A 115,343-nucleotide genomic window follows, 5' to 3' on the forward strand; every position below is an offset into this window, starting at 1 on the left:
AGTTCCCAAAGCCCGACCAACCCGACGGCGACCACCAGCACGGTGAAGGCAAGATGCCCCGACAGCACCGCCCCAAGCCCCACGGCGACCATCGCAATGGCGGACAGAAGCCGCGGCGCCAGATCGCGCCATTTGCCGGGTTTGGGCGCCGCGCTCATGGTTTCACGCCCCCGAACCGGCGATCCCGGCCCGCATAGCGCGAAACGCATTGGGCAAAGACCTCGGCGGTGAAATCCGGCCAGAGCGTGTCGATGAACTCGTATTCGGAATAGGCCGATTGCCACAGGAGGAAGTTCGAGATCCGCGCCTCACCGGAGGTTCGGATGACCAGATCCGGGTCCGGCAGCACGCGGGTGTCGAGATAGCGGGTCAGCGTCGTCTCATCCACGGTTTCCGGGTCCAGCTCGCCCCGGGATGCCTCACAGGCCAGCGCCCGAACCGCGCGCGCCACCTCGTCGCGCCCGCCGTAATTGATCGCGATGGTGAGATGCACCTTGGTGTTGTCTTTCGTCACCGCTTCGAGATCGTCCATCAGCGCCTGGAGTTTCTTGTCGAGCCTGAGCCGGTCCCCGATGAAGCGCACCCGCACGCCCTCGGCCACAAGCCCCCGCATCTCGTTCTGGATGTAGCGGCGAAACAGGCTCATCAACCCCGAGACCTCGGTCTGGGTGCGTTTCCAGTTCTCCGTGGAAAAGGCAAAGATCGTCAGGTACTCGACGCCGAGATCGGGACAGGCCCGGACGATCTCCTTGACGCGTTTGGCGCCGGCATGGTGCCCGAAGAGACGCGGTTTGCCGCGCGACTGCGCCCAGCGACCGTTGCCGTCCATGATGACGGCGACATGTTTCGGCCCGCCCATGTTTCGCGGCGTCTGGTCGCTCATCACGTCTCTCACTCTACTCTACAGCGGAAGCGCCCGCGCGGGGCGCTTCGCAATCGCATCGGTCGTCCGGCGCATCGGTCGTCTGGGCCGCAGCCCCGGCCCGGATCACACCTGCATGATCTCTTCCTGCTTCGAGGCAAGATGTTCGTCGATCAGCTTGATATGCTTGTCGGTCAGCTCCTGCACCTCGGATTCCCAGAATTTCTGGTCGTCGTCGGACATGCCGTCCTTGTTCTTCTTGATTTGCTGCATGCCGTCCTGACGCACGTTACGCACGGCGACGCGGGCGTGTTCGGCATATTGGCCGGCGACCTTGGTCAGCTCGCGGCGACGCTCCTCGTTCAGCTCCGGGATCGGCAGCATGATGATCGTGCCATTGAGCTGCGGGTTGATCCCGAGGCCGCTCTCGCGGATCGCTTTTTCGACCTTGTTGACCATCGACTTGTCCCAGACGTTGATCGTCACCATGCGCGGCTCCGGCACGTTGACGGTGCCGACCTGGTTGATCGGGGTCATCTGGCCGTAGGATTCGACCATGATCGGTTCCAGCATCGAGCCAGAGGCGCGCCCGGTGCGCAACGAGGCGAATTCGGTGCGCAGGTTGGAGATTGCGCCATCCATCCGTTTCGCCAGATCGGCGGTGTCGAGTTCGAACTCTTCAGACATGGGTGTTCCCCCTTCTTATCTCTCGAATGCCTCCCCGAAGAGAGGCGCGTCGCCGGTGCTTATAGCCGGATCAGTTCACCAATGTATAGGTGCCTTCGCCCGCCAGGATCGACCGGAATCCGCCCGGCGCATCGAGCGGGAAGACGATCAGCGGCAGTTTGTTGTCGCGTGCCAGCGCAATTGCCGAAGCGTCCATCACCTTGAGATTCTTGCGCAGCACCTCGTCATAGCTGACGTGATCGTAGCGCTTCGCATCCGGGTTGGTCTTCGGATCCTTGTCGTAGACCCCGTCCACCCCGTTTTTGCCCATGAAGATCGCCTCACAGGCCATCTCGTTGGCGCGCAGCGTCGCCGCCGTGTCGGTGGTGAAATAGGGGTTGCCGGTGCCCGCGGCGAAGATGCAGATCCGCTTCTTCTCGAGGTGACGCACGGCGCGGCGACGGATGTAAGGCTCGGCCACCTCGTTCATGGTGATCGCGGAAATCACCCGGGTGTGGATGCCGAGCGCTTCGAGCGCCGCCTGCATACCAAGCGCGTTCATCACGGTGGCGAGCATGCCCATGTAATCGGCCGTGGTCCGTTCCATCCCCTGTGCGGAGCCCTGAAGCCCGCGGAAGATGTTGCCGCCGCCGATCACCATGCAAATCTCGACTCCGAGATCGTGCACCGATTTCACCTCTTTCGCGATGCGTTCGACGGTCGGCGGATGCAGGCCGAAGCCCTGATCGCCCATGAGCGCCTCGCCCGAGATTTTCAGAAGCACACGTTTATATTTCGTGGCAGGATGGCCAGCCTCAGGCACTTGGCCCGCCTCAAGCGCTGCGTCGCTCATCAGATGTCCCCGGTATTTTGATGTGGTTGATGGCCGCCAAAATGGTCGAAAACCCCGGCAGGTTCAATGGACGTTTTTCGCGCAGTTCGCTGTATCGCCGCGTTTTTCCCTCGGCATCCTTCCCGGTTGGCTCAGATGGAAAGATACATGGCGATGACAGAGAGCATGGCCAGAGACCATGTCACCACAATGATGAAACCGATGGGCTGCACACGAAACGCATACCGAACCGCAGGCTCGGCAACGAAAAGCGGCACCGTGCGCAGTATCAAGATCACCATGTTCGTCATGAGAAACAAAGCGTTCATCGCGAGTCCAAACAGCATGACGTCCTGCGTCAACTCTGTTCCGGTTTCGACAAGACACCAGAGCGTCCCTCCGGACACAAAGAGCGGCCCGCCGATGAGCCACCCCAGAATGCGTTGCGGCCGCCGCTCCTCCGGGCTCACCGAGACCGCATAGGACGGTACACCGAAGGCAACGGCCAGAAGGTAGGGGGCCCACCAATCGCTTGCGTGGTTGTCCACGAGATACGTCGCTATTGTGGCATACAAACCCAGAGCCGTTTCCATTTTGACCTCTTACATGTCCGATGAGAATATTTTGTTATAACATAACAACTCTTACATCCGCTCCAAGGCCAAAGTGTCATTGACAGCGCAATCGTGCCCTGAAACATGCGCAGGCATGACCCTGCCCTTCGACATATCGCCCGACCAGCCGGTGTTGATCGCCGGTCCAACCGCCTCGGGAAAATCCGCGCTGGCACTCCGGATCGCCGAGGCCCAGGGCGGCGTCATCGTCAACGCCGATGCGTTGCAGGTGTTTCAAAACTGGCGCGTTCTGACCGCCCGACCGTCGATTGAGGACGAGGCCCGCGCGCCGCATGTGCTGTATGGTCACGTCGCCGGGGACGCGCAATATTCCGTCGGGCACTGGCTGCGCGACATCGCGCCCCACCTGTCCGGTCCTGAGCGCCCGATCATCGTCGGCGGAACGGGGCTTTATTTTGCAGCACTCACCGAAGGGCTGGTCGAGATCCCGGAAACCCCGGCAGAGATCCGCGCACGCGCCGACGCCCGGCGGTTCGACGAGGGCGGTCATGCCGGGATTCTGGCGGAATTGGACGCCGAAGACCCCGAAACCGCGCAAAAGATCGACCGGCTCAACCCGATGCGGGTGCAACGCGCCTGGGAAGTGCTGCGCGCCACGGGCCGGGGTCTTGCCGCCTGGCAGGCCGACACGCCGCCGCCCGCCCTGCCCTTGCCCGCCTGTTTTCCCATCGTGATGGAGGCCGACCGCGACTGGCTCAACGCCCGGATCGCCCGGCGATTCGATCTCATGCTGCGCGACGGCGCATTGGATGAGGCGCGGGCCAATCTCGCCTCCTGGGACCCCGCTTTGCCCTCCGCCAAGGCCATCGGCGCGCCGGAACTCATCGCGCATCTCTTGGGCGAAATGACGCTTTCGCAGGCAAAAGAGGCGGCGACCGTGGCGACCCGGCAATATGCCAAACGTCAGCGCACATGGTTTAGGGCGCGCATGAAAGCCTACCACAAGATATCGCTGCCCTGAGCAGCGCTAGCGGGCGCTTCATCGAAAAAACATATCACATTGAAAACACAAGATTTTCTTTGACAGGCCGCCCCGCAGCGCTAGGGTCGGCGCAGTTGTACAAACCGAACACGATCCTGCGCCATGCCCGAGAGCTTTTCGAGAAAAATTTTCCAAACCCCACCTCTGGGGCAGATGTCCAAAGTCACAGAACAAGTCACGACGGATGCATCCCCGCTCCCCGAGACCCCGAAAAAGCGCAAGCTGCGCGCGCCGGACATTCCCGAGATTCCCGCCCAGCCTGCCTATCGCGTGCTGCCTTTGGGGCGTGGCTCGAACACGCTCTCGACGGCGGAAAAATGGCGCATGCAGGCGATGCGCAGCCACCGCAGTCCGACGCTTCTGTGGTTCACCCGCGGTCAGGGCCGGATCACCGTCTCCGGCGTCACCCGCGGCTTCGGCCCACACAACCTTCTGTTCCTGCCGACCCGCACCATGTACGGCTTCGAGCCCGTCGGTCAGGTCATGGGCTACCGCGTCCACCTGCCCGACGATGTCACCCTCGGCCTGCCCGAGGAGCCGCTGCACATGCGCTTTCGCGAGGTGCATCAGCAAAACGAGATCACCGGCATGATCGAGGCCCTGCAACGCGAGATCGACGGCCATCAGGCGGGCCGCGAGCGCGCCATGGCACTTCAGGCCGGTATGATCGCTATCTGGCTCGAACGTCAGATGGCGGTGATGCCCGATTATGACATGGCCCCCGACGCCTCCCGCCGCCTCGCCGCCGCCTTCACAGCCCTTGTGGAAAGCGAGCTGCGCGAAGGCCATTCGGTCGGCCATTACGCCGCAGCCCTCGGCGTGACCCCCACGCACCTGACCCGCGCCTGCAACATCGCCTGCGGTCGCTCGGCTTCGACAATCCTCGCCGACCGGCTGCATTTCGAAGCCCGCCGGATGCTGCGCGAAACCGACCTGCCGGTGAAATCCATTGCCGAAAAACTCGGCTTTCACTCTGCGGCCTATTTCAGCCGCGCGTTCCACAAGCACACCGGCCTGTCGCCGAGGGACTTCCGGCAAACGCGGTGATCTTTTTTAAGGGAAGGCGTTGTGCTCCTTTGGTGTGGGTGGGAAGGTCTGCTTTGCGGACAAAGCGACCCTTTGAAAGTGCAACTATTCTGGGGTATCGAATTGCGGCTGGGCAGTCGTGCATTAACGCTGTAGATTGCATAGTACAGGCACGGAGTGCCATGAGAGGGATTAATTTATTGTTTCAAAAAGCTATTTACTTGTGTGCTGCGCTTAGTCTTGCTGCTTGCACAGCACCATTTCAGGAAACTGCTGACGCGGGTAGAGAAGCCTTCTTGGCGAGCATCCCGCTGCGAAATGCCACGGAAGATACTCTACTGGCTCAATGTGAGCGGGCTTTGCAGGGCAAGCTGGTGCAAGCCGAAGCTCTGGCACGTCAGGGCTTCACGAGCTCGAACCCTTCCGCGACAACGGCCCGTTATGAAAAGGTTTTTGGCAGCTCTCCCGCCGCGTTCGGAAAAGACACCCTATTTGTAATGAGTGCAACGATCATTGATATTTCACGCCACAATGAGATTGTAAGTAAGGGAAAGAAGAACCACTTTGGTATAGGGTGTTCATCTTCTGGCTTTCAAATTGCCCGCGTACTTTCGTATCTGACGTCGCGAGGCTATGATGTTCAGCTGGTAGAGCGCGGCAAGTTCTCGGTTCGGAAAGGGAGCTTGCAGTTCCGCATTATTGCCGTGCAAACCATTTACGGCGCCCACCAGCAGACAAGTTCTGTGTCGCTGGTACGCACCCCTTAACTCGAAAGAGCGTGTAGCGTGTTGGGCTCATGCCAGCCATTCTCTGCAATCTTCCCTGTCCGTTCCGTTCATTACCCAGAGACCGAACTCTCCTCCCCGCCACACTTAAAAAGGCGGGGCCAACACCCCGCCTTTCTCTCCTCATGGTATAGGCTTACGACTTGTCGTCCGCCTGATCTGGCACAAGCCACTCGGTCTGAAGCTCGGAGACATCCGTCACCACCTGATCGGCGAAGGCCATCACCAGCGCGTCGTAGAACGCGGCGCGGTCCGGCGGCACGATGGCGACATTCACCGGTTTGAAGCCCTCAAGCTCCTCGGCCTTGAGCATGACGTGGAATTTCTTCAACGGCTCCTCGGAACCCGGGCCATCGACATAGACCCAGCCTTCGAGTTGGTTGAATTCGCCGTCATCGCTCAGATAGGTCGCGCCCAGATTGGAAATCTCGGTCACATCGACCCGGACGTCATAATCGCCGCCCTCTTCCATCCGGTCGTTCAGACCGGCGGTGATCGCCAGCGTCAGGTCTTCGGCAATCGCCGGCCAGCGGTCGAGCGCGTTCGCATCGACGGCTTCGAGATTGGCCTCGACCTCGACGGAGGAAATATCGAGCGGTTCGGCCAGAAGCGGCCCCGCGGTTACGGAAGCGGAGGTCAGAAGAGCAAACAGAACGGTACGTTTCATGTGTCTTATCCTTTCAAACGGCGATGCAGGCGCACCGCGTTGCGTTGAAAGGATAACCCCTGAGGCGGGCGAATGGTTCCCGGCCCCGGTCGACGGGCTTACGACCCGTAGATGATCCGCACGTAATTCATGGTTTCCTGATAGGGCGGCACACCGTCATATTTGTCGACCGCCTCGGGCCCCGCGTTATAGGCCGCAAGCGCCAGACGCCAGTTGCCGAAGCGGTTGTACATCATCCGCAGATAGCGCGCCCCGCCTTCGAGGTTCTGATGCGGATCGTTGATGTTCACGCCCAAAAGCCGCGCCGTATCGGGCATGAGCTGCGCCAGTCCCGTCGCACCTTTGGGCGACTGGATCGTCGGGTTCCAGCCGCTTTCCTGCTGCACGAGGCGCAGGAACAGATCGGTCGGCACGCCATGCTTGCGCGCCATCTGTTCGGCGACCGGCAAATACTGCCCCCTGTAGGCACCGGTGTAGCGCTGGGTCTGACCGTCGGCGCCAAAGCGTTCCGGCTGATAGGCCACGGAGTTGGAATATTGTTCCGCCGCGCGCCCGTCGAGCACGTCGAGCTGGGAAGCAAACAGCGCCATGCGGTTGCTGGTCGACAGCGTATCGCCGGCGAAAACGGCCTCCGGCAAAGCACAGATCGCCACACCCAATGCCAGAGCAAATCCCTGCCCCGACACATACCACGCCCGCGTCGTCGCCATCTTGTAAAATCCGTCCACCGTTTCCCTAACGCGCGTACTATAGCCACAAAACCGTGCATTTCAAACAGAGTGTCTGTTACAGGCGGATTTTAGCCCTTGCCCCTCTGCCCCCGGCAATGGTGTAACGGGGACCAACTCTAGAATCTCAGGGAGAAGTTGCATGGCCGGGTCCGTGAACAAAGTCATCCTCGTGGGCAATCTCGGGCGCGACCCGGAAGTGCGCACCTTCCAGAACGGCGGCAAGGTCTGCAACCTGCGGATCGCCACCTCGGAAAACTGGAAAGACCGCAACACCGGCGAGCGCCGCGAACGCACCGAATGGCATTCGGTGGCGATCTTCTCCGAACCGCTCGCCCGCATCGCCGAGCAATATCTGCGCAAAGGCTCCAAGGTCTATATCGAGGGCCAGTTGGAGACCCGCAAATGGCAGGACCAGCAGGGTCAGGACCGCTACACGACCGAAGTCGTACTGCGCCCCTATCGGGGCGAGCTGACGCTTCTGGACGGTCGCGGCGAAGGCGGCGGCGGTCAAGGTGGCGGCATGGGCGGTGGCGGCGGCTACGGCGGCGGTTACGATCAGGGCCCGTCCGGTGGCTATGACGATCCGGGCTATGGCGGCTCCTCCGGCGGCGGCTACGGTGGCTCCTCGGGGGGTGGCTCGCAAGGTGGCGCCCGCCCCTCGCTCGACGACGACGAAATCCCGTTCTGAGCCCTCTCGGAGCAAGATCGAACCGACACCCCGCTCGCGCGGGGTGTTTTCGTTACGTCCCCCTCCCGGCAGGCGTGCCATCCTCCGTCACCCCCGTCTCTCGGTCGGTCTCCCAATCCACTGCGCGCATGGAAAAATATTCTTCGCCAAGCCCAAGCATCTTGTCGAAAAAATACGCGCTCAGGGTCGATTGCGGACATCTGGCATTGCGCCCATAGGCTTTGAGCCACCCCTCCGCCTCATATTTATTGGCGGTCATTTCAAGATTACCCGGCACAAGGTTGAGGGCATGCCCGCGCCCGAGGTCCTTCCGATGCGCGTAATCCATGGCGTTGCGTGTCGCAATGTAGATCACATGGCACACTTCCCCGAGGGAAAAACGCGTCACGAGATCTTCGAGCACAGACACTGTTTTCGTGCCGGCCCCTTCGTCGTGATAGCCATATTCCTCAAGTCGTTTTGCAAGAAAGTCCTGCGCTTCGAGGCAGGCAATCTCCAGCCAGAGCCCCCGCAGCACGTCATGCGCCGCGGCGTCTCCTCTCGCATGTTCGACGGCCTGCGCCAGAGAAAGGTCCAATTTCCGCACATAGTCCAGTTTCTCCCCACCGCTCAGCCCCGGCAGAAACGCCCAGTCGACCCGATCAGGGAAAAACGTCTCGGGTGTCCCCTCGCCGAAGTCGAATGCCGAGAGTGAACTGTCCGGATCGGGGGCGATCACCCGGGCGTGAAACAAGGCACGCACCATATCGTTTACATGGCGCAACAGCGGACTCAACGGCTATTGTCTGGCCGCATAAGGCAAGGCCAGGCGCAGATCTTCTGAAACCGCATGTGTAAACAGCACCCGTGCCCAAAGGCGCAGATGCAACGACAAGTCATCGACCTCGGGAACGCTCCACTCAGCGAGGGAGTAGCAGCTATGGACCAGATCGCGCTGAGCCTGCTCCTGTCGTCGTCGCGCCTCCGCAGCCCGGGCGCGACAGTTCGGACAGGCACAATAGGGCACATCGCGATGCCCGCAATTCGGGCAAAAAGCCTCCTGCCCGCCATAGCCGGCACGCGTGCGTGGCTTTCGTTGCAGATGGATGTCCTCGCAATAAGGGCAGGTGTCGGACAGAATGACCGGCGGCAACAGGGTATGAAAACGTGACGGGATCACATCAAGAGAAAAAGCGGAGATCAACTGCGCGACGGTTTCGGGTTTCTCAGGGTCGTAATATCGCCTCAGGAGATCCTGAAATTGATCTTCGCTCAAATGGGAAAGCTTTGGATTCATGCGCCTAATATAGGCAGTGCTTTCGAGATGTTAAGCCAGATTGCCCCCACTTTTGCATGATGCCGCCGTCCCGCGACATCTCGCCTCCCTCCCCTCAAAAATTGCCGGGGCCACCCTATATATAGAGGGTCCCCGCAGAGGAGACGGGGTCCGCAACACATCAGGAGGAGATCATGATCAACCGCATTCTCGTCGCAAGCGACCTGTCGTCCCGTTCGGACCGGGCCGTGGAACGCGCCGTCCAACTCGCACAGGAACACGGTGGCAAGATCATCCTCATGCATGTCGTCGACGAGGACCTGCCCGCCACGGTCGTCGCCCGCATGCGCCAGACTGCCGGGGAGGTGCTCGGTGCCGTCGCGCAATCCGAACATGCGCCCGAGAGCACCGAAATCGTGGTCGAGACCGGCGATCCGGTGCTGACCATCGCGGAGATGGCCGAGGCGCTCGACGTCGATCTGGTGGTGCTGGGCGTGCACAAACCGCGCCCGTTCTGGGACATGTTCTCCGGCACCACGATGGAACGGCTGGTGCGTGCGCTGCATCGCCCGGTGCTTCTCGTGCAGGGGCCGGTGACCGGGCCGTACACATCCGTGCTCTGCGGCATCGACCTGTCGCCCTCCTGCCTCGCCGCCGGGCGCACCGCGCTGAGCCTCGCGCCCAAGGCCAAGGTCGCCACCTTCCACGCCGTACATGTCCCCTATCAGGGCATGATTGCCCGAGACGCCAGCGAGAAACAGCTCGCCCCCTTCGTCAAGGATGCCAGGGCCCGGCTCGACGGCTGGTGGGACAGCGCCGCGATCCCTGCGGGCCTGCCGAAGCCCGAGGTGACCCCGGCCAGCGTGCATGACGCTCATGCCGCGGCTATGACGCAGAGCGGTGCCGATCTTTTCGCGCTGGGGGCCCATGGCCGCATGCCGCTCTCGCCCAGCCTGCTCGGCGGTTTCACCGAAGAGCAGATCCGCGATCCGCAGAGCGATCTTCTGGTGGTGCGCGGCTGAGCCCCGTTCAGCCGCCGACGGAGCCCGGGTGCATCACCGTGTTGCGCCCGGCCTGTTTCGCCCGGTAGAGGTTGGCGTCGGCACGATTCAGCGTCTGTTCGATCTCGTCCGGGGTGGAATAGCTCTCGACCCCGACCGAAATGGTCAGCCGGATGCCTTTCGGCAGTTCCTTTTCCGCCAGATGGCGCCGCAGACGCTCGCCCACCCGCACGGCCAGTTCGACCGGGACATTGGGCAGCAGCACGGCGAATTCCTCGCCTCCCATGCGATAGAGATATTCCTGTTGCCGCAGCACTTCGCTCATGCCCTCGACCATCATGCACAGCACCTGATCGCCGACCACATGGCCATAGCTGTCGTTGACCTGCTTGAAATGGTCGATGTCGATGAACATCAGGCTGCCCGGTCCGGCGCCGAAGCGGCCCTCTTCGAGGCGGCGCATGAAGGAGCGGCGGTTGCGGCACCCGGTCAGCGCATCGCGCTCCACCGCATCGCCCAGCTCGTTCTCGAGCCGCCGCATGGTCTTCAGCATGAAGCGCAGGAACACGATCACGGTGCCAAGCGCGAGCACGAAACGGAAGGCGAACCAGAAATCCCCGGTCGCACGGTACACCAGGACACCACCAATCAGGGTCATGATCGAACCGATCACCTGCGCCACGCCCAGCGAGGAATAGAAAAAGCCCGCCACGGTGATCGGGAACAGCCAGAACGCCGCGGAAGCGCCATGATGCGCGATCAGCTCAAACGCACCGAACTCGACGGCAATCAGGAGCACCGTTGGATTGATCGGCACCTTGTGCCATTTCAGATAGCACCAGAGATCGGCGGCAATCAGCGCGACAATGACGGTATAGTAGACCGACAGAATATACTCACCCAGCACGATATAGCGCACGATCGCGATCGGAAGCACCATGATGGCCACAGCCGCCATGAATTTCGCGATCACAGGGCTTCCCAGAACGGTGGGCACCTGAAATCTCCGCCGGTAACGACCTATGCCATTCATAACCTTTCCCCATGTGTTCAGGGGTGACAATTCATCAATCTATGTTCGAACCCGCATCGGATTCGCCCGAGACGTCGGGACAAGTTATTTTCGAAGTATGAACCTTTTTTCCAGCCCCTCCCATAGGGGCTGGTTCAAACGGCAAAGATTATTTGTCGTTTTCAGAGACCGTCGCGCAACACCGCGAGCACCGCCTCACGCGGCACATCCGCTGTCACGAAGGCCGATCCGATGCCCCGCGCGAGGATGAAGCGAAGCTGACCGTCGAGCACCTTCTTGTCCTGCGCCATCAGATCGACAAGCGCCTCCGCCGAGGGCAGATCGCCGGGGATGTCCTTGAGATCGCATTTCATGCCCATGGCCTTGAGGTGCTCGCGCACCCGGCTCGGCGCTTCCTGCGAACACAGGCCGAGACGCGCGGACAGCTCGAACGCCAGCGCGCAGCCGATGGCCACGCCCTCGCCATGCAAAAGCCGGTCGGAATAGCCCGTCGCCGCTTCCAGCGCATGGCAGAAGGTATGCCCGAGGTTCAACAACGCCCGGTCGCCCTGCTCCGTCTCGTCGCGCACGACAATATCGGCCTTCATCTGCACCGAGTGCCGCACCGCCTCGGCCCGCAGTCCCAGATCGCCCGCCGCCAGTTTCGGTCCGTTCGCCTCCAGCCATTCGAAAAAGCCCTCGTCGCCCAGAAGCCCGTATTTCTGCACCTCGCCGTAGCCCGCGAGGAAATCACGTTCGGTCAGCGTGCCGAGGATGGCAATATCGGCGAGCACCAGAGAGGGCTGATGGAAGGCGCCGATCAGGTTCTTGCCCTGCGGCGCGTTGATTCCGGTCTTGCCACCGACAGAGCTGTCGACCTGCGCCAGAAGCGTCGTCGGGATCTGCACGAAGCGCACGCCCCGGCGCAGGACCGAGGCGGCGAACCCCGCCAGATCGCCGATCACACCGCCGCCAAAGGCCACCACGATGTCGCGGCGTTCGCATTTCTCGGCCAAAAGCCATTCCACCGCGCGGGTGAACTGCGGCCAGCCCTTGGTGCTCTCGCCCGCCGGAAGCGCCAGAGCCACCATGTCGATGCCCGCGCTCGCAAGCCCCGCACGCAGGGCCTCAAGATGCAGCCCCGCGACGGTCTCGTCGGTCAGCACGAAAACCTTTTTCTTCTTGCCCAACAGAGGCGCGATATGCGCCCCCGCCTCGGCCACCAATCCCTCACCGATCCGCACATCATAGGCGCGATCCCCCAAAGGCACGTGAACGGTTTGGTAGCTCATTGATTGTCCTCCAGAATTCCACCATGGGCCTTGAGCGCGTCGATCACCTTGTCGGCCATGGCCTCGATCGACAGGCCCGGTTCGGATTCGACCACGATCCCCGCCATCTCGTAAGACGGCGTGCGCGCCGCCACCAGCTCGCGCAGGGTCTCATAGGGATTCGCGGTACGCAGAAGCGGCCGCGTGTTCTTGTGTTTCACCCGGCTCCACAACAGGTCGAGATCGGCCTTGAGCCAGACCGCGATGCCCTTCTCGGCGATCGTCGCACGGTTGATCTCGGAGAGAAACGCACCGCCGCCGGTCGACAGGATACCGCGCTCGGTGTCCAGCAGGCGCCCGATCACCTCGGTCTCTCGCGCCCGAAAGAACGCCTCGCCATCGCGGGTGAAAATCTCCGCGATGCTGCGGTCGGCAGCTTTTTCGATCTCCTGATCCGAATCGAGAAAGGGCACGCCAAGCCGTGTGGCAAGCACCTTGCCCACCGCCGTCTTTCCCGCCCCCATCATGCCCACAAGGGCCACGGTCTTTCTCAACCCCGTCACGCACTCACCCCTTCGTCGCCCTCACATGGGCGGCAATTTCCCGCCGATGAAAATTTCGCCCCCTCAATGGCGTGATCTTGCGAAAAATGCCATATATAAAACCGAGAAAACCCGGGACCGGCGGAAAATCACGGACGACAACAGTCCGACCGGCGGGTCCCGGCGCAACGGAGGCAGTGAACTTTGCGCAAATTCCTTTTCCGGCTTCTGGCCGTCCTCATCCTTCTCGGCCTCATCGGCTTCATCGGATTCGCCTATGTCGGCGATTTGTCGCCCGAGCGCAGCGAACAACGCGCCCCCGTGACGCTCGAGCTGAAATAGGCGCCTCGCCCATGTGCGCGCCCTCGCCGCTCTCTCGCCGACAGTTCGGCGTCACAACCGGCCTGACGCTGTCCCTGCTGCTCGCGGCCCTGCCCCTCGCGGCCCAGACCGCTGCGGGCGACAAACCGCTCTCGGCCATCGACTGGCTGTCCGACACGCTCGAGACCCCGCGCCCGCTCACCGCCCCCGAGGCCAGCGACATTTCCGAGAACGCCCTGCCCGAAGAGGTCACGGTGATCCCGCTCGATGCGCCCGACCCGGACGCCGCCGGGCTCCTGCCCGCCTCCACGACGGGCCTGCCGCGCAACCTCTGGGGGGCGTCCACGGCCACCGACATCGCCCGGCGCATCACCACGATTTCCGCCCGCTCCGATCTTTTGCCCGCCTCGCGACGGCTCCTGAACACGCTGGTGCTCGCGGAACTCGACCCGCCGGTGCAATCGGATCGCGACGGGCGGCTGTTCCTCGCCCGGATCGACGCGCTTCTGGCACAGGGGCTGCTGGACGAGGCCGATGCGCTGATGGAGCTTGCGGGCCTCACCACGCCGGAGATTTTCCGCCGCGCCTTCGACACCAAGCTGCTTCTGGGCACCGAAGACGCCGCCTGCGCCCGGCTCAATCACACGCCCGGCCTCTCGCCCGCGCTTCAGGCCCGGATCTTCTGCCTCGCGCGCGGCGGCGACTGGAGTGCGGCGGCGCTGACGCTGGAAACCGGCGAGGCGCTGGGCCTCATTCGCGAGGATCAGGGCACGCTTCTGGCGCGCTTTCTCGATCCCGAGCTGTTCGAGGGCGAACCGCCCCTGCCCGTGCCGGATCATCCGACGCCGCTCACCTTCCGCCTGATGGAAGCCATCGGTGAGCCGCTGCCGACCTCGTCCCTGCCGCTGGCCTTCGCGCAATCCGACCTGCGTGCCACCTCCGGCTGGAAGGCCCGTGCCACCGCAGCCGAGCGTCTGGCGCGCGTCGGCGCGCTCTCGCCCAACCGCTGGCTCGGCATCTGGTCCGAACATCTTCCGGCGGCCTCGGGCGGCATCTGGGACCGGATCGACGCGCTGCAAAGCTTCGAAACCGCGCTGGCACGAAACGACATCGAAATCGTTTCGCTCCGCCTGCCCAAGGTCTGGGACGCGATGCGTGCCTCCGGTCTGCAACCGGTCTTCGCCGAACTCTTCGCCCAGCGTCTCGCCGCCTTGCCGCTCACCGGCGAGGCCTCCGAGATCGCGTTTGAAGTGGCGCTGCTGTCGCCGGATTATGAAAAGATCGCGTTGAAATGGAGCATGCCGCTGTCCCGCGATCAGATTTTCCTGCATGGCATCGCCACCGGCAACCTGCCGACCCAGCGCCAGAGCGATGCGCAGGCCCGCGCCATCGCGGCGGGCTTCCGCGCCACGGGCGTTCCCGTCCGGCTCGAAACCCTGGTGAACGAACAACGGTTGGGCGAAGCGATCCTGCGCGGCATCGAACTGCTCGAAGGCGGGGCGGCAGGCGATCTCGACGAGCTGTCGGACGCGATCCAGTTCTTCCGTGCCATCGGGCTTGAGGCCACGGCGCGGCGGGCCTCTTTGGAGCTTCTCTTGCTGGAACGACGCGGATGAGCCTTGCGGCTTCAGACGCCCGCTGGATTTCGGCCTTTGCCGAGGCGCAGATGGCAGAGCTTGGCGCGGCGGAAAACACGCGGCTGTCCTACGGGCGCGATCTTGTGGGCTTCTCCGAATGGCTGACCCGCAAAGGCGCCACGTTCGAGACCGCCACTCGCGATCAGATCGAGCGCTATCTCGTCGCCTGCGAGGCCGAGGGGCTGGCGCAGTCGACCCGGGCACGGCGGCTCTCCTCGATCAAACAGCTTTATCGTTTCGCCTTTGAAGAGGGCTGGCGCGGGGACAATCCGGCGATCCAGATCAAGGGGCCGGGACGCACGAAACGCCTGCCGAAAACCCTGTCCGAAGAGGAGGTGTCGCGCCTGCTCGACGCGGCCCGCGCCATGGGGCGGACGGAAACAGAACGGCTGCGCAACGCCTGCCTGATGGAAATCCTCTACGCCACCGGGATGCGCGTGTCGGAACTCGTGTCTCTGCCTGTCTCAGCCACACGCGGCGATCCCCGGCTGTTGCTGATCCTGGGCAAGGGCGGCAAGGAACGCATGGTGCCGCTGTCGGAGCCTGCCCGCGCCGCGCTCAGGGACTGGTTGGCGGTGCGCGATGCCGCCGAGGATCTGGCGAAACGTGAGACCGGGGCAAAGGCTTCGGCCTTTCTCTTTCCCTCGCGTGGCAAGCTGGGTCACATCACCCGCGACGGGTTTTACAAGCTGATCAAGGACATCTCGGTTCAGGCCGGAGTATCGCCCGCCAAGGTCACGCCGCACACGCTGCGCCACGCCTTCGCGACCCATCTACTGGCTCATGGCGCCGATCTGCGCGCGATCCAGACGCTTCTGGGCCATGCCGATCTTTCGACGACAGAGATCTACACCCATGTGCTCGACGAACGGCTCAGGGAACTGGTGTTGACCAAGCATCCGCTGGCGGAAGGCTGAGGCGATCCGAGTATTTTCGCCATCGGAAAGCCGTAAGCCCTGAGGGACCTGTTGCCATACAGGTGCCCGACAAAAGTCCGACGCAAAGCCGACGCAAATCCGACCGGCCTTTTCGACGACAAGGTGGCTTTTTTCATGACAGGCACTTATGGCCTTGAGAGCCTCTTGCGAAGACGCCTCCGCATGCCCATAACCATGCCATGACAGAGACTTCCTTGCTTGACGCCGCCTTCTGGATCACCGCCGCCGCGATTGCGGGGCTTTTGGTGTTGTCCGCGTTTTTCTCCGGCTCCGAGACCGCCCTGACCGCCGCCTCGCGCGGCAAGCTCCGCGCCCAGGCCGACAAGGGCGACAAGGGTGCCGAGCGCGCGCTCAGCGTGACCGAGGACAGCGAACGGCTGATCGGCTCGGTGCTTCTGGGCAACAACCTTGTGAACATTCTGGCGACCTCGCTGACGACGGCGCTGTTCACCAAGCTGTTCGGCCAGAACGGCGTGGCCTTTGCGACAATGATCATGACCGTGCTGGTTCTGATCTTTTCCGAAGTTCTGCCAAAGACTTATGCGATCACCAACCCGGAGATGGCCGCCGCCCGCGTCGCCGGTCCGATCGCCGTGGTGGTCAAGGTCTTCGCCCCCGTGGTGGCTTTCGTGCGGCTTCTGGTGCGCGGGCTGTTGCGGCTGTTCGGGGTTCAGACCGATCCGAATGCGGGCGTTCTCGCCGTCAAGGAAGAGATCGTCGGCGCCATCACCCTTGGCATGTCCGAGGGGACGGTGGAGAAGGAGGATCGCGACCGTCTGCTGGGCGCGCTCGATCTGGCGGACCGCACCGTCGAGGAGATCATGCTGCACCGCTCGCAGATCGAAATGCTGGATGTCGACCTGCCCGCGCGCGAGATCCTCGAACGCTCGCTGAAAAGCCCGCACACCCGCATCCCGCTGTATCGCGACGACCCGGAGAACATCGTCGGCGTGCTGCATTCCAAGGACCTGTTGCGCGGCATGCATGCCGACAGGGTGGCACATGAATCCGAGAACCCGACCATGCTGGTGGATTTCTCCGATTTCGACGTGATGACCGTGGCGATGAAGCCCTATTTCGTGCCGGAAACCACCACGCTCGACGACCAGATGCGGCAATTTCTCAAGCGCCACACGCATTTCGCCCTTGTGGTCGATGAATACGGGGCGCTTCAGGGGCTGATCACGCTCGAAGACATTCTGGAAGAGATCGTCGGCGAGATCACCGACGAATTCGACCGTTCCGAGGATGCGCCGAAACAATCCGGCGAGACCGGCGACTGGGAGGTCGACGGCGGCATGACGATCCGCGATTTCAACCGCTGGACGGACTGCGCCATGCCCGACGAGGAGGCCAACACTATGGCCGGTCTGGTGATCCACGAGGCCCAGACCATCCCCGTGCCCGGTCAGGTGTTTTCGTTTCACGGCTATCGGTTCGAGGTGATGGAACGCAAGGACAACCGCATCACCAAGCTCAAGATCCGACCGCTGGCGGACGTCTGATGCTGTCCTATCAACACGGGTTTCACGCCGGAAATCTGGCGGATGTGCAAAAGCACGGACTGCTGGCCATGGCGCTCGATTACATGACGCGCAAGGACAAGCCGGTCAGCTATCTCGAAACCCATGCCGGGCGCGGGCTTTACGATCTTTCGGGCGATCAGGCGCAGAAGACCGGCGAGGCCTCTGAAGGCATTCTCAAGGTTGCGGATTGGTTCGGACCGGATCATCCCTATAGCCGTGCGCGTTTGGCGGTCTCGTCCCGCCATGGCGAAACGATCTATCCCGGCTCGCCCGCGATTGCGGCAGCCCTGTTGCGCGACATCGACAAGATCCACCTCGCCGAGCTGCATCCCGGCGAATTCGATCATCTGAAAGCGGCGATGCGGGGCACCGGCGCGCATCTTGTCAGGGAAGACGGTTTCGCTTTTGCCCAGAGCCTCTGCCCGCCAGCCCCCCGGCGCGGCATGATTCTGATCGACCCGCCCTACGAAATCAAATCCGATTATGCGACGATCCCCGGCTTCATCGCCAAGCTGCATCGCAAGTGGAACGTCGGTGTCATTGTGCTCTGGTATCCGATCCTGACCACGGGGGCGCATAGCGGCATGATTCGGTCTCTGGAGACCGCCGGTTTGCCCGGATTTTTCAGGCACGAGGTTCGTTTCCCGCCCGCCCGCGAAGGTCATGGCATGATCGGCTCCGGCATGGTTTTCGTCAATGTGCCCTGGGGCTTGGCGGAGGAAGCGGAACGGTTGAGTGAATTGTTCGTACAACTGACACAATGACCGGCATTTTACAGCTCTGTCGCGCCTACATGCCGAGTGCCGTATTTTCGCCTTTTTCCCATGGACTCCCGCGCATATTGGGCATTTATTAATAAATGGTTAATAAAAATGCATTTGCTGTGGGGTAAATATGCTGTCTGTTCTTACGCTCCTGGCGGGGTCTGCCCTAGCCTATGCGGCCACCGGTCTGTTCGACACCGATGAGGATGAAACCGAGGCGGAACCCTCCGCCGCGGATGAGCTTTCCGGCGAGAACCTTTCCGACGATGATCTTTCCGACACCGAAACCACGACGGTCTGGAATTTCGGCTCCGCCTCGGATGACACGATCTACGGCGGCGACGTCATCAATGAGATGCGCGGTGGCGCGGGTGATGACCTTTTGCGGGGCGGCCGCGGCGATGACACGATTTTCGGCGGCACGGGCGATGACGTTCTGAACGGCCAGCAGGACGACGACCGGCTGGTAGGCGGCTCCGGCAGCGACACGCTGTATGCCGGTTGGGGCGACGATCATCTGCAAGGCGGCACCGGCGACGATCTGCTCTATGGCGATCACGGCGACGACTGGCTCCAGGGCGAAGGCGGCAACGATTATCTCGACGGCAATTACGGCGACGATGTCCTCTCGGGCGGCAGCGGGCACGATGTGCTCTATGGCGGCGCAGGCAACGACATGCTGTCGGGCGGCGGCGGCGAGGATCGTCTTTATGGCGGCAACGGCATCGACATCATAGACGCCGGCTGGGGCGACGATCTGGTTCAGGGCGGTATGGGCAATGATGCCATCTACGCCAATGAAGGCGATGACATCGTCTCCGGCGGCAGCGGCAACGACCTGATCTTCGGCGGGGAAGGCAACGACAGTCTGAGTGGCGACAACGGCGACGACACGATTCTGGGGGAAGACGGTGACGACCAGATCTGGGCCGGAACCGGCAACGATGCGGTCGATGGCGGCGCGGGCGACGATATGATCGTCGGCAGCGATGGCACGGACATCCTCTATGGCGGCGACGGCAATGACGTCCTGCTCGGCGGGCGGGTCGGAAACATTCTGGCCGATGACGCGATGGATATTCTGGATGGCGGCGCGGGCGACGATCATCTTGTCATGCAGCAACAGGCGATTGCCACCGGCGGCGACGGGGCGGACACGTTTACAACCGGCACCTCTTTCGACGAGGCCGAAGATCTGGACGCCTGGAACACGGTGGTGACGGATTTCGAACCGGGCGTCGACACGCTTGAGGTGTCGCTGAGCGGCTGGGACGAGAGCTGGGCCTATTCCGTCAGTCTGCATTCGAACGCGGACGGCCCCTATTACACGCTCGATCTCGACATGAATGGCGAGGCGATTTCTCCGGTGACGATCTATCTGGCCGACGGGCAAGATCTGCTGAGCGAGGACGAGATGCTGAGCATGATCAGCCTCACCGGCAACGGCTTGCCGACAGTGCTTGAGGGCGATGACGGCGACAATCTTCTCACCGGGCTCGAAGGCGATGATACCATCACCGGCGGTGCGGGCGACGATGTCATCTATGGCGGCGCGGGCAATGACATCCTCGATGGCGAAGGCGGCTCCGACACGATCTATGGCGGTGCGGGCGATGACATCATCGTCTCCGGGGACACCAGCGTCTTGACCGCCGCCTCGGATTATCTCTACGGCGGCGAGGGCAACGACACGATCACCGGCCTGTTCTATGACACGATCGACGGCGGCGCAGGCGACGATACGCTGCTCGGCGGCGAGTATTCCACCATCGACGGCGGCGAGGGCGCGGACACCATTGGCGCAAGCTCCGACACCTATGTGGTCCATGGCGATGCGGGCGACGATACCATCACCCTCTTCGAAGATGGCTATTACGACCATGTCCGGATTTATGGCGACGCGGGTGACGATGTGATTAATACGAGCATTGCCGATGACGGCGTGTTCGTCTCCGGTGGAGAAGGCAATGACACGCTGATCGTGACCAGCAACGACACGGTCTATGGCGATCTCAGAGAAGGTGGCGGTTCCGGGGACGACATCATCACCGTCTATCAGCAGAGCACCCAGATGGCCGGTGGCGAGGTCGTGACCGGCGATGGTGCGGACAGCGTGACACTCGTCGCCGAGGCCGGGATGGAGGCGGAGCAGACCGGTCACATCACGATCTCGGATTTCACCCCGGGCGAAGATGTGCTTGCGCTCGATCTGTCCGAGACGCCCGACGCCACGGTGGAGATCAGCTTCGATGCGGCGGTGAACCGGTTCGAGATCACCCTGACGCAAGACGGCAGCTCGCGGCTTCTGGCCATGGTGAACCCGGCGGAGGGGATCACCTTTGCCGAAAGCGATCTGACCCTGAGCGATCTCAGCGTGACCGTTTAAGGCGTGCCACCTCAGCGGGCCTTGAACAGCCCTCCGAGGATGCCGCGCACAATGCGTCTGCCGGTGGTGCCGGTCAGCTCCTTCATGACCATCTTGGTCATCTCCTCACCAAAGGATTTGTCCGTGGATTTGCGCGAGGAGGTGCTGCGCGTGCCGGTCTTGGTCGATGCGCGTTCATAGCTCTGGCCATCATAGCGCCGCGCCTTGGAGAACTCGCGCTCAAGCTCGTCGCGGCCCCGGACGTTTCCGGACGCCTCCGCCTGTGTCGCCTCGGCGGCTTCGGCCTCTTGCGCCGCCGCAGCCGCGCGGGCTTTCAACAATTCAAAGGCACTTTCGCGGTCCACCACCGCCTCGTATTTTCCCGCAATCGGCGAGGTTTTGACGATCTCCTCGCGCTCGCCCGCCGTGATCGGCCCGAGCTGCGACGAGGGCGGGCGAATGAGCGTCTGCTCCGCCATGCCCGGCACGCCCTTGGCCTCCAGAAACGATGTGACCGCCTCCCCCGTCCCGACTTCCTTGATCGCGGTTTCGATGTCGAAGCGCGGGTTCATCCGGTAGGTCTCTGCGGCAAGTTTCAGCGCCTTCTGATCGCGCGCCGTAAAAGCCCGCAGCGCATGTTGTACGCGGTTGCCGAGCTGGCCGAGGATGTCCTCGGGCACGTCATCGGGGTTTTGCGTCACGAAATAGACGCCGACACCCTTGGAGCGGATCAGGCGCGCAACCTGCTCCACCTTGTCGACCAGCGCTTTGGGCGCGTCGTCGAACAGAAGGTGCGCCTCGTCGAAGAAGAACACCAGCTTGGGCTTGTCCGGATTGCCGACCTCGGGCAGCTCCTCGAACAGCTCGGACAGCAGCCATAACAGGAAGGTGGCGTAGAGTTTGGGCGAGGCCATGAGCTTGTCGGAGGCGAGGATCGAGATGCGCCCGCGCCCGTCGGGATCGGTGCGCATGATGTCGGACAACTCCAGCGCAGGTTCGCCGAACAACCGGTCGCCGCCCTGGTTCTCCAGCACCAGAAGCGCGCGCTGGATCGCGCCGACGGAGGCCGTCGAGACATTGCCGTAGCGCAACGACAGGCTGTCGGAATTCTCGCCGACCCAGACCAGAAGCGATTGCAGGTCCTTGAGATCCAGAAGCGGCAAGCCCTGTTCGTCGGAGACGCGGAAGGCGATGTTAAGCACCCCTTCCTGCGCCTCGGTGAGCTGCAAAAGCTGGCTCAGCAGAAGCGGCCCCATCTCGGAAACGGTGGTGCGGATCGGGTGGCCCTGCTCGCCGTAGAGATCCCAGAAGGTCACCGGGAAACTGTCATAGCCGAAATCGGTGAAACCGATGGTTTCGGCACGCGAGGTGAAGGCCTCGTGCAGCTTGCCCAAAGCGTCACCGGATTTCGCGAGGCCGGAGAGATCGCCTTTGACGTCCGAGAGGAACACCGGCACCCCCGCTTTTGAGAAGCTCTCCGCAAGGATTTGCAGCGTCACCGTCTTGCCGGTCCCCGTGGCGCCCGCGATCAGCCCATGGCGGTTGCCATATTTCAACAAAAGGTGCTGTGGCATGCCATAGCCCTCACCGCCACCGCCCACGAAAATCCGGTCCATGCCCGTCTCACTCATCCTCTCGCCCCTTCACTCGAACGTCCGCATCAGCGATTCCATTGGAAATCCTCTGAAAATTCAGCCGCGTATGCCGCCACAATACAATCTTAACCAATTTCTGCCAGACTAAGTGTCATCCGAACCACTCCTCTTCGGTTCGGAATGACTTCCTCCCTGTCAGACTGGCCGCACCTCCTTGGGTGCGGCTTTTTTCGCCTCTGCGCCGAAGCGCACTACAACGATCCTCTCGGGGCGACAGCCCTCAACGACAGCACGCAAGTCCCGCATTTTGTGGAATTTTACCGTAATTTCCGACATGCAATTTTTCGTTGACGCCATCACGATCCTGTCATACCGTTCCTGCCAATAAGTCGGCCAAGTCCGATGGGGAGAAGTTAAAACCATAGAAACCTGTGTTTTTGAGACAGGTGGCGATTGGATCGCAAAGGCCTCGGGAAACCGGGGCTTTTGTTTTTCGGCCCGTCGGTCCCGGCATGGAAAATTCCGGCATGAGCGAAGCTTGGCCTGCGTGCCAACATCCCTCACGGTCTCACGAAAATATTCCGTCCTCCCCCCTGACAGCCTGCCATACGCATGATAGAGCAGGAGCAACCGATGATAACCAGCAATGGACAGATGATGATTTCCGTCTCTCGTACACTTTCCGTTTTCGCAACCGTCACCGCCTGTGCGCTCACCCTCGCACAGCCTCTGGCCGCTCAGGACAACACCTTGTCTGCGGGCACGCCCGTGAACCCCGATGGCACCGCCGCACCCGCCGACAATGTCGGCCGTCCCTACACGCTGGAAACCAATGGCGACTGGGAAATCCGCTGCCTCAAGGCGCCCGAGGGGCAACCCGATCCCTGCTCGCTCTATCAGCTCCTGAAAGACGATGAGGGCAACGAGGTCGCAGAGGTCGCGATCTTCCATGTCGGCCAGGAAAATGTCGAGGCCGCCGCGACCTTCACCACGCCGCTCGAGACCATGCTGACCGCACAGCTCGCCATGTTCGTCGATGGCGAAAACGGCCGCAAATACCCGTTCCAGTTCTGCAACAAGATCGGCTGTTACGTGCGCGCTGGCCTGACCGCCGCAGACATCGACCTGATGAAAAAGGGCAACGAAGGCATGGTCGCGATCATGCCGCTGGGCCGTGGCGACAACCCGGTCAAACTCAAACTGTCCCTGTCCGGCTTCACCGCAGGCTACACCAAGGTGACCGAGCTGAACGAAGCCGCCAAGAATGGCGAAGGCCCCACCGCACCGGATGCGGCACCTGCGGAATAATCCCGCTGACAGACATGACAAACGCCGCGCGGAGCGATCCGGGCGGCGTTTTTCTTTATGCTGGGCGGGCCGGTGAGGCTTACGGCGCCTTGCGCAAGGCCAGAACCGCGTTCAGCCCACCGAAGGCAAACGCGTTCGAGATCACCACATCGACCTTCGCGTCCCGTGCCTCGTTGGGCACCACATCGAGGGCGCATTCCGGGTCGGGTTCCTCGTAATTGATCGTCGGCGCGATGATACCGTCGCGCAAGGCCATGATACAGGCCAGAAGCTCGACCGCGCCGGTGCCGCCGATCAGGTGGCCGTGCATGGATTTCGTGGACGAGATCATGATGTTGTCGGCATGCGCGCCCAAAGCGTCAGCCACCGCCGCGCATTCGGTCTTGTCATTCGCCGCCGTGCCGGTGCCATGGGCGTTGATGTAACCGATGTCGGAGGCGTTGATACGCGCATCCTGAATAGCACCGGAGATCGCCCGCGCCGCCCCCTGTTTCGAGGGCATGACGATGTCGGAGGCATCCGAGGTCATGGCGAAACCGATGACTTCCGCGAGGATCTCCGCCCCGCGCGCCTTGGCGTGGTCATAGTCCTCGAACACGAACACGGCGGCGCCCTCGCCCTGCACCATGCCGTTGCGCGTGAGGGAGAACGGACGGCAGGCGTCTTTCGACATCACCCGCAGCCCTTCCCAGGCTTTCACGCCACCAAAGCACAACATGGACTCGGAACCGCCCGTCACCATGGCCGTCGCCACCCCGTGGCGTACCATGTTGAAGGCTTGCCCCATGGCGTGGTTCGAGGAGGCACAAGCAGTCGCAACCGTGAAACATGGGCCTTTGAGATTGTATTCCATCGAGACGTGGCTCGTGGCCGCGTTGTTCATAAGCTTGGGCACGACAAAGGGATGAACCCGGTTCTTCCCCTCTTCATAGACCATGCGGTAATTGTCGTCCTGCGTCGTCAGACCACCACCGGAAGTCCCCAAGACCACGCCGGAGCGCAGCGCCAGATCGCCGACGAACTCAAGGCCGGACTGGCTGATCGCCTGCTGCGCCGCCACGAGGGTGAACTGGGTGAACCGGTCATAAAGCGCCATTTGCTGACGATTGAACCGGCCTTCGGCATCCCAGTCGTGAATCTGCCCGCCGATCTTGATCGACAGCCGGTCCACGTCACGGAATTGCAGTTCGGAAATGCCGTTCTTGCCCTCGGCCATGGCCTTGAGCGTCGAGGGCACATCGAGGCCAAGCGCGTTGACCGTGCCTGCCCCGGTGATAACAACGCGCCTCATGCTTTCTGATCGGCGATCAGGGCTTCGACGGCGCTCACGATGGCGGCAACCGAAGAAATGTCGAACTCCGACTGTTCCGGTTCATTGGCGTTGAACGGCACGGTAATGTCGAAGGTTTCTTCAATGGCGAAAATGCTTTCGACCAGCCCGAGGCTGTCGATCCCAAGGTCTTCGAGAGACTGATCGAGCGAGACATCCGCCGGGTCCAGAACCGCCTGTTCCGCGATGATCTCGATGATCTTCTCTTTCACATCCTGCGACATATGCGCCCCTCCGATCCGAAACTTGAGCCTGATTTAAAATGAAATGGCGCCGGTTGAAACAGGTTTTTGCCTTACGCCCCCATCAAATGACGCAGCGGACCGGGCCTCAGCCCTTCTCGCGCAGCTTCGACAGCACCCGCGGCAGACGCCGGAGCGCCTTGTACATCTCGACATGGGTCTGCATCGCCACCGCCGGGTAGCCCATCATCGCCTTGCCTTTCGGCACGTTCGACAAAACGCCGGTGCCCGCACCGATGATCGCGCCCTGCCCGATGGTGAGATTGTCGGCGGCGCCGGCCTGCCCGCCCATCACACAATAATCACCGATCACGGTCGAGCCGGCGATGCCGACCTGACCGCACAGGAGGCAGTGATTTCCGACCACGACGTTGTGGCCAATATGGACCTGATTGTCGAGTTTCGTGCCGTTGCCGATGCGGGTGGCGCGGATCGTGCCCTGATCAATCGTGACATTGGCGCCCAGTTCCACATCGTCGCCGATTACCACCGAGCCGATGGAGGCGATCCGCATCCAGGCCTGCCCCGCCGCCTCGACGGTTTCGCCAAGGCTTTCGCGGGCCTCTTCGACGGCGGATTTCTCCTGCGTCACGAAGGAAAACCCGTCCGCGCCGATCACGCCGCCGGGCTGGGCGATCAAACGGTCGCCGATAGTGGCTTTCGCACCGATTTTGACGCCGGGATGAATCAGCGCATCGTCGCCAATCGTGACGCCCGCGCCGATGGACACATGCTGGGCGATGCGGGCATTGCGACCGATCTTTGCACCTTTGCCAATCACCACGAGCGGACCGATGGCCGCGCCTTCGCCGATCTCTGCCGTGTCATGGATCACCGCCGTCGGGTGAATCCCCGGCTCAAGCCCAAGCCCGTGATCGAAGGCCGCCGTCACTCCGGCCATGGCCAGCCGCGCGCGTTTCACCAGAATGGCGGCCTTGAGCCCCAGCCCCTGCCAATCCGCGCCCTCCCAAAGCACGGCGGCCTGCGCCTTGCCCTTGGCGATGTTGTCGGCAAAATGCGGGTCCATCGCCAGCGCCAGATCGCCCTCGCCCGCGTCCTGAGGTTCGCGCGCGGCCTGAACGATCAGGCTCCCGTCGCCCGCATAAGGCGCATTGAGGGAAGCTGCGAGGTCCGCGATGGTGATGGGCATGATGAGGTCTCCGTCAATCTTGCGGAAGACATAAGCGCTCCGAACGGTTTTGAAAAGCAAAGGGGGCCGCAAAGCCCCCCTTATGTTTCCGACTGTTACGGCGGCGTGAGCCCTCTCGGAGGTTCGCCGCCGAGATCTCAACTTCCGACCGCGCGCAACTGCACACCCTTGGCCTTCAGCGCGGCCCAGATCTTTGCATCCCGCCCGTAAATGTCGCGACGATACTCGACGCCGCCTTTCGGCAGAGTCACGGCGGTGCGGTAGACGAGGTGCACCGGCACATGTTCCTCAAGCTCGATGATGTTTTCCTGACGGGTTTTCAGATGCGACTGGAACAGACCGACCGGATCGCTGCTCTGCTTGGCCAAAAGCGCATAGGCGAAATCGAAGGGCTGTTGCAGGCGGATACAGCCATGGGAGAAGGCGCGCACTTCGCGGCCGAAGAGGCTCTTCGAGGGCGTGTCATGCAGGTAGATGTTGTATTTGTTCGGGAACATGAACTTCACGAGGCCGAGCGCATTGCCATCCGAGGGCGGTTGTTTCAGCGCATAGGGGAAGGTCTTGGTGGTGTATTGCGAGAAATCCACATTGGCCCGGTTCACCGTACGCCCCCGGCTGTCGACCAAGCGCAGATGGCCCGCCGCGTTCGGATTGCGCTGCATCATCGGCAGGTATTCCTTGACGGCGATGGAACGCGGCACGTTCCAGGTCGGGTTGATGACCATGTGCTCCATCTCGTCGGAGAACTCGGGGCTACGGCGGTCGCCGGTGTTCTGGCCCACCACGGAGCGGGTTTCGAAGGTCACGCGTCCGTCGTCGACGATCTTGGCTGAGAAATCCGTCAGGTTGACCCAGATGTGACGTTTGCCCAGCGGCATGTTGATCCAGCGTTCACGCTCCAGCGCCACGAGGATCGAGGCGAGACGCGCCTCGGGACCGACATTGATCTCGGCCAGCGTGCCCTGCCCCACGACCCCATCCGGCGTCAGCCCGTGCTGCATCTGGAAGACCTGAACGGCCTTGGTCATCGCCGCATCGTAAGTGGTCGCCGCCGAGCGCGGCAGGTAGCCCATGGCCATCAGACGGTTGCGCAGCGCAATCACACCATTGCCGCTTTCGCCCGGTTCGTATTTCGATCCCGGCACCGTCGGCCCCCAGCCGCCCGCGCCCAGAACACGCTCCATATTCGCCTTCTCCTTCAGAAGGCGGGCATATTCCGGCGAGCCGGGCTCCAGTTTGCGCAGATAGGCCTGCGGATTGGATTTCACGAAATTGGTGAGCGTCTGCACGCCGTCGCGGTAAGGCACCTGACGCACCAGGCCCGCGTCGATGCGGGACGGGATCAACTGACCGGTCTGGATGTCGCGGGCGTAATCGAGAAAGAGCTGCGCCATGGCGACTTCGGCGCGGCCCAGATCGCGGTCGGACTTGATCGCGCGCAGATTGGCTTCGAGCAGCGTGGTGTCATAGGGGGCGAGGCCCTTTTCCGGCGCCGCCTGCACCGCACGCAGCAGCGCCTGACGGCGGGCTTTGGCGCGCGCGCTGTTGTCGGTGAAGATCGGTTTGTAACCGGTGGCGCGATAGAATTCGGACAGGTCCTTCGAGGACGCCGCCGCCTCGGCGATGGATTGCATCAGCGCACTGACCTGTTGCGCCGGTATCTGTTCGGCCTGTGCGGGCATCGGCGCCATCGGCAAAGCCGCCACGCTCACGCTGGTCCCCAGAAGCACGGCACTCAGGGTCTGACGGGTAAAGGCCGGAAGCCGGAACAAGGGGGCAAACAGCATGGCGATCCTCGGACAAAATTCAGCAGTCATTTCAGCGAGCCTACAGGAGATTGCGACTTTGCGTCAGGGGGAAGAATGCACCCTGGGGACACATGTGCCAAAAGCACAACACATCACGGATAAGGGAAGAAAACGGCATTTTTCCCCTTAAACCGCGCACGAAGCTGCACGGCAAAGCCTGATCGAAATGCCCTCTTCCGGAAGGCGAAACAGCATCCGCTCCTCGTTCCATGCCCAAATATTGAGACATTTTTACTCCGTTCGACGGCCAAATCCGCGTGTTTTTCCGGCAACAGACAAGCGGATAGCTGCAAATTGCGCAAAAAACTGCCGATCGCCCGCATTCCCGGCAAATCCGGGCAAACCGATGCTTGGCCGAAGAATCGCAATGTGCCATAAAGCTGTCAGAACGGTGAACAGATCGTTACTTTACTGTGTGTCCGACGGGTTCGAAGGCAAAACCCTTCATAATCCGGTCAAAAGGACCAGAAAACGTGCCGGGTTTGATACCCGTCATGGTGCTGGCGAAAACATGGTAAAGAATGCCGTAAACAAACGGCAAGAAGTGTCGAAACAATCGGCACGCAACAGCAAGACCGCATGAGGCGGGAACAGGTAAGCGACGGGACGCTTTTGAGAATGACCAAAACCACTTCGGGTGTGATTTCACGCCGCGGGCTTCTTCGCGGATTTGCAGCAACAGCCATCAGCGCAGCTCCGGTCTATGCCAATGCCGCTGGCTTCCTGCGCGGCTCCGGCGACATCCGCCGCATCAACATGTACTCGGGCCGCACCGGTGAGAGCATTGACACGATCTACTGGGTCGAAGGCGAATACATCCCGGAAGCGCTCAAAGAAGTCACCTATTTCATGCGCGACTGGCGCAATTCCAAACTCAAGGCGATCGACGCGCGCACCGTGGACATCATGACCGCCGCGCATCGCCTGATGGAAACCGACGAGCCCTACATGCTCCTGTCCGGCTACCGCTCCCCCGAGACCAACGCCATGCTGCGCGCCCGCTCCGGCGGCGTTGCCAAGAACTCCCTGCATATGCGGGGTCAGGCCGCAGACCTGCGCCTCAAGTCGCGCTCGGTGTCGCAAATGGCCTCTGCTGCGAAATCCTGCTCCGCCGGTGGCGTGGGCACCTACCGTGGCTCCAACTTCGTGCACATGGATTGTGGCGTGGTCCGCACCTGGAACGGTTGAGACAGAAGGCTGATCCCGAACAGCTTTGGAAAGCCGCCCCATCCGGGCGGCTTTTTTTGTTGGTAACCGCTCGTGAAAGATTTATATGACCTTTCCCATCGGGTTCGTCCTGTTATCGAACCTGCAAAACCCTTTCAGAAAGAGACTTTGAGATGAAAAAGAGATTTCTCCCCCTGCCCTTGTTGCTTCTGACCGCCTGTGTCGAGCCCATGGCTTATCCGGGGCAGCTCGACAAACAAGCCGCTGTCGCAGCACAAAGTTCCGCAACGCCGGTCGATCAGATCGCATTGACCCAGGCCGCGACGATCAACGGCGGGCGCTACAAGGAGCTTGGGCAAATTGAGGCCAGCGTTGGCAAGGTGACCGCGTTCCATCCGACGCCATCGGTTGCAGATGCAGAAAAGAAATTGCGGATCGAAGCCGCCGAGCTTGGCGCCGATGCCGTGATCAACGCAAAGATCGGTGCGCCCCACATCTGCCCTCTGAGCTGGTCGTGCCGCGACGTTTCAGGCACTGCCGTGGCTCTCCCCAAGTGATCCAGACAAACAAAAACGGCACCGAAATGGTGCCGTTTTCTCAGTCTCTATCTCTGTCCCGACAATCTATTCCGCAGGCGCCACCGGTTTGAGCCGCCCTGGTTCGTTGCTCTCGAGATAGGCCTCCTGTTCCGGCGTCAGTTCAATGCAATCGTAGCCGGTCACCATCGGTTTGACATGTTCGCGGAATCCATGCCCCGTGGTCAGCAGGTAGACGTGAACGATCACGAAGGCAAAGATCACATAGGCCGCCAGCAGGTGAATGTTGCGCACCACTTCGAGAACGAAGGTGCTGTCCGCCCCGCTGTCCCAGAAATTATAGGTCAGGTAGATGATCCCCGAGACCCAGATCGCCGGGAAGACGACCCATTTCAGCCCAAAATAGGTCGCGGCCTGAAGGGGGTTGTGTTTGCGCAGCATCTGTTTCTGATAAGGTGGTTCCTCGCCCTTGAAGATGCCATAGGCATAGTAGCGCGCGGTGGCGAGCATACCTTCGACCTTCGGCAGGAACTGCCGCCAGGTGCCGGTGGTGAACAGCCAGAAGGTGGCGAAGATCCAGACCACCAGCAATGTCAGAGCCGAGAGCGTGTGCAGCATGACCGCCGGGCCGAAGGGGATAAGCTCATGCACGCCGCTGACCCGCAAACCGGTGAACATCAGAACCGCGATCAACAGCGCCTGGGTCCAGTGCCAGAGCCGCTCGAAGCGGGGATAGACCTTGACGAAACGTTTGGACATCAGTGGGTTCCTCCTTTACCGCGCGACAGGAGCCGCAACAGGCCATGACCGACGACACCGAGCGCGGAGAGCAGCACGAGAAGCTGGCCTAGGCGCCCGACGATGGAATTCGGGTTGGTCCCCGGCATCACGACGCCCGCGAGGCCGACAAGACGCCCGTCTTCCGCGTGGCATTCGGCGCAATCCATCGCCTCGTCGGCAGGCGCGACCATATGGGTGATCGGCCAGTACATATAAGTGTCGATGAACCCGTATTCGCCGGAATAGGGCGAGCCTGCGGCTTTCATTCCCGCCTCGATCGCCTTGCCCCAATCGTAATTGGTCCAGAAGGCCGTGTCCGTGGTCGGTCCCCAGACGTGGGAATAGGCCAGCTTGTTATACCCCGCATCATAGGACTGCCGCCCAATCATGCGTTTGAACGGCCAGATCCGGCTGTCCTCGCCATCGGGGGTGCCCAGCACCTTGTTGATCTCGACGACCTGCGTCGGGTCGATCTCTTCCTCCGGCAGGGTGTATTCCACCGCGCCGTTGAACCAGGCGTAATAGGGTTCGACATTCTCGCCCCATTCGAAATCGCCTTTGATCGTCAGATAGGTGTGAAGCTCTTCGCCATTGCTCTGGGTGAAATTATGTTCGGCAATCGGCTGACCGGCATTGTTCAGACGCCCGGCCGTTGACCAGTCCCATTTGGTTTTCGTCGCGACACCGCCGCGGGCGAATTCCGGGATGTGACAGGTCTGACAGGCCACCTTGTCGGTATGATCGTTGAGCTTGATCGCCATAAGATCGCCTTCGTGCGGCTCGGTCCCGTGGCAGCTTTCGCAGGAGGCGGAGAACCGATGTTCACCCGGCTCACCCGTACCGATGGTGTCCTTCGCGTCCATCAGATAGCGCGACCCGGCCCAGTTGTGGCTCTCTTCCGTGTGGCAATCGGAACAGACCATATTGGCGCCGTCTTTCGACATATGCACGTCGGTGTGGATGTCCGGATCGTAAAGCGCCGAACTCAGATCGCCGTGCTTCACGTTGTCGCCGCCGCCACCGTAAAAATGGCACTGGCCGCAATTCTCGCGCGTCGGCATCCCCACGCTTTGCGCCGATTTCATCAGATCGACCGCCCAGGCATCGGCCCCGGTGATCGTCTGCCCCTTGACCGGCTCGCCCGGAACATCCCCCAGCGGCGGATGCCCGGCCCCGGTCGACAGCTTGGCATATTGCCCGGACTGGTCGTGACAGACGAGACAGTCGACCGCGGTCGATTGCTGCGGCGGCGCGCTGTGCATGTCGTCCCAGCCATAGCCCGCGTGACACGAGGTACAGCGCGGCTCGTTGCCGACGACATTGCCGCAAAAGGCGTTGATCACCTTGGACTTGCCAAGCGTCTGGCCCGTCACCGGGTTGTCGAATTCCCACTGGAAGTGGATCGAATGCATGACCTGATCGTCCGCCTCGGTATGGCACGACAGACAGGCCGCCGTAACTTCGGGGCCGGACTTGAACTCCTGCTGCAGGATCTCGAATTTCGAGTGATCCGCCGTCGAGCCCTCTCCGGGCACGGGCGGGATCACCTCCTGCGCGAAGGCGACACTGGCGGTGAGGCCGAACGCGAGGCTGTAAGCAAGGCGGGCGAACGCGGTGGTGTTGCGGCTGGCGTGCATGTGCTCCTCCCATTCACACGAGTCACCTCGCGCGTGGTATAAATTCACCCCAGTGAATACGAGCGTATGCGCAACCTCTTTGATCTATCGCAAATGCATCTTTGAAAATCGCTTGATCACCGTATTTTCCGATCAAAACCTTGAAACATTGCGTTTGTGCCAGGTGCAGAGCCCCGCCCACCGAAGCGGACAGGGCCGGTTTCCCGCTGCGGACCGACAGAACGGCTCAGCGGATGCCCGCAGCCGCAAGCCGTGGCAGAACCTCATCGCGGAAATAGGGGAATTCCTCGACGTAATCTACGAAGGACAGCGTCGTACCGGCAAAACCCGCGTCATGCAGCCTGATCAGCCCCTCGGCGACCTGATCCGGCGTGCCGATCAAGGGGAAACCGCCATGGCCAAGCGCCATCACATTGCGGATCTGTGCCAGAAGGTCGTGCGGGAAGCTCTGGGCATGGGCGAATTGCAGGTTCACCAGATTGTCCACCGCCTCCCAGTCGATCTGGCTCATGATATAGTCGTGATATTCCTTCGCCTCGGCCTCGGTCGGGCGACAGATCACATGGCTGAAGGTCAGAACGCCGACATCGCGCCCCTTGCCCGCCGCCTTTTCGCGCAACTCCCTGATCTCCCCGACCGAACGGCTGAGGTCGATCGCGGGGGTGAAGAGGTAATTGGCATTCTGCGTCGCGAACTCACGGCCAAGGCCCGACCCGGCGGCATTCAGAATCGGAACCTCGCCGTTGAGCGGCCAGGGATCGCCCTTCACCCCTTTAAGATTGAAATACTCTCCCTCCCAATCGAAATGCTCTTTCGCGGTCCAGAGCTTTTGCACGATGTCGAACCATTCCTGCGCATAACCGTAGCGGGTCTCATGATCCTCCGGCAGGGTGAGCCCCAGCGCCTCGTATTCCGGCTTGTTCCAGCCGGCGACCACATTGAGCCCCGCACGCCCCTGTCCGATCTGGTCCATAGTCGCGATCTGCTTGGCCACGACGACCGGGTGGTTTGCGGTGGTGTGGATCGTGGCGAAGACCGAAATATCTTTGGTATTCGCCAGCAAAGCCGTCGCCCAGGTGACGGTTTCGAGAACTCCGCCGTGGAAATCCGTCTCGCCGCCATAGCCGATCCAGCGCGCGATCGGCAGAATGAAATCCATGCCCGCCTCATCCAGCATCTTGCCGAGTTCGAGATTGTTCTCCCAGCTATTGACCCAGCGTTCGGGGGCCTTGCTGACCGTCATGCCCGAGGAGCAGTTCGACGAGAACGTCCCGAGCTTGAAGCCTTCCTTCTGAAGCATCTTGTTGTGTGCCATGTGTGTGTCTCCTGTTGGTCATTACGTTTGATTCGAGTTTTGCTTTGATTTTTTATTTAAAACTTGAAGCTTTAACGCCTCTTGTGTCAAGCCTCATGACAGGAAAGACTGGGGCAATAATGTGCGTGATGAAAAAGGGATCAGCGGTGAGCGACGAACAGACAGGTCCACGCGGGCTCGACTTCAAATGGCACCTCTCCTCCGACGATGTGGAAATCGCCACGACGGAGATGGAATTCGCCCTGATGCGCACTTTCGAAAGCTTTGGACGCTGGCAGGCGGAATGCCTGATTGCCGCCTCCGGGTTGACGCTGAGCGGGCCTGAGAATGCGCTTCTGCACATCATCCGGATGAACGACCGCCCAAAGTCGATCAAGGAACTGGCCCGGCTCAGCAATCGAGACGACATTCCCAACATTCAGTATTCACTCAGAAAAATGGTCTCAGCCGGGCTCATCACCAAACAGGGCACAAGCCGCACCGGCGTGACCTATGAGGCGACGGACAAGGGCAAATCCACCACCGATGTCTATGCCGAGATCCGCCGTCGTCTGCTGGTCAAGGAATTGCGCGAGATGCCGGATTTCGCCCAGAGGCTCGAAGAGGTCTCACGCACGCTCAACATGCTGTCGGGGATTTACGAAGAGGCCTCGCGCGTAGTTGCCACGCACAGGCGATAATCAGAGCCGATGCTCTCAAAGCCGCCCCGCACCCCGCAAGGTCTCGCTGGGCGTGCAGCCGAATTTGCGCCGGTACTGTTCGGAAAACCGCCCGAGATGAAAGAACCCGAGCTGCATCGCTACCTCGGTGACACGGGTGGCAGGCCCCGGATGGCTCAGCTCCTGCCAGGCGCGCTCCAGCCGCAGGTCGCGCAACACCGTCATCGGGGAGCGTCCCCGCCCGGCCCGAAACGCCGCCTGCAACGCCCGCTCGCTCACCCCGACCGCACGCGCGAGCGTTTCGAGCGTGATCACCTCCGTGAGATGCGCGCGCATATATTCCTCCGCCAGACGCACCGCTCGCGGCAAGGGCCCGCCGGTCTCCGCCGCCCGATCCGAAAGATTGTGCCGCTGGGTCTGCAACAACCCGACCATCAGCATGGTCTCCAATTGCTGCCCCATCAGCCCTCCCGCCCCCAAAAGACCCTCGCCGCTCATCGCATAGCTCAACAGCCCAAGGAAGGCCTTGCCCTCTCCCGCGCGCATGTCATTAGCGCCTGAGAACCGCAGGCTCTGCCCCGTCGGCAGACCGAAATGGCTCCGCGCCGCCTTTTGCAGCGCCTCGCGCCGGACCTGGATCATCAACTGCGCACAGCCCTCGCCCCAGATCATGCAGGTATCCTCTTCCGGATTCACCACACCGCCACGACCGCCGCCGATCTCGTGGCAGTTCGTGCCGTTGGCAATCGAGGCATGCCCGGAGAGCGGATATTGGAACAGGTAGAAGTCGCGCAGCGCCCCGGGCGTGATCATCGTCTTCGCCGTATAGGTCATCACATTGACCGACAGAGCGCGCCCCGACAGCCGGTTGTGCCGCGCCTCGAACCGCCCGCGCCCCATCGGATCGAGCCGGTGATCGCAATAGACCTCCGCCACCCGCGCGCGGGCCTCGTCCACATCGGTGGAGGCAAAGAGCGGCGAGGCGGACAGCGGAAGGGCCTCTGGCCGCCCATGGATCTGATGCATCCCACCAAGGGACATGGCACCCCCGACTTGCTTCAAGAGTGAAGTAAATATTTGCGCATTCCGGATAGGCCGGACGCAATCAGGATAGCGCGCGCCCGGGTGTGGCAGGCAAGTGTTTTTTACAAATTCATAACAAACAGGGAGACGCAGATGCGCGGATTGAAGGACAAAGTCGCGATTGTGCCCGGCGGTGCCACAAAAATTGGCGCTGCCGTGGTGAAATGCTTTCGCGAGCACGGAGTGAAGGTGATTGTCGCCGATATTGACGCCAAGGGCGGCGCGGCGCTCGAAGCCGACGGGATCACATTTGTCGAGGCCAATATCCGCTCGGATAACGACATCGCCAGGATCGTCGCCACCGCGATGGAGACCTATGGCCGGATTGACTTTCTGGTGAATGTCGCCGCCACCTATCTCGACAACGGTGCGGAGAGCACGCGGGCCGAATGGCTCGAAGCTTTGGATGTGAACATTGTCGGCTCGGTCATGCTGATGCAGTCGGCGCGCGCCGAGCTTGCGAAGAACAAGGGCGCGATCGTCAATTTCGGCTCGATCTCGGCCCGCGTGGCACAGACCGGGCGCTGGCTTTACCCGGTGTCGAAAGCAGCGATCCTGCAACTGACGCGCAATCAGGCGATGGATCTCGCCCCCGACGGCATCCGCGTCAACGCGGTCTCGCCGGGCTGGACCTGGTCCAACATCATGGACAGCCTGACCGGCGGCGACCGCGAAAAGACCGACGCCGTCGGCGCGGACTACCACCTCTTCCCCCGCGTCGGCGACCCGGAAGAGGTGGCGCAGGCGATCATGTTCCTCTGCTCCGACGAGGCGTCTTTCGTGACCGGCACCGACATTCGCGTTGATGGCGGCTATACGGCGATGGGCCCCGAAGGCAAGCTTCCGGCGATCCCGCGCCTGATGGACTGATCCGATAAAAACCAAGCTAAAACAAAGACAACAGGAGAGAAGCGCATGAAACGCATCACCATCGTCGGCGGCGGCCAATCGGGCCTACAACTCGCCATCGGGCTCTTGCAAAAGGGCTATGACGTCAAGATCATCCAAGACCGCACCGGCGATCAGATCGCTGCGGGCCGGGTTTTGTCGTCGCAATGCCAGTTCGACGCGGCCCTGGACCACGAACGCGCCCTTGGCATCAATTTCTGGGAAGACACCTGCCCGCCGGTCGAAGGCATTTCCTTCACCGTGCCCAACCCCGAAGGCCCCGGCAAGGCGGTCGAATGGGCCGCCAAGCTCGACGCCAAGGGGCAATCCATCGACCAGCGGGTGAAGATGCCGCGCTGGCTCGAAGAGTTCTCTCGTTTGGGCGGCGATCTGGTCATTGCCACGGCGGACATCGCCATGTTGGAACACGAGGCCAAGAGCGCCGATCTGGTGTTGGTGGCCTCCGGCAAGGGCGAGATCGGCAAGCTTTTTGAGCGCGACGCGGAGCGCTCGCCTTTCGATGCGCCGCAGCGCGCGCTGGCGCTGACCTATGTCCATGGCATGGCCCCGCGCGAAAACTTTTCGGCGGTGAATTTCAACCTCATCCCCGGCGTTGGCGAATATTTCGTCTTCCCGGCGCTCACAAAATCCGGCCCCTGCGAGATCATGGTGTTCGAAGGCGTTCCCGGCGGCCCGATGGATTGCTGGAAGGACGCAACAACCCCCGCCGCCCATCTCGAAACCTCGCTCAACATCCTGAAAACCTTCACGCCGTGGGAATATGACCGCTGCAAAAACGTCGAACTGACCGATGACAACGGCATTCTCGCGGGCCGCTTCCCGCCGACCGTGCGCAAACCGGTGGCCACCCTGCCTTCGGGCGCCAAGGTGCTGGGCCTCGGCGATGCGGTCTGCCTGAACGATCCGATCACCGGCCAAGGTGCCAACAATGCGGCCAAGGCGGCGGCGGTCTATTTCGACGCCATTCTCGCGCAGGGCGACAAGCCCTTCGACGAGGCGTGGATGAGCGCCACCTTCGAACGCTTCTGGGATTATGCGCAATGGGTCGTGCGCTGGACCAATATGATGCTGCTGCCGCCGCCGCCCTTTGTGCTCAACATCATGGGTTCGGCGCAGGTTCTGCCGGGGCTGGCGCACCGGATTGCCAACGGCTTTGACGATCCGCGCGATTTCTTCCCGTGGTTCGCTGATCCGGCGGCCGCCGAAGATTATCTCACCAGCCTTCAGGCCGCCTGAATGCTTGATGTCGCGACCTTCCGTCAGGCCATGGGCCTCTTCCCGGGTGCTGTGACATTGATCACCACCGGGGAAGGCGATCTGAGGCGCGGGATCACGGCGACGGCGGTGTGTTCGGTCACCGACAGCCCACCGTCGCTCCTCGTTTGTGTCAATCGCAAGACCGGGACCTGTTCGGAAATCCAGCGGTCGGGTTGGTTTTCGGTCCAGCTTTTGGGGGCGGATCAGGCCGATCTGGCGCTGTGTTTCGCGGGGGCGACCGGCGCGACCGGGATCGGGAAATTCGCCACCCCGGACTGGACCACCTGCCCCGCTGGCCAGCCTCGGCTCAAGGCGGCTTTGGCGAGCCTCTCGTGCCGCGTCACATCCGCAAGCGAAAACGGCAGCCATATGGTCTTTATCGGCGCGATCGAGGATGCAGCACTTCGCGATGGCGAGGCCTTGATCTACGCCCAATCGTCTTTCCGGCGCTTGGAGCCTGTCTGAGCCAAGACCCGAAAAGGCCCCAGCGGGGGCCTTTTTTCTGCTGTATTTACTGCGCCAATTCCGGATGCAGATACCGCGCCAGCCCCGCGCGGCAATCCTCCGGCCAGGGGTGGGATTTGTGATCCTTGGTCGAGGTCATCACAATGAGCTGCTCGATGGTCCAGAGCACATCGCCGTTCGCCGTCACCACCGTATAGAGATCGAGCGAGCTTTTCCCGATCTTGCGCACATGCACGTTGAACTCCAGCACATCGCCATAAACGGCGGGCTTCTTGAACTCGATGTTCATTTTCACGGAGGGCAGTCCCAGGTGGCGCTCGAACATCAGCTCCTTCCACGTCACGCCAAACGACGCGAACATCGCCTCGTTCACATCCACCAGCATCGACAGATAGGCCGGGTGATAGGCGATCCCCGTCAGGTCGCAATCGCCAAAGCGCATGGGTTTTTCAATCGTGAAGGGCATGACGCGTCCTTTTCGTTATGCAGGCGTAGACCCGAAAACCCGAGTCACTCGCGGAATATTACTTTATGTCTAAACATTATGCACAAAATTAAACAGGTCAAGAATATCTGTGACATTCCCTTAAAACACAATTTATAGCCTTAATTTATTCATGCTTTCATGATTTGAAATTTTTGGCTCGATATTTATTTTAGCCTTGAAGTATTTTTAAATACAGATAATCTAAACAAAACCAAACAGGGAAAGTATGCGCCATGAAGATCGCCATTCTCGGCGGCGGCCCCTCCGGCCTCTATTTCGCCATTTCGATGAAGCTGCGCGATGCAGCCCATGAGATCACCGTCTATGAACGCAACCGCTTCGACGACACCTTCGGCTGGGGCGTTGTGCTCTCGGACGAAACCATGTCCAACTTCGAGGACAACGATCCAGTATCGGAGAAGATGATCCGCGATCACTTTGCCTATTGGGACGACGTCAAGGTGGTGCGCGGCGATGAGGCGATGACCTCCGGCGGCCACGGCTTCTGCGGCATCGGCCGCAAGCAGATGTTGCTTCTGTTGCAAGACCGCGCCCGCGAACTGGGCGTCCATCTCGCGTTTGAATCCGACATTACGCCGGAGCGCATCGAAGAGCTGAAAGCCTCGCACGACCTGCTGGTCGCCGCCGACGGGCTCAATTCCAAGACCCGCAGTCTCTACGAGGATAAGTTCCAACCCGAGATCGACATGCGCAAGAACCATTTCGTCTGGCTCGGCACACATCAGAAGTTCGACGACGCCTTCACCTTCATCTTCGAGGATACCGAACACGGCTGGATCTGGGCTCATGCCTATCAGTTCGACGAGGACACCGCGACGTTCATCGTGGAATGCGGGCCGGAGACCTACAGAGCCTTCGGGTTCGACACGCTGTCGCAACAGGACAGCATCGCGCTGTGCGAAAAGATTTTCGCCAAGCATCTCGGCGGCCATGCCTTGATGACCAATGCCAACCACATTCGCGGCTCCGCCTGGATCCAATTCCCGCGCGTGACCTGTGAAAACTGGTATTTCGACAATGTCGTGCTTCTGGGCGACGCCTCGGCCACCGCGCATTTCTCGATCGGCTCCGGTTCCAAGCTTGGCATGGAAAGTGCGATCATGCTGGCCGACGAGCTGAACTCCGGCAAACCCGTTCGTGACGCACTGCAAAGCTATCAGGACGAGCGTAAATTGCAGGTGATCCGCGTCACCTCGGCGGCGCGCAACTCCACCACATGGTTCGAAGAGGTGGAACGCTACCTATCCCTTGATCTGATGCAGTTCAACTACGCGCTTCTGACCCGGTCTCAGCGGATCAGCCATGAAAACCTGCGTCTGCGCGACCCGGACTGGCTGGGCTCTGCCGAAGCGTGGTTTCAGAAACAGGCCGGAAGCAATTCCACCCGCCGCCCGATGTTCGCGCCGTTCAAGCTGCGCGACATGGAGCTGGTAAACCGCGTCGTCGTCTCCCCCATGGCGCAATACAAGGCCAGGGACGGCATGCCGACCGACTGGCACCTGATCCATTACGCCGAGCGCGCCAAGGGCGGTGCGGGCCTTGTCTTCACCGAAATGCTCTGTGTTTCGATGGAGGGCCGGATCACCCCCGGCTGCCCCTGCATCGGCGAAGATCAGGTCCCGGCATGGTCGCGTCTGGTCGAGTTCGTCCATACGGAAACCCCCGCAAAGATGTGCGCCCAGATCGGCCACGCGGGCCGCAAGGGCTCGACCCGTCTCGCATGGGACGGCATCGACAAACCGCTGCCCGAAGGCGAAAACTGGCCGTTGTTGTCGGCGTCCGCCATCCCGCTGATGGAGGGCAATGTGGTCCCCAAGGCGATGGACCGCGCGGATATGGATATGGTCAAGGCCCAGTTCGTCGAGGCCGTGCATGCCGCTTCCAAAGCGGGCTTCGACATGATCGAAATGCACGCTGCCCACGGCTATCTTCTGGCCTCCTTCATTTCCCCCGTGACCAACACGCGCGACGATGACTATGGCGGCAGCCTGGAAAACCGCATGCGCTATCCGCTCGAAGTGTTCGAGGCGATGCGCGCCGCATGGCCCGCCTCGAAACCGATGACCGTGCGCATTTCCGCCCACGACTGGATGGGCGACGCGGGCGTCACCCCCGAGGAGGCCGTCGAAATCGCTGCCCTGTTCAAAGCCGCCGGCGCCGATGCGATCAACACCTCGTCGGGCCAAACCGACAAGGCCGAACAGCCGGTCTATGGCCGCATGTTCCAGGTGCCGTTTGCCGACCGCATCCGTCAGGACGTCCATGTGCCAACGCTGGTCGCGGGCAATATCTACGAGCCGGATCACGTCAACTCGATCCTGATGGCCGGGCGCGCGGACCTTGTGCTTTTGGCCCGTCCGCACCTTGCCGACCCCTACTGGACGCTGCACGCAGCGGTCGAGTTGGGCGACGAGGAACAGGCATGGCCTGCCCCCTACGAGGGCGGTCGGCGTCAAGCCAACACCTTGGCCGAACGGGCGAAAGCGATGGCGTCATGAGGCTTGCGGGCAAGAAAGCCTTTGTGACAGGCGGCGGCTCCGGGGTTGGGGCCGTCATCGCCACCATGCTTGCGGACGCGGGCGCGGAGGTCACGATCTGTGGCCGCCGCGCGGGCCCTTTGGAGGCCGTCGCGACTCATACGAACATCTCCGCCACCGTCGCCGACATCACCGACGAGGCCACGATCTCGGACGCCATCGCCGCCTGCGCGCCCGACATCGTCGTGGCCAACGCCGGCGCTTCGGAAAGCGCGCCTTTCGCGAAAACCGAACTCGCCGACTTTGAACGGATGATGCACGTGAACCTGACCGGCACCTTCCTGACCCTGCGCGAAGGGACAAAGGCGCTCAATGGCAAGCCCTGGGGCCGCCTCATCGCCATCGCCTCCACCGCCGGGATCAAGGGTTATCCCTATGTCGCGCCCTATGCGGCGGCGAAACACGGTGTGGTCGGCATGGTCAAATCCGTGGCCCTCGAACTCGTCCGCAAAGGCATCACCGTCAACGCCATCTGCCCCGGCTTTCTCGACACGGAGATGACCGCGCGCTCCATCGCCAACATCGTCGAGAAAACCGGCCGCTCCCCCGAAGAGGCCCGTGCTTCGCTCGAAGCCACCAACCCCATGCATCGCCTCGTGCCGCCCGAAGACGTCGCCCGCGCCGTGCTCTGGCTCTGCGGCGAGGGCTCCGATATGGTCACCGGACAATGTATTTCGGTTTCCGGAGGAGAAACATGAACGCTATTTTCAAACTGTCCCGTCAGGTCGAATTCAACCATTGCGACGCCGCGGGCATCGTCTTTTATCCGCGTTATTTCGAGATGATCGCCGCCGTTCAGGAACGGTTCTTCGCCGATGCGCTCGGCGCGAGCTGGGCGGAGATGACCCCGGCGGGTCTCGGCACGCCGATGGGCGAGATCACCGTGCGCTTTTCCAACCCGTCGCGGCTGGGTGACATGCTCGATTTCGCGCTGGTCGTCCCCCGGATCGGCACCGCCTCCGCCGGGCTGGACATCACCTGCCATTCGGGCGGCGAATTGCGTTTCAGCTGCAACGCCACCGTTGTCTACGCCGCGTTCGACACCGGCCGCTCCCTGCCCTGGCCCGCCGACTTGCGCACCAAACTCACAGAATTCCTCCCAGAAGACCGAAAGAAAACCGCATGACCGCACTGACCCCCCATATGTTTCTGCAACCCGACGGCTGGGTCCCGGCCAAGGGGTATGCCAATGGCGTACTGGCCGAGGGCCGCATTGTGTTCACCGGCGGGCTCGTCGGCTGGAGCGGCGCACAAGAGTGGGAGCATACGGATATGGCGGGCCAGTTCCGCCAGACGCTCGAAAATATCGTCGCCGTGCTCGCCGAGGCGGGCGCGCGCCCCGAACATCTCGTGCGCCTGACCTGGTACATCACCGACAAGCAGGAATACCTAGCGAACCTGCGCGCCTTCGGGGCGGCCTATCGCGAGGTGATCGGCCGGCATTTCCCCGCCATGGCCGTGGTGCAGGTCGCCGCCCTGATGGAAGACGAGGCCAAAATCGAGATCGAAGCCACCGCCGTCATCCCCCATGACTGAGGCCCTCCACAGCTCCGTCCCGGCCCTCATCACCGTCGCGCCCTACGATCAGGTGACGCCGCGCGGGACCATCTTCGGCGGCTGGCTCATGGCGCAGATCGACCATGCCGCCGGGTTGGCGGGACGTAAAATCGCCCAGGGCGATGTCATGATCGTCTCCGTCAAGGAGCTGACCTTCCTCGGTCCGCTCGCGCCCGGCGAAGAATTCGTGATGCACGCCGCCCTGATCCGCCGTGGCAACAGCTCCTTTACACTGTCGCTATCGGGCGAGGCAGAACCCGACACAGAATCCCGCCCGGTGCTGCGTGCCGAGGCTGTGCTCGTGGCGGTCGATGCTGAGGGAAAGCCGCGCAAATTGCCGGAACCACTCTCATAATTCCTGTCGCGACAGAGATACCTCGGGCCGGGCGTTTTCATGCCGCAGATGCAGCTTTCGCTTTACGCTCAGCTTTGAAAGTCGATATATGAAATAAATCATCTGTGCGAGTGGAGGCCGGAATGGCGGCAAGAATGGCAACCGAAACGAAAGAAACGGATGAAGGCCTCGCCCGGCAGCGGCTGCGGCTCTGGCTTCAGATGCTCAAGGCGGTGCGCCATATCGAGGCCAATCTGCGCGAGAAACTGCGCGAGGGCTATGACACCACCCTGCCCCGGTTCGACGTTCTGGCCGCCCTCCACGCCACGCCCGAGGGCATGAAGATGAGCGAGCTGTCGCAGCATCTCGTGGTGTCCAACGGCAATGTCACCGGCGTCGTCGACCGTCTGGTCGGCGAAGGTCTGGCCGAACGCCAGACCATGGAAAGCGACCGCCGCGCCTTTCTCGTGCGGATCACCGACAAGGGCCGCGCGCTGATGGATGAAATGACCGCCGAACATCGTGGCTGGATCGACGAGATGTTCGAGAACGTCTCGGAATCCGACGCGGCGCGGGGCATTTCGATCATGCTCGACATCCGGCACAAGGACTGAGCCGGGCGCGCGCCTTGGCTCGCCTCAAATCAGCGACTTCTTGTAGGCCTCCGGGTCCATGTCACGAATGTCGGCGCTGATCGCCTCAATTGTCGGACAGAGTTGCCGCAGCTTCGCAACCATGGCCTGCGAGAGCCGAAGTTTTGCCTCCGGCGTCCGTCCGGCGAGCATCGAGATCGTCATATGGATGAACGAGCGCCGCCCGTCACCGAACAGGATCGCCTCGGCGGGCACAAGCCGCACCTTGATGTCCTGGCGCTGCATCACGCCGCTCCCCGCCGCCGTCTCAAGTGCCGCGTCGAGCACGGCGGCGCGATCGAACGCCTCCGTGCAGAAATACTCGATCACCACATGCGGCATCAGAAAATTCCGAAATATTCGTGCTGTTCCCATTCCGTGACGATGCTGAGATAGCGTTTCCATTCGGCGCGTTTCAGCGTCGACATGTATTCCGTGAACTCCGCCCCCAGAGCGTCGCGGAACAGGCTTCCACGCTCAAAGGCCTCGATGGCGGCGATCAGGCTCGGCGGCAGAGCCCGGGCGTCATTGTCATAGGGGTTCTCGACCGGCGCAGGCGCGGTCAGCCCCTGCTCCAACCCTGACACGCCCGAGAGGATTTGTGACGCGAAATAGAAATACGGGTTGGCGGTGGGTTCGGCCACACGGTTCTCGATCCGGCTCGCCCCATCCCCCGGCACCATCAGCGCCCGCACCATGGCGCCCCGGTTGTCATACCCCCATTCGATCCGATCAGGTGCGAGCTGGAAGGGCTGATAGCGTTTGTAGCCGTTGACCGTCGGCGTGGTCAGCAGACAGCTTTCCGACGCATGGGCCAGAAGGCCTGCGATCCATGCCGAGACCTCCGGCGTCAAAGCCCCCGCCTCCGCTGGGATAAACACATTCTCGCCCTTGCCGTTCACCAGCGACTGGTGCAGGTGCCAGCCGCTCGACGCGCTGTTGGGCAGTTTCGGACGGCACATGAAGGTGGCGTGCAGGCCTTCGCGGGCGCAGACCTCTTTGACCATGGTGCGGAACATGATCATGTTGTCGGCGTGCGTCATCGGATCGGCGGGCTCGAAAGTGAATTCGAACTGGCTCGGCCCCATTTCCACCTCGGTCGAGCGCACCGGCAGGCCCAAAGCCTGCGCGTTGCGACGCAGAAGGTCCATTACCGGTTCCAGCCGGTCGTAATTCGTCTCCGCAAGGTATTGGTAGCCCTGATCGAGCAGCCTGGTCCTGACCGGCTGACCGGGCATCCCGGCCTCGTGGTGGCCAAGGCTGTCGCCGTCGCGGTCAAACACATGGAACTCGACCTCAAGCCCGACGATAAGGCTATACCCCAGCCCCGAAAGCTTCTCGACCGCCTTGCGTAGCACCGGGCGCGGCGCAAACGGGATCGGCGTGCCGTCACGCGTGTAGGGATCGCAGAACAGCCATGCCGAATGCGGCGACCACGGCAGGATGCGAAACGTCGCCGGATCGGGCACCAGCAACATATCCCCCGCCCCCGACATGGTCGCCATAACGCCTTCGCTTTTGCCGTCCCAGATCGGGAACACCGTGCGGTTCGACGTGTCCTTGAGCAACAGCGTGCCCGGCAGGTTCAGCCCCGAGCGGAACACCGAGGCCAAAGCGCCCGCCGTCACTGTCTTGCCTCTGAGCAACCCGTGCTGGTCGGCAAAGACCACGCGCACCGTCTCGACCTTGCCGCCATCAAGCTGGCCCAGAAGATCGGCGGCCTTTTGCACTTGGGCGGCGGACAAAAGCCCCTCGCGCGCGAGGCGGCCGGAGCTGAGTTTTTCGAGATAGGCGGAGGTCATGCGTGTGGTCCCCATTGACTTTGACGGGTTGGCTTTTGCGACGGGCCCCGAAAGGCCCGTCGAAATGGCGTTTTTAAACCGGAGCGGCGCTCAGATGATCGCATCCCAAGAGCAACCGCCGCGACGGATACCGTCCTCGGTCTTATAGGCTGCATCGACATCCCCGTCCGCAGCAATGGCATCGACAGAGATCGGCCCGAAGACGGTCGAAGCGTCCACCTTTTGCATCGGCAATGCATCCTCGCCGCCCTCCTTGAGCGCCGCAATCGCGGCCCGGAGCATGCGGCGATATTTGATGATCGCCACGTCGGATTTGCCCAAATGTTCATCGGTGCGATCCTGTATCGCCCCCATGCTTTCGACCGCCCATTGGTCATGCACGTTGATGTCGAGCCCCATGCCGGTGTAGGTCTCGCGCTCCTGCTCGTCCGGGTTGTAGCCGTAATTGTTGCGCTTGTTCTTCAAGGGCGCGTAATCCGGCAGGCGGTGTTCTTTGAGGCGTTGTTCGCGCATCAGTTCCTTGTTCACCGGCTCTTTGAAGCTGGTGAAAATCGAGTACCAGTAGCAGTTTTCATCGTCGATCGGCACGTGCCATTGGGTGATGATCATCTCCCGGCTCATCGGGATGGAGATCGCTTCCGGGAAGATCTGATTGGTGATGCGCACATGCACACGACCGTCGTCGAGATGACGCAGCGCGGTGATCTTGATGCCGAACTCGGTCTCGTCGACGGAGATCGCCGGGCGCGGGTATTCGCGCAGCAGTTTCGTCATCGGGATCTCGGTGTTCGCCGCCTTGTCCCGAAACTGTTTGCCGTAGCTGTCCGCCGGGTCCTCGTCCTGAAGGAAACGGTGCAGGAAAGAGGCGTGTGCCGGGTCGATGCCGACTTCCATGGCTTGCAACCAGTTGCATTCCCACAGGCCCTTGAAGGCGAAAACATGGCTGTCAGGCGCGCGGAAACAGTCGAAATTCGGGAATTCCGGCGGCTCGCCCGGCCCCATATAGGCCCAGACGATACCCGCACGTTCCTCGACCACATAAGAGCGCGCCTTGATGTTTTCGTGCATGCGCGAGCCTTCGGGTTCTGCGGGCTGTTCGACACATTGGCCGTCGCGGTTGAAATGCCAGCCGTGGAACGGGCAGCGCAGACCGTTGTCTTCAAGACGACCAAAACACATGTCGGCACCGCGGTGCGGACAGTGGCGCTGAATGAGGCCGAGCTTGCCCTCGCTGTCGCGGAACAACACGAGGTCCTCGCCCATCAGCCGTACCGGCACCACCGGGCGTTTCGTGTTGAGTTCTTCGGACAAAGCGGCGGGTTGCCAATAGCGGCGCAACACCTCGCCCGCATCGGTTCCCGGACCCACGCGGGTCAGACTGTCATTCTGGCTTTGGCTCATCATGGTGGGGGTCTCCTTCCTATGAATGGACAGGTCCGGCTCAGGCCGGGACCTCGAAAACGGTGCCCGCAAGCTCGGGCATGACTTTGATCTGACAGGACAGCCGACTGGTCTCACGGCGCGGGCTTTCCGCGAAATCGAGCATGTCGGCCTCATAGTCGCCCGGGGCTTCGAACCCCTCGGGCGCATAGACGTGACAGGTGGCGCAGGACAGGCTGCCGCCGCATTCACCTTCGATGCCGGGGATGCCCGCCATCACGGCGGCTTCCATCACGGTACGACCGGACTGGACCTCGACCGGCGTCTCGGAGCCGTCGCTTTGGCGAAAGATCAGGGGGACGGATGTCATCTTGGTCTCCTCAGACATGGGCAGATATTGGTGTATTATCGCCCATTTGGTGTATTTTAATTTCAGACATGCGAAGACCGGAAGGCCGGTTTTCGCGAGATGTGTTAGAGCCGTCCGGTGAGCAACAAAGAGATCGCCGGGAAGGCCAGAAGGATGCCGAGGCGGATCACATCGGTGATCACGAAAGGGATTACGCCGACCATGATTTTCGACAGCGACGTGCCGCGCGAGGCGCTTTTGACCATGAAGAGGTTCATGCCCACGGGCGGCGTGATCAGGCCAAGCTCCACCGTCACCACGGCGATCACCCCGAACCAGATCGGGTCGAACCCGTTGGCGAGGATCACCGGGAAAAAGATCGGCACGGTCAGGAGGATCATCGCGAGGCTTTCCATGAAGCAGCCGAGGATCACGTAGAACAGCAGGATGGAGAGCAGCACCTGCCAGGGGCCGAAGCCGCTGGTGTTCAGGAAATCAACCAGCGCGTTGGAGAGCTGGGAGGTGGAGAGCACGAAACCAAACACCTCCGCCCCGATCAGGATCAGGAAGATCGAACCGCTGGTGGCGATGGTCTCGGTGAAGGCCGCAATCAATTCGGCGCGCGGCACCTTGCGCCAGAGCGCGAAGATCAGCGCGAGCGCGGCCCCGACGCCCCCCGCCTCGGTCGGCGTAAAGAAATTGCCGTAAAGCCCGCCCATGACGAGACCGAAAAGCACGAGGGAGGGCGCAAACAGACGCAGGATTTCGAAATGGCCTTTCGGCGCGATTTCCTCGTCGGTGATCCGGGACGCGCCCTCTTCCGGCGGCCAGATCTTTGCCATGATCAGGATCGTGACGAGATAAAGCAGGAAGGCGAGAATACCCGGCAGGATGCCCGCAAGGAACATCGTGCCCACCGATTGCTCGGTGATCAGCGCGTAAAGCATGAGCGCAATGGAGGGCGGGATCAGAATGCCCAAGGTTCCACCTGCGGCGAGCGAACCGGTGGCGAGACGGGTGTCATAGCCGTGGGATTTCATCTCCGGATAGGCGACGCGAGTCATGGTGGAGGCGGTGGCGAGCGACGATCCCGAGACGGTGGAGAATACCGCGCTCGCCGTTACCCCCGCCGCCGCCAGCCCACCGGACCAACCGCGGGTCAAAAGCAAAGCCCCCCGGAACAGATCGGCGGCGACACCGGAGCGCGAGATCAGGTTGCCCATCAGCAGGAACAGCGGAATGAGCGTAAAGCTGTAGCTCGTCACCGTCTCGAACGTGGCGGTTTTCAGGATGCTGAGCGCGGGGGAGATGCCGATGATGGCGGAAAACCCGGCAAAGCCGACGGCGATCATGGCCAGCCCGATCGGCGCGCCCAAGATCACGATGACGAACATCGCGGCGATGGAAATATATCCGATGATCAGGGGCGTCATTATGAGAGCTCCGCATGGTGGCCATCGGCGGTGAGCGCTTCTCTGAGCGCGATCACGGCCAAGGCAAGGCATTCGAGCGTATAGAACCCGTAGATCAGGAACATCGGAATGCGCAGGTCCTGAGTTTCCTCGGAGCGGGAGAATGTGGCCTGCGTTTCATGCCAGAACAGCCAGACCAGCACGAGGGCGAAGGCCAGAATGCCGACGAACCACAACCGCGCGACCAGCGCCTTGAGCAAAGGCGGAAACCGCCCGACCAACAGGTCGACCGCGATCATACCACCGTTCAGCGAGGCTGCGAGCGCCGCAAGCGCGACAATGCCCAACAGGTAAGACACCTGTTCGATCGCACCGGGGATCATGAAATTCACCGCCGTGTCGGTGGCGTCGAAAACGATCCGTGCAAGCACGTTGAAGCCCACAACGAAGACCATATAGAGCAGACAGAGCGCCGCGATGCCGAGACAGGCGGCCTCCATCCATCCGGCGATGCGCCGGATTGCGGAGATAAGCATGTGCGTTCCTGTGACTTGTGTCAGCTTTGGAATTGGACTGGTTTGATGATGACGGGCCGCAAAGGGATCGAACGGCCCGCCAGAAGGTGAAACGGGCTCAGTTCAGCTCGGTCTCACAGTCCGAAACATAGCCTTTCACCGCCTCATAGGTCGCCGTTCCCGGCAGGCCCTGAGCGTTCAGGAAGGCGATATAGCTGTCGGTCGCGGCCTGTGCCGCCTCGTCCCATTTCGCGCGTTCCTCGTCGGACAGCTCGATCACGGTCGACTCGGTTTTCAGCCGTTCCAGCACTTTCGCGCCTTCCTCGTCATAGCCACGCCCGGCGGTCACCGCCCATTGCATGCCGGAATTGGCATCGACGGCGGCTTTGGCTTCGGGCGAGAGGGAGTCGTACTTGGCCTTGTTCATCGTCGAGATGAAGGCCAGTGCATAAAACCCGAACACGGTGTGATATTCGGTCAGTTCATCGAGACGGAAGCTGTCGACGCTTTCCCACGGCAGCATATAGCCGTCGATGGCCCCGCGTTGCAGCGCCTCATAGGTGTTCGGCGCGGGCATGCCCACCGGCTCGGCGCCCAGATTGGTCAGAAGCTCGCCCACAACCTGCGTCGGACGGCGCAGTTTCAGGCCCTTCATGTCCTCGAGCGTATAAACCGGCTTCTTGGAGGTGTGCAGATGCCCCGGATCGTGGGTGTGGACAAAGATGATATGCGTGTCGGCATATTCCTCATCCAAAGCCCCGGAGTCGTAGAGTTTCTGGAAGGCGCAGGAGCCGACCGCGCCGGTTTCGAAGAGGCCCGGAAGCTCCATGATCTGGCTCAGCGGGAAGCGCCCGGCGGTATAGCCCGGCACGGTCCAGGCGATGTCGGCAATGCCGGTGACGGCGTTGTCATAGCCCGCCGCCGCCTTGCCCAGCGTCTGCGCCGGAAAGACCTGAACGTCGACCGCGCCGCCCGACGCGGTTTCGACCGCCGTGGCCCAATCTTCGAAGATCGTCTGGTTCTGCCAACTTGCGGCTGACATGAAATGCGCATAGCGCAGCGTTTCGGCGGCATGGCCCGGAACAGCGGCTCCCAGCGCCAGCACGCTGGTAAGTGCGAGTTTTTTCAGCATGGCTATCCATTTCTCCCTGTTGGATTTGCTGTATGTAGATCCTGTGTCCCTTTTGGGATTCATCAGGTTTGTGCGATAATACACCAATTGGTCCGAATACGCACAGGCCTGTCAAGCCTCAAAGAGCCGTTCGACGGGTCTTGCCGGGGGTCGTACAATAAAGGCACAATATTTGGGCCGCTTTTTTTAAGAACCGAAGATCAAGGGCAAGAAACGTGCAGAGCGCCATCCCGACCAAAGACATTTCCCTCACCTTCATGAAAGGCATGACGGTGCTGCGCGCCTTCGACGAGACTCACAGCCGATTGACGCTCGCGGAAATCTCGCGCCTCACGGGGATCGAACGCGCCGTGGTGCGCCGTCTCGTGCTGACCCTCGTCTACCTCGGTTATGTCCGCAAGGACGAGAACCGCTATTCGCTCACACCGCATGTCCTTGTGCTCGGCAGCGGCTTTTTACGCGGCAACGAATTCGGTCGGGTGATCCAGCCGCTCATCGAAATGTGCGCCCGCGAGTTGGGCTATAGCGTCGGCCTCGCCATGCGCGACAGTTCGGACGCGGTCTATGTCGCGCAATCCTCGCAACAGAACGCCCGCTACACCTTCGGCTTCACGGTCGGCAGCCGTCTGCCGCTTCTGAGCACCTCGATCGGGCGGATGTTGCTCGCCTGGGGGGAACCGGACTGGGCAAAGGAGATGATCGCGACGCTGGAGATCGAGCGCTTCACCGCCGAGACTCTGATGGAGCGTGCCCAGATCGCCGAGGCTGTATACAGGACCCGTGAGCGTGGCGTCTCCATCGTCGAGGGCGAATTCGAGGCGGGCGCGGTGGGGATTTCCGTGCCGGTGGGGCCTTTGGGTCGTTCAGAAACCGCGCTGGGTCTGTCGGAACCGCAAACCGCGATCCGGCCCGAGGACTACGACCGGCTCACGGAAATCCTGCACCGCTACGCGGCGCAGATCGCGACCGCTTTGAAATAGGTCTCAGTGCCCGTAAACCTCGACACCCCGACGTTTGAGAAACGGATCGTTGACGAAGGTCCCAAGCGGCACAAGAGAGGCCACGAACGCCCGCCCCTTGTCGCGGCCCTGCCAGCCCAGGCCTCGCATCACGATCAGCATGAGTGCGAGATAGGCAAGGAAGGCATAGCCGTGAACCGGCCCCATCACCTTGACCCAACCCGGGTCCTCAAGCCCGTATTTGATCGGCATGGCGACGAAGAACAGCAGAATCGTGGTCACGCCCTCAATCAGGGCGATCACGCGGAACAGAGAGAACAGGCGCTTGTTTTTCGGCTCTTTCGGCGCGGGGGTCTGGGACATGCGGGCACTCCGGTGCGGTCTTGTTTTGGGGGCGTCTGGCGACGCTGAGCGCAGCGGCCGGACGGTGATTTGCGCGACCCTAGCAAACCGTGCCGCCAGGATGAACCCGCGCGCATTGCCGCAGGGCCACCCCGTCCTCGTTCGGTTCTGCGTCCACCGGATGGGTGGCCTCACATGCGCAATCCGTGGCAATCGGCGATGATCGGCCCGGCAAATATCGACTGACGTCGCGACAGGTGGAAATGGCTTTGGACAAAGCCGCCCGGGCTTCCTAGGCTGGGTCCGAAAGACACCGCCCGCAGGATCGCACATGCCGCCCCTGATCCCCGACACGCCACACGCCAAACCGGTCGAGGAACTGACCGCGCGCATGTCCGTCTCGCCAGAGCGGGGCCTGAGCGCCGAAGAGGCCGCGCGACGGCAAAAGGTATACGGCCCGAACCATCTGCGTCAGCGAAAACCGCGCAACCTCTTGTCCATCCTTCTGGCGCAATTCCAAAGCGTCGTGGTCTATCTTCTGGCTGCGGCCGCCGCTCTGGCGCTCGCCATGGGCGATCTGCCAGAAGCGCTCGCCATCCTCGTCGTCCTGCTGATCAACGGGCTGATCGGTTTTCTCACCGAAGCGCAGGCCACGCGGTCGATGGAGGCGCTGCGGCGTCTCGCCGAAACCCGCTGCCGGGTGCGTCGCGGCGGGCAGGATCAAATGATCGCCGCACAAGACCTCGTGCCCGGCGACATCGTCGTGCTGGAGGCGGGTGATGTGGTCACCGCCGATCTGCGGTTGATCCGGTGCGCCGGAATGCAGGCCGACGAGTCGATCCTCACTGGCGAGGCCGTGCCGGTCGACAAGGACAGCGCCCCCGTTCCCGCCGACACCGATCTGGCCGAGCGCCGCTCCATGGCGTGGAAAGGCACCGCCATCACCCGCGGCACCGGCGAGGGGCTTGTGATCGGCACCGGCATGGAGACGGAAATCGGCCGGATCAGCCGTCTGGTTCAGGAGGCCCAGCCGGAGGCGACCCCGCTTGAGGCGCGGCTCGACCGGTTGGGGCAAAAGCTGGTCTGGCTGATGCTGGCGCTGGCCGGGGTGACCATTCTCGCGGGGCTGCTCCGCGGGCATCCGCTGGGCGAGATCGTCCAGACCGGTGTCGCGCTTGCCATCGCCGCCGTGCCGGAGGGGCTGCCGGTGGTCGCCACGCTCTGCCTGGCGCGCGGCATGTGGCGCATGGCCCGACGCAACGCGGTGATCAACCGGCTGTCCTCGGTCGAAACGCTGGGCGCGACGACGCTGATCCTGACCGACAAGACCGGCACGCTGACCGAGAACCGGATGACCGTGGTACGCTATCTGACCGAGGACGGCGCGCATACGATTCCGCCCGGAACTGTCGCGCCCCCGGCCCCCGGCTCGGCGCTGGAACTGGCGATGCGCATCGGCGCGCTGTGCAACTCTGCCGACATTGCTGAGCACGCCGAGACCGTGCCCACCGGCGATCCGATGGAGGTGGCGCTCCTGAGCATGGCGCAGCGCGCAGGTCTTGCGCAGGGGCCGGACGGTCCCGTCACCGAACATGCCTTCGATCCCGAGCGCATGATGATGACCCATGTCCATGCCGAAGGCGCGGGCTTTCTCTATGCCGTCAAGGGCGCGCCCGAAGCGGTGATCGCAGCCGCCGAACAAGAGCTGACCCCGGAGGGCCCCCGCCCGCTCTCCCCCGAGGTCCGCGCCGACTGGCGCAGCCGCGCTCAGGCCATGGCGTCCGAGGGGCTGCGCTGTCTGGCACTGGCGATGAAACACGATCCCCTGCCCGATGCCGCGCCCTACGCGGGTCTGACCCTGGTGGCGCTGGTGGCGCTCGCCGACCCGCTGCGCGCCGACATCCCGGACGCCATCGCCGCCTGCCACCGCGCGGGCATTCGGGTGATCATGCTGACCGGCGATCATGCCGCCACCGCCACGCGCATCGCCTCGGACGCCGGCATCGGCGATGGCGAAACGGTGGCTTTGACCGGCAAAGATCTCGCAGGTTTCGACCCCGCGCAGCTGGACGGCCCGGAGGCCAAGCGCGTCGGCCAAAGCGCCGTTTTCGCCCGCATCACACCCGAGACCAAACTCGCGCTGGTGCGATTCTTCCAGAACGCTGGCCATGTCGTGGCGATGACCGGCGACGGGGTGAACGATGCGCCCGCGCTCCGCAAGGCCGACATCGGCATCGCCATGGGCCAGCGCGGCACGGAGGTCGCCCGCGAGGCCGCCGATGTGGTGCTGCGCGACGATTCCTTTGCCACGATCATAGCTGCGGTGCGCGAAGGCCGGATCATTTTCGACAATATCCGCAAATTCGTCGTCTACCTGATGTCCTGCAACATCAGCGAGGTTCTGGTGGTCGGGCTAGCGGTCGGCGCAGGGCTTCCGGCGCCGCTTCTGCCGCTGCAAATCCTGTTCCTCAATCTGGTGACCGATATTTTCCCCGCCTTCGCCCTCGGCCTCAGCCGCGGTGACGCAAGCGTGCTGGAGCGCGCGCCCCGCGATCCCGCCGAGCCGATCATGCGCCGGGCCGACTGGCGGCGGGTGATCGTGTTGGGCGGTGCGATCACGCTTGCGACCATCGCGGCTTTCCTCCTCGCGCTGCGCCATCTGGCCCTGCCGCCGCATCAGGCCGTGACCGTCGCCTTTCTGACGCTCGCTCTGGCGCAGCTCTGGAACGTGTTCAACGCCCGCGCGCCGGGCCGCCGGGCGTTGCGCGACGGCGACATCGACAATCCCTATGTCTGGGGCGCGATCGCGCTTTGCCTGCTGCTGATCGCCGGGGCCGTGCTGATCCCCGGTCTGGCAACGCTGTTACAACTGCCCTACCCCGGCCATACGGGCGTTCTTCTCGCACTTGGCATGAGCCTTGTGCCTCTGATCTTTGGTGCCGCCTATCTCGTGCGCGCACACGATTGAGGCGGGATCAGCCGAACGGTCGGCTGGCCGCCGCCAGACGCCGATCCAGAAGCCGCCCACGCAATCGCGACAGCTCACCAGCACAGGCGGGGTCCCCGGCGCGGTTCAACCGCTCGCCTTCCACGCTGTCCAGATCGAACAACATCGGCGGCACGCCCCCCGCAAAATGCACGTATTTCCACCGCGCCTCGCGCAGGATCACCGCGCGGCACTGTTCGGGCGGCAGACCAAATGCGCGCTCAAACCGCGTCGGCTGGCCCGGTTCGCCGAACTCGACCTCCATCATCACCGCATCGCGCCAGTCTTCCGGGATCTCTCCCCTGAGCCAGGGCATCAGAGAGCGCCCGTCCATCTGTGCCGATGCCACACCGCCCAGCCATTCGAGGATGGTCGGCGCAATATCGACGCTTTCCGTGAGCGCCGTCACGCGCCCCGACACACCGCCCGGCATGCGGATCATCAGTGGCACATGATAGGCCGCCTCGAAGACACTGTCCTTGCCCCAATGCCCGTGATCGCCGAGCATCTCGCCGTGATCGGCACAGAGCACCACCATGGTGTTTTCTGTCTGCCCGGTGTCGTCGAGAAACTGCATCAACCGCCCGAGATGGTGATCAACCTCAGACAAAAGCCCGAGATAGGTCGCGCGCACCTTGGCCGCAGTCCCCTCCGAAATCGAAGCGCAATCGCCATCGAAGCCCCAGAACATGCCGAACTGGCTCCGCTCTGACTGCCACGCCGTCACGAAGGGATGATCGCACACCCCCTGGATCGGCGCGGGCACCGCCGCCGGATCGACCTGCCTGTGGTACGGCGCAGGGGCGACAAAAGGCGGATGCGGCCGGATATAGGTCACATGTGCGAACCACGGTTTTGATCGGCGCACCGCCATGGCGCTGAGCGTCCGATCGGTCAGATAGGCCGTGTCGCTGTCCTCCGCGCGATAAAGCGCGGGACCGCCCAATACATCGCCTTCGGGCCGGTAGAGCCGCCAGATGTCCGGGCTTTCCGCCTGAAACGTGCCATAGCCTTTGGCCTGAAGATAAGCGGGCCATTCCGCCCCCTGCTCCAGCCGCATCTCCACGATTTCGCGAAACCCCGGCAGAACGCTTTCATAGGTGCGATTGTCCGGGTCGTTCGGATGCAGGCCGGTGGGATCTGGCTGCACATCCGTATAGCCGAACAGCAAGGGTTCATAGCCGAGCTTGCGCGCCTCAAGCGCGATGTTGCCCGTCCCCGGCGTCAGAGGCGCACCGTTGCGGATCGCACGATGGGTCATGGCATATTGCCCGGTGAGCAAGCTCGCCCGCGACGGACCGCAGGGCGCAGTCACCGTGAAATGGCGCTCAAAGCTCACGGCACCGGCGCGAAACGCATCGAGGTTCGGCGTCGGCAGCGCCTCGGCAAGCGCACCGAACACGGCATCGGCGCGCAGCTGGTCGATGACGATGAACAGCACATTGTTTTTCCGTGCCCGGTTCCCTGTCCCTGCGGTCATGCGCGTCCTCATGTCTTCGTCACCGGCGACTGTCCACCGGATGGGTCGCTTTGACAAGCGACCACGACACGCGCAGACCGAAATCTCCGGGAACATGGCGTTCGGAGCAAGCATGCGCCCGACTCTCCGTCTCTTTTCCGGAAAAGTTCAGGCGCAATCGGGCGAGGCCCTACCAGCTCAAGCTCCGAATGCAAGGTCGATCCTCTCGGCTCATCTGCGGCGAAACAGGCCCTGCCTTTCAGTCCAGAAAAGTCAACTCGGGCCTCCGGCAGACGGGGACATCCCCCCCAAGAAACTCCAGAAATCTCTGTACATACCGTCGCTTCCTACATCTCTCCGGCCAAACCATGAAATACCCGTCCCCGGTGCGCACTGCTTTCGGAAACGGCGCCACAAGCTGGCCGCCGGACAATGCGGACGACGTCAAAACCAGATCTCCGATCGAAAGCCCGTGCCCGGCCATCGCGGCCGCGTTGCCCTGCTCAAGCGTATCGAAGACCTGGCCCTGAGAAATATCCGCCAGCTCCGACATTCCGGTCCGCCCGAGCCAGCGCCGCCAGTCGCGCCGGTCCGGTGACGGGTGAATGAGATCGTATTTCCCGAGATCGCGGCCAAGATCGCGAGACATCGACGGAGCACAGATCGGGATCAGCCATTCATCAAAGAGTTTTGCGCTGCGGGTGCCAGATCCAAACTGACCGGACCCGAGCAGAATGGCGCAATCGTAAGGCTCGGTGAAAAAATCCACCGTGTCGATATCCATCCAGACACTGGAAATCTGCACGTCGAAACCGGGGGCACCGGCCCGAAAACGGCTGACGCTGTCAAGCAGCCAACGCATCGTCAGGGTCGAAGGCGCCTTGATCCGCAACACGTTTCTCTCGCTCTGAAAGACGCGGCAGGCGTCCTCGATCTGTTTGAAACCGTGTTTCAGACCTTCCGCAAAGATCTGCCCCTGCGGGGTCACTTCAAGCCGGGGGCCGTGCCGGTGAAACAGTTTACGCCCGAAATGTGCCTCGAGCGTCTTTATATGTTTGCTCACGGCACTTTGCGTCACGTTCAACTCCGCCGCCGCTCCGGTGGCCGAGCCGGTTCGGGCGGCAGCTTCGAAAGCGCGCAAAGCATAGAGAGGCGGGAGGGGTCTGTTCATGATCGAAACGCCCTATCGAAACTTTTACTCACGATAAACGACAGAATTTTCCATTTTTCAAGATCATGCCCCGCGCCGATAAAACCTCTGATCTTCAGCGGGAGAGGACATTTTTCATGCCGAATTTTTCACTTTTCATGGCATTTCATCGGGTCATATTGCCGATCGGCCTGTCCTTGAGGCCCGCCGGAAAGTGCGGGAGGATCGACTGACAGCAACGGAAACTGCCGTAGAATTATGATATTTACGACTGAATTGCCGACAGACCGCCAGCCTCCCCACATTCCGAACCAAACCAGAGAGGTCGCCCCTCATGAATTTCACACTTCTGTTCGCCTATCTGACCTCTATCGTCCTGCTGATCGCGACGCCGGGGCCGGTTGTCGCACTGGTGCTCACTACGGCGGCAAAACGTGGACGGCGTCAGGCGATTCTCACAGTCTTGGGCACCAACTGGGCCTCCCTTGTCCTGATCGGCACCGCGGCTCTGGTGATTTCCGGCCTGTTGACCATCGACGCCAGAGTGCTGACATGGGTCAGTCTCATCGGGTGCCTGTTCATCGCATGGATGGCCATTCAGGCGCTCCATCACACGTCGCCCCCTCCGGAGGCACAGCCCACTGAGCAATTACAATTGGCGCGGCGCGGCGCATCGTCCCTGTTGCACGGCTTTCTCGCAGGCATTTCCAATCCAAAGGACATCCTGTTCTTCGTTGCCTTTTTTCCGCAATTTGTCGGCATCACAAACCGCCACGAGATCAGCCTCATCATCCTGACCTTGCTCTGGATTCTTTTCGATTTCGCGATTCTCGTGAGCTACGCCGCCGCGATCCACACCAGCGCCTTCCGTCGCCACGCGCATCAGATCGCGCAAGTCTCCGCCGTCTTTCTGCTCTGCGTCGCCATCGCAGGGGGAGCCTATTCGGCCAACGACCTGCTTTTCGCAACACATCGCAACACATTGAGCGGCGAGCCATAGCATCACTCACCAGAAAAACACCAATCAAGCCCCCCCGGGCCGAGATCCGGAGCGACCTGCAAATTGCGCATTTCTGTGACAGCCTGAAAATATTTACCGAATATTCATCAAAACCCATTTGCCACTTCGGGCGCCACATGCATTCTTGTGCCAAATGTATCGAGGTCAGGGAGAAAGAATTTCGCTTTCCGCCCTGGCATCACGTCAAAAAGTTTGGTCGCGCCGACCTCAGGTTCGGTCTCTGCGCGAACGTTGAAGGGACTATAGGGACTATTATGCCATATGAATTTTCAGGGAACTTTTCCGTCAAGCAACGTGCAGTGCTGATCGCCTCCGCCTCTGCGCTGGCCTTGATGGTGGGCCTTGGCGGGCAGATCGCCAGCGCGGACACGCTTTACTGGGATGGGACAGACACCTCCGCCGATGCCGATGGCGGCACCGGCACCTGGACGACAGGCGGCACGAACTGGGATGACGCGGCCACTTCCGGCACCGAGACAGCCTGGTCGGACGGCGACGATGCGGTTTTTACGGCGGCCCCTGGCACTGTGACGGTGAACAGCGCGGGCGGCGCAGTGGTGGTCAATGACCTGACATTTGACTCGACCATCCTGAGTCCATCCTCGAACACCGTTGAGGGCGACACGCTGACCACCGCAAATGGCGACACCTCCATCATCATCGGCGAAGAAACCGTCTACTTCAACACAGACCTCGACGGCAGCGCCAACTCCACCGCCTTCACACTCTCCGGCACATCATCGAGCTCTTTCTCCCAGCTCGCTCTTCACGGGACCATCTCCGGCGGCTCCTTCACCCTCGAAGACAGCACCAGACTGTCGATCAGTGACGGCACACTCGATGTCGGCACCGGCACCATCGCGGTCACCGAGGACTCTTATCTCAACAGCAACAACCCGGCCAATGTGCTCACCGGGGACATCACGGTCGGAACAAATGCGCGTCTCACCTCCTACGGGACCGTGAACGGCGACATCACCAATGAAAGCGGATCGGCCTTCACCGCCTCGCTGGGCGGCACGGTCAATGGCGACATCACCAACACCGGCTCCACCGCCGACATGACAGTGACGTCTCTCGACCTCAACGTCACAGGCGATGTGACCAACACCGATGGCGCAACGCTGAACCTGGACGGCGATCTCACGGTCGGCGGCACCTTCACTCAGGACGACAATCCCTCGGATGCCGGCGATGTCAACTTCAATGGCAACACCCTGAGCGCCGATATTGTCGACATCGACGCGGATATCACCATCGGTGACGGCACCAATGGCGGCACGCTCAACTCTACCACATCGACAGATATCGAAACCGGCGCCACGGTCACCCTCGCGGACAGCAGCGCCAATCTGACATCGGACGGCACGATCACCGTCAACGGCACGGTCGACAATACCCATGGCGGCGTAATCTCTGCCACGACCGTGAATGTGAATAACGGCAGCATCGACACCAGCGGCACGTTCACCGCAACGACCACCAATGTCACCGCAGGAGACGGCGAAACCGCCGCGCTCAACAACACCGGCACGATCACCGGCAATATCGCAATCAGCAGCACCGGCACCGGCGCAGCCTCTGTCACCAACGACACGAGCGCGACAATCACCGGAAACGTAACGGTGGGCCCGGCCGCCAGCGGTTCGGCCAGTTTGGCCAACAGCGGAGAGATCTCCGGCACCGTGACCGTCGATGCGAATGGCACGTTTACCATGGACGACGGCTCTGTCGGCGCGCTGGTCAACAACACGGATGGGACCTCGACCCTGACGGGTGGCGAGGTCACCGGCACCACCACGGTCACCGGCGGCACGGTGACCTCCTCGGGCGATCTGACCGGCGGCGCGACGGTGACGGGCGGTACGCTCGACATCACCGGCGGCACCTCGGGCGCTGTCACCAACGCCAGCACGCTCGAACTGGGCGGCGGCACCGTGGCCTCTGTGACCCAGAGCGGCGGGTCGACCACCGTCGATGGCGACACCACCGTGACCGGCACGACCGACATCAACGGCGGCAGTTTCGCGGTCAATTCCGGCGCCACCCTCACCGGCAGCGTCGATCTCGACGCGAACACCACCTCAGGCACCATCTCCGGCACGGTCGACGGCGACGTCACCAGCGCCACGGAGGTCGATGTCGCGAGCGGCGGCGCGGTCACCGGCACGCTGTCGAACTCCGGCACGGGCTCCAGCAACGCGGGCACGGTCGGCGCGCTGGTCAACTCCGGCGGCACCTTCGACAACAGCGGCACCGTCACCGGCACCACCACGGTTTCGGGCGGCACGGTGACCTCCTCGGGCGATCTGACCGGCGGCGCGACGGTGACGGGCGGTACGCTCGACATCACCGGCGGCACCTCGGGCGCTGTCACCAACGCCAGCACGCTCGAACTGGGCGGCGGCACCGTGGCCTCCGTAACCCAGAGCGGCGGGTCGACCACCGTCGACGGCGACACCACCGTGACCGGCACGACCGACATCAACGGCGGGACCTTCGCGGTCAATTCCGGCGCCACCCTCACCGGCAGCGTCGATCTCGACACGAACGCCACCTCAGGCACCATTTCCGGCACGGTCAACGGCGACGTCACCAGCGCCACCGAGGTCGATGTGGCGAGCACCGGCGAAGTCACCGGCACGCTGTCGAACTCCGGCACGGGCTCCAGCAACGCGGGCACGGTCGGCGCGCTGGTCAACTCCGGCGGCACCTTCGACAACAGCGGCACCGTCACCGGCACCACCACGGTCACCGGCGGCACGGTCACCTCCTCGGGCGATCTGACCGGCGGCGCGACGGTGACGGGCGGTACGCTCGACATCACCGGCGGCACCTCGGGCGCTGTCACCAACGCCAGCACGCTCGAACTGGGCGGCGGCACCGTGGCCTCTCTCGACAACACCACGGGCAATGTCACCATGACCGGCGGTGAAATCACCGGCGATCTCGAGAATGCCAACAGCATGACAGTCGAAGGCGGCACCTTGTCGGGCAATGTCACCAACTCCGGCACGCTCAATGTTGCGGTTGATCAGACCGTGGGCGGCGATATCGACAACTCCGGCACCTTGGCTCTGACCACGGACGGCATCACCGTCGGCACCAGCGGCACATTGACAACGTCGGGCAATGTGACCACGGTCGGCACCGGTACGCTCTCGGCGGGCACCATCGTGATCGACAACGCGGCAACCTTCAATGGCACCACCGATCTCGACGGTTCGGTGGTGCTCGACGGGGACATCGAAAACGCCGCCACCCTCACCGTCTCCGGCGACATGACACTGACCGGCGATCTGACCAACACCGGGGGGCTGAGCTTTGGCGCCGCTCTCGATGCAGGCGGCAACGCGATCACCAACGATGGCGGCAGCTTCGACGTCACTGCGACGGGGTCGATCACCGATGGCGGTCTCCTGACCAACCAGAACGGCGGCGTGATGGGCTTTGCGGACGGCAGCACCAGCACCGTTTCCAGCACGGTCAACACCGGGGCCGGGAGCACGCTCACCGTCGACGGCACCCTCAACAGCGCCGGCGGGATCACCAACGACACGGACGCCACGCTGACCGTCGGTGCGACGGGCGAGATCACGGGCGCGCTCACCAACAGTTCGACCTTCGCGCTGAACGGCGGCTCCGTCGGCGCGGCGAGCAACCTCTCGGGCGGCACCATGACCGTCACCGGCGGCGGCACCGTGAACGGCACGCTCACCAATGCCGAGACGCTCGACATCACCTCCGGCACGCTCACCGTCAACGGTGGCAGCAGTAACAGCGGCACGGTCGACATCGCTGACGGCACGACGCTGGCCTCCGATCTCGACAACAGCGGCGACGTGACCCTGACCGGCGAGATCGACGGCAACCTGACCAACCGGAGCGGTGGCACGGTGACCGTGGACGATGCAGACTCCGCCGTCACCGGTACGACGGCCAACGCGGGCGATCTTCTGATCGACGACGGTGCGGTCCTGACCGCAGGCGGCACGGTGACCAACCAAAGCGGCGGTTTCATTGATCTGGCGGGCGATCTGGCCGGCAATGTGGTCAACCAGACAGGCGGCACGATCGAGACGACGGACGCGGCGGGCCTGATCGACGGCACACTGACCTCCGCGGGCACGATTGACGTGGACAGCGGCGAGACCCTGACCGTCACCGGGCTGACGACGCTTCAGAACGGATCGCAGACCACGGTCGAAGGCACGTATCTTGGCGACATCACCCTCGACAGCGGGGCCTCTCTGGATGTCGATGCAAGCGCCGTACTCGGCGCGGATACCGATACGAGCACCATCCAGAACGGCGGGGACATGACGCTGGGCGGCGATGTCTATGGCTCCCTGAGTGTGCTGAACAGCGGCTCTCTGCAGGTGTTCGACGATTTCATGCTGACCGGCAGCCTCGCGAACGCGGGCAACATGCAGGTGGAGACCGGCCTGACCATCTCGGCAGGCAGTTCGGCGGCGATCACCAACTCCGGCACCCTGATGCTTTACAGCGGCAGCTCGATTGTCGGACTGACCAACACCTCGGGGGGCACCACCTCCCTGGTCAACGAAACAGCCGGTGTCGCGAGCACGGCAACGATTGCCTCGCTCGACACCTCCGGCACGCTGGATCTGGCCAACGGTGTCGACACCGATGTGCTGAACATCACCGGCGACGCGGTGATCAACGGCACGGTGGAGATGGATGTCGATCTCTCCGAGGGCTCCAGCACCGGCGACCTCATCGCGGTCGGCGGCAATGTTTCGGGCAACGTCCACCTCAGCTTCAGCAACAGCAGCGGCAGCCTGGGTACGATCGACACGGGCGGAATCACGGTTCTGACCTATGGCGGCACCTCCTCACTGACGGTGACCGACACCAGCGGACTGGATACCTCGGGCGGTCTGGTGTACTCGCTCACCAAGGTCAACTCCAGCACAGGTTCCGGCAGCTACGTGATCGAAAGCTCGGTCGCCGACGGTGTCAGCGCGGTGGCCTCCTCGGTCGGTCTCATCCAGTCCCTTGTGGGCTCCGTGGTGAACCGCCCGACCTCGGCCTTCGTGGCCGGCTTCAACCCGGGCGAAAACGAGCCCTGCGGCTTCGGAAGCTGGGCACGCGCGACCGGGGGCAAGGCGGATGCCGACGGCAATTACACCGACGTGGGCACCGGGCGCAGCGGCACCAGCCCGCTCAGCCTGAACTATGGCGGGTTGCAGGCGGGCGGTGACTATTCCTGCTTCGGCGGCCATTTCAACGGCTGGAACCTCTCGTTCGGCGGCATCGTCGGGGTCAACACCGGCTCCTCCAAGAACGACGTCTACAGCTTCAGCGCCCTCACCGGGACCTCGACCGACACCGTGGTCAGCCGCACCAAGACCGATTTCGATCAGACCTATGTCGGGGGCTATGTCGTGGCAGAAAAAGATCGCTTCTTCGCCGATCTGCAACTGCGTCTGGAAGACACCGCCTTCACCTCGACCAACAGCGCTGTCGCGGGGTCGAACGGCACCGATCTCGGGCTGACCAATGCGGAATACGACAACACCGGTTACACCGTCTCCGGCTCCATGGGCTATGTCTTCCCGGACATCGACAAACGCGGCCTGAACTTCGTGACGACCGCCGGGTTCTCCTTCACCAGTTCGGAAACCGATCCGATCAACTTCGACAACGGCTCTGTGCTCGAACTCGAAGATGGCAAAACCCAAATCGGTTTCCTCAGCGGATCGCTGTCGAAAACCAAGATCGCCACGGATCAGAAGAGTGCGCTCAACTATTTCAGCACGCTCACGCTCTACAACGACTTCGCGGACGACCGCCTGGCGACCTATACCGACAGTGTGGGCGACACGAGCGATATTTCCCTCGAGTCTCTGGGGGCCTATGGCGAGTTGTCGCTGGGCATGAACTACACCCGCCTGCTGGAGCCGGGTGATTTCGGGGCGGCGAAAATGCTGAACGCCACCATCCGTCTCGATGGGCGCAAGGGTGAAAACCTCGAAAGCTGGGGGATCACGGGCCAGTTCCGTATCCAGTTCTGATCAGACGTGGCCCGCTCAGGCGGGCCATATCGCCTCTGAGGGAAGACGTGTTTTTCCTGTGGGTGATACGATTGCCGACGTCCTGAATATCGGCATGTTGCCCCGGAACCGTTTGACACGCCCCCCTGCACGGTATTCGATTGACGAGATAAGCGATGTATTCAGCGATCAGACACGGCGGCAGCGCCCGGAACGCGTCGGCAAGCCTCTGCGACCGATCATCCGGTGCGGCGGCCCCGGATCGTACCTCCGAGAGCCCCGAAGAACGGGACCGGATTGAACAAGGCAACGCGGCGCTTGACAGAGGCGCGAGACGACAGGGAAACCATGATGGATAGTGAACTCGACAGCGAACACACCATGCCCCCCATGCGCAGCTTGCGCTTCGACAGCCCACAGGCCCTCTACCGCACCATGCCGGAAGTGGGGATTTTCACCAAGCATCGCCCGAGCGAGGACGAGGATGCGCTGGGGTATCTCGAACGGCTGCGCAGTTCGACCACGCCGGAAGATGCGGTGACCTATGCCGCTTTCGCCGCCGAGCCGAAGATGGCGATTTCCTGGGGCGTCGATTGCGTGCGGATGAACCAGCCCAACCTCTCTGCCGAGGACAGCCATCTCGCCAATGCGGTGCTGCAATGGCTCGAATATCCCGGCCATGAAACCCGCTGGCATGCCATGCAGGGCGCGCTTTTCGCACCGCGGCGAACTCCCCTCGTCTATCTCGGCCTCGCCGTCGGCTGGTCCGGTGGCCCGATGGCCCCGAACGACCCGCTGTCCGTGCCGCTCTGGCGCACCCCGAAGGCGGTGAATGTCGCGGTTCTGTCCTCGATCGCCACTCTGGGCCTCGATCATCGCTCGGTGAGCCTTGCGCGCGTCCTCGATCTCGCGGCAGGATTGTTCAGAATCTATTGAAACGTCATGTCCGGTCAGAGCGCTTCCTCGCACCGGACAGGCCCAGCACTTTGAAGACCCTATGCATAGCCTGAAATTGCGCATCGAAAACCACGCCACTCTGCCGAACGGGGGGCCGGTCACCCTGACCCTGTCGGGAGGCACGGCGCAAGTCGGTCGCAAGGCCGGGATGGATTGGGTTCTGCCCGATGCCTCGCGCCACATCTCCGGGCACCATTTCGATGTGAGCTTTCGCGACGGGCGCTATTACATCACCGATGTCTCCGCCAACGGCACCTTCCTGCATGGCGAACGCTACCGGCTCGACAGCGCCCATGAGGTGCAGGACGGCGATCGCTATACGGTTGGACATTACATCATCCGCGCCACGCTCGAAGCCGGGGCGACAGAGGGGGTGCATGACGGGCTGCAAACCCCGATGGCCACGGCAGCCTCCCCCGCCCCCGTGCCCGGTGTCTCCGTACCGCCCTATCAGGCCGATCTCGACGACTGGGCCGACCTGATGCCGCAGACACCGGCACATCACACAAGCACGGCACAGCCGCCGCTGCAAACGCCCGGGCACATGCCCGACCAGGCGCCACCGACACCCGATATGGGGTTCGTTCCGCCGATGACGCCGCCCCCGCCCATGCAATATGGCGGGCCCGCCGTACCGCCCTCTGGCCCCTCGGCCTGGGAGATGCCCGCAGCGCCTGAGCCTTATGCGCCGCCCCATCCCAGCTTTGCGCCTGAGCCCTCCGCCCCCGCGACGCCGCCCGAACCGCAGCCTTTCTACGGCCAGCCCGCCGCGCCGCTGGCCCCCGAGCCCCCGTCTCATCCCCAAGGTGGCACGGACACACAGGACCGTTTTCTCACCGCTTTCCTCGACGGCGCCGGGGTGTCACCGCACGCCGTGCCGGACATTCCGCCGGAGGTGCTTGGGCGGATGCTCGGCCAATGCGTGCGCATGTGCACCGACGACTTCATGAAGATGCTGACGGATCGCTCGGCGGTGAAGATGTTCTTTTCCAAGGAAGAGCGCACCATGCTGAACGCTTCGGGAAACAACCCGATGAAGTTCATGCCGGACCGGGACATGGCCTTTGCCGCCATGTTTCTGACGCCCCGCGACGGTTACATGACCGGGCCCGACAGTTTCGCCAATGCGCTGACCGACATTCGTCAGCATCAGGCCGCCGTGGTCGCCGCACTGCAACCGGCGCTGGCGGAGATGCTCGACGGTTTGTCGCCGGACGAGATCGAGACCACGACCGAGGGCGGACGTCTCAGCGGCAAGTCGAAGAAATTCTGGGAAGAGTTCGTGCGACGCTGGGACGACAAGGCAGCAAAGGGCGAAAACGGCATGTTGGATGCTTTTATTGAAGCTTTTTCAAGACATTATGCTGACGCGCTGCGTCGGATGTGACACAGTGGCAGATATCGGAAATGACGAGATTCGCAGCATGAGGGAGATCGGCAGATGAGTCTGGACTGGGTGAGCAAAGCGCTGGCCGGAGACAGCCCGGCGGGTCCCGATCTCTGGGAAGCCGACGACGCTGAATATGGCGACTACTACTTCTCCGCCCTCGACCGGATCGACATCACCTATGTCAAACCCGGCATGGACAGCGCCACCGTCTTCGACCCTGCGGATGTGGACCTGAAATCCGAACTCTCAAGCATTGATGCGCTGCTGAAGCGCAGCCGCGACCTGCGACTTTTGTCACTCAGGGCGCGATGGGCAATCCTCGCGGGCAAGCTCGAGGCCTGTGTCGAGAGTGTCGAGGCGATCGCCGGGCTGATGACGGAGATGCCGGCCGATGTCCTGCCGACGCTCGAACACGGGCCGGCGGACCGGCTCGATGCGCTCAACGACCTGGGTCATCAGGAAACCATGCTGCAACCGCTGCGTCACCTGAACCTCGCAGGCACGCCGACCACCTATCGGCTGGTGACCGTAGCGCGGGGTGAGATGACCGCGCGCGAGGACGAACAGGATGTCGATCTGGGCGCGCTGATGCGCGAGCTGAGTTTCGCCAAGGATGAAACCGAAGAAGAGCGGTTGGTGCTCAAGCGCTTCCGCAATGCCCTGCACCGCATCAGCGACACGGTGACCAGCGGCCCGAAACCGCAGTTCGGACCGCTCGACAGCCTGTTGTCGGATATTCTGGCCCTGCTCGATGCCGCCGTACCCGACCAGGCCCCGGTGGCGGCCCCTCCGGCCTCTGAGGCGCCTGCGACCAGCGCCGCAGCCCCCCTGGCCGGAGCCACCGCAGCCGCGCCCGCAATGGTCCCCGCCCCGCCGCAGACCGAAATCAAGTCGCAACAGGAGGCCGCCGCCCGTCTGCGCGCGGTGGAACAGTATTTCCGGCATTTCGAACCGTCGTCCGCGGCGCTGTTGCTGGTGACGCAATCGCGCATGCTTTTGGGAAAGTCGCTGATTGAGGCCTTCGAGGTGCTGATGCCCGACACCGCCGCACGGGCCGCGATTAATTTCGCCGAAGACAGCGGATTTCGCTTGAGTCACGGCCATTTGCGGGCGCTCTCCGATCAGGCGATGAGTGTCACGACACCGCCGCCCGTGATGCCGGAGCCCGAGACCGCCCCCGAACCGGAGCCCACGCCCGAGCCGGAAGCCCCGCGCAAATTGTCGATCGACGAGATTCTCGGCATGCACGAATCGGGTGGCTCCGCGCCGAAGCCGGCGCCCCCCAGCCCGGCCCCGACACCCGCACCGGCCCCGACAGCCGCATCTTCGACGGGGAAAAGCCCCGCATTTGTTCCCCTTGATCCCGACGACGAGGCCGCGCTTCTGGTCGAGGCGGCCCGCTATCCGGTGACAACTTCGCAGGAGGCACAGGCGCAACTGATGTCGATCGAGAGCTATTTCCGGGCCGTAGAGCGCTCTTCTCCCATCCCGATGCTGCTCACAAAGGCCCGTTCCTACATCGGAAAGGACTTCGAATCGTTGATGCGCGAACTGATCCCCCGACAGGTCTGACGCGAAAGCTTCATGAAGTTCGGGCAATTATAGCATTGACATAACAGCGTTTCGTGGGGCTCAATCCCCCGTAGTAAGTTTTGGAGGAAGTGATTTATGGCCTCAGATACGGGCAGCGGACACATTCGACGCAATCGTCCGCCCAGGGTGCATATCGCCTATACGGATCCGATCGACTCGCAGAAGGAAGTCGAGCTTCCTTTCGTGATGGGCGTGATGAGCGATCTGTCGGGCAACACTCCCGGCGTCGAGAAAGCGCCTGTCGATCAGCGCGAATTCGAAAAAGTGACGAATTCCACGCTCGACAGCTACATGCAGAAAAAGGTCAAACCGGGCCTCAGCATGATGGTCGAGAACAAGCTGAAGGACGGCGAGGGGCAAAAACTCGGTGTGACGCTTCGGTTCAACTCGATGGACGATTTCGAACCGGCGCAGATCGCGAAACAGGTTCCGGCGCTCAACGAGCTTCTCGAAGCGCGCAAGCAGCTTGCCGATCTCCTGCTCTACATGACCTCGAAACCGAAGGCTCAGGAGCAGATCAAGGAACTTCTGAACGACCCGGAACGTCTCAAGGTGCTCGCCGCTCAGGCGAAAGCGGAAGCGGACGCCCGCAAGGCCGCGGAAGCGACCGAGACACCGGAAGAGTGACAATCGCATGCGGCCGCCCCGGCGCGCCGCATTTTTACAGGGAGCGTGACAATTGGCAGAAGAAGCCCAGGTCGCATCGGGAGAAGAGAAGTCCGCGCTGAGCGAACTTGAAGACTTCTCCGCCATTCTGAAACAGACGATCAATCCGACGACGGAGGGGGCTGAAAAAGCCATCGACAACGCGCTGGCCACCGTGGTTCAGACGGCCGTTGCCGAACAGACCATCGTCGACGATGACGTGATCGACACGTTGCAGGCGATGATCGCCGGGCTCGACCAACAGTTGAGCGCGCAGGTCAATGAGATCCTGCATGCCGAAGAGTTCCAGAAACTCGAAAGCTCCTGGCGCGGTCTGGCCTACACGGTCAACAATTCGGAAACCGGCGCCTCGCTCCAGGTCGAGGTGATGAACGCCTCGAAATCCGAGCTGGCCTCGATGATGAAACGCTATCCGGGCGCCAAATGGGACCGCTCGCCGCTCTATCGCCAGATCTATGAGCGCAAGATCGGCACCCTGGGCGGTGCGCCCATCGGCGCCATCGTGGGCGACTATTATTTCGATCATTCTTCCGCCGATGTGGCGCTTCTGAGCTCGGTGTCGAAGATCGCCGAAGCCGCGCTTGCGCCCTTCATCGCCTCCGCCGGTCCGCGCCTTCTGGGCCTTGAGAGCTGGAACGACATCGCCAATCCACCGGACATCGAGGACCTGTTCACGGCCTCCGACTATGCCGGCTGGAATTCGCTGCGCGACAGCGAGAATGCCCGTTTCCTCGGGCTGACCCTGCCCCGCGTTCTGGCCCGCGAACCCTATGGTCCGGACAGCACCATGACCGTCGAAGAGTTCAACTTCGTCGAGGACACCGACGGCCACAAGGGCGAGAAATACTCCTGGATGAACGCGGCCCATGCGATGGCCGTGAACATCAACCGGGCGTTCAAGGAATACGGCTGGACCGTCCGCATCCGCGGCGTTCAGTCCGGCGGCGAAGTCACCAAGCTGCCGACACACCATTTCGACACCGGCGCGGGCGAGACCGATCTCAAATGCCCGACCGAAGTGTCGATCGACGACCGCCGCGAAGGCGAGCTGTCGAAAGTGGGCCTTCTGGGGCTCATTCACCGTCAAAACAGCGACAAAGCCGTCTTCCTCGGTGGCCAGTCGCTGTACAAGCCGAAGAAATACGTGGACCCGGAGGCGACCGCATCGGACAACATGTCCTCGCGCCTGCCTTACATGTTCGCGATTTCTCGCTTCAGCCATTATCTGAAGGCAATGATCCGAGATCAAATCGGTTCGTCGGCAGATAAGGATCAGATCCGGAAAAACCTGCAAAGCTGGATCGATCAATATGTGACGCTCAACCCGGAAAATGCCGATGAGCGTGAAAAGGCGAAGAAACCTCTGGCTGCCGCCAGGGTTGACGTGGTCGAGGACGAACTCAATCCCGGATATTATATGGGCAAGTTCTTCCTCAAACCGCACTTCCAGATGGAGGGAATGGACATTGGGATGAGCCTCGTGTCCAAAATCCCGCCAGCTAAGTAATGATTAACCAAGGAAACTGACATGGCTGTCGATATCTTTCTCATTCTCGACAAAATTAAAGGCGAATCCGTGGACGCAGTGCACGCGGGCTCGATTGATGTGACCGCATGGTCCTGGGGCATGTCCCAGTCCGGCACCACCCACCTCGGCCCGGGCGGCGGCTCCGGCAAGGTCAATGTGCAGGATTTGACCGTGACCAAATATGTCGACATGGCGACGCACGAACTTCTGAAGTCCTGTGCCTCCGGTCTGCATATTGCGGAAGGTGAGCTCATCGTTCGCAAGGCCGGCAGCACGCCGCTCGAATATTTCAAAATCAAGATGACCGACATCATCATCTCGTCCTACACCACCGGCGGTTCCGGCGATGGCATGGACCGTGTGATGGAAACCGTGACGCTGAACTTCGCCAAATACGAAGTGACCTACGCGTCGCAAAAAGCCGACGGGTCCAAAGGTCCGGAAGGCACCGCGGGCTTCGACATCGCGAAAAACGAAGCGGTGTAATCCCATTCGTTTGAAGATTGTCATGCGCCATCCTTTACAGGGTGGCGCATCGACTTCCTGAACTGCTGACGATCCCCTTTTCAGAGCGCCCGCCCGTGTCACCCGCCCCATCCTCATCCCGGCGGCATCAGTCGCGCCAAATTCACGATCGGTCGCGTATCGCACTGATTGACGTGTTCCGGCTCGCCTTCGAGGAAAAGGACGCCCGCGCCGCCCATGTGGTGCATCGCGAGAGAGACAATCTCACCCTGACCTCAGAACTGTCGCAACGCTCCAACGCGCGGCGTCTCGGCGTCGATGAGGAAACGCTGCGTGCGCATGTCCGCGAACACCTGTCCATCCTGATGAACACCATTCGTCTCGACGCGACCGTCGATCTGTCGGACACGCCGCATGTGGCACGCTCAGTGGTCAATTACGGGTTCCAGGATCTCTCCAACATGTCGCGACAGGACCTGATCGCGCCCTATATTTCCCGCTCGATCCGGCAATCCCTGCTCGATCACGAGCCCCGCATCGTCAAACAGTCGCTCAACGTCAAGGTAGAAGCCATCGAAGGCGATGCCCGGCAACGTATCGCCGTTTTCGTGAGTGCCGAGCTGATCGCCGACCCGGCCGACATCGCCATCGAGTTTCAGGCCGATGTCGATCTTGGGGCCGGCAAATGCATGGTCGACAAACCGAAACGCGTCGGCTCATGAAGGACGCGTTCAAGGCAGCTTACGAGCGCGAGCTGGCGCTCCTCAAGGAACGCGCCGCGGCCTTTGCCCTCGAAAATCCGGGGCTGGCGGAGCGTCTCGGCGGGTTGCTCGAGGAAAACCTCGATCCGTCGATTGCCGGACTTCTTGAAGGCAGCGCCTTCATGGCCGCCCGCGTCCAGCTCAACATCGACCAGCAATTCCGCACGTTCAGCCGCGAGTTGCTCGAACAGCTTTTTCCCGATGCCACCGCGCCCCTGCCCTCCGCCATGATGGTGCGCGCGGCGCTGCCCGGCAAACCCGGCGACGTCGCGGAGGGGCGTGAAATTCCCGCGGGCTCCTATCTCGACAGCTCGTTCAGCCAGGCCGAACGCCGGATCACCTGTCGCTATCGTCTCGCCGAACCGCTCACGCTCTGGCCCTTCGCCATCCCGGAGGCGACCTATCACAGCTCAGCCACGCCGCTCAATGCGCTCGGCTGCGACACGCCCTCCGCCGATCAGAACAGCGCGGCCCGCACCGAAGCCGGTCTGGTGTTCACGCTCCGGCGTGGCGACGGCGGACCGCTCGAAGAACTGACCTGCGACGCCTTGCCGATCCATTTCACCGGCGCGATGCGCGAAGCCATGGCGCTTTACGAACAGGTGTTCAGCCAGCTCACCCGCATCACCCTGCGCTGGGAAGATCGCAATGGCGATCCGGTTCTGCGCCGCCTGCCGCCCGAGGTGCTGGCTCAGGTCGGTTTCGGTGGTCCCGGGCTGTTCGGCCATGACGAGTTGCTGTTCCCCGGCATCTCCACGCTTCTGGAATATTACGCCTTCCCGCGCAAATTCCTCGGCATGATCTTCACCGACTTGTCGCGCCATCTCGCCGGGATCAAGAGCGACAGCGTGCAGGTGATCTTCGAATTCTCCGCCGTGAACAGCTATCTGAGCACGCGGTTTTCCGAGGCGGACCTCGGTCTCTACTGCGCCCCGGCGGTCAACCTCTTTGAGGACGATGCCCAGCCCATCGCCCTCGACAATCGCCACCATCGCTACCCGGTGGTGCCGAACCGCACCCCGGTGATGAATTACGAGGTGCACCGTGTTCTGGGCGTGCGCGCGCAATATGAGGGCAATCGCGAGCGGGTCGACGTGCTGCCGCTCTATGCCCTGCCCAAGGGCCATTCGACCACGCGTCAGACACTGTATTACACGCTCGAACGAGAGCGGCGGCGGTTGACGAGCGAAGAGCTTCGCGCCGGCGGTGTGCGCTACCGCTACGAGGGGACGGAGACCTGGATCACGCTCTACCAGCCACCGGAGCAGGACGAGGCCAACCTCCTGTTCCTGCGCACGCTCTGTTCCAACCGGCACCTGCCTGAGATCCTGCCGATCGCCGACGCGACCTTTCATCTGCTCGACGATCGCAGCGTGCATCTCAAACCGGTGGCAGCGCCGACGAAACCGCGCGAGGCGGCGAGCGAGCTGGACCGCGAGGCCGGGCATCGCAGCCATGCGGGCGACAATTACTGGCGCCTCATCTCGCTTCTGAACCTCAGCCAGCGCGGCTTTACCGGGCGTGACGGCAGCGGCAATATCGAGGCCCTGCGCGAGATCCTGCGGCTGTTCAGCGATGTCTCCGATCAGGTGACACAGGCCCATATCAATGCCGTCCACGAGATGAAGGTGCGCCCGATCACCCGCACGCTGCGCCGTCCCGACGGCTATCACAGCGCGCGCGGCATCGAAATTCGCCTCACCCTCGACGAAACGGTGATTGACAGCGGCGGGATGATCACGCTCTCGGCCATTCTGGATCGGTTCTTTGCCGATTACGCCGCCGTCAACAGCTTTACCCAGCTCACGCTGCTGGATCGTACCGGCAAGCTGCACAAGACCTGGCCACCCAGGTCCGGATCAGGGCCGCTTCTGTGAGCACGGACACGGAAAAAGCCCGCGCCGGGCGGCGCAAGGGCTGGGGGTTTCTCACCCTCATGCGCCATCTGGAGCGGCGGGCGGGCAAGAAACCCCGGGTCGGAGAGAACCTCCGGGTGCGCGACGAGATCGCCCAGATGGGTCAGGACCCGTTCCTGCATTTCCCCGACAGCGATCTCTCTGACGTCGACCTCTCGGCCAATCCGCCGGTGGTGCGCCCACGCTTTCTCGGCCTCTTCGGCCCCTTCGGCCCGATGCCCTCCGCGATCACCCGCGAGGCGGCGCATTGGCAGGCCAACGGCGACGCCTCCTTTGTGCGCTTCGCCGACCTGCTCACCGCGCGGTTCCAGCAACTGTTCTACCGAAGCTGGTCGGACGCCCGCGCCATCACCCAGTTCGATCACCCCACGGGCGGGCGCTTTCCCGATCAGCTCCGCGCCTTTACCGGCGATGCCGGCCTGCCGCATCGCAACAGAGGCGCGGTCGATGACATCGTGCGGGTGCGCTACACCGCACTCGCCATGGGCCGGGTCAAAAGCCCGGTCAAACTGCGCGAGCTGCTCAAGGCGCATTTCGAATTGCCGGTGCGGGTCGAAGAGTTCGTCGCGAGTTGGCTGCCCTTTGCACCCGAGGATCTTTCCAAGCTGGGACAACAGGGCATGACCCTGGGCCAGAACCTGCGGGCGGGCCGTCGGGCACGCTCGCTGGGCGAGACACTGACGCTGCATCTCGACTGCCGCGATATGGCGCAGTTCAAAGGATTTCTGCCCGGCCGGCCGCAGGCGCGTGAACTTCAGGACCTCGTGACCGGCTATCTCGGGCCGTTCTTCGACGTCAACGTCGCGCTCTGGCTGCCAAAAGGCGCGATTGCGCCGGCGCAACTCGGCCAGAGCATGGAGCTTGGCTGGATGAGTGCATTGCCATTGGGCGTGCAGGCGACACCGAACATCACGAACGGGAACCGGGTGCAGGTCTGCCGCTTCCGGATCACACAGGATATGACTTAAAGGGCCGACAGGGTCCGTAAAGGGTAATAGGGGACAAGATATTATGGCTGCGGAAATTCAGGTCGAAACCTATGCGGGCAAGCTCAATCGCACCGGCTATGACGCGTTTATCAAGGCGATGCGCCAGGCGCGCGGCGAAGGCCATCGCCATGTCGATCTGCTGCATTGGCTCTACCATGTGATCTCCGATCCGAAGAGCGACATCTCGGTAATGATCGGCGAGTTCGGCCTCGACCGGGCGCGGGTCCTGACCGATCTGACCAATGCGCTGGCGAAGCTCGACAAGAACGTGACCGAGATGCCGGTGGTCTCCGAGATCATGAGCGCGACGCTGAACAACGGCTGGGTTTACGCCACGCTGTTGTTCGGCGAGGCACAAATCCGCACCGGGCACGCGCTTGTCGCGATCTTGTCTCATGGCGAACGCAAACGTGTGTTGCAACGGCTCTCGCCGGAGCTGGGCGATCTCTCGCCCGAGCGCGTGGTGAGCGAAGGCCCGCGGGCCTGGTCGGCCTCGAACGAGGAAAACCTGCAACCGATGGACGGCTCGTCGATTGGCGCGGGCGGCACCTCCGCCGATGGGGTCGAAGGCCCCGGTGCCTCCACCGCCCTTGGCCGCTTTGCCAAGGACATGACCGCAGCGGCGGACAGCATGGACCCGATCGTGGGGCGGGACGACGAGATTCGCCAGATCGTCGACGTGCTCCTGCGCCGTCGCCAAAACAACCCGATCCTCACCGGTGAGGCGGGCGTCGGCAAGACCGCCGTGGTCGAAGGCTTTGCCCAAAGGCTCGCCAAGGGCGATGTGCCCGACAAGCTCAAGGGCACGAAGCTTTTCGAGCTGGACATCCAGTCGATGCAGGCGGGCGCCTCGATGAAAGGCGAATTTGAGCAACGGCTCAAATCCGTGATCGACGAGGTGCAAAACTCGCCGACCCCGATCATCCTCTTCATCGACGAGGCACATACGCTGATCGGGGCGGGCGGGAACGCCGGCACAGGCGATGCCGCCAACCTGTTGAAACCGGCCTTGGCACGCGGCACATTGCGCACCATCGCCGCGACCACATGGTCCGAATATCGCAACTATTTTGAGAAAGACCCGGCGCTGACCCGCCGCTTTCAGCCGGTGAATGTGGACGAGCCGGATGTGGCGCGCTGTACCTATATGTTGCGCGGCATCCTCGGCCCGATGGAGGCACACCACGGCGTGCGGATCTCCGATGAGGCGATCGTCGCTGCCGTCTCGCTGTCGCATCGCTACATCCCGGCGCGGCAATTGCCGGACAAGGCGGTGTCGCTTCTGGACACCGCCTGCGCGCGGGTTGCGGTGTCGCAGGCCGCCCTGCCCGCCCGGATCGCCGATATGCGCGAAAAACTGCGCGAGCTCGAGGCAGAGATCGCCTCGAAAACCGCCGAGCGCGAATTGGGCCAGACGAACGAAGAACGCATCCTCGAGGCCGCCGAAGAGAAACAGAAGATCGCCGACGAGCTGGTCGGGATCGAAACCGCCTATGAGGCGGAAAAGGCACTGGTCGACAGCATTCTGGAACTGCGCGCCAGCCTTGGCACAGATGAGGACGAAGACGTCGATCCGGCTGAGGTCCGCACCGATCTGGCCGCCAAGCTTGCGGAACTCGAAGGCGCCAACCCCGACGAGCGCATGGTCTACGCCCATGTCGATGCGCAATCCGTGGCCTCGGTGATCTCCGACTGGACCGGCATTCCGGCGGGCCGGATGGTGCAGGACGAGTTGGAGGCGGTTCTGACGCTGGCGGATCGGCTCAAAGAACGCGTCATCGGCCAAGATCACGGGCTTCAGACCATCGCCAAACGCATCGAAACCTCGCGCGCAGGCCTCGCGAACCCGGAAAAACCCATCGGTGTTTTCATGCTTTGCGGTCCTTCGGGCGTCGGCAAAACCGAAACCGCTCTGGCGCTGGCCGAGGCGCTCTACGGTGGCGAGCAGAACATCATCACCATCAACATGTCCGAATTCCAGGAGGCCCATTCCGTCTCGCTCCTGAAAGGCGCGCCTCCGGGCTATGTCGGCTATGGCGAGGGCGGGCGTCTGACCGAAGCTGTGCGGCGCAAACCCTATTCCGTGGTGCTTCTGGACGAGATCGAAAAGGCCCACCCGGACATCCACGAGCTGTTCTTCCAGGTCTTCGACAAAGGCATCATGGAGGACGGCAACGGTCGCCCGATCAATTTCAAGAACACTTTGATCCTGTTGACCTCAAATGTCGGCACCGAGGTGATCATGGAGATGGCCGAGGACGGCAACACCAAGCCGGACGTGGACGAATTGTCTGCTGCGCTGAAACCGTTCCAGCTTGATGTCTTCCCGCCCGCGCTTCTGGGTCGGATCGTGTCGATCCCCTATTTCCCGCTGGGCAAAGAGGCGCTGGCGGACATCACCCGGCTCAAACTGCGCTCGGTCGCCAAACGCCTCAAGGCCTCGCACAATGCCGAACTGGTCTATGGCGCGGATGTGATGGATTACATCACCGAGCAATGCCGCGACCCCGACAGCGGCGGACGGATGATCGACAATATCATCACCAACTCCATCCTGCCGGAACTGTCGCGCCATGTGTTGGAGCGCATGGTCTCGGGCGAGGAGTTTGCGCGGGTGAATGTGACCCGGACGGAAGATGCATTTGAGTATGAGTTTGCCTGAGGCTTGGAAGCTAAGGCGACGCCCACAATGACAAAAACCCCCGCATCGCGGGGGTTTTATACCATCAGGGCCACCTGAGCGCAGATGAAGGTCCCGTTACGCCAGATCGTTTTCCGCCAGACACTGCTGAAGCATCGCTTCGAGCGTGCGGAGCTGGGTTTTCAACTCGGCGAATTTGCGACGGAACTGAAGTTTCAGCGTGAAAGTGCGCGTGTCGATGGAGACCTTTTCGTCGAAATAGGCATCCATGCTCTTGTTCAGGTTCTGATCATAGGTCTGAAGCGCGACAAGCCCCTTCACCCCGTTCATCACTTTGCCAAGCCCGGCGCCCCATGACGCATCGCCCTCTTCGGCAGCTTTGGCAATCAGATCGGCGGTGCCGATGATCTGGTCGCGGGCATAGCCCATGGCCATATTCTGTGTCTCGGACTGCGCCTGTTGCGGTCCGTTGACCGCGATCTCGCCCGCGCCCAGGAAAGACCCGCCGATGAATTTCCCGGCCTGCCCCGCCGCCGAGTTGGTCGGAAGCGCGGAGACACCGGTTTTGGCAAAGCTCGTCAGAGCCTGGGACGTGGATTTCTGCCCGGCATGCCATTCCGCCGCCGTACCGGAAATCTGGATCGCGTTCACCCCTTGCGAGGCCACGGTCGCCGCCTGTTTCATGCCCACGATCTCAAGCACATTGGCGCCGACATCGAGAAAGGCGACACAACTGTCCTTGATGATCGAGGCCCAGAAAATGCCCTTGTTGGCAAAACTCTGTTGATCGAGCGCACGCAATTGAGCCTCGAAATGTTGTTCGGCGGCAGAGATCGTGCGCTGGAGATTGGCGATTTTCGAAGAAATATCGCGACAGGACTGCGGCCGCAGGACGTTTCCGGCATGATTGATCTGACTGGCAACCGGGGTCGACCCGGGTTGAATACTGGCACCTGACATCTTGAGAATCCCACTGGCAAAAATTTGTTTTCATAGAGGACGTTATCGGCTCATCTGTCAACCGGCTCCACGCCCTCCGAACACGCCGCAAACCGCTTGAGCGAAACTTCGCACAGCTCGCTTCGGAAACGGGCCGCTCTCACAAACGCCCCAAAAGCCCATCCACGGCCGAAACATAGCGCTTGGTCTCCGCGGTCAGAGGCACGAAGGGGGGCGTGGCCTGAGCAACCACCGGCCCGACACCCGAGGCGTTCATCTTGCGATCCGCCCAGGCGGCCATTTGCGACACGCTCCACCCCGTCAGGAACGGGTTCGCCCGCACCACGGCGGGGCCCATCACCTCCAGAACAGAGGCATCGGGCGTTTGCGTCGTCGCCTTAAGTGCCACATCCGCCCCCGCCGGTCCGAGGAAATGCGCCAGATAAAGCCGCCCCGGCGTGATGACATGGCCGCGCGCGCGCAGATAGGCCTCATTCTCACGCGCCAGATTAGTCACCATTTCCCGGCTCAGCGCCGGGTCGAAACGCAGTTCCAGAAGTGCGGCGCGATCAAGGCTGCGCACCAGATCGGGGCGATAGGTGTTCATCATCCTGATCCATGTTCCGTCGATGAACTGCCCAAGCCCGGTGGCCGAGGAGCGTGTGTTCTTGGCCCGCGCATTGCCAGCACTTTCGACCCGGATGATGCGGTTGACCAAAGCCTCCACGGCTTGCGAACCATGGCTGCTGCCGGTCGGGTCGATGGCCTGTCCGTTCAGCCGGATTTCGAAATGCAGATGCGGGCCGGTCGAGCGACCCGTGGTGCCGACATAGCCGATCAGGTCGCCCGCCTGAACCTCATCCCCCACCTTCACCCCATCGGCAAAGGCGTTGAGATGTGCATAGCGGCTCTCATATCCATTCGCATGTCTGAGCCCGACAACATTGCCGTAAGCGCCGGAAAATTCCTCCCGGATCACAGTGCCCGCCGCAGCGGCATGGACCGGCGTGCCCACCGGCGCGCCCCAGTCGAGCCCGTCGTGATTGACGGTTTTCTTCAGGATCGGATGGAACCGCGGCCCGAAGCCCGAAGTCTTGGTCCCCGCCACAGGCACGATGAAACCGGGCAAAAGTCCGCTGCCGCCCCCACCATAGGCCGGACTCTGCGGTTTCGAAGGATCGAAACATGCATAGGGTGCATCTTCGCGCGGTCCGCGTGTCACGTAGCATTTCAAATCGAGTTCCGGTCCGGTCAGCGATGCAAAGGCGATACGCCCAGCCGGGAGATCCGCCCCCTCCTCGGCGTAGAGAATGCGGATCCGGTCCTTTTCGTCGACAATCTGGTCGAGATCCTGAACCCGGGCCAGCATCACGAGCAATTCACCGACAAGATCGGAAGGCATCTGGTGGCGCAGGGTCAGCGAATAGATCGCGTCCTTGAGCCTGAGCTGACCTTCGGTGCCACGCGCCGCCAGAGCCTGATTTGCCAAAGACCGCAGGTCTCTGGAAAACCACGGATCGGCGCCCGAGACAAAACGGCCCGGGCGCGGCTGTACAAGCGTCATGAGATAGCCATCCGGCCCGTAGATTGACATTTGCAACAATCGCGCCTCGTAGCGATTGTCGTCGAGCCGCAGGGCCACGAGGCTGCGGGCAGGCAGATCGGTGAGGCTCTCAACCGCCACCCCGGCGGCATCGGCTTCGCGGGAAAGCGCGGCGAGGATGCGCTCGATCTCGGTCTCCGAGAGTTTCTGCGCCTTCAGGATGTCGGTGAGCCTGCGCGGCTCCGGCACGTCTTCGAGCACCTCGCGAAACAGCGCCTGACGTTCGGCAGGTGGCGTGCTCAGCGCGGAGGTGGTGGTGTTCTCGATCACCGTCTCGATATAGCGCACCTCCTGTGCCTCCACCGTGCCGCTCTCGCCGATCACCGCGCCCCAACTGCCGCGCCCGTCCTTGATGTCCACCTCGGTGCCCGCCGAAACCTCCTCCGGCAGGCTGCTCCCGGCGTCGCCCGCTTGTGTCCCCAGCGCAATGCCGTCGGAGCGGCGGGCGTTGAAAGCCGCAAGGTCGGCGCTCGAAGAGGGAATGGACAGTTGCACCCGCTGGCTGCTGTCGAAAAGCGCATCTTCGAGCAGGTCGAAATGCCGCCCTGCCGGGAACCGTCCGGGCTCAAGCGCCGAACCGGCCACCAGACGGCGCTCGCCGAGGTTGCCATTGCCCTCGGGCAAGGTGAGGATCATCGGCGCGCCACGAATGTTGAGAAAGGCCTCGGCCCCGGCGGCAGCAATTTGCACCGTCTCGTCGGCCGTTGCCCCCATCTGCACCAGCATCGCATCTTCCGCATCCGGCAGCGCGGCGCGGTCGCCTCCGCTCCGGATCAGGAACACCGCCCCGCCCAGAACTGCCAGGCTGCCAAGACCGAACCCAACCTGTCGCATCAGGCGCAAACGGCGGCGCTTGACGGCGCGTCGACCGCTGCCCTTGAAAGTCGGATCCACTTCGATCTGCATCGTTCAGCCCGCAGCGCCCTATCGGAACACGCCAACACCGCCACCGGAGATCGACGGGCCGGAGGAACCCGAAGATCCGCCCGTAGAGCCGGGGGACGTCCCGCCCGAGGAGCCGGTGCTGGCGGGACGACGGTTGCCCGTGCTGGCCGGGCGTGTCTGTGTGCCGGTCTGGGCGGCCACGACACAGGTGGTGTCTCCGCCCAGAACGATGCTGCGGAACAGCGCGGCGGTGGCCGTCGCCCCGAGGCCGTTGTCGTTCACGCCGCTGGTACGGAAATACTCCGCCGCCGCCCGGCGCGAGCCCGCCCCCCAGGCACCGTCGATCGACGACCGGTAACAGTTCATCCGCTGCAATTCTTCCTGAAGCGCTACGGCAACCCGGTCCTCTGGCGGATCAATATGGCCCTGACTTACCAGCGCGCGAAACATCTCCGGATCGGAGCTCCGAAGCGCATTGCGGCTGGCGATGTCATTATAGGGGAAGGCGAATTGCGCCACGGTTTCCGGCATCAACCGGTCGATGCCATAGCTCTCCTCGGTCCCGGCCGGCACACGCCCGAGAATGATTGACGGGGCGGGAAATCCGGCGCGCGGCGCGATGGCTTCGCCGCTTTGCGCGTCTGGCACGGTCGTGAAACGGATCAGACGGGGCAGATCGCTGGCAGGTTCATAGGCAACGACCAACGGTGTCTCGCCCTGTCCCGGCTCGAACAGGATCGGAGGGGCATTGAAACTCTGGGCCTGGAGGCCGGAGCCGAGCGTCACCAGCAAGGCACCGCCCAGACAGGCGCGCCGGGCATGTCCTTTGACCACACCAGTGTCTTTGGGCTTTTCCAACGCCGACCCTCTCCACGCATTAAACACCTGTCCACGATAGGCGAAATCCCCCCCTCCCAGCAAGTCAAGAGCTCGGAAAACGCGCGGAATTTACCGGGTCTGGATGTAGAAGGTCCAACGCTCCGAGCGCCGTGTGTCGATTTCGAAGAACGGGGCACTGAGATAGCCGCGCAGGAGACAGTCCTCATGACCGCGAATCCGGAATTCCCCCGGGTCGATGCACATCTCGGTCGTGCCCGACACCATGGTCTTGTTGAACACGTCGCGGGCATAGACATAGACGAAGCGCGCAGTCAGGTCGTCCTCGATCACATCGGCGCATTGGTTCGGCCCGATGGTCCACCAGCCGGAGGTTTCCCAGGCGTCGTAATCCCATTGCCCGATGGCGAGATTGACCACGTCGAAAGTCTGGTTGCAGACCTGAAACCGCGCCTCGGCGGGACTCGCGAGCCACAGGGCCAAGGCAGCCGCCAGCCCGCGGAACGCTGACCGCCGCAAGGCGACTCGGCTCCGCGCATGGCAGTCGGACAAGGATTTCATGCGCCTCGGATGTGACATTTCCGCCACGCCCCCTTCCTGCCTGATCGAGAAATTCGTCGCGACGTGCCTACAACAGGAGGTAAACCCTGTGCAACAGAACGCGTGCCGGACCAGTCAGGCAAGGGCTTCGACACAGCCCCCGGGAAAAATCCACTCAAGGTCGATTCCGGTTATGCTTTCGTAAAGCAATTGTGCTATAGTGACCCCATGAAACATCGTATCTTGTTCTTCGTAGGCGCCATTTGCCTTTCCGTTGCCTCTGCCTTTGGCCTGTCTTACGGCCATTGCCAGATCAGCGCATCCGACAGTGCATCCTGTGGCAGCCGGTCCATGACCTCGGCTCAGCTCGGCCCGGCTGCGATTTCGGTCGAAGAGTTGCGCGCGCCTGTGATGCCCGCTTCGGAAGATCGCATCGCACACGCCTCGGTACCGCTCGCCACCGTGCCGGAGACCGCAGTTACCGCGCCCTCCGCTGCGCCGCTTGCGCCTGCGGTTTCGCCCGCCCCGGTTTCGGTCGCGGTTTCGAAGGGCAGCATGTCCGGCTTCGATCTGACCCTGCCCGAACCGCGCGGCATGACCGTGCTCTACAGCGACGCCCCGCTCGGCGCAGCATCCCAGCCGCACCTTCCCAGCATGTCGCCCGACATCGCCGCCTATAGCGGAAGCACCTATCTCGGTGTGACCGAAGTGCAAACGATGCCGGACTATCTGATCGGCGTCTATCGCTGAGCTGGCTGGCATGAGACTTGTGCAAAGTCGGACTAGCCTATTGACTTAACGCCCCGGACCATCGCTATTACAGGCGGTGGTTCTTTTGTTTCGAGGATCTCTGTACCGATCTCCATCATCATGTATTCAGACATCTTTTTCGATTTTCTCGCGCATCCCATCCTCCCTTCCCCCTGTATCGCGCCCAGAGGTTGCTCATGAGTTTCAGCATTTTCCAGATCATCTCCCTCACGATCTACATCGCCCTTGCAGCTCTGTCCTTTTTCACTGTCAGCGTGGCCATCTACAAAGTCGCGCAATTCGCGCGGATGGGGGTCGGCAAACGCAAGGCTGCGGAGAAAATTCTCGATGACTGGCTCTCGGGCAAGGTCGACCGTGCGGTGCAGGCCGCCTCGAAACGCGATTCCGTTCTGGCCCGCGTGTTGCAAGCCGCGTTCTCGGGTGTGCGCGCCCGACCGAACGATCTCAGCTATGCCGAAGAGCTGTCGCGCCAGACCGCGATCATCGAACTGGCACGGATGAGCGAACGCATGCGCTCGCTCGACATGGTGGTGCAATCGGCGCCGATGCTCGGGCTTCTCGGCACCGTGATCGGCATGATCGACGCCTTCAGCGTGCTCTCGCAAACCGACGGTGCCGTCGATCCGACCCAACTCGCCTCCGGCATCTATGTTGCACTTTCGACCACCGCCGCGGGCCTCGCCATCGCGCTCATTGCGTTCTTCGTCGCGACCTGGTGCGAAAGCCGCATCGACCGCGAACGCAACATGATGGAGGCGCTGATGTCGGCTTCGATCCACGGGCGCGTCGATCCGAAAGCCAAGGCCGCCTGAGGCCGGAGGGGCGTCATGAGCATCCTGATCTCCAGCCTCCCGGTGCGCAAACGGCGCTATCGCTTCGCCCTGACTCCGCTTGCGGACGCGATGTTCCAACTGCTCATCTTCTTCATGCTTTCTTCGAGCCTCACCCCCTATTCGCTTCTGACCCTGCAAAGCGCACCGTCAGAATCCGAGGGCGAGGCCCTGCCCGAGGACACATCCGCACTGAGCGCCGATCCCGACGCCGGCCCCGATGCGCCGCTGTCCGGGGCCGAGATCACGGTCTGGCGACTTCTTGAGGGGCGCGTGGCCGTCGACGGACAGGAATTTGCCACGGATCAGCTTTCGGAGTTGGCCAATGCACTCGGCCAACAGGGGCTCCGCGGGCAACTCGTTCTGGCGATCACCGCCACGGCAAGGGTTCAGGACGTGGCCACCGCCCTCTCCGCCCTCGAAGGCGCCGAAATTGCCGGGGTCCGGATCATCCGGGAGGCGCCATGAGGGGCCAGCGCCTGCATCCGCCGGAGTTGAAGATCAAGCTGGATTCCTCTCTGGCCATCGTCAACATGGTGCTGTTGCTGATCTTTTTCTTTCTCACGACCGGTTCGCTGATCGGCGCGCGGGAATTTCAGGTGCGTCTGCCCGAGACCGAAGACCTGCCGCTGGATCTGTTGCCGAAACCGCTTCTGATCGTCGGCGCGGATGGCGCCATGGTGCTCGATGGCGGGCCGGTCGTCCCGGGGACGCTGAACGCGCGGCTGATCGACGATCCGGTGCTGCATGTGCTGACAGATCGCGACACGCGCGCCTTCGACTTGCTCGACATTCTCGCCGCCGAACGACTTGTGGCAGTTGAAATTCAACTCGTGACGATCCACCGTACCTCGGAGGACGCCCCGTGAATTTTCTGCCTTACGACCGCATCCGCCCCGGTCAATGGGCTCTGCCGTTCACCGGTTCGCTGCTGTTTCACGGCGCGGCGCTTCTGTTGTTTTCAACCGCATCCCTGGCGATCATCCCCCCAAAGGAAGAGGAACCGGAGCTGCTGATCAGCCTCGAAATTCTCGACCTCGAAAGCTTTGGCGAAACCGCACCGATCGCGGAGAAGTCCGGGAATATTCCTGACACCGGGGAGGACGGCAATCCCGACGGCGCACTCACTCCTCCGGAAGAAAGCGCCATCGAAGAAAGCGTCGCCGAGCAAGCTGCGCCGGAAGAGCCCACGCCTGAAGACCCGGTGACCGGGGACCCCGTCTCCGAAACGCCGGAGATCGAAGAACCCGAAGCAGAAGACCCTGTCGAGGCCCCCGTCGAAGAGATCGCCGACACGCCAGAAGACACAGCCGAACCGCCCCCCGCGGTAGCCCCGGAAATTGCCGTGCCGCTGAGCGGTCTCTCCCTGCCCACGGAGCAGAGCCTTGTGCAGGACAATTTCGTCTCGCCACTGGCCGAAACCGGCGGGTTTGCCCCCTCGCCCTTCTCGGGCGACATCTCGCTCGAGGCCCCTGACAGCCTCTTTACCCAACCGCCCCTGCCGGACAGCCCGCTGGCGCTCGCGGCCCTCGAACCGCCCAGCGTGCCAGCCCCCGCCGCGTCGCTAACCGGCCCCGGCGCGCCGCTTGCCAATGCCAGCGCCGCCGATCTGACCATAGGTCAGCTCCTGATCCGCATCCGCACCAGCGAGGCGCCGCGGTGCACACTGGCCCTGCCCAGGCGCGGCACGGACGGTCAGGTCGGCCTGTCGCTGATCGGGGCGGATCGCGCCGCCCTCGACGCCTATGGCGCGGAGATTCTGGCCGGGATGGATACGGTGCAACGCGTTCGCGAAGAGGTGGATCCCCGACAGTGCGCCGCCCTCGATGCGCTGACCCTGACCGAATCCTACCCTGCGGCACGCATCGGGTTCAGCCTCGCCTCCACCTCCGTGCAAAGCGGCGACACGGTTGAGGCGCGGATCTCCGGCGCGGGCGGGCTCGATATTGCGGTGCTGCTGATCGACGACAATGGCGTGGTACAGGACCTCGCGCGTTTCACCACGATCGAGGATGGCGTTCCGGTGATCTCGGCTCCGGTGGCGCGCGTCGGAGACGGGCGCGAGACCCGGCAAATCCTGATGGTGCTGGGCGGCGATGGACCGTTCGATCTGACGGATATGGACGGGCGCACGGCCGAGGAGGTGTTTTCCTCGCTCGACCGCGACCAGTTGCGGCAAAGCGCTTTTGCGATGGCGAGTTTCGACGTGCGCTAAGCGCAAGATGCGCGCTCAGGGCGTGATTTCAAGCGCGCCGACCACCACATAGCCCGCATCGTCCTGCGCAATCTCCCGACCGATCAGCGGCAGGATCACGCTGGCCTCGGTCCCGTCCTTCATCGCGCCTGCGCGCACCGAAGCCGCCTCGGAGGCGGTGGCGACGATGACATAGATCCCCGGCTGCGCCGATGGCAGGCGGAAGGAGAAGCGGCGCGTGTTGCCGATGGGAGTTTCGAGTTGCCGCGCGAGCGAGAAGACCCGCCCGTTCGGCGCGACGATGGAGAGCCAGATCTGGCGCCCCTCGGTGCCGTAAACCGTGCCGACGATGCCGGTCTGGCGCGAGACGCTCGGCGCCTCGAAGCGGATCGAAATCGGGTCGCGTGCGGTTCCGGCAAAGGGTTTGGCCAGCGCGAGAGCGGCGCATTGCGGGACGGCAATCGCGGTTTCGTCGACCTCGGGCGCGGCGTCGAACGGCCAGTTCGCGGCCAGCCCGGCAAAGGCGGTTCCGGTGTCGCTCAGTGCGGCAATCGTCCCGCTTTCGGTCACGGAGGCGTAGGCGCAGCCCTCTCCGGCCTGTGCCGCAAGATAGCCCGCAACCGTCCTCTCATCGCGGACAAGCCCGCCCTCTTCGGCCACGGTCTCCGGGCCGATCGGATGGTTACTCCACCAGGTATACGCGCCGCCGCCGATGGCCGCTGCGAGGATCACGAAGCCGAGACTGAGCATAAGCCCGCTGCGGCTTTTCTTCTCCGGCAGTTCTTCGATCTCGGCGATATCGCCAAGGCTGTCGGCCGTCACGCTTTGAATCCCCAGATGGCTCGCCGCCGGCCCGGATTGCAGCCCCGGCACGGCGTTGGTCGTGAGACCGGAGGCAAAGCCGCCCATCCCGGTTCCCATGCCAGTTCCCATACCGGTGAGCGTCGCCCCCGTCCCCGTCAATGTGCCGCCAGATCCGGTCTGGCCGCCGGAGATCATGTCAAGGCCTGCGATCACCGATTGCATGTCGGGCATGCGCTGTGCCGGATCGGGTTGCAACATGGCGTAGAGCAAGGGTTGAAACGGTCCCGGCAGACCCGAGAGATCCGGGATGGTCTGGCGTTTCTGCACCGCGTCCACGATGGTGTCGCCCATCTGCGGCGTTTTGCCGGTGAGCGCCGCGATCATCAGAAGCCCCATGGAATAGACATCCGAGCGCCCGTCCGCCTCGCCGCCAAAGGCGCCGAGCTGTTCCGGAGAGACATATTTCAGCTTGCCCGCGAACTCGTTGCCGATGGTCACATCCCTGACCTTGGAAGAGCGCGAAATGCCGAAGTCGATGAGCACGCCCCGGGTGATGTCGCCATCCTGCAACATGACGTTGTCGGGCGCGAGATCGCGGTGGATCACCCCGATGTCATGCGCCCGGCGCAAACCGTCGGCAAGCCGCGAGAACAGGCGGCAGGCCTCATCCGTGGTCAAGGCGCCCTTGTCGCGCAGATGATCGGACAGCTTGGTGCCCTCGATGAAGCCCATGACCAGTGCGTGCAGGTTCATCCGCTCGTCCGGCGGCACATAGGCGAAATAGCGCACGATGGCCGGGTGGTGGAGCTGGCGCAGGGTGCGCGCCTCGCGCCGGAACATCTGCCCGACCTTCTGGTCCTCGGCCATCTCGGGCAGGATCACCTTGATCGCGACGGGATCCCCCGTGCCGATCTCCTCACCGCGAAACACCCGGCCCATGCCGCCCTGATCGAGCGCACTTTCGACCCGGTACATGTTGTTAATCACCGTGCCGGGTTCGAGCACTGTCACCGGGCGCGGCACCTCAGAAGGGGCAAAGCCAGCGGCGCCGCTGGCCGCCCCGGCCACGACCGGAGCCACCCCCGCCAGCACCGTAGCATCGGGATCGGCGGGCGGGGCGACGGGCGGTTGCGCGCCCCCGGAAGACGGCGTGGAGACACCGGCAAGAAGGGTCGCATCCGGGTCGGCGGGCTGCATGTCCTGCGGCAGATCCGGCGTCGGCAGAGGGCTCAGGATGGTCGCATCCTCCCCCGGCTCCGGGGACGACGCGGCAGACAGATCGACCGGCGGGCTCGCCGGGGCGTTAATCGGCGAGAGGATCGTCGCATCCTCCTCGAAACGCTCTGGCTGATCTGCCACCGGCTCTTCCGTTTCAGATGTGCCCGTCACGGCCTTCTGCGCTGCCTGCAACGTCTCGGGAGAGGCCAGAACCGTGCGGTCTTCCTCCGGCCCCTGTTCAGCGACGGGCTGCGGCTTCGGCACCTCCCCAGTCGGCGGGATCGTCTTGTCATCGTCGCTCATAGGGTGCCCTCGAATTCAGGGAAGGCCCAAAGCGCTTCCTGCCGTTCCGGCGGCTCTTCATGGCAGCGAAAAAGCACGACCGAAATATTGTCCTTGCCACCGCGCTCCACCGCCGTCGTGACGAAACGCGCGCACAGCCTGTCGAGCTCCGTTTCTTCCCCGGTCGCAAGCACGGATGCGATCTCGTCATTCTCGTAATATTCGGTCAGCCCGTCCGAGCAGATCAGGAACAGATCGCGGTCGTGCAGAACATCCTCGACCACATCGCATTGCGGAATTTCGGTGACGCCGATGGCGCGGGTGATGACATTCTTGCGCGGCCAGTTGGCGGCCTGCTCCTCGGTGATCGAGCCTGCGTCCAGAAGCGCCTGCACCTCCGTATGATCGCGACTGACCTGCACCAGTTGCCCGGCCCGGAAACGGTAGACCCGGCTGTCGCCCGACCAGACACAGGCGAAACGGTCGCCATGGATCAGCACGGACGCCAAAGTCGCGCCCACCGTACCGCCCCCCAAGGACTGGGCATGCGCGATGATCCGGGCATTGGCCATCGACAACCGCTCCATGAAACGGATTTTCAGGTCATTGAGCGAAACCGGCACGCCGACGGTTTCTAGCGTCCCGGTGATGGTCTGGCTGGCGAAATCGCCCGCCGCATGACCGCCCATGCCATCGGCCACGACCCAGATTCCGCTCTCGGGCAGACAGAGCGCGCTGTCCTCGTTGATCTTGCGCACCCGTCCCACGTCGCTCTTGAGCGCGCTGTCGAAGCGGAAGCGTCGTCCGAGATCTGTCATGTCCGATACTCTTCACTGACTGCTTGACTGTTTTCTGCTCCGGCCTCGTCCTGTGGCGAACGCAGCCGCTCCGTGAACAACCAGCCAAGCGCGTCCACACCCGGCAACCCGTCACAGGCCAGCCACCCGGCGGCACGCGGTCCCTGTTCGGGGTGCCACCAATGGCTGCGGCGAAATTCGGCACGCTCGGCCTCGACCCCGGCGGCGTCTTTCAGAAGCCGCGCCAGATCGCCATCGTTGCGTTGTCCCCAGATCGTTCCGCTGAGCCCCTCTTCCCACATCAGCGCCGGAGAGGATGGCAGGTCGAGCCCTTCGAGCAGATCCGCTCCGCCGCGAAATCCGCCTTCAGGCGGTTTGATCCCGGCGATATGAGCGAAAAGCGCATCGTAGATCGTCTCGTCATGGCGCGGATCGGTCGGCGGCACACCGGCGTGGCCCTCCCCCTCCGGGTCGCAGACCCCAACCAGAAGCGGATATATGCGCCCGACCCGATCACGCGATGGCAGGAACACGCCGTAAGCCGGCACACCCAGCACATCCGGCCCGATCCAGAACCGCAGCACCGGCGCGCTTTGCCAGACCATCGTCCAGGCGTCGCCAAGGCTGTCACGCAGCGCGGTCAACACCGGCTCCAGCCACCGATCGAGACCGGAAACCAGGGCCCCGGAGCCCCCGTAGGAGAGAAAATCGCCGAAGGCGGGATGTTTGCCGTAAAGAAATGGGATCACGGGATCGGGTCCTCGGAGGATACTGAGTAAAAGGGCGTCTATTCCAAAGTGGTAGGGCAGGAGAAATCGCGCAGTTCCTTCATCAGGAACGGCACGGTGATGCTGTCGAATTCGAGACGGAAGGACACCGGTCGACCGCCGACATTATGGGTGACATCGACACGGCTGCCCGAAGGACGCGCCACACCGGCATTGATGAATTCCGCCAGCGCCCAGCGACCGTCGGCAAAGCGCAGACCGTTGGCCGCGCCGCGTTTGGCCTTGGGCAGGAGCTGGAACACGATCTCCGTCACGTCGTCGGGCCATGTCAGCGTGACCCCAGAGGAATTCGGGAACAGCTGTGCCTGACGCGCACCGAAGGACATGGCAACGCTTTCGACCGCCTCCGAAGAGGCACGCTGCGACAGGGTGAAGCTCACGGAAGGCTTCATGCTGCCGGGTTCGAAAAACGCCTGGCGGATGCGCTCGGCGCGACCGAATTGCGCCAGAGTGGCGGGGGCCAGCCGGTCGCCGATGTCGCTGCCGTCGCGCGGTACGATGTCGCCCTCGGGGCTGCGCTGGGTGTATTCACGCAGATGGGCGTCGTAGAAATTCTCCATCCGCCCGCCATAGCCGAAGAACTCGCCAAAGGCGGCGGTCGAGATGTGACGCCCGTTCGCCGCAAACGGGAAGGCCCCGGTGACGTTCTGGGTGCAGAAGGTCGTGACCTCTTCGGACAACAACCGTTGCAGCTCTTCCATATTGGCATTGGTGGTGACAGTGAGGAATTCACGCTCGATCTGGTTGACGAAGCGCACCATCGTGTCCGGATAGAAAGGGACGCCCTGCGTCAGTTTGCCAAGCGCGCCTTGCAGCCCCATGTTGTTGAGGGTCTCGCCGCCGCTCGCCGCGAACTTGCGATCCTGCAACAGCTCCTCCAGGCTCGCCAGCACGGTGTCGATCGGGCGTTTGCGCTGATCGGCGTCGCCTTTCATCAGCGCGTGCCATTTCTCGAACCGTCGTTCGATGTCCTCGATCTGACGGCGCTCGGTCGGCGCGGTGGCGGAGGGCGCGGCGCGTTCCTGGAACTTGGCCTTGTTCTTGAGCGCGTTGAGCACGATCCGCTCGAAGGCGCCGGAGCGGCGCTCCACCGCGCTGAAGCCCGCGTTCGACAGATCGTTCTCGATATTGCCGGAGGCCAGCGCCTCGGGCGAGATTTCCATATTCTCCACAATGTCGAGGAAACGGCTGAGCCGGGTTTCGCGGTCCACCATCTCGGCGAGTTTCAGGATCGGCGAGGCAAAAGGCGCGGATGCGATGGTGAGCGAGGTGTATTGTCCCGAGGGATCGGACATAGGCACCAGTTCGATCCTGTCGAGCACTCCTTGCCACGCCGCGACGAAATCCGCCTGATAGAGCGCATGGATGTCGCGATTGAGGCCCACGAGCTGGGTCTGGTAATCGGCCTTGCCCGGCTCGCCCAGCACCCAACGCTCCTCGTCGAGGCGACTCTGGGCAGAGGCGAGTTCTTCCTTGAAGACGCCCCAGTAGCCCGAGAAGGTGAAGAGCCCCGGCACGGTCAGATCGGACAGCGCCGTGCCATCGACGGTGCGCAAGACCTGATCGACCTGCACGTCGGAGAGCTGATCGTAGATGTTGAGCGGGGTCATGCTGGCCGCCTGCCCGAGGATCGAGCTATAGGCCTGACGCGCCAGAGGCAGGGTGGCGATCTGCCGCTGTGCGGTTTCCACCAGCTCCTTGTTGGGCTGAAGCGCGGGCGTCACCCGGTCGTCGAGCGCCAGCATGGCGTCGAGGTGATCGTTGATCGCGCCATAAGCCACCTCAAGCCCCGGTTCGGAATATTCCCGCGCCCAGGCTTCGGCAAACCACGACTGGATCGCGGTGTCGTCGCCCTTGCCCGGCTGCGCCTTGGCGAGCAGAAGATAGACCTTGAGCGCGCGATAGGCCTGTTCGTAATCCTGCGCGGCCAGAAGCTGCGGCAGGGTGTTTTCGAGTTGCAACATCATCCGCGGACGCAACATGTGTTCGAGTGCGTAGGAATAGCTCTCGGTGGCGGATTTGCGGATGCTGTCGCGCCGCGACAGGCCCATACGCTCGATGAATGGTTGTTCCGTCGTATCGCCATAACCGCCCGGCAGGTTGCGCACGGTGTTCAGAGCACCGAGTACGGGACGGGTCGCCGGATCCGTGATGATCGGCTCGGCCAGAATGTCCTGCGCCTCGACCGTATAGAGGTTCATCGCGGCATTCGCCTGTCGCACCAGCGTGGCGTTCTGCCAGAAACTGTAACCGAAAAGCCCCATCGCGCCGAGACAGACGGTGGCGATCAGCCCCGTCGCACCGCTGCGCAAAATACGGCGGCGGCGCATGGATTTGAAATCATAGCCGACCCAGTCACGCTCGGCAAAAACCACCTTTTTCAACAGGTCATGCAGGAAATAGCTGCGCCCCTTGCCGGACATGAAGCCGGGCTGGAACCCTGCCCCCTGATCGTGACCGGAGGCCATCGCGCCCAGCACCTGGTCGATTGGCGTGCCTTCCTGAGTGCCCGAGGTGAAATAGAAGCCGCGCAGAATGGCGTGAACCTCTTCGGGTTTCTGGAAAATCCGGCGCAGGAAATCGGCGATGTTGCGCTGCATCAGCGCCATCTGCCCGGGGAAACCGAAAATCGAGATGCGCGCCACCGGATCGTGCTCTTCGTTCAGCCGGTCGGTGACCTCGTCGGAAAGGCGCGAAATCAGCTTGTCGAACTCCGCCGACACCTCTTTATAGGTGTCTTCCTTGCGGTCGCGTGTCTGGAAGGTCACCCCCCAGACACGGCGGCGGCGATCTTCGCCCAGAGGGCCGAAATAATCCCGGAATCCCGCGACGATGTCGGCCTTGGTGAACATGACATAGACCGGCACGTCGATGCGCAGCGTCTCGTTCAGCTCGGCCAGACGCTGGCGCACGGTCAAAGCGTGACGCTCCAACTGGGCCGCGTCGACGGTCATGATGTCTTCGCAGGAAAACGCCAGCAAAACGCCATTGACCGGCTGGTCCGAGCGGGCCTTCTTGAGTTCCGACAGAAAGGACTGCCAGCTTTCGCGGTCGGCGGTGGCATCGCTGTCCTGCGTCGTGTAGCGCCCGGCCGTGTCGATCAGAACGGCATCCTCGGCGAACCAGAAATCGCAATTCTTGGTGCCACCAAAGCCCGCAACCGCCTCCTTGTCGGTGCCGGGAAAATCCAGGCCGCAGTGCAAGAGCGCCGTCGTCTTGCCCGCACCGGGCGGGCCGATGATCACATACCACGGCAGATCGTAGAGATAGGTCGCGCCGCCGGATTTCTTGAGCCGTCCGAGCGCCTCCTGCATCCGCTCGGACAAAATGTCTCCATCTCCGGGGGTTACAAGCGTTTCCTCAAGTGCTTTCGCAGCTTTGCGCCGGCGCAGATACTTGAGCAGGGCCGAGGTCCCGATGGCCATGAGCACCAGCGCGATCAGACCGCCCCGGGTCCAGGGCGATACCAGCCAGCTCACCCCGGTCATCCGCAAGCCAAACCAGATCGCAAGGCTCAGGATCACCACGGCAAGGATCAGGATCGGCAACCGGAGCCATGTGTAACCCCAGAGCTTCTTGGGCGAAACGCCGAATACTCTCATATCTTGTTTTCCTGTTGCAGGAGTATCTCGACCCTGCGGTTCCTGGCCTGCGCCTCGCGCGTGCCGCTCGTGTCAACCGGATCGTTCGGCCCGACGCCCACCACGCTCATGCGCGCCGGATCGCTGAGGCTTTGCGCCAGCACATCGCGCACCGTGGCGGCACGGGCTTCCGACAGTTCCTCATTGGTGCGATACCGCCCGGTGCCCCGAATCGGGATGCTGTCCGAATGGCCCTCGACCACGATTTCCCCCGGCTCGCCATCGAGCGTCTGGCCGATGCTTTTCGCCAGAGCGGAGAAATCCGAGGTCAGATCGGCGGAACCGGAGCCAAAGCGCAGCACATCGCCCACCCGGATCATGATGTAATCGCCCTTCTCAGCCACACTCAGCGCGCCGCTGTCGATCTCCGCGGCAAGAGCATTCCGAATGCGGTCGAGCTGGGCCGTGTCCACCTCCCCCACATAGGGCACGGCAGAGGCGGCAAAGCTCTGGCCCTCGATGGCGACGGTGGCGTTCGGATCGTTGAGCCGCAGGATCGCGGCCTGTGCGGCATTGGTGTCATTCGACAGAATCCATGACAAGGTCGCGAACAGCGCCACCACCATGCCGCCCCCGATCCCGGCCACCACCCAGAGCGGCATCCCCGCTCCGCTGCGCTTGCCGGAGAAGATCACCGGCAGCCAGTTGATCGAGAGATCGGGTTTCGGGCGCTCGACGACGGAGCGCAGGCGCTGGTACACCTCGTTGCGCAAGCGCGCCAGCAAGGCCATGCCATTGGGCTCGGTGCGATATTTCCCCTCGAACCCGAGATAGAGACAGGTCAGCATCAGCTCCAGAAGGTCTTTTCGCTGTGCCGGATAGGCAATCACATGATCGAGCCGCGCGAAAAAGCCGATCCCCGCAGAGCGGTCGTTCAACAACTCGGCGGCCATGGAATATTGCTGCCAATAGCCCGGATCGCTGCCGGGGATGGTCTGCACGATGTCGTCGGCGGTCGCGGCCAGCGCATAGCGCGCGACGTCGATGTCCTCCGGCGGCACGCTCTTTTCCTGCGCCTTGCGGACGAATTCGCCGATCTCGCGAATGACGTGATCACGCAGCGGAATCGCCTGCATCTCGACCATGCCGGTGCGCAGACGCCCGAACAGCACCAGAAGGTCCGAGGCGGCCGCGAGAATCGGGTTGGTCGAGGTGCCGATGTCCAGCCCGGACCCCTTGAGCGCGTCCTGAAAGGAGATTTTCGGCACATTGCCGGCAAAGGCTGCGGCCTGTGTGGTCGGGGGCACCATGGGAAATTGCCCGTCCGTGCCACCGCCCGCAGGGTAGGCCCCACCGTATGGGCCAGGCTGCGCCGGGTACTGACCCTGCCAGTTCGGCTGGGCGGGCTGACCATAGGCGGGCGGCTGAGCGTATCCGCCCTGCCCCTGACCGGCTTGACCATAGGCCGGTTGTTGCGGCGGCTGGGGGGCTGGCTGCGGGGCGTAGGATTGTGGCGGCGGCTGATAGGCCGGGGCAGGAGGCTGCTGCGGTGCACGCCCCTGAAACCAGGTGCCCTCGCCGGAAGGCGCCTGCAGCGCCTGCGGTTGCGCCGGTTGCTGCGGCGGACGTCCACCGAACCACGTGTCCTCCGCACCGGAGGCGGGCGGCTGGGGCGTTTGCGGCGACTGATGCGGTGGATAGGCCTGCGGCGGCTGCGGATAGCCCTGTGCGGGCGGCACTTGCGGCTGTCCCGGGGGCACTTTCATCCCGAACATGGTGCGGTCGGATGTGCCCTCCACAGGCGGCTGCGCCGGGGGCTGACCGTAATACGGCTGTTGCGGCGCCATATTCGGCGCATGCGGATTTTGCCCGACAGGCGGCGCAGATGGGTGTTGCGCCACAGGTGGCACAGGTGAGTGTTGCGCCACAGGCGGCGCGGGCCACCCCGGTTGCGCGGGCGGCTGCTGTCCGTAAGGCGCTTGCGGCGGATGCCCTACAGGCCGCGCGGGGCTCGCCGGGGGAATTTTCTGACCGAATACCGTGCGGTCGTCGTCATCGTCACTCATTCAGCGCTCCTCGGGAATGGCCCACAATTCCAGCTCCAGCCCCGGCCATGCGCCCGCGAAATGCATGCCGATGGCAGGCGCGATCGAGAAGTCGCGCCACAGCGGGCTGGTCTTGTCGACGAGGAAATAGACGTGGTTGGCGACCACGCGGATCTGCGGCGGCGGATTCGGAATATGCACCAGCGGGATGCCAGGCATGTTGTTGACGATGATCTCCTTCATCCGGGTCGAGGGGCCGAGCTTGCAGAGCTGCGGGAACTGGCCCTGGATCTGGGTGAGCGGCAGGGCCGCTGAGACCTCGACGATGAACGTCGCATTGGCGAAGAGATTCGGATCGCCCACGAGGGCGGCGAAACTGTTTTCGCGGCGCTGTTCGAGCGGCAGGCGCAGCGCACGCCCGAGATCGCGCGACAGGAACCGGCGGATGTCGTCGACCAGTGGCTTGAACGTCTCTTTCGGCTTGTCGTGACGATAGCTGTAATCGCGGGCCTTGCGCGCGCCGTCCTCGAATGTCGATAGCTCGCCCGCGAATCCCACAAGCAATTCATACATCCGTTCGGGATGCACGGCGGGCATGGCCTGAATATGTTTGAGCTGCGGCAGCACGCGGTTGAGAACCATCAGCATGAGATAGTCCTTGTCCTGCATCCCCCCGCCCGAGGTCGGATCGGCGGCATAGCGCGCGAGGACTTCGAGCCGGGCTTCGACCGCGCCCATCACCGCCTTGAGAAAGCCCGCATAGGCCCTGTGGCACGAGATGATCAGCCCCACCGGCGGTTCGGTCTTGTCCAGCGTGACGACCGCGCCGTCCTGCACATCGACGATGCGCCCGAGCGGGATACACTGATAGCCCTCACGCGGGGTGTCGCGGATGACCAGTTCGAGACGCGGCACGGCGACCTCGATCTGATCCTCGGTGCGCGAGACGGCGGTGACATCAGTCACCCCCTGTTCTTCGGCCAGAATATAGCGGGTGCTCATGTCCTCGGGCATACCGACTTCACGCTCGTTTTGCGGAATGTTCGGCACGGTGAGCCAGATGGTTTTCCCCGTCGCGCTTTCGTTGACGAGCACCTCACGCGGCAGCGGGCTTGTGTGCGGCGCGTCAAACGGCGTGCCGTCGGGCATGATTCCGGACACGTTTTCGAGTTCCAGCCGCCCCTGACGGAGCTGACTCTCGTCAAAAGACATTTCGGCAATGCCCCATGGAAAGGGCGTGATCTGAGCCGTGCGGTTGGCGATCAGTTTTTCGACATATCTGTCCGCTTGCTGGAAATGCTGGGGCTTAATGAAAAGCCCTTCTTTCCAAGCCACCTTACTAAACCGAGACATGGCCCAAAACACTCCCCGAAAGCGAACATGTGCAACAATTGCCAATATGATGGCGAACTTAACGGGCGCCGATCCAGAAGGTCAAGGATACGTTGCAGGGCGCTTTCCCCATTGCATTTTTCCAGACGACCTTTCTCGCGATACACAACTGGCTTTGGCCCTGTTCACATCCACGATTTCCGACCGTCTTGCGAGGGTGATCGCCAAACGCCATGCGCAGCGCCGTGGCTCTGGACAGACCGTTCGAAACCACCCTTCAAATCGCGATCCTGTCCCCGATGCGGTCCACTCTGGCAAAAACCGCCCTGCCCTTACCGGGACATATCGGGCCTCGGCGCGCCCCTGTTCGAAATACATGATACGACCGATGGTATTGCCCGGACCTTCGGGACCGGCGCAGCATGCATGACAGCCGAAGATCGGCCATGACAGCGCCCGGGCAAGGGATGTCCGCCATGCGCGATATAGGCCCGTGTCATCGCGACGGCGGCACTCCGATCCCCCGAAGATCGACGCATTTCCGCGCGGACACTATATCATAGGGAATGATCGTCGAGACATCCGGCCTTGCCCCGGCCTCGACCAACTGCGATCCGCGGCGGTCCCGGAAGGCGTCATACACAGACCTGTTGTCGAACAGGTTCTGCATGGCCGCGTCTCCCTCGACACACAGGCAACTCACGGGGGAAATGGGCGCGAAACGCCTGCGGCGAAGGGGCCAGTGCGGGGCGACGTGGGGTGAGATCGGCAAAAGTGCTCACGATACTCTGCGGGCGTCGTCTTTACTCTGCGCAGGAAGGCCCTGCGCAGGGTGTCAGGCCCGGCGAATCCACAAAGCGAAGCGATGCTCTTGAGGGGCATCTCAGTCTCCTCAAGCGCGCGGCGCACCGCATCAACACGGGCATATTCGACGAAAGCCGCGGGGGTTATCCCGGCCTCGGCCAGGAACAAGCGGGAAAAGTTCCGCGGGCTCATGCCCACGCGCTGCGCGAGCACCGCCACGGACAGATCCGCCGAGACATTGTCCAAAATCCAGCCCTGAACCTGTGCAATCCGCCCCTCTTGCGCCATCTGCGCCGCCAGATGCGCGCTGAACTGAGACTGGCCTCCAGGGCGTTTCAGGAACACCACCAACCGCTGCGCCACACGCATCGTGATCTCATGCCCGAGATCCTCCTCAATGAGGCGCAGCGCAAGGTCGATCCCCGCCGTCACCCCGGCTGAGGTATAGAGCCCCCCATCTTCGACATAGATCGCATCGGGAAGCACATCGGCGCCCGGGCAGCACGTCGCAAGCTCTGCCGCATGTTGCCAATGGGTGGTCGCTTGCCGCCCCTCCAGCAGCCCGGCTTCGGCGAGGAAAAACGCCCCGGTACACACGGAGCCGATCCGGCGCACGTCTCCGGCCCGCACGCGGAGCCAAGCGGAAAAGACGGGGAAATCGTCCGCGCGATCATATCGCGGCGTTCCGGCCACCAGAAGCGTGTCGATCCCTTCGGGGATCTCGGCGAATTCCGCATCCAGCATCAGGGTCATCGCACCCGCGCGCACCTGACGGGCGCCATCCACAGACACGAGTTGCATGTCGTAGCAGGCCTCTCCCATCAGCCGATTGGCCTCCAAAAAGCAATCGAGCGGCCCGGAGACATCCAGCGATTGCGCGTCTGGCGGGATGCAGATCACCACCCGGATTTTGTGCTGTGCGGACATGACGTCCCTTTCTGACGGCTCTTTGTCTTCAATCGTCTTTTCACGACGATTGAAGACAAAGCTACCCGAAGACTACGATTAATCACAAGAAAATAAGGAGTTATCCATGTACACGCTCTACTATTACCCCGCGAACGCCAACGCGGCACCACATATGATGCTGGAAGAAATCGGCACCGCTTTCGAGCTGTCCCTCGTGGACCGCAAGACCGAAGCCCAGAAGTCCGCAGCCTTTCTCGCGATCAATCCGAACGGGCGCATCCCGGCGCTGAGCGACGGCGGTCTGGTGATCTTCGAAGCGGCGGCGATTGCGCTGTATCTGGCGGACAAACACCCCGGCGCGCACCTTGCCCCCGCCCCCGGCACACCGGAGCGCGCGCGGTTTTATCAATGGCTGATCTTCCTCACCAATTCCTTGCAGGAAGAGCTGATGATCTGGCAATACCCCGAGCGCCTGACCGGCAGTGACACCCATGCCGAAGCGGTGATCAAGGCCGGATCGGAGACCCGGATCAACACCTATCTCGACGTGATCGAGGCGCATCTGGCCAAGGACGGCCCCTATTTCATGGGCGACAGGGTCAGCGCCGCCGATTTCTATCTCACCATGCTCTGCCGTTGGGCCCGTCCCATGGCCACGCCGCCGCGCAGCTACCCGTCGATTTCCCGCCTGCTCGATCTCATGACGAAACGCCCCTCGGTGCAACGTGCCTATGCCGCCGAAGGCATCGAAGACGGCATCGCCTGACCCCCGAAAGGACGAGAAACATGACACATAACCGCGATCTTCCCGACCGCATGAACCTGCCCTTCGTGGGGCTGGTCAGCTTTGCCGGACAACCCGCGCAGGAGGACTGGAGCCAGCTGAGAGGCGCCGATGTCGCCATTTTGGGCGTGCCCATCGACACGGCGTCGAGCTATCGCGTCGGCACCCGATTTGGGCCGCGCGCGATCCGAGAGGCCTCGATGTTCCACAGCTTTGGCCCCGAAGGCGTGTTTGATTTCGAGGATGAGGCGACCTATCTGAGCGCCAATGAGGTGCGGATCGTTGACGCAGGCGACAGCGATGTCATTTATGCCGACACGAAACGCAGCCTCACAAATGCCACCGAGGCGGTGCGCGCGCTTTTGGATCAGGGCACCCTGCCCTACATTTTGGGCGGCGATCATGCGATCACCATGGCGACCGTGGCGGGGTTTTCCGATGAACCGCCCCTCCACATCATTCATATCGACGCGCATTTCGACTTTATCGACGAGCGCAACGGCATTTCCTGGGGGCACGGCAGCCCGATGCGGCGCTCCTCGGAAATGTCCCATGTGACCGGCATCACCACTCTGGCGCCGCACAACATGGCCTCGGTCAGCCGCAAGGATTACGAGGCGGCCAAGGCCTATGGCACCCATGTCGTGCCCCTGCGACGGCTGCGCCAACAGGGAGGCGCTGCCTCTCTGGCGCATCTGCCGGACGGGCAACGGGTCTATGTCTCCATCGACATCGACGCCTTCGACCCGTCCATCGCGCCGGGCACCGCAACGATCAGCCATGGCGGGCTGAGCTATTACGAAGGCAAGGACATCCTGCGCGAAATCGCCTCGCGGTTCGACGTCGTTGGCGTCGATTTCGTCGAGGTCTCGCCGCCCTATGATCCGTCGGGGATCACCTCGCTTCTGGCGGCGCGACTGACACTCGATTTTCTGGGCGCGATCTTTCACGGCAAGCGCATCGAAACGTGGTGACGGCCCCATCGCCCCAGAAGCTGGAGCGGGGCCGCCGATCCGTCCCGGGATGGAGCTGGCAGCCGAGGCGGACATGGGGGGACGGACATGGAATGGCGCATCTCACCCCGGCACGAAATCCAGACCGATGTCGAGCACCGGCGCGCTGTGGGTGATCCAGCCGAGCGAGATCAGATCGACGCCGGTCGCCGCCACAGAGGCCGCCGTATCGGGGGTGATGCCCCCCGACGCTTCGGTGATCGCGCGCCCGTCAACCATCGCCACCGCCTCGCGCAGCATGGCCGACGTCATGTTGTCGAGCAATACGGCATCCGCCCCGATCTCCAACACCTCGGCAAGCTGGTCGAGCGTGTCCACCTCGATCTCGATCTTGACCAGATGCCCCACAGTGGCACGCACGCCCTCAAGTGCCGGGCGAATGCCGCCTGCCAGCGCGATATGATTGTCCTTGATCAGCACCGCATCGGCCAGCGAATAGCGGTGGTTCATGCCGCCCCCCGCCCGCACGGCGTATTTCTCAAGCGCTCGAAGCCCCGGCGTGGTCTTGCGGGTACAGGCAATCGCCGCCCCGGTCCCCGCCACCGCGCGCACCAGCTCCGCCGTGACTGTCGCGATCCCGGACAGATGCCCCATGAAGTTGAGCGCCGTGCGTTCGGCGGTCAACAGGCTGCGGGACGGCCCCTCGAACGTGGCGATCTGCGTGCCGGGCGTGACCAAAGCGCCATCTTCGACCAGTCGGGTGACGGTGATTTTGGGATCGACGAGGTGACAGGCGATCTCGGCACAATCGAGCCCCGCGATCACGCCGTCATGGCGCGACACTGCGGTGACGACGGAGCGATGCTCCGCCGGGATTGCCCCCATCGAGGTGATGTCGCCCGCCAGCCCAAGGTCTTCCTCAAGCGCCCGGCGCACCACAGGTTCGATCATCAGATGCGGCAGCGGGGCCAGAAAGGGGGGCTGAAAAGAAGCCCGAAAAGAAGTCTGGGTCACGTTACGATCTCCGGTTGAGGGATGGACTCGACGGCAAGGAGCGCGCCGCTGGTGTCGAAAATTTCATTGAGCGTCATACGACGACGGACAGGTTTCGCCGCGGCCCCGGGAAAATCGCTGCGGGCATGGCCGCCACGGGATTCTGCGCGAAGGGATGCGAAGCAGGCAATGCCAAGCGCCACGATGGCCGCATCCGTCTCCGGTCCCTCCGCCATCGCCAGAGGGCGCAAGTCACGCAAAGCGGTCGCGATCCCGGCCCCGTCCCGGATCATCCCGAGATGGCGCGAGACGATGGCGCGCACCTCTGCGGTCTCCGGTCGCGGCAAGACCTGCGGTGCAGTGCGCGGCGCGGCTTGCGGTCCCGTCACGGCATGCGCCGAAATGTCCCGCGCCGCGCTGCGCCCCATCACCACCGCCTCCAAAAGTGAATTGCTTGCCAGCCGGTTGGCCCCATGCAGCCCCGTCGCGGCACATTCTCCCACGGCCCAAAGCCCCGGCACAGAGCTGCGCCCGCGCAGATCCGTCGCAATCCCACCCATGTAGTAATGCGCCGCCGGGCGCACCGGGATCGGGTCTCGTGCCGGGTCAATTCCGGCCTCAACACAAAACTGATGAATGATCGGAAATTTCGCGGCAAAGCCATCACCAATCGCCCGCGTCGCATCGAGGAACACGCGCTCCCCTTGGGCAATCTGTGCGTGGATCGCACGGGCCACGACATCGCGCGGAGCCAGTTCGGCACCGGGCGTGTCGGCCATGAAGCGCGCGCCCGATGCGTTCACCAACCACGCCCCCGCGCCCCGCACCGCTTCGCTCACCAGCGCCAGCGGCGTGCGTGGCACATCGAGCGCCGTTGGGTGAAACTGCACGAATTCCAGATCGGTGAGCACAGCCCCCGCGCGCGCGGCCATCATCACCCCTTGTCCGACATTGCCGCGCGGGTTCGTGGTCGCATCGTAAAGCCCGCCGAGGCCACCCGTGGCCAGAACCACATTCGCGGTCGGCAGGATCGCCGCCTCTGCGTCGGTCTGAAGCCACAGCCCGCTCACGGCCCCGTCGGTCACACAGACCCGCCGCACTTCGACCTCGGTCAGGCAGGTGATCGACGGCGTGTTCAGCACGGCAGTGACCAGCGCCTCGGTGATCGCCGCGCCCGATCCGTCGCCACCCGCGTGCAGGATGCGGTGCCGCCCATGCGCGGCCTCTAGCCCGAGCGCATAGGCGCCGGTCGCATCGCGATCAAAGCGCACACCGTAGTGTTCGAGCCGCTCGATCGCCGCGCGCGCCTGCGTGAGAATTCCCCACGTCGCCGCCGGATCGCAAAACCCCGCGCCCGCGCGCAGCGTGTCGTCAATATGCTGCTCCGGGTCGTCCTCCGGTCCGACACTGGCGGCGATCCCGCCCTGCGCCCAGAGGCTCGAACTTTCCCGGCCAAGCGCCGCCTTGGTCACAAGCACCACGGGGCGTGGCGCCAGTTCGAGCGCGGTCATCAGCCCGGCAATGCCGCTGCCGACCACCGCGATCTGTCCGGCCAAAGGCGCGATGCGATCCACAAGGGGGGCGTCCTGAGGGCGCGCGGAGGTGGTCATCACACCGCCAGCATCCGCTCGACCGCGCGGCGTGCGTCATCGGCCACCGCCGGGTCGATGGTGACCTCATGCTGCCCGGTTTCCAGCGCCGTGCGGATATTCGCGAGGCTGATTTTCTTCATATGCGGGCAGAGATTGCAGGGCCGGACGAACTCCACATCCGGGTGGTTCACCGCCACGTTGTCGCTCATCGAGCATTCGGTCAGAAGCAACACGCGGGCGGGTTTCTTGTCTCCGACGAAATCGGACATCACCGCCGTGGAGCCGGAGAAATCGGCCTCCGCCACCACCTCTGGCGGGCATTCCGGGTGCGCCAGAACGGTGACGCCCGGATAGGCCTCGCGCATGCTGCGCACATCCTGCGGGGTGAACAATTCATGCACCTCGCAATGGCCTTTCCACGCGATCAGCTCGACATCCGTTTGCTGTGCGACATTCTGCGCCAGATATTCGTCGGGCAGCATCAGCACCTTGTCGACGCCCAGGGATTCGACGACCTGTTTGGCATTGCCGGAGGTGCAGCAAATGTCCGACGCCGCTTTCACCGCCGCCGAAGTGTTGACATAGGTGACGACCGGCACGCCGGGATGGGCCGCCCGCAAGAGCGCGATGTCCTCGGGCGTGATCGAATCCGCGAGCGAGCACCCTGCGCCCATGTCGGGGATCAGCACGGTCTTGCCCGGGTTCAGGAGCTTGGCGGTTTCCGCCATGAAATGCACCCCGGCCAGCACGATGACATCGGCCTCGACCTCCACCGCCTTGCGCGCCAGTGCCAGACTGTCGCCGACGATATCCGCCACGCCGTGAAAGATTTCCGGCGTCTGGTAATTATGCGCGAGGATCACGGCGTTTTTCTCGCGTTTCAGTCTGAGAATGGCCTCGATATCGTCCTCGAACAGCATCCAGTCGGGCTGCGGGATGATCTTCGACACGCGATCATAAAGCTCGGGCAGGCGCAGGGTTGTCATCATATCCTCCTTGTACTCGACTTGAGTACATCTGAGCCCTGACTTATTCTCGATTTGAGTTTATGTCAAGTGCATGACAATGGGACCTCTGATTTCTGGAATGGCCTGTCAGTGTCGGGAATACGGCAGGCGCGCGCCCGACAGCGCGCTCGCTTCCAGAATGGCGGGACGATAGCGGAACAGCTTGGCCGGTCGCCCACCCGTCTCGCTCGACATCGCGCCAGTTTCCTCGATCAGATTCTGCTGGTCGATCTGGCGACGGAAATTCGATTTATGGAGCCTGAGCCCTGCCAATGCTTCGGTCATCCGCTGAAGATCCAGAAGCGTGAAACTGTCGGGCATGAGTTCGAACACCACCGGGTAATATTTGATCTTCGCCCGAAGCCGCGTGATCCCTGTGGCCAGAATGCGCCGGTGGTCCCCCGCCATCTGCCGCCCAAAGCCCGGCACCTTCTCGAGCTGTGCCTCATAGATCATCTCATAGCGCTGCAAAACGAGATCTTCGTTCCAGACCATCCCATTCAACCCGAACAGAAATTCGACACTCTGACGTCGGGTGACATCCTCCCCCGCCCAGTCCAGAAGCCGTCCGGTGATCTCATCCATGACCGCAGGACGCCCTTCGCGGCGATCTTCCCATGGGAAATACTCGTACCAACTCCGCCATTCCGGTCGCGCGTCGCCCAGGGCCACCTGTTCACGCACCAGCCCGAGATACCCGATGGAAATGTGCCGCGGCTGACGCTGCGGGTCCGACGCCTCCCCCGTCCGGTCGCGATCGGCAAAGGTGTAAAGCTGTTCGAGATACCCCACCGGATGCCCGGTCTGGCTTTCGATCCAGGCGCGCAACCCGCTTTGCAGACTGCGATGCCCGGTCTCGAAGGGACCCGAGGGCAGTGCCGCCCCGGCGCCAAGCGTCATGACCCGCGGCTCATTGTCGGTCACAGCAACGAGCACGGCGATCAGTTCGGCATGGGCGAGATTCTCGGGCAAAGGGATCGTCCTGTGATCAAAAGATAAACCTGTCGGCCTCAAACTGGCCGCAGTCCCGTTTACCTTGCCCGTCCGGGTTTCGATAGATTCCTTATCGAAAAAACAAACCTTCTGGTCGATTTTTTCCGTTCCCCCCTTTCATGACAGGCAGCCCCCCGGTTGACAAGCCGGACAAGTCTACCGATACATAGGCTTACGTCAGGGGAGTCCCGCCCAAGGGACTGAGAGGCTGATTGACGGCGGCAAACCCGCCCGAGGTGACGCGACCCTTAGAACCTGACCCAGTTGACACTGGCGTAGGAAGACCGAAGGGCATCACACGCATCTCAAATATGGGGGGCGGTCCTTTCGGGCCGCATGGCCCTATTGCGTTTGGACGCATCGGGCAGCGGTCCATGTCTGCTACCCGTTTCACTTGGGTCTCATCGTTTGAGGAGACCGAAATGAAAGATACCATTCCCACCATCACCACCGGGGCTTTGCCCGCGTCACAGAAAATCTACGTGCATGGCGACATGCATGAGCTGCGCGTGCCGCTGCGTGAAATCGCGGTGACGGGTGAAGCTCCGCTTCGCGTTTATGACAGCTCGGGACCCTACACCGACCCGGCGGCGGAGATCGACATTGCCAAGGGCCTACCCGATGTGCGCGGCGGCTGGCAACATCAGCGTGGCGACATCGAAGCTTATGAGGGCCGTGCGGTGACCGAGGCAGACAATGGTTTTGCCACCGGCGAACGTCTGACGCCCGCCTTCCCGCATCAACGCGCCCCACTGCGCGCTGCGGGGGACCGCGCCGTGACCCAGCTCGCTTATGCCAAGGCCGGGATCATCACGCCGGAGATGGAATTTGTCGCCATCCGCGAGAACGAAGGCCGTCTGTCGGGCGCGAAAACCGATGGCGAAGCCTTTGGCGCCACCCTGCCCGAGTTGGTCACGCCCGAGTTCGTTCGTCAGGAGATCGCCGAAGGCCGCGCCCTCATCCCTGCCAACATCAACCACCGGGAATTGGAGCCGATGATCATCGGCCGCAATTTCAAGGTGAAGATCAATGCCAATATCGGCAATTCCGCCGTCACCTCCTCGATGGAGGAAGAGGTCGAGAAAATGGTCTGGGCGATCCGCTGGGGCGGCGACACGGTGATGGATCTCTCGACCGGTCGCAACATCCACAACATCCGCGATTGGATCATCCGCAACGCGCCTGTGCCGATTGGGACCGTGCCGCTCTATCAGGCGCTGGAAAAGGTCGGCGGCATTGCCGAGGACCTGACGTGGGAGGTCTTCCGCGACACTTTGATCGAACAGGCCGAACAGGGCGTCGACTATTTCACCATCCATGCCGGTGTGCGGCTTCACATGATCCCGATGACCGCCAAACGTGTCACCGGCATCGTCTCGCGCGGCGGCTCGATCATGGCGAAATGGTGCCTGCACCATCACCGCGAGAGCTTTCTCTACGAGCATTTCGACGAGATTTGCGACATCTGCCGCCGTTATGACGTGTCGTTTTCCTTGGGCGACGGGCTGCGCCCCGGCTCGATTGCCGACGCCAATGACGAGGCGCAATTCGCCGAGCTGCGCACGCTTGGCGAGCTGACGAAAATCGCCTGGGCCAAGGATTGCCAAGTCATGATCGAAGGCCCCGGTCACGTGCCGATGCACAAGATCAAAGCCAACATGGACGAACAACTGAAGCACTGCCACGAAGCGCCGTTCTACACGCTCGGGCCCCTCACGACCGACATCGCGCCGGGCTATGATCACATCACCTCCGCCATCGGCGCGGCGATGATCGGCTGGTTCGGCACCGCGATGCTTTGCTACGTGACGCCGAAGGAGCACCTTGGTCTGCCCGACCGAGACGATGTGAAAACTGGCGTCATCACCTACAAACTCGCCGCCCATGCCGCCGATCTGGCCAAGGGCCATCCGGGCGCGCAACTGCGCGACGATGCATTGTCACGCGCGCGGTTCGAATTCCGCTGGGAGGATCAGTTCAACCTCGGCCTCGACCCGGATACGGCGCGGGAGATGCATGACGAAACCATGCCGAAAGAGGCGCATAAGGTGGCGCATTTCTGTTCCATGTGTGGGCCGAAGTTCTGTTCGATGCGGATTTCCCACGACATCCGTGCCGAGGCCGAGAAACAGGAGGGAATGGCGGCCATGGCAGAAAAATTCCGCGAGGGCGGCACGCTCTACATCCCGGCAGAGGATCAGGCTGCGGAACCGGCAGAATGATCTCGATCCTTGGATCAGGCGTGGCGGGGCTTTGCGCCGCCACCGCCCTCATGGACGCGGGGGGCGAGGTCGAGGTGATTTGCCCTGACACCGCCCCTGCGCCCGCCTCCCGTTTGGCGGGCGGGATGCTCGCGCCATTTTGCGAGGGCGAAAGCGCCCCCGACCTCATCGTCACGCGCGGACAGGTCGCGATTGACTGGTGGGCCGCCCATGTGGAGGTGATCCGACACGGCACGCTGGTCGTGGCCCCGCCCCGCGACGCGCAGGAACTCAACCGCTTCGCCCGTGCCACCCGTGCGCATCGCTGGGTCACGCCCAATGCGTTGGAACCCGATCTCGAAGATCGCTTTGCCCGTGGGCTCTATTTCGAAAGCGAGGCGCATCTCGATCCACACGCAGCGCTCACCGCGCTCAAGCACAGGCTTCTCGCACAGGCCGTCGTGTTTCGCGACGGCGCACCACAGGGGCGGATCGTGGACTGTCGCGGTATGTCCGCCACCGAGACCCTCCCCGATCTGCGCGGTGTGCGGGGCGAGATGCTTGAGGTTTACACGCCCGAGGTCACGCTCTCGCGGCCCGTGCGCCTGCTGCATCCTCGGTTTCCCTGTTACATCGTGCCGCGCGGGAACGGGCGGTTCATGATCGGGGCGACCATGGTCGAATCCTCTCGCTCCGGCCCGATCACGGCGCGCGCGGCGATGGAACTGCTCTCGGCGGCCTATAGCCTTCACCCCGCGTTTGCCGAGGCCGAAATCATCATGACCGGCGCCGACCTGCGCCCGTCTTTTCCCGACAATATCCCGGCCCTGCGCCGCAATGGCACGGGGTTTCACATCAACGGCATGTATCGCCACGGCTTTCTGATGGCCCCCGTTCTGGGCATGGATCTGGCCGGGCTTTTGACACAGGAGAACGCCGATGCGCATTGAATTGAACGGACAGTCTGTCGAAACCACCGTCCCCACGCTGGCCGCGCTGATCACGGAGCAAAACTATGAGGCGCGCTCTGTCGCCTCTGCCGTCGACGGGCAATTCGTGCCGCGCGACGCGCGCGAGGGGATCAACCTGACAGCGGGCATGAAGATCGAGCTTCTCTCGCCAATGCAAGGGGGCTGACATGTTCTACGGCACCGACTTGAAAAATCGCCTGCTGCTCGGCACGGCGCAATACCCCTCTCCCGACATCTTGCGGGCGGCCATCGCGGCCTCTGGTACGGAGGTGATCACCGTCTCGCTTCGTCGCGAGGGCGCAGGCGGCGCGGGGTTTCGCGACATTCTCAAAGACAGCGGCTGTCGCATCCTGCCCAACACGGCGGGCTGTCACAGCGCCCGCGAAGCCGTCACCACGGCGCAGATGGCGCGCGAAGTTTTCGGCACGCCTTGGATCAAGCTCGAGGTGATCGGCCATGCCGATACACTTCAACCCGATCCCTTCGCCTTGGTCGAAGCCGCGCGCATCCTCTGTGCTGATGGGTTCGAGGTGTTCCCCTACACGACCGAAGACCTGATCCTCGGCGAAAAGCTGATCGAAGCCGGATGTCGAGTATTGATGCCATGGGGGGCGCCGATCGGGTCTGGTCAGGGCCTGCGCAACATCGAAGGGCTCAAGACCATGCGCGCGCATTTTCGCGATGTGCCTCTGGTGATCGACGCCGGGATCGGCGCGCCGTCACAAGCGGCACAAGCGATGGAAATGGGCTTCGATGCAGTGCTTTTGAACACAGCCGTGGCCAAGGCCGTCGATCCCGTGGCCATGGCAGAGGCATTTTCCCGGGCTGTGGGCGCCGGAAAACAGGCCTATGACGCGGGCCTCATGCCGCGTCGAGATATGGCTGAGGCCTCCACCCCGGTGTTCGGCATGGCGGAGCTTTTGGCATGACGCTTGATCCGTTTTATCTCATCGTCAGCCATGTCAGTCAGTTGGAACTGCTCGTGCCGCAGGGCGTGCGCCTCGTGCAACTTCGGATCAAGGGTCAGCCCGGCGAAGAAGTCCGCCGTCAAATCCGCCGCGCCCGCGATTTTTGCGCGGTGCATCGCGCCCAGCTTGTGGTGAACGACTATTGGCAGGCCGCGCTCGACCTGAAATGTCGCTTTGTGCACCTCGGCCAAGAGGACATGGAGACCGCCGATTTTGCCGCGCTCAGGCGTGCCGGGGTCCGTTTCGGACTTTCCACCCATGACGAGGAAGAGTTGGACCGCGCGCTGGCGCATGACCCCGCCTATGTCGCCTTGGGGCCGGTCTATCCGACACTTTTGAAGAAGATGAAATGGGGGCCGCAAGGGCTGGATCGGGTGCGGCGCTGGAAGGCCATGGCAGGGGACACTCCTCTGGTGGGCATCGGAGGCCTGACGCCGGAGCGCCTGCCCGGCCTGTTCGAAGCGGGCGCAGACAGTGCCGCCGTGGTGACCGACATCGCCACGGCCACCAACCCCGAGGCCCGCTGCACAGAATGGATCAAAGCCACGCGGGCGTATGTCAAATGAGCCGCTACGCCAGACAGATATGCCTCGCCGGTATTGGCCCCGAAGGTCAGGCCCGCCTCGCAGCGGCGCGGGTTCTGGTCGTGGGGGCCGGCGGGTTAGGGGCGACGCTTTTGCCGCAACTAGTGGGCGCGGGCGTCGGGTTTATCCGCCAGCTCGATCCCGATCTGATTGAGGAAAGCAACCTGCACCGACAGACGCTTTTCCGGATGAGCGATCTCGGCCAACCCAAAGCCCAGATCGCCGCAGATGCGCTGACCGGCCTGAACCCCGATGTCACTCTGGAGGCGCATGTCGCCCGGCTGACGCCTGCCAACCTGCCGCGCTGGTCGCGGGATGTCGATCTGATCGTGGATGCCGCCGACAGTTTCGCCACAAGCTATGCGCTCTCGGATCATTGCCACCAAAGCGGACAGCCACTGATCAGCGCCTCCGTGACCGGCCGTCAGGGCTATGTCGGCGGCTTTTGCGGCGGAGCCCCCAGCCTGCGCGCGGTGTTTCCCGACTTGCCGGAGGCGATGGGATCTTGTGCAGAAACCGGCGTGCTCGGACCGGTCGTCGCCAGTCTCGCCGCCGTTCAGGCCCAGATGGCGCTGGCCGTGATCCTGGAACACGCACCAACGCCACTCGGACAGATTCTCTCGCTCGATCTGGCAACATGGCGCATGAGCGGCTTTCGGTTCGATGGTGCGCCGGACCCGGCCCATCCCGTGCCGGTCATTCTGTCTCCGGAGCAGATTGAGCAGGAAGATATCGTCATTGATCTGCGCGCGCCCCCTTCCCCTTCCCCGTGCCCCAAGCCCGGACAACGCGTGGTCTTTGTCTGCGCCTCCGGGCTTCGTGCCTGGCGCGCCGCCATGGAGTTGATGAGGCAAGGCCATCGCAGGGTCGCCATCGTCGGGATGGGCAGATGAAGACGCCCGTCCTGATGATCGGAGGCCTCGATTCAAGCGGCGGCGCCGGGGTGTTGCGCGATTGTGCCGTGGCGGAGGCCTTCGGCGTTCCGGCCCGTGTGGCCGTCACCGCCGTCACGGCACAAAGCGATCAGGCGGTGAGCGCCGTCCATCCGGTGCCCCCTGACACGATCCGGGCACAGATCGCCATCGCCGGTCAGGTGGGCGCGGTCAAGATCGGCATGCTCGGAACGGCGGAAACCGTCCGCGCCGTTGCGGAGCTTTTGCCTCCCGTTCCCTGTGTCGTCGACCCCGTTCTGATGACGAGCTCCGGGCATATGTTGCTGGATGAAACCGGGATCGCGGCGCTCATTGCGGATCTTTTGCCGAAAACCGACCTCCTGACGCCGAACCTGCCGGAGCTTTCCGCACTTGCGCGGGCGCTTGGGCTCGCCCCCGATGATCGGGAGGGCTGCGTCGCGAAACTGTTGGAATTGGGCTGTGGCGCCGTGTTGGTCAAAGGCGGCCATGACGACGGACCACAGAGCGTCGATCGTCTCTATCGCGGCACCAGGCCTGCGTTGGATTTCACGGCCCGACGCACCGATTCAACGCTTCGCGGCACGGGATGCCGGCTGGCCAGTGCGATCACAGTTCACCTTGCGAATCGTGACGACACAGGCCCTGACGCGCTCGTGTCTGCGATTGAGGTCGCGAAAAAACACGTCCTCGACGCCTTGAAAGCTGCCACGATTGAAGCCTGAGAAGCCGGGTTGCCGGCAGGGCTGCTTGAAGCACACCGACCGCGTTCTGGCTCGACCCTCCGGCAGGACCATCCGAACCGGCTATCTCAACCCGGAAACCACATATGGAACATGCGTAGGATTTCACCGCAAAGACCTTCAAACCCCATAAAAAGCACTCTGGGCGCGGAAGGCGCACTTTCCACTTCGCAGCAAGTCTCCGGCGCTTGACAGTCCCGCACTCTGGCGCAGGATGAAAGCAGCCACATCTCATCGGACACAGACCACTCTGCGGATCGAACCGCCCCGGGTCGCCCCGGAGTTGAGCCGAGAACAGCGGCAGGGGGGGAGCGGCAGGAATGCGGCTTTCGCGACGCTCTTTCTTGTGTCCGGAACATTTTGCTTGGGATCTCACATGCGCATCGCCCTGCTTCAGCCCTCCCCCTCTGCCGCCGATCTCGCGTCCCTGCACATCTCTCTTCTGGAGGCCCGCCGAGATGACGCCGATGTGCTGATCGTTCCAGAACTTCTTGTCCCGGGCTACAACCACCCCCGGAAGCATCGCCGCGAAGCCGAGCCATTGGACGGCATCTGGATGCAGGCGCTGCGGGCCATGGTCGCGAAGGTCGGCTGCGCTTTGGTCATCGGATGGGCCGAGCGCGACGGGGACAAGGTCTATAATGCGGCGAGCTGTGTGGATCGGGACGGAACGCTTCTGGCGCATTACCGCAAGGTCCAGCTTTTCGGCGAGATGGAACATGCGAGCTTTACCCCCGGCACCGAACTTGCCCCGCCCTTCGATCTCTGCGGGCGCAGATGCGGCCTGCTGATCTGTTACGACATCGAGTTTCCCGGCCACACCGCCACCCTCGCCCACGCCGGGGCCGAGGTGATCTTCGTCCCGACCGCAAACCCCGAAGGCTACGAACATGTGCAGGAGGTGCTGGTGCCCGCCCGCGCCCATGAGCTCGGCGGTTTCGTCGCCTATGCCAATTATTGCGGCACGGACAACGGGCTGACGTTCGGCGGCGGCTCCACCGTCGCGGGGCCGGACGGACGGGCACTTGCGCGGGCCGGCACTTCGGAAAGTCTGCTGATCGTCGATCTGCCGGAACTGTCCGACTATCCTCCCGAAACGCTTTCCGGCAAGGGGACTGATTTTCGCGCCGCCCCCATCGCGGAGGACACATACACCCCGGCAAAATGATCGCAGAAAAAAGAGACGCTTTCCCCGAACAAAGGGGACCTCCGGGAAAAGCGCCTCTGGGCAGACCGGGAAGAGGTCTCCGGTCTATGCGGTCACGGCCTCCTCCCGACGCCGCCGGTTGTAGCGCACCGAGGACACCAGCGAGAGTGCGATGAACGCCGCGCCGATCAGCCCGGTGATCACCTCCGGGATATGCACGAGGCTCTGCGCGAACATCACGCAGGACAGCACGAGGATCGAATAGAAAGCGCCGTGTTCGAGATAGCGGAATTCGGTGAGGGTCTGCTTTTCCACCAGCATGATGGTCATGGAGCGCACATACATCGCCCCGATGCCGAGACCGATGGCGATCAGAAACAGGTTCTGCGTGAGGGCAAAGGCCCCGATGACCCCGTCGAAGCTGAAGGAGGCATCGAGCACTTCGAGGTAGAGGAAGGCACCCAGACCGCCTTTCGCCAGAGAGGCGCCGCTGTCGAGCACATGACCGAGGGTTTCGACGGCGATGAAGGTGACGAGCCCGGCCACGGCGGCAAACAGGAAGGTGCCGCGTTGCGAGGCGTCGATCAGGCCGGAGAAGACCAGCACGATCAAAAGCACCAACCCGATGGCCATGCCGCGCACGGAGGCCCATTTGCGCAACAGATCCTCCAGAGGCCGCAGCCAGTCGACCTCCTTTTCCGGGTCAATGAAGTAATTCAGCGCCACCATCATCAGAAACGTGCCCCCGAAGGCCGAAATCGACAGATGCGCTTCGCCGATCAGCCGCGCATATTCGGTCGGTTCGCGCGCCGCGAGACGCAGTGCCTCGATCGGGCCGATGTGGGCGGCGACGGAGACGACGGCCAGCGGAAAGACGATGCGCATGCCGAAGACCGCGATCAGGATGCCCCAGGTCAGAAACCGCCGTCGCCAGGTTTCGTCCATATCCTTGAGCTTGTTGGCGTTGACGATGGCATTGTCGAAACTCAGCGAGATTTCCAGTACCGAGAGGATCACCCCGATCAGCGCAAAGGTGACCATGCCGGACAGATGCCCGGTATAGGCCCAGCCGAGCCAGAAACAGAGCGCAATCCCCAGACCGGTGACTGCGAAACTCCAGTGAAAATATTTCCATACGGACGAGGACATGGGCCCCGGCCTCCCTGTGTTGCCCTGCTCGGAGGGGATTAGAGATTATGCGCGAAGTGGAAGCTGTCGGCGTAGATGTGGTTGACGCTCGCCCCGGCTTCAAGGAAGCGCCCGCGCGCCTCCGCGATCATCGCGGGCGAGCCGCAGAGATAGATCGCATGATCCGAAAGATCCGGCAGATCGGCCAGAACGGCGTCCTGCACATGACCCGAGCGATGTGGGCTTCCGGGCGCACGCGACAACACCGGCACGAAGGTGAAATCGTCAAGCGCCGCTCCGAGCGCCGCGATCTCTTCGGCCAGATAAAGCTCGCTTTCCGTGCGCATCCCCCAGTACAGCGCCACCGGCGGTCCGTCGGGCTCCTCCTTGAGCGCCGCAAGCATGGCACGCAGCGGCGCGATTCCGGTGCCCGTCGCGACCAGCAGAAGCGGCCGAAAATCCTCCGGATGCAGACGAAAGAGTCCATGCGGCCCGTGCAGGCGCAGTGTCTCGCCTGCTTCGATCCCGGACAGTACGCCCGCAGTGAACATGCCCCCCGGGATCACCCGGATATGCAGGTCGATCTCGCCTTCGGACGGCGCGGACGCAATGGAAAACGACCGTGTCGCACCGCTTTCGGTCACCACATTGATATATTGCCCGGGCTGAAAGTCAGGCATCTCGCCTTCGGGCCGCAGCCTGAGCCGCAGGATATCCGGGCAGACCGGCGTGAGCGACACCACCTCGGCTTCGATCTCGACCGGCACCGGCCGATCCGAAGGCATCAGCTCCGCCGCAACCCGCAGGTTCATCCGGGCACGCGCCTGACAGGCCAGAGCAAAGCCACAGCCGCGCTCCTCCTCGCTCAGCCCCAGGGGCTCTTCGTCATAGGCAACTTCGCCCTCGAGCAGCCGAATGCGACAGGAGCCGCAAAATCCGCTCTTGCAGTCATGCGCCAGATCGACACCGGCATTGAGCGCCGCGGCGAGAATGGTTTCATGGGACTCGACGCAGAAACTCTCTCCGCTCTCCGCCAAGGTGACCTGCGCCACGACGGCTTCGTCCCCGTCTTCGATCTTGTGAACCGCGCGAATGATCGTCATGGCCCCCTCACTTCTTGATATCGGCTGCGACCACGACCTCATGGCCTTGGGGGGCGAGTAGATCCGCCAGCGCCTGAAGCGCCGCGACACCCGCCGCCGTGTCCTGTTCGCCATTGCCGCCCGACAGCCCGACGCCGCCGATCACCTCGCCATCGACCACGATGGGGAAACCGCCCACGAAGACCGCGAACTTGCCCTCGAAGGACAATTGGATACCGAAGGCCTCGTTGCCTGGCAGCGCGGGGCCATTGGGCGCCTTGTTAAACAGATGGGTGGAGCGTTTGTGCGTGGCGGCGGTGAAGGCCTTGTTCCACGAAATCTGCGGCCCGGTCACCCGCGCCCCGTCCATGCGCTCGATCAGGATCGGAAACCCGCCGTCATCGGCGATGCAGATGGTCTCCAAAACACCGATTTCCCTGGATTTTTCAACAGCGGCGGCGATCATCACACGCGCCTCTTCGGATTGCAGTCTGAGAACTGTTTTCAATGGTCCATCTCTTAGGTTGTGCGTTTCTCTTTCCTCAATTTAGTATACCATATACTAAAAATGCCAAGGGCTATTTGAGAGATTTTTGCTGAATTAGCGCCTTTAAATCCAATTTATGCTCCGAATGCCTATTTTTTAGTATACCAAATATGACGACACACATTCTGAAATGCACTCACATCCGGATTTCCCATCGCCATAGGAATCGCGCGATCCCACGCTCCGAAAGCGCGGCAATGCCGGCACTCGAACCCCGCCCTCTGCACGCGACACGTCGCGAAGAGCACGCGAGAGGCTTGGCAAAGCGCAACCGGCTCTGGTATACCGAATGCAGCATCGTGACCTCCAACCGAGAGCGGCCTTCCGCCCGGCCCGAAGGATGCGCGACCGAATATGAACAGGACATAACATGGCTCTGGCAATTGGCGACGCCCACACGCCCTTGACGAAAATGGTCAAGGATGCGCTGCGCGAACGGATTCTGAATGCGGAATTCGAACCGGGAACACGGCTTGTCGAGGGCAGGATTTCCGAAGAAATGGGCGTGTCCCGGATGCCCGTGCGCGAAGCCTTGCGGGAACTGGCGGCCGAAGGTCTGGTCAAGATCATTCCCCGACGCGGCGCGACCGTTTCCATGCCGGCTGCGGATCAGAAAATGGACCTGATCGAAGTGCGCGCCACGCTTGAGGCCCTGAACGCCCGGCTTGCGGCCCGACGCAAGGACCCCGAGCGGATCGAGGAGCTGCAACGGGTTCTGGCCGCCGGGGAATCCGACATCGAGAAGGGCGATTTCAGCGAGATGCGCGCCCATAACGATGCCTTTCACACGGCTCTGGGCGAGGTCTCGGGCAATGTGACACTTCAGGATCTGATC

Annotated in this window: 104 protein-coding genes (2 of these 104 cut by a window edge); 54 read left to right on the plus strand and 50 right to left on the minus strand. The window is 62.7% G+C overall.

Annotation, left to right across the window (positions count from 1 at the left end; translation table 11 throughout):
• The 5 genes from CEW89_RS03875 to CEW89_RS03895 form a co-directional block, all read right to left on the minus strand.
• Nucleotides 1-158: the beginning of a phosphatidate cytidylyltransferase gene (locus CEW89_RS03875; protein ID WP_066709647.1), read on the minus strand. Its footprint begins 532 nt before the window's first position; 158 of the gene's 690 nt are visible here — the first part of the coding sequence; the start codon lies at nt 156-158; the stop codon falls past the left edge of the window.
• On the minus strand, nt 155-883 hold the full coding sequence (locus tag CEW89_RS03880) for an undecaprenyl pyrophosphate synthase (RefSeq protein WP_096804964.1): 729 nt from the start codon (nt 881-883) through the stop codon (nt 155-157). The genes CEW89_RS03875 and CEW89_RS03880 overlap by 4 nt, the downstream gene beginning before the upstream one ends.
• A 105-nt stretch (nt 884-988) precedes the next feature.
• Nucleotides 989-1,549: a ribosome recycling factor gene (gene frr, locus CEW89_RS03885; protein WP_066709640.1), complete on the minus strand. Its 561-nt coding sequence runs from the start codon at nt 1,547-1,549 to the stop codon at nt 989-991.
• A gap of 70 nt (nt 1,550-1,619) precedes the next feature.
• Nucleotides 1,620-2,381 carry a UMP kinase gene (gene pyrH, locus CEW89_RS03890; protein WP_066709637.1) on the minus strand — a complete coding sequence of 254 codons (762 nt, stop codon included), beginning with the start codon at nt 2,379-2,381 and terminating at the stop codon, nt 1,620-1,622.
• 131 nt (nt 2,382-2,512) lie between these two features.
• Nucleotides 2,513-2,953 carry a hypothetical protein gene (locus tag CEW89_RS03895; protein WP_066709634.1) on the minus strand — a complete coding sequence of 147 codons (441 nt, stop codon included), beginning with the start codon at nt 2,951-2,953 and terminating at the stop codon, nt 2,513-2,515.
• A gap of 115 nt (nt 2,954-3,068) precedes the next feature.
• Between CEW89_RS03895 and miaA the strand changes: the two genes are divergently transcribed.
• From miaA to CEW89_RS03910, 3 genes are all read left to right on the plus strand, one after another.
• Nucleotides 3,069-3,956, plus strand: a complete 888-nt coding sequence (miaA, locus tag CEW89_RS03900; RefSeq protein ID WP_096804965.1) for a tRNA (adenosine(37)-N6)-dimethylallyltransferase MiaA — start codon at nt 3,069-3,071, stop codon at nt 3,954-3,956.
• Nucleotides 3,957-4,130: 174 nt separating this feature from the next.
• Nucleotides 4,131-5,024: a helix-turn-helix domain-containing protein gene (locus tag CEW89_RS03905; protein WP_244906155.1), complete on the plus strand. Its 894-nt coding sequence runs from the start codon at nt 4,131-4,133 to the stop codon at nt 5,022-5,024.
• Between the two features lie 161 nt (nt 5,025-5,185).
• Nucleotides 5,186-5,770: a hypothetical protein gene (locus CEW89_RS03910; RefSeq protein ID WP_096804967.1), complete on the plus strand. Its 585-nt coding sequence runs from the start codon at nt 5,186-5,188 to the stop codon at nt 5,768-5,770.
• 154 nt (nt 5,771-5,924) lie between these two features.
• On the opposite strand, the gene CEW89_RS03915 is transcribed toward CEW89_RS03910, so the two are convergent.
• Nucleotides 5,925-6,455, minus strand: coding sequence for a hypothetical protein (locus CEW89_RS03915; RefSeq protein WP_096804968.1), 531 nt, complete (start codon nt 6,453-6,455; stop codon nt 5,925-5,927).
• A gap of 98 nt (nt 6,456-6,553) precedes the next feature.
• Nucleotides 6,554-7,165: a lytic transglycosylase domain-containing protein gene (locus tag CEW89_RS03920; RefSeq protein WP_096804969.1), complete on the minus strand. Its 612-nt coding sequence runs from the start codon at nt 7,163-7,165 to the stop codon at nt 6,554-6,556.
• Nucleotides 7,166-7,325: 160 nt separating this feature from the next.
• Between CEW89_RS03920 and ssb the strand changes: the two genes are divergently transcribed.
• Nucleotides 7,326-7,874: a single-stranded DNA-binding protein gene (gene ssb / locus CEW89_RS03925; RefSeq protein WP_096804970.1), complete on the plus strand. Its 549-nt coding sequence runs from the start codon at nt 7,326-7,328 to the stop codon at nt 7,872-7,874.
• 52 nt (nt 7,875-7,926) lie between these two features.
• On the opposite strand, the gene CEW89_RS03930 is transcribed toward ssb, so the two are convergent.
• Nucleotides 7,927-8,637 carry a hypothetical protein gene (locus tag CEW89_RS03930; protein WP_157779752.1) on the minus strand — a complete coding sequence of 237 codons (711 nt, stop codon included), beginning with the start codon at nt 8,635-8,637 and terminating at the stop codon, nt 7,927-7,929.
• Nucleotides 8,638-8,652: 15 nt separating this feature from the next.
• Entirely contained in the window at nt 8,653-9,129 is a 477-nt protein-coding gene (locus CEW89_RS20675; RefSeq protein WP_157779753.1) for a hypothetical protein, read from the minus strand.
• A 194-nt stretch (nt 9,130-9,323) separates the two neighbouring features.
• Between CEW89_RS20675 and CEW89_RS03940 the strand changes: the two genes are divergently transcribed.
• Nucleotides 9,324-10,151 carry a universal stress protein gene (locus CEW89_RS03940; RefSeq protein ID WP_096804973.1) on the plus strand — a complete coding sequence of 276 codons (828 nt, stop codon included), beginning with the start codon at nt 9,324-9,326 and terminating at the stop codon, nt 10,149-10,151.
• Nucleotides 10,152-10,158: 7 nt separating this feature from the next.
• Here CEW89_RS03940 and CEW89_RS03945 read toward each other — a convergent pair whose 3' ends face one another.
• From CEW89_RS03945 to CEW89_RS03955, 3 genes are all read right to left on the minus strand, one after another.
• Complete coding sequence (locus CEW89_RS03945; protein ID WP_157779754.1) at nt 10,159-11,127, minus strand: GGDEF domain-containing protein; 969 nt, start codon at nt 11,125-11,127, stop codon at nt 10,159-10,161.
• Nucleotides 11,128-11,324: 197 nt separating this feature from the next.
• Nucleotides 11,325-12,434, minus strand: coding sequence for a 3-dehydroquinate synthase (gene aroB, locus CEW89_RS03950; RefSeq protein ID WP_096804975.1), 1,110 nt, complete (start codon nt 12,432-12,434; stop codon nt 11,325-11,327).
• Nucleotides 12,431-12,976, minus strand: a complete 546-nt coding sequence (locus CEW89_RS03955) for a shikimate kinase (RefSeq protein WP_280522630.1) — start codon at nt 12,974-12,976, stop codon at nt 12,431-12,433. Before CEW89_RS03955 ends, aroB begins: the two co-directional genes overlap by 4 nt.
• 183 nt (nt 12,977-13,159) lie before the next feature.
• Between CEW89_RS03955 and CEW89_RS20990 the strand changes: the two genes are divergently transcribed.
• The 6 genes from CEW89_RS20990 (at nt 13,160) to CEW89_RS03985 (ending at nt 20,527) form a co-directional block, all read left to right on the plus strand.
• Entirely contained in the window at nt 13,160-13,297 is a 138-nt protein-coding gene (locus tag CEW89_RS20990) for a hypothetical protein (RefSeq protein ID WP_096804977.1), read from the plus strand.
• 11 nt (nt 13,298-13,308) lie between these two features.
• Complete coding sequence (locus tag CEW89_RS03965) at nt 13,309-14,892, plus strand: hypothetical protein (RefSeq protein WP_244906156.1); 1,584 nt, start codon at nt 13,309-13,311, stop codon at nt 14,890-14,892.
• On the plus strand, nt 14,889-15,830 hold the full coding sequence (locus tag CEW89_RS03970) for a site-specific tyrosine recombinase XerD (protein ID WP_096804978.1): 942 nt from the start codon (nt 14,889-14,891) through the stop codon (nt 15,828-15,830). Before CEW89_RS03965 ends, CEW89_RS03970 begins: the two co-directional genes overlap by 4 nt.
• A 200-nt stretch (nt 15,831-16,030) precedes the next feature.
• Nucleotides 16,031-17,356, plus strand: coding sequence for an HlyC/CorC family transporter (locus tag CEW89_RS03975; RefSeq protein ID WP_096804979.1), 1,326 nt, complete (start codon nt 16,031-16,033; stop codon nt 17,354-17,356).
• Entirely contained in the window at nt 17,356-18,141 is a 786-nt protein-coding gene (locus CEW89_RS03980) for a 23S rRNA (adenine(2030)-N(6))-methyltransferase RlmJ (RefSeq protein WP_096804980.1), read from the plus strand. The genes CEW89_RS03975 and CEW89_RS03980 overlap by 1 nt, the downstream gene beginning before the upstream one ends.
• A 130-nt stretch (nt 18,142-18,271) precedes the next feature.
• Nucleotides 18,272-20,527, plus strand: coding sequence for a calcium-binding protein (locus tag CEW89_RS03985; RefSeq protein ID WP_066709593.1), 2,256 nt, complete (start codon nt 18,272-18,274; stop codon nt 20,525-20,527).
• Between the two features lie 11 nt (nt 20,528-20,538).
• On the opposite strand, the gene CEW89_RS03990 is transcribed toward CEW89_RS03985, so the two are convergent.
• A complete protein-coding gene (locus CEW89_RS03990) occupies nt 20,539-22,137 on the minus strand; it encodes a helicase HerA-like domain-containing protein (RefSeq protein WP_244906157.1) in 1,599 nt (532 codons plus the stop codon).
• A 597-nt stretch (nt 22,138-22,734) separates the two neighbouring features.
• Here CEW89_RS03990 and CEW89_RS03995 point away from each other — a divergent pair.
• Nucleotides 22,735-23,409, plus strand: a complete 675-nt coding sequence (locus CEW89_RS03995; protein WP_066709587.1) for an invasion associated locus B family protein — start codon at nt 22,735-22,737, stop codon at nt 23,407-23,409.
• A 79-nt stretch (nt 23,410-23,488) separates the two neighbouring features.
• Here the strand turns inward: CEW89_RS03995 and CEW89_RS04000 are convergent, their stop codons facing one another.
• The 4 genes from CEW89_RS04000 to CEW89_RS04015 all read right to left on the minus strand — a co-directional run bounded on the left by CEW89_RS04000 (nt 23,489) and on the right by CEW89_RS04015 (nt 27,918).
• Nucleotides 23,489-24,700, minus strand: coding sequence for a beta-ketoacyl-[acyl-carrier-protein] synthase family protein (locus CEW89_RS04000; RefSeq protein WP_066709582.1), 1,212 nt, complete (start codon nt 24,698-24,700; stop codon nt 23,489-23,491).
• Nucleotides 24,697-24,963 (minus strand): acyl carrier protein, encoded by a 267-nt coding sequence (locus CEW89_RS04005; RefSeq protein ID WP_066709579.1) that lies wholly within the window; start codon nt 24,961-24,963, stop codon nt 24,697-24,699. The genes CEW89_RS04000 and CEW89_RS04005 overlap by 4 nt, the downstream gene beginning before the upstream one ends.
• Nucleotides 24,964-25,069: 106 nt before the next feature.
• Nucleotides 25,070-26,131: a UDP-3-O-(3-hydroxymyristoyl)glucosamine N-acyltransferase gene (gene lpxD / locus CEW89_RS04010; protein ID WP_096807126.1), complete on the minus strand. Its 1,062-nt coding sequence runs from the start codon at nt 26,129-26,131 to the stop codon at nt 25,070-25,072.
• A 137-nt stretch (nt 26,132-26,268) separates the two neighbouring features.
• The gene (locus CEW89_RS04015) at nt 26,269-27,918 is read right to left on the minus strand and encodes a L,D-transpeptidase family protein (protein WP_096804982.1); all 1,650 of its coding nucleotides are present in this window, start codon (nt 27,916-27,918) and stop codon (nt 26,269-26,271) included.
• A gap of 639 nt (nt 27,919-28,557) precedes the next feature.
• Between CEW89_RS04015 and mepK the strand changes: the two genes are divergently transcribed.
• Nucleotides 28,558-29,127: a peptidoglycan L,D-endopeptidase MepK gene (gene mepK / locus CEW89_RS04020; protein ID WP_066709576.1), complete on the plus strand. Its 570-nt coding sequence runs from the start codon at nt 28,558-28,560 to the stop codon at nt 29,125-29,127.
• A gap of 152 nt (nt 29,128-29,279) precedes the next feature.
• Nucleotides 29,280-29,663 carry a hypothetical protein gene (locus CEW89_RS04025; protein ID WP_096804983.1) on the plus strand — a complete coding sequence of 128 codons (384 nt, stop codon included), beginning with the start codon at nt 29,280-29,282 and terminating at the stop codon, nt 29,661-29,663.
• 66 nt (nt 29,664-29,729) lie between these two features.
• On the opposite strand, the gene CEW89_RS04030 is transcribed toward CEW89_RS04025, so the two are convergent.
• The 3 genes from CEW89_RS04030 to CEW89_RS04040 all read right to left on the minus strand — a co-directional run bounded on the left by CEW89_RS04030 (nt 29,730) and on the right by CEW89_RS04040 (nt 33,374).
• On the minus strand, nt 29,730-30,401 hold the full coding sequence (locus CEW89_RS04030; RefSeq protein ID WP_066709570.1) for a cytochrome b/b6 domain-containing protein: 672 nt from the start codon (nt 30,399-30,401) through the stop codon (nt 29,730-29,732).
• A complete protein-coding gene (locus CEW89_RS04035; protein ID WP_096804984.1) occupies nt 30,401-32,059 on the minus strand; it encodes a tetrathionate reductase family octaheme c-type cytochrome in 1,659 nt (552 codons plus the stop codon). Before CEW89_RS04035 ends, CEW89_RS04030 begins: the two co-directional genes overlap by 1 nt.
• Before the next feature lie 226 nt (nt 32,060-32,285).
• Complete coding sequence (locus tag CEW89_RS04040) at nt 32,286-33,374, minus strand: LLM class flavin-dependent oxidoreductase (RefSeq protein ID WP_096804985.1); 1,089 nt, start codon at nt 33,372-33,374, stop codon at nt 32,286-32,288.
• A 146-nt stretch (nt 33,375-33,520) separates the two neighbouring features.
• On the opposite strand from CEW89_RS04040, the gene CEW89_RS04045 reads away from it, so the two are divergent.
• Nucleotides 33,521-34,054 (plus strand): winged helix DNA-binding protein, encoded by a 534-nt coding sequence (locus tag CEW89_RS04045; protein WP_244906158.1) that lies wholly within the window; start codon nt 33,521-33,523, stop codon nt 34,052-34,054.
• A gap of 15 nt (nt 34,055-34,069) precedes the next feature.
• Here CEW89_RS04045 and CEW89_RS04050 read toward each other — a convergent pair whose 3' ends face one another.
• Nucleotides 34,070-35,074, minus strand: a complete 1,005-nt coding sequence (locus CEW89_RS04050) for an AraC family transcriptional regulator (protein WP_096804986.1) — start codon at nt 35,072-35,074, stop codon at nt 34,070-34,072.
• Between the two features lie 135 nt (nt 35,075-35,209).
• Between CEW89_RS04050 and CEW89_RS04055 the strand changes: the two genes are divergently transcribed.
• From CEW89_RS04055 to CEW89_RS04065, 3 genes are read left to right on the plus strand one after another with little or no spacing between them, the layout of a single operon-like run.
• Nucleotides 35,210-35,986 (plus strand): SDR family oxidoreductase, encoded by a 777-nt coding sequence (locus tag CEW89_RS04055; protein WP_096804987.1) that lies wholly within the window; start codon nt 35,210-35,212, stop codon nt 35,984-35,986.
• Between the two features lie 45 nt (nt 35,987-36,031).
• A complete protein-coding gene (locus tag CEW89_RS04060; RefSeq protein ID WP_096804988.1) occupies nt 36,032-37,261 on the plus strand; it encodes a styrene monooxygenase/indole monooxygenase family protein in 1,230 nt (409 codons plus the stop codon).
• Entirely contained in the window at nt 37,262-37,747 is a 486-nt protein-coding gene (locus tag CEW89_RS04065; RefSeq protein WP_096804989.1) for a flavin reductase family protein, read from the plus strand.
• A gap of 46 nt (nt 37,748-37,793) precedes the next feature.
• On the opposite strand, the gene CEW89_RS04070 is transcribed toward CEW89_RS04065, so the two are convergent.
• The gene (locus tag CEW89_RS04070) at nt 37,794-38,213 is read right to left on the minus strand and encodes an acyl-CoA thioesterase (protein ID WP_096804990.1); all 420 of its coding nucleotides are present in this window, start codon (nt 38,211-38,213) and stop codon (nt 37,794-37,796) included.
• A 254-nt stretch (nt 38,214-38,467) separates the two neighbouring features.
• Here CEW89_RS04070 and CEW89_RS04075 point away from each other — a divergent pair, with 254 nt between their 5' ends.
• From CEW89_RS04075 to CEW89_RS04100, 6 genes are all read left to right on the plus strand, one after another.
• Nucleotides 38,468-40,753, plus strand: coding sequence for a bifunctional salicylyl-CoA 5-hydroxylase/oxidoreductase (locus tag CEW89_RS04075; protein WP_096804991.1), 2,286 nt, complete (start codon nt 38,468-38,470; stop codon nt 40,751-40,753).
• Complete coding sequence (locus tag CEW89_RS04080; protein WP_096804992.1) at nt 40,750-41,490, plus strand: SDR family NAD(P)-dependent oxidoreductase; 741 nt, start codon at nt 40,750-40,752, stop codon at nt 41,488-41,490. Before CEW89_RS04075 ends, CEW89_RS04080 begins: the two co-directional genes overlap by 4 nt.
• Entirely contained in the window at nt 41,487-41,918 is a 432-nt protein-coding gene (locus tag CEW89_RS04085; RefSeq protein ID WP_096804993.1) for an acyl-CoA thioesterase, read from the plus strand. The genes CEW89_RS04080 and CEW89_RS04085 overlap by 4 nt, the downstream gene beginning before the upstream one ends.
• Complete coding sequence (locus CEW89_RS04090) at nt 41,915-42,328, plus strand: RidA family protein (protein ID WP_096804994.1); 414 nt, start codon at nt 41,915-41,917, stop codon at nt 42,326-42,328. Before CEW89_RS04085 ends, CEW89_RS04090 begins: the two co-directional genes overlap by 4 nt.
• A complete protein-coding gene (locus CEW89_RS04095) occupies nt 42,321-42,704 on the plus strand; it encodes an acyl-CoA thioesterase (RefSeq protein ID WP_066709541.1) in 384 nt (127 codons plus the stop codon). Before CEW89_RS04090 ends, CEW89_RS04095 begins: the two co-directional genes overlap by 8 nt.
• Before the next feature lie 134 nt (nt 42,705-42,838).
• The gene (locus CEW89_RS04100; protein WP_066709539.1) at nt 42,839-43,297 is read left to right on the plus strand and encodes a MarR family winged helix-turn-helix transcriptional regulator; all 459 of its coding nucleotides are present in this window, start codon (nt 42,839-42,841) and stop codon (nt 43,295-43,297) included.
• A gap of 24 nt (nt 43,298-43,321) precedes the next feature.
• Here CEW89_RS04100 and CEW89_RS04105 read toward each other — a convergent pair whose 3' ends face one another.
• The 7 genes from CEW89_RS04105 to CEW89_RS04135 all read right to left on the minus strand — a co-directional run bounded on the left by CEW89_RS04105 (nt 43,322) and on the right by CEW89_RS04135 (nt 49,905).
• Nucleotides 43,322-43,657, minus strand: coding sequence for a 5-carboxymethyl-2-hydroxymuconate Delta-isomerase (locus CEW89_RS04105; protein ID WP_096804995.1), 336 nt, complete (start codon nt 43,655-43,657; stop codon nt 43,322-43,324).
• Entirely contained in the window at nt 43,657-45,117 is a 1,461-nt protein-coding gene (locus CEW89_RS04110; RefSeq protein WP_096804996.1) for a glutamine synthetase family protein, read from the minus strand. The genes CEW89_RS04105 and CEW89_RS04110 overlap by 1 nt, the downstream gene beginning before the upstream one ends.
• A gap of 90 nt (nt 45,118-45,207) precedes the next feature.
• Nucleotides 45,208-46,521, minus strand: coding sequence for an aromatic ring-hydroxylating dioxygenase subunit alpha (locus CEW89_RS04115; RefSeq protein ID WP_096804997.1), 1,314 nt, complete (start codon nt 46,519-46,521; stop codon nt 45,208-45,210).
• 37 nt (nt 46,522-46,558) lie between these two features.
• A complete protein-coding gene (locus CEW89_RS04120) occupies nt 46,559-46,867 on the minus strand; it encodes a 2Fe-2S iron-sulfur cluster-binding protein (RefSeq protein ID WP_096804998.1) in 309 nt (102 codons plus the stop codon).
• Nucleotides 46,868-46,971: 104 nt separating this feature from the next.
• Complete coding sequence (locus tag CEW89_RS04125) at nt 46,972-48,279, minus strand: TRAP transporter large permease (protein ID WP_096804999.1); 1,308 nt, start codon at nt 48,277-48,279, stop codon at nt 46,972-46,974.
• Complete coding sequence (locus CEW89_RS04130; RefSeq protein ID WP_096805000.1) at nt 48,279-48,794, minus strand: TRAP transporter small permease; 516 nt, start codon at nt 48,792-48,794, stop codon at nt 48,279-48,281. The genes CEW89_RS04125 and CEW89_RS04130 overlap by 1 nt, the downstream gene beginning before the upstream one ends.
• A gap of 97 nt (nt 48,795-48,891) precedes the next feature.
• Nucleotides 48,892-49,905 carry a TRAP transporter substrate-binding protein gene (locus CEW89_RS04135; RefSeq protein ID WP_157779755.1) on the minus strand — a complete coding sequence of 338 codons (1,014 nt, stop codon included), beginning with the start codon at nt 49,903-49,905 and terminating at the stop codon, nt 48,892-48,894.
• A gap of 215 nt (nt 49,906-50,120) precedes the next feature.
• Here CEW89_RS04135 and CEW89_RS04140 point away from each other — a divergent pair, with 215 nt between their 5' ends.
• Entirely contained in the window at nt 50,121-50,885 is a 765-nt protein-coding gene (locus CEW89_RS04140; protein ID WP_096805002.1) for an IclR family transcriptional regulator, read from the plus strand.
• Between the two features lie 3 nt (nt 50,886-50,888).
• Here CEW89_RS04140 and CEW89_RS04145 read toward each other — a convergent pair whose 3' ends face one another.
• Complete coding sequence (locus tag CEW89_RS04145; RefSeq protein ID WP_066709509.1) at nt 50,889-51,227, minus strand: DUF3817 domain-containing protein; 339 nt, start codon at nt 51,225-51,227, stop codon at nt 50,889-50,891.
• 310 nt (nt 51,228-51,537) lie between these two features.
• Between CEW89_RS04145 and CEW89_RS04150 the strand changes: the two genes are divergently transcribed.
• The gene (locus tag CEW89_RS04150; protein ID WP_096805003.1) at nt 51,538-54,174 is read left to right on the plus strand and encodes a cation-translocating P-type ATPase; all 2,637 of its coding nucleotides are present in this window, start codon (nt 51,538-51,540) and stop codon (nt 54,172-54,174) included.
• A 7-nt stretch (nt 54,175-54,181) separates the two neighbouring features.
• On the opposite strand, the gene CEW89_RS04155 is transcribed toward CEW89_RS04150, so the two are convergent.
• Nucleotides 54,182-55,672 (minus strand): alkaline phosphatase family protein, encoded by a 1,491-nt coding sequence (locus CEW89_RS04155; RefSeq protein WP_157779756.1) that lies wholly within the window; start codon nt 55,670-55,672, stop codon nt 54,182-54,184.
• A gap of 238 nt (nt 55,673-55,910) precedes the next feature.
• The gene (locus CEW89_RS04160) at nt 55,911-56,822 is read right to left on the minus strand and encodes a LysR substrate-binding domain-containing protein (protein ID WP_096805005.1); all 912 of its coding nucleotides are present in this window, start codon (nt 56,820-56,822) and stop codon (nt 55,911-55,913) included.
• A gap of 313 nt (nt 56,823-57,135) precedes the next feature.
• On the opposite strand from CEW89_RS04160, the gene CEW89_RS04165 reads away from it, so the two are divergent.
• From CEW89_RS04165 to tssH, 12 genes are all read left to right on the plus strand, one after another.
• Entirely contained in the window at nt 57,136-57,801 is a 666-nt protein-coding gene (locus tag CEW89_RS04165; protein ID WP_096805006.1) for a LysE family translocator, read from the plus strand.
• A gap of 275 nt (nt 57,802-58,076) precedes the next feature.
• The gene (locus CEW89_RS04170) at nt 58,077-63,860 is read left to right on the plus strand and encodes a hypothetical protein (protein WP_096805007.1); all 5,784 of its coding nucleotides are present in this window, start codon (nt 58,077-58,079) and stop codon (nt 63,858-63,860) included.
• A gap of 327 nt (nt 63,861-64,187) precedes the next feature.
• Nucleotides 64,188-64,775, plus strand: a complete 588-nt coding sequence (locus CEW89_RS04175) for a DUF6931 family protein (protein ID WP_066709461.1) — start codon at nt 64,188-64,190, stop codon at nt 64,773-64,775.
• Between the two features lie 61 nt (nt 64,776-64,836).
• Nucleotides 64,837-66,183 (plus strand): type VI secretion system-associated FHA domain protein TagH, encoded by a 1,347-nt coding sequence (gene tagH / locus CEW89_RS04180; RefSeq protein WP_096805008.1) that lies wholly within the window; start codon nt 64,837-64,839, stop codon nt 66,181-66,183.
• Between the two features lie 54 nt (nt 66,184-66,237).
• Complete coding sequence (locus CEW89_RS04185; RefSeq protein ID WP_096805009.1) at nt 66,238-67,758, plus strand: type VI secretion system ImpA family N-terminal domain-containing protein; 1,521 nt, start codon at nt 66,238-66,240, stop codon at nt 67,756-67,758.
• Nucleotides 67,759-67,854: 96 nt separating this feature from the next.
• A complete protein-coding gene (gene tssB, locus CEW89_RS04190; RefSeq protein ID WP_096805010.1) occupies nt 67,855-68,406 on the plus strand; it encodes a type VI secretion system contractile sheath small subunit in 552 nt (183 codons plus the stop codon).
• 52 nt (nt 68,407-68,458) lie between these two features.
• Nucleotides 68,459-69,952: a type VI secretion system contractile sheath large subunit gene (gene tssC / locus CEW89_RS04195; RefSeq protein WP_066709093.1), complete on the plus strand. Its 1,494-nt coding sequence runs from the start codon at nt 68,459-68,461 to the stop codon at nt 69,950-69,952.
• 21 nt (nt 69,953-69,973) lie between these two features.
• Nucleotides 69,974-70,459 carry an Hcp family type VI secretion system effector gene (locus tag CEW89_RS04200; RefSeq protein WP_066709095.1) on the plus strand — a complete coding sequence of 162 codons (486 nt, stop codon included), beginning with the start codon at nt 69,974-69,976 and terminating at the stop codon, nt 70,457-70,459.
• 173 nt (nt 70,460-70,632) lie between these two features.
• On the plus strand, nt 70,633-71,160 hold the full coding sequence (gene tssE, locus CEW89_RS04205) for a type VI secretion system baseplate subunit TssE (protein WP_066709097.1): 528 nt from the start codon (nt 70,633-70,635) through the stop codon (nt 71,158-71,160).
• A complete protein-coding gene (tssF, locus tag CEW89_RS04210) occupies nt 71,157-73,076 on the plus strand; it encodes a type VI secretion system baseplate subunit TssF (protein ID WP_096805011.1) in 1,920 nt (639 codons plus the stop codon). The genes tssE and tssF overlap by 4 nt, the downstream gene beginning before the upstream one ends.
• Nucleotides 73,073-74,083 carry a type VI secretion system baseplate subunit TssG gene (gene tssG, locus CEW89_RS04215; RefSeq protein ID WP_096805012.1) on the plus strand — a complete coding sequence of 337 codons (1,011 nt, stop codon included), beginning with the start codon at nt 73,073-73,075 and terminating at the stop codon, nt 74,081-74,083. Before tssF ends, tssG begins: the two co-directional genes overlap by 4 nt.
• 43 nt (nt 74,084-74,126) lie before the next feature.
• Complete coding sequence (gene tssH, locus CEW89_RS04220) at nt 74,127-76,766, plus strand: type VI secretion system ATPase TssH (RefSeq protein ID WP_096805013.1); 2,640 nt, start codon at nt 74,127-74,129, stop codon at nt 76,764-76,766.
• A gap of 96 nt (nt 76,767-76,862) precedes the next feature.
• On the opposite strand, the gene CEW89_RS04225 is transcribed toward tssH, so the two are convergent.
• The 4 genes from CEW89_RS04225 to CEW89_RS04240 all read right to left on the minus strand — a co-directional run bounded on the left by CEW89_RS04225 (nt 76,863) and on the right by CEW89_RS04240 (nt 81,492).
• Nucleotides 76,863-77,705: a hypothetical protein gene (locus CEW89_RS04225; protein WP_066709109.1), complete on the minus strand. Its 843-nt coding sequence runs from the start codon at nt 77,703-77,705 to the stop codon at nt 76,863-76,865.
• A gap of 139 nt (nt 77,706-77,844) precedes the next feature.
• A complete protein-coding gene (locus tag CEW89_RS04230; RefSeq protein ID WP_096805014.1) occupies nt 77,845-80,193 on the minus strand; it encodes a peptidoglycan DD-metalloendopeptidase family protein in 2,349 nt (782 codons plus the stop codon).
• An 18-nt stretch (nt 80,194-80,211) separates the two neighbouring features.
• Nucleotides 80,212-81,030, minus strand: a complete 819-nt coding sequence (locus CEW89_RS04235; RefSeq protein ID WP_096805015.1) for a hypothetical protein — start codon at nt 81,028-81,030, stop codon at nt 80,212-80,214.
• Nucleotides 81,031-81,120: 90 nt separating this feature from the next.
• Complete coding sequence (locus CEW89_RS04240) at nt 81,121-81,492, minus strand: DUF1036 domain-containing protein (protein WP_238379783.1); 372 nt, start codon at nt 81,490-81,492, stop codon at nt 81,121-81,123.
• A gap of 285 nt (nt 81,493-81,777) precedes the next feature.
• On the opposite strand from CEW89_RS04240, the gene CEW89_RS04245 reads away from it, so the two are divergent.
• The 5 genes from CEW89_RS04245 to CEW89_RS04265 all read left to right on the plus strand — a co-directional run bounded on the left by CEW89_RS04245 (nt 81,778) and on the right by CEW89_RS04265 (nt 85,365).
• Nucleotides 81,778-82,299 (plus strand): hypothetical protein, encoded by a 522-nt coding sequence (locus CEW89_RS04245; RefSeq protein ID WP_157779757.1) that lies wholly within the window; start codon nt 81,778-81,780, stop codon nt 82,297-82,299.
• Between the two features lie 197 nt (nt 82,300-82,496).
• Nucleotides 82,497-83,132, plus strand: coding sequence for a MotA/TolQ/ExbB proton channel family protein (locus CEW89_RS04250; protein WP_198403494.1), 636 nt, complete (start codon nt 82,497-82,499; stop codon nt 83,130-83,132).
• A 15-nt stretch (nt 83,133-83,147) separates the two neighbouring features.
• A complete protein-coding gene (locus CEW89_RS04255; protein WP_066709126.1) occupies nt 83,148-83,618 on the plus strand; it encodes an ExbD/TolR family protein in 471 nt (156 codons plus the stop codon).
• Nucleotides 83,615-84,019 carry an ExbD/TolR family protein gene (locus CEW89_RS04260; RefSeq protein ID WP_096805017.1) on the plus strand — a complete coding sequence of 135 codons (405 nt, stop codon included), beginning with the start codon at nt 83,615-83,617 and terminating at the stop codon, nt 84,017-84,019. Before CEW89_RS04255 ends, CEW89_RS04260 begins: the two co-directional genes overlap by 4 nt.
• The gene (locus CEW89_RS04265) at nt 84,016-85,365 is read left to right on the plus strand and encodes a hypothetical protein (RefSeq protein WP_096805018.1); all 1,350 of its coding nucleotides are present in this window, start codon (nt 84,016-84,018) and stop codon (nt 85,363-85,365) included. Before CEW89_RS04260 ends, CEW89_RS04265 begins: the two co-directional genes overlap by 4 nt.
• A 15-nt stretch (nt 85,366-85,380) precedes the next feature.
• Here CEW89_RS04265 and CEW89_RS04270 read toward each other — a convergent pair whose 3' ends face one another.
• From CEW89_RS04270 to CEW89_RS04300, 7 genes are all read right to left on the minus strand, one after another.
• On the minus strand, nt 85,381-87,669 hold the full coding sequence (locus tag CEW89_RS04270; protein WP_096805019.1) for a serine/threonine-protein kinase: 2,289 nt from the start codon (nt 87,667-87,669) through the stop codon (nt 85,381-85,383).
• The gene (locus CEW89_RS04275; protein ID WP_066709145.1) at nt 87,666-88,466 is read right to left on the minus strand and encodes a PP2C family protein-serine/threonine phosphatase; all 801 of its coding nucleotides are present in this window, start codon (nt 88,464-88,466) and stop codon (nt 87,666-87,668) included. The genes CEW89_RS04270 and CEW89_RS04275 overlap by 4 nt, the downstream gene beginning before the upstream one ends.
• Nucleotides 88,463-89,194 (minus strand): type VI secretion system-associated protein TagF, encoded by a 732-nt coding sequence (gene tagF / locus CEW89_RS04280; RefSeq protein WP_157779758.1) that lies wholly within the window; start codon nt 89,192-89,194, stop codon nt 88,463-88,465. Before tagF ends, CEW89_RS04275 begins: the two co-directional genes overlap by 4 nt.
• Nucleotides 89,195-89,232: 38 nt before the next feature.
• Entirely contained in the window at nt 89,233-92,835 is a 3,603-nt protein-coding gene (gene tssM, locus CEW89_RS04285) for a type VI secretion system membrane subunit TssM (protein ID WP_096805021.1), read from the minus strand.
• Complete coding sequence (gene icmH, locus CEW89_RS04290) at nt 92,832-94,880, minus strand: type IVB secretion system protein IcmH/DotU (RefSeq protein ID WP_096805022.1); 2,049 nt, start codon at nt 94,878-94,880, stop codon at nt 92,832-92,834. Before icmH ends, tssM begins: the two co-directional genes overlap by 4 nt.
• Nucleotides 94,881-96,212: a type VI secretion system baseplate subunit TssK gene (gene tssK, locus CEW89_RS04295; protein WP_066709156.1), complete on the minus strand. Its 1,332-nt coding sequence runs from the start codon at nt 96,210-96,212 to the stop codon at nt 94,881-94,883.
• Between the two features lie 678 nt (nt 96,213-96,890).
• Nucleotides 96,891-97,922: a GlxA family transcriptional regulator gene (locus CEW89_RS04300; RefSeq protein WP_096805023.1), complete on the minus strand. Its 1,032-nt coding sequence runs from the start codon at nt 97,920-97,922 to the stop codon at nt 96,891-96,893.
• A gap of 106 nt (nt 97,923-98,028) precedes the next feature.
• Here CEW89_RS04300 and CEW89_RS04305 point away from each other — a divergent pair, with 106 nt between their 5' ends.
• Both CEW89_RS04305 and CEW89_RS04310 read left to right on the plus strand, forming a co-directional pair.
• Nucleotides 98,029-98,670: a glutathione S-transferase family protein gene (locus CEW89_RS04305; protein WP_096805024.1), complete on the plus strand. Its 642-nt coding sequence runs from the start codon at nt 98,029-98,031 to the stop codon at nt 98,668-98,670.
• Between the two features lie 20 nt (nt 98,671-98,690).
• Nucleotides 98,691-99,662, plus strand: a complete 972-nt coding sequence (locus tag CEW89_RS04310; protein WP_096805025.1) for an agmatinase — start codon at nt 98,691-98,693, stop codon at nt 99,660-99,662.
• A 102-nt stretch (nt 99,663-99,764) separates the two neighbouring features.
• On the opposite strand, the gene nadC is transcribed toward CEW89_RS04310, so the two are convergent.
• From nadC to CEW89_RS04330, 4 genes are all read right to left on the minus strand, one after another.
• Nucleotides 99,765-100,655, minus strand: coding sequence for a carboxylating nicotinate-nucleotide diphosphorylase (gene nadC / locus CEW89_RS04315; protein WP_342352347.1), 891 nt, complete (start codon nt 100,653-100,655; stop codon nt 99,765-99,767).
• Nucleotides 100,652-102,244: an L-aspartate oxidase gene (locus CEW89_RS04320; protein ID WP_096805026.1), complete on the minus strand. Its 1,593-nt coding sequence runs from the start codon at nt 102,242-102,244 to the stop codon at nt 100,652-100,654. Before CEW89_RS04320 ends, nadC begins: the two co-directional genes overlap by 4 nt.
• A complete protein-coding gene (gene nadA, locus CEW89_RS04325; protein WP_238379784.1) occupies nt 102,244-103,212 on the minus strand; it encodes a quinolinate synthase NadA in 969 nt (322 codons plus the stop codon). The genes CEW89_RS04320 and nadA overlap by 1 nt, the downstream gene beginning before the upstream one ends.
• Nucleotides 103,213-103,320: 108 nt before the next feature.
• Entirely contained in the window at nt 103,321-104,205 is an 885-nt protein-coding gene (locus tag CEW89_RS04330; RefSeq protein ID WP_096805027.1) for an NUDIX hydrolase, read from the minus strand.
• A gap of 443 nt (nt 104,206-104,648) precedes the next feature.
• On the opposite strand from CEW89_RS04330, the gene thiC reads away from it, so the two are divergent.
• From thiC to CEW89_RS04370, 8 genes are all read left to right on the plus strand, one after another.
• Nucleotides 104,649-106,448: a phosphomethylpyrimidine synthase ThiC gene (gene thiC, locus CEW89_RS04335; RefSeq protein ID WP_096805028.1), complete on the plus strand. Its 1,800-nt coding sequence runs from the start codon at nt 104,649-104,651 to the stop codon at nt 106,446-106,448.
• Nucleotides 106,445-107,377: an FAD-dependent oxidoreductase gene (locus CEW89_RS04340; RefSeq protein ID WP_096805029.1), complete on the plus strand. Its 933-nt coding sequence runs from the start codon at nt 106,445-106,447 to the stop codon at nt 107,375-107,377. The genes thiC and CEW89_RS04340 overlap by 4 nt, the downstream gene beginning before the upstream one ends.
• Entirely contained in the window at nt 107,367-107,564 is a 198-nt protein-coding gene (gene thiS / locus CEW89_RS04345; protein ID WP_096805030.1) for a sulfur carrier protein ThiS, read from the plus strand. The genes CEW89_RS04340 and thiS overlap by 11 nt, the downstream gene beginning before the upstream one ends.
• Before the next feature lies 1 nt (nt 107,565).
• Nucleotides 107,566-108,327 (plus strand): thiazole synthase, encoded by a 762-nt coding sequence (locus tag CEW89_RS04350; protein WP_096805031.1) that lies wholly within the window; start codon nt 107,566-107,568, stop codon nt 108,325-108,327.
• Nucleotides 108,324-108,932 (plus strand): thiamine phosphate synthase, encoded by a 609-nt coding sequence (locus CEW89_RS04355; RefSeq protein ID WP_096805032.1) that lies wholly within the window; start codon nt 108,324-108,326, stop codon nt 108,930-108,932. The genes CEW89_RS04350 and CEW89_RS04355 overlap by 4 nt, the downstream gene beginning before the upstream one ends.
• Nucleotides 108,929-109,843, plus strand: coding sequence for a HesA/MoeB/ThiF family protein (locus tag CEW89_RS04360; RefSeq protein WP_096805033.1), 915 nt, complete (start codon nt 108,929-108,931; stop codon nt 109,841-109,843). The genes CEW89_RS04355 and CEW89_RS04360 overlap by 4 nt, the downstream gene beginning before the upstream one ends.
• A complete protein-coding gene (locus tag CEW89_RS04365) occupies nt 109,840-110,586 on the plus strand; it encodes a hydroxymethylpyrimidine/phosphomethylpyrimidine kinase (protein ID WP_096805034.1) in 747 nt (248 codons plus the stop codon). Before CEW89_RS04360 ends, CEW89_RS04365 begins: the two co-directional genes overlap by 4 nt.
• A gap of 394 nt (nt 110,587-110,980) precedes the next feature.
• Complete coding sequence (locus CEW89_RS04370) at nt 110,981-111,772, plus strand: carbon-nitrogen hydrolase family protein (RefSeq protein ID WP_066709193.1); 792 nt, start codon at nt 110,981-110,983, stop codon at nt 111,770-111,772.
• Nucleotides 111,773-111,856: 84 nt separating this feature from the next.
• Here the strand turns inward: CEW89_RS04370 and CEW89_RS04375 are convergent, their stop codons facing one another.
• The 3 genes from CEW89_RS04375 to CEW89_RS04385 are packed head-to-tail and all read right to left on the minus strand — an operon-like array spanning nt 111,857 to nt 114,469.
• On the minus strand, nt 111,857-112,900 hold the full coding sequence (locus CEW89_RS04375) for a DUF475 domain-containing protein (RefSeq protein WP_096805035.1): 1,044 nt from the start codon (nt 112,898-112,900) through the stop codon (nt 111,857-111,859).
• A gap of 38 nt (nt 112,901-112,938) precedes the next feature.
• Nucleotides 112,939-113,982, minus strand: a complete 1,044-nt coding sequence (locus CEW89_RS04380; protein ID WP_096805036.1) for a 2Fe-2S iron-sulfur cluster-binding protein — start codon at nt 113,980-113,982, stop codon at nt 112,939-112,941.
• A gap of 7 nt (nt 113,983-113,989) precedes the next feature.
• On the minus strand, nt 113,990-114,469 hold the full coding sequence (locus tag CEW89_RS04385) for a GlcG/HbpS family heme-binding protein (protein WP_066709200.1): 480 nt from the start codon (nt 114,467-114,469) through the stop codon (nt 113,990-113,992).
• A gap of 409 nt (nt 114,470-114,878) precedes the next feature.
• Here CEW89_RS04385 and CEW89_RS04390 point away from each other — a divergent pair, with 409 nt between their 5' ends.
• Nucleotides 114,879-115,343, plus strand: the 5' portion of a protein-coding gene (locus CEW89_RS04390; RefSeq protein ID WP_096805037.1) for a GntR family transcriptional regulator. Its footprint extends 183 nt past the window's final position; 465 of the gene's 648 nt are visible here — the first part of the coding sequence; the start codon lies at nt 114,879-114,881; the stop codon falls past the right edge of the window.

The organism is Celeribacter ethanolicus (genome assembly GCF_002407265.1).
In the GTDB taxonomy this organism is placed as follows: Bacteria; Pseudomonadota; Alphaproteobacteria; order Rhodobacterales; family Rhodobacteraceae; genus Celeribacter; species Celeribacter ethanolicus.

Excerpts from the sequence above, each read along its gene's own strand:
- CEW89_RS03880 (WP_096804964.1), bottom strand. The coding sequence starts at position 883 with ATGAGCGACCAGACGCCGCGAAACATGGGCGGGCCGAAACATGTCGCC.
- frr (WP_066709640.1), bottom strand. The coding sequence starts at position 1,549 with ATGTCTGAAGAGTTCGAACTCGACACCGCCGATCTGGCGAAACGGATG.
- pyrH (WP_066709637.1), bottom strand. The coding sequence starts at position 2,381 with ATGAGCGACGCAGCGCTTGAGGCGGGCCAAGTGCCTGAGGCTGGCCAT.
- CEW89_RS03895 (WP_066709634.1), bottom strand. The coding sequence starts at position 2,953 with ATGGAAACGGCTCTGGGTTTGTATGCCACAATAGCGACGTATCTCGTG.
- miaA (WP_096804965.1), top strand. The coding sequence starts at position 3,069 with ATGACCCTGCCCTTCGACATATCGCCCGACCAGCCGGTGTTGATCGCC.
- CEW89_RS03905 (WP_244906155.1), top strand. The coding sequence starts at position 4,131 with ATGTCCAAAGTCACAGAACAAGTCACGACGGATGCATCCCCGCTCCCC.
- CEW89_RS03910 (WP_096804967.1), top strand. The coding sequence starts at position 5,186 with ATGAGAGGGATTAATTTATTGTTTCAAAAAGCTATTTACTTGTGTGCT.
- CEW89_RS03915 (WP_096804968.1), bottom strand. The coding sequence starts at position 6,455 with ATGAAACGTACCGTTCTGTTTGCTCTTCTGACCTCCGCTTCCGTAACC.
- CEW89_RS03920 (WP_096804969.1), bottom strand. The coding sequence starts at position 7,165 with ATGGCGACGACGCGGGCGTGGTATGTGTCGGGGCAGGGATTTGCTCTG.
- ssb (WP_096804970.1), top strand. The coding sequence starts at position 7,326 with ATGGCCGGGTCCGTGAACAAAGTCATCCTCGTGGGCAATCTCGGGCGC.
- CEW89_RS03940 (WP_096804973.1), top strand. The coding sequence starts at position 9,324 with ATGATCAACCGCATTCTCGTCGCAAGCGACCTGTCGTCCCGTTCGGAC.
- aroB (WP_096804975.1), bottom strand. The coding sequence starts at position 12,434 with ATGAGCTACCAAACCGTTCACGTGCCTTTGGGGGATCGCGCCTATGAT.
- CEW89_RS03965 (WP_244906156.1), top strand. The coding sequence starts at position 13,309 with ATGTGCGCGCCCTCGCCGCTCTCTCGCCGACAGTTCGGCGTCACAACC.
- CEW89_RS03970 (WP_096804978.1), top strand. The coding sequence starts at position 14,889 with ATGAGCCTTGCGGCTTCAGACGCCCGCTGGATTTCGGCCTTTGCCGAG.
- CEW89_RS03975 (WP_096804979.1), top strand. The coding sequence starts at position 16,031 with ATGACAGAGACTTCCTTGCTTGACGCCGCCTTCTGGATCACCGCCGCC.
- CEW89_RS03980 (WP_096804980.1), top strand. The coding sequence starts at position 17,356 with ATGCTGTCCTATCAACACGGGTTTCACGCCGGAAATCTGGCGGATGTG.
- CEW89_RS03985 (WP_066709593.1), top strand. The coding sequence starts at position 18,272 with ATGCTGTCTGTTCTTACGCTCCTGGCGGGGTCTGCCCTAGCCTATGCG.
- CEW89_RS03990 (WP_244906157.1), bottom strand. The coding sequence starts at position 22,137 with ATGAGTGAGACGGGCATGGACCGGATTTTCGTGGGCGGTGGCGGTGAG.
- CEW89_RS03995 (WP_066709587.1), top strand. The coding sequence starts at position 22,735 with ATGATAACCAGCAATGGACAGATGATGATTTCCGTCTCTCGTACACTT.
- CEW89_RS04000 (WP_066709582.1), bottom strand. The coding sequence starts at position 24,700 with ATGAGGCGCGTTGTTATCACCGGGGCAGGCACGGTCAACGCGCTTGGC.
- CEW89_RS04005 (WP_066709579.1), bottom strand. The coding sequence starts at position 24,963 with ATGTCGCAGGATGTGAAAGAGAAGATCATCGAGATCATCGCGGAACAG.
- lpxD (WP_096807126.1), bottom strand. The coding sequence starts at position 26,131 with ATGCCCATCACCATCGCGGACCTCGCAGCTTCCCTCAATGCGCCTTAT.
- CEW89_RS04015 (WP_096804982.1), bottom strand. The coding sequence starts at position 27,918 with ATGCTGTTTGCCCCCTTGTTCCGGCTTCCGGCCTTTACCCGTCAGACC.
- mepK (WP_066709576.1), top strand. The coding sequence starts at position 28,558 with ATGACCAAAACCACTTCGGGTGTGATTTCACGCCGCGGGCTTCTTCGC.
- CEW89_RS04025 (WP_096804983.1), top strand. The coding sequence starts at position 29,280 with ATGAAAAAGAGATTTCTCCCCCTGCCCTTGTTGCTTCTGACCGCCTGT.
- CEW89_RS04030 (WP_066709570.1), bottom strand. The coding sequence starts at position 30,401 with ATGTCCAAACGTTTCGTCAAGGTCTATCCCCGCTTCGAGCGGCTCTGG.
- CEW89_RS04035 (WP_096804984.1), bottom strand. The coding sequence starts at position 32,059 with ATGCACGCCAGCCGCAACACCACCGCGTTCGCCCGCCTTGCTTACAGC.
- CEW89_RS04040 (WP_096804985.1), bottom strand. The coding sequence starts at position 33,374 with ATGGCACACAACAAGATGCTTCAGAAGGAAGGCTTCAAGCTCGGGACG.
- CEW89_RS04050 (WP_096804986.1), bottom strand. The coding sequence starts at position 35,074 with ATGTCCCTTGGTGGGATGCATCAGATCCATGGGCGGCCAGAGGCCCTT.
- CEW89_RS04055 (WP_096804987.1), top strand. The coding sequence starts at position 35,210 with ATGCGCGGATTGAAGGACAAAGTCGCGATTGTGCCCGGCGGTGCCACA.
- CEW89_RS04060 (WP_096804988.1), top strand. The coding sequence starts at position 36,032 with ATGAAACGCATCACCATCGTCGGCGGCGGCCAATCGGGCCTACAACTC.
- CEW89_RS04065 (WP_096804989.1), top strand. The coding sequence starts at position 37,262 with ATGCTTGATGTCGCGACCTTCCGTCAGGCCATGGGCCTCTTCCCGGGT.
- CEW89_RS04070 (WP_096804990.1), bottom strand. The coding sequence starts at position 38,213 with ATGCCCTTCACGATTGAAAAACCCATGCGCTTTGGCGATTGCGACCTG.
- CEW89_RS04075 (WP_096804991.1), top strand. The coding sequence starts at position 38,468 with ATGAAGATCGCCATTCTCGGCGGCGGCCCCTCCGGCCTCTATTTCGCC.
- CEW89_RS04080 (WP_096804992.1), top strand. The coding sequence starts at position 40,750 with ATGAGGCTTGCGGGCAAGAAAGCCTTTGTGACAGGCGGCGGCTCCGGG.
- CEW89_RS04085 (WP_096804993.1), top strand. The coding sequence starts at position 41,487 with ATGAACGCTATTTTCAAACTGTCCCGTCAGGTCGAATTCAACCATTGC.
- CEW89_RS04090 (WP_096804994.1), top strand. The coding sequence starts at position 41,915 with ATGACCGCACTGACCCCCCATATGTTTCTGCAACCCGACGGCTGGGTC.
- CEW89_RS04095 (WP_066709541.1), top strand. The coding sequence starts at position 42,321 with ATGACTGAGGCCCTCCACAGCTCCGTCCCGGCCCTCATCACCGTCGCG.
- CEW89_RS04100 (WP_066709539.1), top strand. The coding sequence starts at position 42,839 with ATGGCAACCGAAACGAAAGAAACGGATGAAGGCCTCGCCCGGCAGCGG.
- CEW89_RS04105 (WP_096804995.1), bottom strand. The coding sequence starts at position 43,657 with ATGCCGCATGTGGTGATCGAGTATTTCTGCACGGAGGCGTTCGATCGC.
- CEW89_RS04110 (WP_096804996.1), bottom strand. The coding sequence starts at position 45,117 with ATGACCTCCGCCTATCTCGAAAAACTCAGCTCCGGCCGCCTCGCGCGC.
- CEW89_RS04115 (WP_096804997.1), bottom strand. The coding sequence starts at position 46,521 with ATGATGAGCCAAAGCCAGAATGACAGTCTGACCCGCGTGGGTCCGGGA.
- CEW89_RS04120 (WP_096804998.1), bottom strand. The coding sequence starts at position 46,867 with ATGACATCCGTCCCCCTGATCTTTCGCCAAAGCGACGGCTCCGAGACG.
- CEW89_RS04125 (WP_096804999.1), bottom strand. The coding sequence starts at position 48,279 with ATGACGCCCCTGATCATCGGATATATTTCCATCGCCGCGATGTTCGTC.
- CEW89_RS04130 (WP_096805000.1), bottom strand. The coding sequence starts at position 48,794 with ATGCTTATCTCCGCAATCCGGCGCATCGCCGGATGGATGGAGGCCGCC.
- CEW89_RS04135 (WP_157779755.1), bottom strand. The coding sequence starts at position 49,905 with ATGCTGAAAAAACTCGCACTTACCAGCGTGCTGGCGCTGGGAGCCGCT.
- CEW89_RS04145 (WP_066709509.1), bottom strand. The coding sequence starts at position 51,227 with ATGTCCCAGACCCCCGCGCCGAAAGAGCCGAAAAACAAGCGCCTGTTC.
- CEW89_RS04150 (WP_096805003.1), top strand. The coding sequence starts at position 51,538 with ATGCCGCCCCTGATCCCCGACACGCCACACGCCAAACCGGTCGAGGAA.
- CEW89_RS04155 (WP_157779756.1), bottom strand. The coding sequence starts at position 55,672 with ATGACCGCAGGGACAGGGAACCGGGCACGGAAAAACAATGTGCTGTTC.
- CEW89_RS04160 (WP_096805005.1), bottom strand. The coding sequence starts at position 56,822 with ATGAACAGACCCCTCCCGCCTCTCTATGCTTTGCGCGCTTTCGAAGCT.
- CEW89_RS04165 (WP_096805006.1), top strand. The coding sequence starts at position 57,136 with ATGAATTTCACACTTCTGTTCGCCTATCTGACCTCTATCGTCCTGCTG.
- CEW89_RS04170 (WP_096805007.1), top strand. The coding sequence starts at position 58,077 with ATGCCATATGAATTTTCAGGGAACTTTTCCGTCAAGCAACGTGCAGTG.
- CEW89_RS04175 (WP_066709461.1), top strand. The coding sequence starts at position 64,188 with ATGATGGATAGTGAACTCGACAGCGAACACACCATGCCCCCCATGCGC.
- tagH (WP_096805008.1), top strand. The coding sequence starts at position 64,837 with ATGCATAGCCTGAAATTGCGCATCGAAAACCACGCCACTCTGCCGAAC.
- CEW89_RS04185 (WP_096805009.1), top strand. The coding sequence starts at position 66,238 with ATGAGTCTGGACTGGGTGAGCAAAGCGCTGGCCGGAGACAGCCCGGCG.
- tssB (WP_096805010.1), top strand. The coding sequence starts at position 67,855 with ATGGCCTCAGATACGGGCAGCGGACACATTCGACGCAATCGTCCGCCC.
- CEW89_RS04200 (WP_066709095.1), top strand. The coding sequence starts at position 69,974 with ATGGCTGTCGATATCTTTCTCATTCTCGACAAAATTAAAGGCGAATCC.
- tssF (WP_096805011.1), top strand. The coding sequence starts at position 71,157 with ATGAAGGACGCGTTCAAGGCAGCTTACGAGCGCGAGCTGGCGCTCCTC.
- tssH (WP_096805013.1), top strand. The coding sequence starts at position 74,127 with ATGGCTGCGGAAATTCAGGTCGAAACCTATGCGGGCAAGCTCAATCGC.
- CEW89_RS04225 (WP_066709109.1), bottom strand. The coding sequence starts at position 77,705 with ATGTCAGGTGCCAGTATTCAACCCGGGTCGACCCCGGTTGCCAGTCAG.
- CEW89_RS04230 (WP_096805014.1), bottom strand. The coding sequence starts at position 80,193 with ATGCAGATCGAAGTGGATCCGACTTTCAAGGGCAGCGGTCGACGCGCC.
- CEW89_RS04245 (WP_157779757.1), top strand. The coding sequence starts at position 81,778 with ATGAAACATCGTATCTTGTTCTTCGTAGGCGCCATTTGCCTTTCCGTT.
- CEW89_RS04250 (WP_198403494.1), top strand. The coding sequence starts at position 82,497 with ATGAGTTTCAGCATTTTCCAGATCATCTCCCTCACGATCTACATCGCC.
- CEW89_RS04255 (WP_066709126.1), top strand. The coding sequence starts at position 83,148 with ATGAGCATCCTGATCTCCAGCCTCCCGGTGCGCAAACGGCGCTATCGC.
- CEW89_RS04260 (WP_096805017.1), top strand. The coding sequence starts at position 83,615 with ATGAGGGGCCAGCGCCTGCATCCGCCGGAGTTGAAGATCAAGCTGGAT.
- CEW89_RS04270 (WP_096805019.1), bottom strand. The coding sequence starts at position 87,669 with ATGAGCGACGATGACAAGACGATCCCGCCGACTGGGGAGGTGCCGAAG.
- CEW89_RS04275 (WP_066709145.1), bottom strand. The coding sequence starts at position 88,466 with ATGACAGATCTCGGACGACGCTTCCGCTTCGACAGCGCGCTCAAGAGC.
- tssM (WP_096805021.1), bottom strand. The coding sequence starts at position 92,835 with ATGAGAGTATTCGGCGTTTCGCCCAAGAAGCTCTGGGGTTACACATGG.
- icmH (WP_096805022.1), bottom strand. The coding sequence starts at position 94,880 with ATGAGTGACGATGACGACGACCGCACGGTATTCGGTCAGAAAATTCCC.
- tssK (WP_066709156.1), bottom strand. The coding sequence starts at position 96,212 with ATGTCTCGGTTTAGTAAGGTGGCTTGGAAAGAAGGGCTTTTCATTAAG.
- CEW89_RS04300 (WP_096805023.1), bottom strand. The coding sequence starts at position 97,922 with ATGTCCGCACAGCACAAAATCCGGGTGGTGATCTGCATCCCGCCAGAC.
- CEW89_RS04305 (WP_096805024.1), top strand. The coding sequence starts at position 98,029 with ATGTACACGCTCTACTATTACCCCGCGAACGCCAACGCGGCACCACAT.
- CEW89_RS04310 (WP_096805025.1), top strand. The coding sequence starts at position 98,691 with ATGACACATAACCGCGATCTTCCCGACCGCATGAACCTGCCCTTCGTG.
- CEW89_RS04320 (WP_096805026.1), bottom strand. The coding sequence starts at position 102,244 with ATGACCACCTCCGCGCGCCCTCAGGACGCCCCCCTTGTGGATCGCATC.
- nadA (WP_238379784.1), bottom strand. The coding sequence starts at position 103,212 with ATGACAACCCTGCGCCTGCCCGAGCTTTATGATCGCGTGTCGAAGATC.
- thiC (WP_096805028.1), top strand. The coding sequence starts at position 104,649 with ATGAAAGATACCATTCCCACCATCACCACCGGGGCTTTGCCCGCGTCA.
- CEW89_RS04340 (WP_096805029.1), top strand. The coding sequence starts at position 106,445 with ATGATCTCGATCCTTGGATCAGGCGTGGCGGGGCTTTGCGCCGCCACC.
- thiS (WP_096805030.1), top strand. The coding sequence starts at position 107,367 with ATGCGCATTGAATTGAACGGACAGTCTGTCGAAACCACCGTCCCCACG.
- CEW89_RS04350 (WP_096805031.1), top strand. The coding sequence starts at position 107,566 with ATGTTCTACGGCACCGACTTGAAAAATCGCCTGCTGCTCGGCACGGCG.
- CEW89_RS04355 (WP_096805032.1), top strand. The coding sequence starts at position 108,324 with ATGACGCTTGATCCGTTTTATCTCATCGTCAGCCATGTCAGTCAGTTG.
- CEW89_RS04360 (WP_096805033.1), top strand. The coding sequence starts at position 108,929 with ATGAGCCGCTACGCCAGACAGATATGCCTCGCCGGTATTGGCCCCGAA.
- CEW89_RS04365 (WP_096805034.1), top strand. The coding sequence starts at position 109,840 with ATGAAGACGCCCGTCCTGATGATCGGAGGCCTCGATTCAAGCGGCGGC.
- CEW89_RS04370 (WP_066709193.1), top strand. The coding sequence starts at position 110,981 with ATGCGCATCGCCCTGCTTCAGCCCTCCCCCTCTGCCGCCGATCTCGCG.
- CEW89_RS04375 (WP_096805035.1), bottom strand. The coding sequence starts at position 112,900 with ATGTCCTCGTCCGTATGGAAATATTTTCACTGGAGTTTCGCAGTCACC.
- CEW89_RS04380 (WP_096805036.1), bottom strand. The coding sequence starts at position 113,982 with ATGACGATCATTCGCGCGGTTCACAAGATCGAAGACGGGGACGAAGCC.